Consider the following 115,343-nt stretch of genomic DNA (forward strand, 5'->3'; position numbering starts at 1 on the left):
CGCGCGCTCATCTCGTGTTCCGTGCCATCGGGGTGGCTGGGCAAGCCCACCACGATGCGGCTGGCGCCCCACTCCTTGATCAGGTTATCGATGGCGGCAAACTTCGGCTCGTTCGCCGTGGCCGTGATCACGCTGAGCGGCTTGGCCTGGCAAATCATGGTATTGCCGATGGCCACGCCGATGCGTTTCAAGCCGAAATCGAAGGCAAGGATGGTGTCGATGGCGTCACCGCTCATGCGTGGCCAGCCTCGCTCGCCAGCATGAGGGGATCGATACCGAGTAACTTGATGGCCGCCACGTAGCGCTGTTCGATGGGGAAATCGAACAGGATATCGGCCGAGGCGCCTACCGTCAGCCAGCCGTTGCGGCCGATCTCGTCTTCCAGCTGGCCCGGGCTCCAGCCCGAGTAGCCGATCGAGACGAGCATGCGCTCGGGACCATCGCCCTTGGCGACGGCTTCGAGCACGTCGATCGAGGTGGTAAACGCCACTTCATCGGTCACCGTCAGCGACGAGGAATAGCGCGCGCCCGGCGTGTGCAGCACGAAGCCGCGGTCATCCTGCACGGGGCCGCCGAACATGATCGGCTCGTTGATGATGGGCGTGTCGCTGCCAGCCTCGAGTTTCAGGTCGATGCGGTCGAACAGCACTTCCATGGTCATGTCGGTGGGTTTGTTGATGACGACGCCCAGCACGCCGTTTTCATTGTGTTCACACACGTACACGACCGTGCCGCCGAAGATCGGATCTTGCATGGCCGGCATCGCAATGAGGAAATGGTTCGCCAGATTCAGGGTGGAGGAACCGGTCGCGGCCGGCTCTCCCACACCCTGCATCAGACGATGTCCTGGTAGAGTCTGGTCGATTTTACTCTTTTTCATACGCGATGCTCTCTCTGTGGGCTTGCTGGCAAGTCTCGCTTACCCCGCTATCGTACGCCCGGCGCAAGCGGCCGCATATCTTGGGCGGCGCGCACCGTGGTGCCAGGCGTTATTCTTGTTATGTTATAAATTAATGATCAATTCGCTATGCCTGCAGGCGCATTTCAATGCCAATTGTAAAATTGATTGCAAAATCGCTGTCGCACATAAAGTACCGCGAACATACCCGCTAGTTTACACTGAATTGCCGCCGCAGCGACGCCAAAGGCGCGACGCGAGCGGCCATAAAGCCCTGTTGACGGCAAAAAATCGCCTATCTTTGACCTTGAACACGCGAAATAATGACAATTAAGACTTCCCTGGTGTGGTTCCGCCGCGATCTGCGCGCGTTTGACCATGCTGCACTGCATCACGCCCTGCGTCAAAGCCAGGCCGTGCATTGCGTCTTCGTATACGACACCGCCATCCTGGCAGCCCTGCCGCGCCGCGACCGGCGGATCGACTTCATCCATGCCAGCGTGGCCGAGCTGGCCGCCGAGCTGCGCCAGCTGGGCGGCGACCTGATCGTGCTGCACGCGGACGCGGCCGAGGCGATTCCGCGCCTGGCCGCCGAATTGAACGCCGACGCCGTCTTTGCCAACCACGACTACGAACCGCAGGCGATCGCCCGCGACGCCACGGTGGCCGCCGCGCTCACGCACGACGCGCGCCTGTGGTTCAGCTTCAAGGACCAGGTCATCTTTGAAAAGGACGAGGTATTGACGCTCTCGGCCAAACCCTACACCGTCTATACGCCGTATAAAAATGCCTGGCTGAAGAAAATGCGCGCCGAACCCGCCTGCCTGGCGCCGTTCGCTATCGAACCGCATGCGGCCAGCCTGGCGCCGCCCCGCGCCGGCACGCCGTCGCCCCTGCCCAGCTTGGGCGAACTGGGGTTCGAGGCCAGCAACCTGGCCGAACTGGCCATCCCCACCGGCATGTCGGGCGCCAGCGCGCTGTTCGAGGATTTTTTGCCGCGCGTGGCCCGCTATGACGTGGCGCGCGATTTTCCCGCCCTGAAGGGACCGTCCTACCTGTCCATGCATTTGCGTTTCGGCACCGTGTCGCTGCGCTATCTGGTGCGCACCGTGGTCGATCTGATGGACCGGGGCGGCGGCGGCGATGGGGCGCCCGTGTGGCTGGCCGAACTGATCTGGCGCGATTTCTACGCCATGATTTTGTACCAGAACCCGCACGTGGAAGGCGGCGCCTTCAAACCGGCCTACGACGCCATCGCCTGGGAAACGGGAGCCGAGGCCGATGCCGCCTTTGCCGCCTGGTGCGAGGGGCGCACCGGCTATCCTCTGGTCGACGCGGCCATGGCACAGCTGAACCAGACGGGCTATATGCACAACCGCCTGCGCATGGTCACGGCCTGCTTTCTGATCAAGGATCTGGGCATCGACTGGCGGCGCGGCGAAGCGTATTTCGCGCGGCATCTGAACGACTTCGACCTGGCCTCGAACAACGGCGGCTGGCAATGGGCATCGTCGTCCGGCTGCGATGCGCAGCCTTACTTCCGCATCTTCAATCCCATCACGCAGTCGGAAAAATTCGACGCCGGCGGACGCTTCATCCGCCGCTACCTGCCGCAGCTGAAGGCGCTGGGCGACAAGGAAATCCACGCGCCCTGGCTGGTGCCGCGCATACTGCTCGAGCAAAAAAACATCGTGCTGGGACGCGACTATCCCGAACCCATCGTGCAGCACGACGAGGCGCGCAAGGAGACCCTGGAGCGCTATGCCGTGGTGAAGGTGGTGGGGTAAGCAGGTAATTGATTGGCATTACGGTGATGTCGGGTTACGCGCTGCGCGCTAACCCGACCTACCCGACATGCGCCATCGTGCAAGAGCGTAGGTCGGATTGGCGGGGCAAGGCCCCGCGTAATCCGACAACATCGTTGGCGCTTGTGACGGCGTCGTGTTACACCACGCCGTCGGCCAGCAAGCGTCCCACCTCGGCCAGCAATTCCTCTTCCTGGAACGGCTTGCCGAAATACGCATTCACGCCCAGTTCGAATGCATGCGCGCGGTGCTTGTCGGCGCTGCGCGAGGTGATCATGATGACGGGAATGGCGCGCGTCTTGTCGTCGCTGCGCACATTGCGCGTCAAATCAAAACCGTCCATGCGCGGCATTTCCACGTCGACCAGCAGCAGCGCCGGCATGGCGGCCGGTTCCAGCGCATGCAGCTGCTCCAGCGCATCGAGGCCATCCTTGGCCAGCAGCACCTGGTAGCCTTCGCGCTCGAACAGGCGCTGCATCACGCGGCGCACCGTCAGCGAATCGTCAACCACCATCACGCGCACGGCTGGCACGGCCAGCACGCTGGAAGCTGCGTGCTGCTCGCGGCTGGCCAGCGCATATTGCGACAGCAGTTCCGGATGGTGCTCGAGGTGCTGCGCCAGCGCCACCGGGTTGAGGATCAGCACAATGTCGCCCGTGCCCAGCACCGTGGCGCCGGCGATACCCGGCATGCGCGCCAGTTGCGGACCCACGTGCTTGACCACGACCTCGCGGTTGCCCACCACGTCATCGACCTGCAAGGCCAGCCTGTCATTGCCATTCCGGAGCAACAGCACCGGCGCATGGCGCTGCGTGGCCTGCTCCGCCGGTGTCTCGCCCAGCATGGCCGACAGGTGATGCAGCGCCAGCGACTGCCCGTGCGACTCGATGCGCCCGGCCGCACGCACCTGCTCCAGCTGTTCGCCTTTCAGGTGCAGCACCTGCTCGACCAGCACCGACGGCAAGGCATACGTCTTGCCGTTCGCCGCCAGCAGCACCACCTGGGTGACGGCCAGGGTCAGCGGCAGGTGGATGGTGAAGCGCATGCCCAGGCCCGCCTGCGTCTGCGTTTCCACGCGCCCGCCCAGGGCCAGCGCTTCGGAGCGCACGATGTCCATGCCAAAACCGCGTCCTGCCAGTTCCGTCAGGCTGTCGGCGGTGGAAAATCCGGGCGTGAAAATCAGCTCGGCCGCCTGCGCGTCGCTCAAAGGTGCGTCCGTCGGCACCAGGCCGGCGCCGTGCGCCTTGGCGCGGATGCGTTCCAGATCCAGCCCCGCGCCATCGTCGGAAAAAGCGATCGCCACTTCATTGCCCTGCTGGCTGACCTGCACCAGCAGCTCGCCCGTCTCGCTCTTGCCAGCAAGCAGGCGCGCATCGCGCGGCTCGACGCCGTGCACGATGGCGTTGCGCAGCAGGTGTTCGAAGGGCGCGGCCATGCGTTCGAGCACGCTGCGGTCGATTTCCACGCCGCCGCCGCGGATGTCGAGGTTGACGCGCTTGTCGACTTCCTTGGCGCTTTGCCGCGCCACGCGGAACAGGCGTTCGGCGATGCTGGCAAACGGCACCATGCGGATCTGCATCAGGTCGCGCTGCAGCTCGCGCGTCAGCCGCGCCTGCAGCACCAGGTCGTCCGTCACCGCATCGACGCTGTGGCTGAGGTTTTCGTGGAACGAAGCCACGTCGTTGACGCTTTCGGCCATCATGCGCGTGAGTTCCTGCAGGCGCGTAAAACGGTCGAATTCGAGCGGGTCGAATTCGCGCTCGCTGCCGACGGCCATGCGCGAAGCGATCTGCGATTCGGCCTGCATTTCCACTTCGCGCAGCTGGCGCCGCAGGCGCGCCAGGTTATCGGAAAACTCGGACAGCGAGGCACCCAGCACGCCCACTTCATTTTCCATTTTAGAACGCGTGATCGACACTTCGCCGGCCTGGTTCACCAGGCGGTCGAGGATATCGGCGCGCACGCGCACCAGCGCCGCCTTCGGTTCGGCCACCGGGGTGTCTTCCATGCCCGGCAAGGGCAGCAACGGTTGCTGCAGCTGCTCGAACAGGTGCAGCGCATGGTCGTAATGGGCCAGCAATTCCTCGAAAGCTTGCGGCGTGGCGGTGCCCGCGTGCAGCATGTTTTCGATATGCGTCTCGATTTCATGCGCATGCTGGCCCAGACGCATGGCGCCGGCCATGCGCGCGCTGCCCTTGACGGTGTGCAGGGTGCGCAGCAGCATCTGCGCCTGGCCGCTGTCGTGCGGCTGCTGCTGCCAGCTGCGCAGCGCCTCGCCGATCTGCGGCAGCAGGTCGGCGCCCTCTTCCAGGAAGACGGACAATAAATCGAGGTCGAGTTCATCGCTGATGCCGGCGCTCGCCGCCAGCAGCGCGGCCGCATCGGCCGGCATGATGGCCGGTGCCGGCGCTTCCGGCGCCGCATGCTCCAATGGCGGTGCGTGTTCGAAACCGGCATCGAACAGGTCGTCGCTGGCGCCGCTCTCCTGCGTCGGCGCCTGCGCTGGCGCCGGCGCCGGCACTTCGGCCAGCGGCTCGGCAGGCTGCACCGGCGTACCGACGATGCTGGCGTAAGCGTCCGCAAACAGGGCGTCGAGGCGGTCTTCCTTGCTTTCGCCAGGCGGCGCCGTCAAGGCGCGCCACAGAGTGTTGAGCGCTTCGATCATGTCCGGCTGCGTTGGCGCCAGGTCGCCCAGCGCGAACGCCTGCAGCATTTGTCCGATGCGCTGCGTGGCCTGCTCCAGCACGTCGTGCTGTTCGGCGCGCAGGCCGGCCAGTGGCGGCACCACCGTTTCGATCACCGTTTCCAGCGCGTGCGCCAGGTCGCGCAGGGACTGGAAGCCCACCGTGCCGGACGTCCCCGCCAGCGTATGCACGGCTTGCAGCGCCTCGGCGCTGACGGCGCGCGGTTCATGGCGCCACTCGCCGAAATCGCGCGTGAGCACGCGCAGCAATTCATCCGTCTCGGCCAGGTAGATGTTGTACAAAGGCAGGCTGATGCGCAGTTCGCCCACGTGCTTGAGGTGATCGTCCGGCGCTTCGTGGAGCGCGGGCGCCGTGGCCAAAGGAAGTCCGATCACATTGCCATTGCCGGCCAACGGCGCGGCCGGGCGCGGCTTGCGCAGTTCGAACGGTCCCCCTTCGCGCACGCGCTCGGCCGCCGCCAGCAGCATGCCGGCCTCGCGCTCGCGCCCCGCGCCGCCTTCCAGTTCGGCCACCCATTCGCTGAGCTGGTACCAGCCGTAATTGAGCAAGGTAAACAAGTCGTCGCTGGCGGGACGCGCTTCGGCCAGCCAGGTATTCATGACGCGCTCGATGGCGCCGGCCGCTTCGGCAAACTGCGCCAGGCCGATCATGCGGCTGCTGCCTTTCAGGGTATGGAACGAGCGGCGCAGCATGGCCAGGTGGTCGCCGCTGGCGGCCTGCTCGCGCGGCAAGGCCAGGGTGGTGTCGATGAAGGCCAGCACTTCGCGCGCTTCGGCGATGAAAATGTCGAGCATCTCCGCGTCGACATCGGTCACGGCCGGCGCGGCATCCATGCCGGCGGGTGCTGCGGGCGCCAGGGCCTGGTCGAGCAAAGGTACCGGTACAGCGCCGGCGGCGGCGACTTTTTCAAATGGCAGCGCGCGGAAAGTGCCGGCGGCCGCATCGAAATGGAAACGCCCGCTGGCCGCCTGCGCGTTGCGGCCCAGCATATCGACAAAAAAGCCCAGCGCGCTGACATTTTGCGCGATCTCGTCGAGCGCTTCGGCGTGCGCATTGGCGTCGCCACCGGCCAGCTGCCGCACGGCCGCATCGACCTGCAGCACGGCGGCGCGCGCGTCTTCCTGTCCCAGCCCGGCCAGCTGCCGCTGCAACTGCTCCAGCACGGGCGCGACGCCATCGAGTGCCCCCGCCGTCCCCGCACCCGCGGCATCCGCGTAGTAGGCGTTGAGCACCTTTTCCACCTGGCGCAGCCCCGTCTTCATGTCTTCGGCCAGCGCGGCCACGGTCTGGCCCTGCTCGATCTGGCGCGACAGCTCGCCCGCCGTGACGGGCGGCGGCGCTTCGCCAGCCAGCAGCGCCTGCAGGCGCGCGGCGATGGTTTCCGCATTGCCGGCGAAATCGTCGGGCAGGCGGCGCAGCTGCTCCAGTCCCGTGTCGGCAAACAGCAGCGCCATGCCGATTTCATTCTCCAGGGCCGCGCTGCGCCCGCTGGCCACGGCTTGCCGCGCCACGGCCGCGCATTCGCGCAGCAGGCTGGCCAGGGCCGGCTGCTTCAAGGTCTCCACATGTGCCGCCACCTGTTGCAGCGACGCTTCAAAATCCGGGCCCAGGGCAGGATCGAGGTCGGCTTGCGCCAGGCGGCTCCAGCTGGCGCGCGCCTGCGCCAGGGCCGCGCGGGCGCCTTGCAGGGCATCCTGGTCGACCTGGCCGTAGCGCCGCGTTTCCACGTCGGCGGGCAGCATGCCGTCCAGGGCGAAAGCGGCGCGCAGCTGGCGTGCCTCCGGCGTCGGCTCGGGCGCCGCGGCGATGAAGAACAGGGCGTCGCGCAGCATCGCTTCGGGCAGGCTGGCCGTGCCCTGCGCCAGACGGCGCAACTGCAGGTTGATCAGGCCGAACAGCTGCTTGACGTTGAGCGTGCCCATGCCCTCGCCGCTGGCCGCCAGCCCCGCGAACGCCTGCATGGCGAACCAGAAGGTGCGCGCCGGCGCTTCCTGCTGCGCGTCGGCCACCAGGGTCAAGGTGGCGTGCAGCTCGCCCGCGTGCTGGCGCCGCACCCCATCATCCTGCGCCTTCAGGAAGGGCAGCAGGGATTTTTCAAAGCGCCCGCGCCAGGCAGGATAGTCCGCCACGGGCGGCGTGTCGGCCAGCGCGATGGCCTGCCCTTCCAGCATGGCGGAGGGCGGAAAAAACAGGTCGGCCGGGTGGATGCGCTCGGCGCCCAGCAGGGTTTGCAGGTCGCGGTAGTAGGGGAACAAACGCGCCGGCTGCGGCGGCGTGCCGGCCACCAGGTCTTCCAGGTATTCGGTCAGGGCCTGATACAGTGCGGCGACGATCTGCGCATGGTCCAGCGTGTACTCGAGGCTGCCGTCGCGAAAGCGCGCCAGCGCCTGTTCCGCGCCGTCCGTCAGCAGGCTGGCGCCGGCCACGTCCACCATCACCAGCGCGCCATGCGCCTGGTGCAGGTGCGAGCGCGCATGCTGCAGGGCCGTGGCGCGTTCCTCGCGTTCGCGGCCGCCCGCTTCGAACAGGGCCGTTTTCGAGCGGCCCAGCGCTTCGCGGATTTCCACCATCACCCAGGACAAAGGTTCGCTGTCGAACGGCTTGGACTGCTGTGGACTATCTGGTGTGCTCATGCATGCCTCGGTAAAGAAATCGCCCTGGCTTGGCGCGACGTTCAGGCGGCGACGCGGAAGCGCGACACCGAGTTTTTCAGTTCCTGCGCCAGCATCGACAGTTTATGGATCGACTGCGCCGTTTGCTGCGTGCCGTCCTGCGTCTGCTCCGTCACGCTCAGGATATGCTGGATATTCAAGGCCACGCCGCTGGCCGAACCGGCCTGCGTACCAGTGGCGAACGAGATGCCCTGTATCAGTTCGGCCAGGTGTTTCGACACCTGGCTGATGTCGTTCAAGGCCGCGCCGGCCGCGTCGGACAGGCGCGCGCCCTCGACCACGCCCTGCGTGGACGTTTCCATCGCCCGCGTCGCATCCTGGGTATCGGCCTGGATGGTGCGCACCAGCGCGCCGATCTGCTTGGCGGCCGCGGCCGAGCGTTCGGCCAGGCGCTGCACTTCCTCGGCGACGACGGAAAAGCCGCGCCCCGCCTCGCCGGCCGATGCGGCCTGGATGGCGGCGTTCAGCGCCAGCACATTGGTCTGCTCGGTGATGTCGGAAATGAGCTCGGTGATTTCGCCGATTTCCTGCGACGATTCGCCCAGGCGCTTGATGCGCTTGGACGTATCCTGGATCTGCTCGCGGATTTCATGCATGCCCTTGATGGCGTTTTCCACCGCCGTCGAACCCTGCTGCGCCGCCGCCACCGACTGGCGCGCCACGTCGGCCGAGACGCTGGCCGACTTCGACACGTCGGTAATCGCATTGGCCATCTTGACCACGGTGGCGCTGACGCCCTGGATTTCGCGCGACTGCTGCTGCGACGCGATCAGCAGCTTGCTGGAGATGCTTTGCGCCTGCGTCGAGGCGCGGTTGACCTGTTCGGCCGTCGCCGTCACCCGTCCCACCAGGCCGCGCAATTCCTCGACCGTGTAGTTGACGGAATCGGCGATGGCGCCCGTGATGTCTTCCGACACGGTGGCCTGCACCGTCAGATCACCATCGGCGACCTTCTGCAATTCGTTCATCAGGCGCAGGATGGCCGCCTGGTTCTGGTCATTCCTGGCCTTCGCCGCTTCCTCTTTTCCCTGCGACTGGAGGCGCAGGATTTCCGCCTCCTGGCGCCGCCGCTCGGCGTCGCGCGTGCGGTTGACGGAGTCCTGCAGCAGCACCCTGCCGATGCCGGCCGCCGCGATCAGGGTCAGCAACACGCCGCCGACCATCATCCAGAAGGCCATGCCCAGGGTTTCCTGGTTCACGTGGTACATCTGCTGCAGCAGGGTCAAACGCTGGCGCAGATCTTCGTTCTCGTTGAAGATCAGCTGTTCGGCGCTTTTCGCCGAACTGAATTTATCGAGCCGGTCGAGTATCGACGACACCAGCTTCTGGTAAGTGTCGAAACTGGCTTTCAGCGCCACCAGCCGGTCGCGCAGTTCGGCGTCGCGCGTGGGCGCCAGTTGCAGCGGCACGCTGCCATTCAACAGCCCTTCGACGGCGGTGCGGAAATACGTCGTGTCGCGCCCCAGCGAAAACGCCGTTTCCGAGCTGATGCTGCCCGACGACAGGAACTCGCTGGCGCTGCGGCTCATGCGCTGGCTCAGCATCATCAGGCGGCCGATGACGGCAAGGTCGCGCGCATTGCCGCCGCGCTGCACCTTCAGGGCCGCGACTTCCTCGGTCTGCGCCAGCAACGCCGGCGACAGCGCGTTCAATTGCTGCAAGGTCTTGTCGAATTCGCCCAATTCAGGTTTCAGGCGCAGGATGGTGCTGGCCGCGCGGTCGCTGCTGGCCCACTTCTTGCGCGCGTCGGCCACGGCCGCCAGCAGGGCGGAACGCGACTCGCCGATATCGCGGCCGTGATACGTCCCGCCGCGCAGCATCAGGCGGAAATCCTGGTTCAGTTCATTGCGGCTTTCCTCGAGCTGACGGAACGCTTCCGGATTGCCTTGCACGGCGTTCGGCGCGGCCTTGCCGATGCGCTGCGAATGCATCAGCGCATCACTGGCCAGCTGCGTCTGCGCCGAGGCGATATTGCCGCTGCGCGTATTGAGGCCCACGAACAGCAGGCTGGCGGCCAGGCTCAGGGCCATCACCGTCGACAGGATGCTCAGCTGCTTTTGCAGCGGCAAATGGCCGATCAGCGGCAGCTTCAAGTCGCGCACCGGCGTGCTGGCCAGCGACTTGCGCCGTCCCAGCGCGTCGCGCAGGCGCAGCGGCAGGTCGGCCGCCGATGCCGGCTCGCCGGGCGCGTGCTCCGCTTCGGGCATGGCGGCCGCCAGGATGGGGGAATGGGCGCCCATCAGCAAATATCCTTGTAGTCGGCGAGGCCGCCAAAGCCGGCATCGAGGAAGCGTTCCGCTTGCGCCAGCTGCGCCAGGTCCAGGCGCAGCCACTGCTGCCCTTCGCTGTCGCGCAGCGCCTGCGCTGCCCACGACGGCGGTGCATCCGGCACGGAGACGGGCTGCATCGTGCGCAGCTGGCGCAAGCCCAGTACGCGCTCGACCAGCAGTGCGCAATTGAGGCCCAGGCGCGGAGAAAAAGTGATGATGCGGCAGTGATTGCCGGGCGCGCAAGCCGGTTCGCCCATGTAGCGGGCCAGGTCGACGACGCCCGTCAGGCGTCCGCGCATGGCCGCCAGGCCCAGGTACCAGTCCTGCGCCAGCGGCACGCCCTGGATCTGCACGCCGGCGGCAATGACGATTTCACCAAGCTGCGTCAGGTCGAGCAGGCAGGGCCGGCCACCGAGCATCACGCCCAGTTCCTTGCGCGCAGCCAGCGCGCCGCTGCGCGCCGCCTGTATCCGCTCGATCAATTGCAGCTGATACTGGCGCAAGCGCCCCTGCCGCGTGCCCGTCTCGAAAGATGGCATGGCGGCAGCGGCGGGCGGAAAGGCCGCTGTAGGCACGCCGAGACCTGGCATCGTTTGCATGCTCAGGAAAGCGCGGCGATCTTGGCCAGCAGCTCGGCTTCGACCACCGGTTTGACCAGGTAATCGCGCGCGCCCTGGCGCAAGCCCCAGATGCGGTCCGTTTCCTGGCTCTTGCTGGAACAGATAATCACCGGCACGTCCTGCAGTTCGGGATCGCGCGCAATCGCGCGCGTGATCTGAAAGCCATTCGCACCGGGCATCACCACGTCCATCAGGATCAGGTCGGGCCTGGCCTCTTTGAGTTGCGCCAGCGCGTCGGCGCCGTCCTGCGCCGTGAGGACGGCATAACCGGCACGCACCAGCATCTCGCTCAGGTAGTAGCGTTCTGTCGGCGAGTCATCGACGATCAGAATTGTGTGTATGGCCATCTGCTTCCTTGCTGCGTTGTCAATCAATAAAAACACTTACTCAAAATGCCCGGCCAGGTGCAGCCGCACGGCCTCCAGCAGCGCCTCGCGCGCCAGCGGCTTGACCAGGCAGGCGCTGGCGCCCGCCATGGCGCCGCGCGCGCGGTCGAACAAGCCTTCCTTCGACGACAGCATCAGCACCGGCGTGGCGTGATACGCGGCGCTGGCCTTGATCAGCGCGCAGGTGCGGTAGCCGTCCAGGCGCGGCATCATAATGTCGCACACGATCAGCGCCGGCTGGCAGTCGGCGATCTTGGCCAGGGCCGCAAAGCCGTTTTCCGCCACCACCACGCGATAACCGGCCTCGCCGAGGATCTTCGCGGCCGCGCTGCGTATCGTCGCGCTGTCGTCGATGACGAGTACCGTGACGCCGGCACACACGGCATCGGACGGCGCCTCTGGCAAGGAAGATCGCGTCATGTGATTATTCGACAATTTTTCATACCATAGCACAGGCAGCCGCGACACCTGCGTGCGGCAGCGGCATCCCGTGGACCTGATTGATTACAGCGCTACCATCTCGAAATCATCCTTGCGCGCACCGCATTCAGGACAGGTCCAGTTCATCGGAACATCGGCCCAACGCGTGCCCGGAGCGATGTCTTCGTCGGGCAAGCCGGCCGCTTCATCATAAACCCAGCCGCAAATAAGACACATCCACGTTTGGAATTGCTGCGTTGTTTCGTTGCTACTCACGTTCTGCCACCCTTCAATCAAGTAAAATGCTGAATTAGGTATCTTAATCTACCCGCCGTGCAAAACCAAACTTCTCCCCTCATATTAAGCTTCGGCGTGTCCGATCCGGTCGGCGCGATCGGTATCCAGGCCGATCTGGCCACGTTTTCAGCCTTCGGCTGCCATGGCCTGTCGGTCACCACGGGCCTGCTGATCAGCGATACGGCACGCGTGGAAGACGTGCAGGCGGTCGACCCGGACTGGGTTTCCGACCAGGCGCGCGTGCTGCTGGAAGACATGTCCGTGGCCGCCATCAAGATCGGCGCGCTGGGCAGCGTGGAAAACGTCACGGCCATCGCCGAAATCGTCTCCGACTATCCGAACGTGCCGCTGATCCTCGATCCCTTCATTTCGGCGCTGCCGGAACAGGGCATGGACGACGAGGACATCCTCACGGCCGTGCGCCAGCTGCTGATCCCGCAAACGACCCTGCTGGTGCTCTCGCCGGTGGAACTGGAGCGCCTGGCCGAGACCTGGCGCGACGCCGATCCGGACGACACCCTGCAAAACGACGTCGATTACCTGGTGGCGCTGGGCTGCGAGTACGTGCTTGTCACCGGCATGCCGGCCGATGCCAGCAAGTCCGGCATGGGCGAAGGCAAGCTGCGCGCCAATACCCTGTTCGGCGAGGACGGCGTGGTGCGCCACGACGAATGGCAGCACTTGCCCGGCATCTTCAACGGTGCCGGCAGCACCCTGTCGGCGGCGGCCACCGCCCTGCTGGCCCTGGCAGAAAACGAAGACGACGTGCCGCAAGTGGTCGTGGCGGCGCAGGAATTCACGGCCGGCGCGCTGGCGCACGCGCAGCGCCACGGCATGGGCAAGCTGGTGCCGAACCGGCTGTTCCGGCAGCAGCGCCAGCACGGCGCCCAATAATCCCGTCCAGACAAACACAGACGACACAGACAACGATCCACTCTCAAGGCACGATTATCATGACGACGACTTCACAGAACGACATCCTGTTTGCCCGCGCACAAAAAACCACGCCAGGCGGCGTCAACTCGCCCGTGCGCGCCTTCCGCTCCGTGGGCGGCACGCCGCGCTTCATCACGCGCGCCGAAGGCCCGTACTTCTGGGACGCGGACGGCAAGCGCTATATCGACTACATCGGCTCGTGGGGCCCGGCCATCGTCGGCCACGCCCATCCGGAAGTGGTAAAGGCGGTGCAGGATGCGGCTGCGCTGGGCCTGTCGTTCGGCGCGCCGACCGAAGGCGAAGTGCTGATGGCCGAGGAAATCACGCGTCTGGTGCCGTCGATCGAGCAGGTGCGCCTGGTGTCGTCGGGCACGGAAGCGACCATGAGCGCCCTGCGCCTGGCGCGCGGCGCCACGGGACGCGACAAGATCGTCAAGTTCGAAGGCTGCTACCACGGCCACGCCGATTCGCTGCTGGTCAAGGCGGGCAGCGGGCTGCTCACCTTCGGCAACCCGACGTCGGCCGGCGTACCGGAAGATTTTGTCAAGCACACCCTGGTGCTCGACTATAACAACGTGGAACAGCTGAAGGACGCCTTCGACAGCTTCGGCGCGGAGATCGCCTGCGTCATCGTCGAACCGGTGGCCGGCAACATGAACCTGGTGAAAGCCACGCCGGCATTCCTGCAGGCGATGCGCGAGCTGTGCACACAGCACGGCGCCCTGCTCATTTTCGATGAAGTCATGTGCGGCTTGCGCGTGGCCCTGGGCGGCGCGCAGGCGCTGTACGGCATCCAGCCCGACCTCACCGCGCTGGGCAAGGTGATCGGCGGCGGCATGCCGGTGGCGGCCTTCGGCGGCAGCGCGGCGCTGATGCACAACATGGCGCCGCTGGGCGCCGTCTACCAGGCCGGCACCTTGTCCGGCAACCCGGTCGCCGTGGCGGCCGGCATGGCCACCCTGAAACTGATCCAGCAGCCGGGCTTCTACGAGCAGCTGGGCGCCACGGCCAAGCGCCTGGCCGAAGGCTTGACCGCCGCCGCCAAGGAGGCAGGCGTGGTGTTCTGCGCCGACTACATCGGCGGCATGTTCGGCATTTATTTCAGCGAAACACCGCCGACCAGCTACGCGGAAATGATGGCGGGCGACCGCAGCAAGTTCAACGCCTTCTTCCACGCGATGCTGGACGAAGGCGTGTACTTCGCGCCCGCCGCCTTCGAGGCGGGCTTCGTCTCGGCGCAGCACGATGACGCCGTCATCGACGCCACCATCGCTGCCGCGCGCAAGGTCTTTGCTAAATTAGCATAAGCACAATCAGACGGTCGCGGTGTCCATCACCGCGGCCACCAGCGCCGGCAGCCTGGCCATGTCGTTGAACACGACATGCGCGCCGGCCGCTTTCAACCTATCTTCCTGGCCGGCGGCGATATGCCCGCCGCCGATGAATCCCAATACCGTCATGCCCGCCGCCACGGCGGCCGTCACGCCCGTGACGCTGTCTTCCAGCACCAGGCATTGGCTTGGCGGCACGCCAAACGCGGCAGCCGCTGCCAGGTAGACGCCCGGATGCGGCTTGGCATGGCCCACCAGGTCCGGCGTAAACACGCGCTTGTCGAACAGCGGCGCCATGCTGGTCCGCTCGAGCGCCGACAACACGCGCGCGCTGACGCTGTTCGAGGCCACGGCCTTGGGCAGCGCAATGGCGGCCAGCGCCTGCGCCACGCCGGGCACGGCGCGCAATTGCGCGTCGCAAGCGGCATCGACGGCGTTGCCGATGGCCATGATCTCGTCGGCCGGCAATTGCGGCAAGCCCAGCTCCTTGTAGATATCCTGCATCAGCGGCACTAGGCGCTGGCCCAGGCGCGGCTCGATCAAGCCTTGCAGGGTGACGCCCTCGGGCAGGTTCGGCAGGCGCGGCCCCAGCAACTCCAGCAGCGCTTGCAGGGCCACGGCTTCGCTGTCGATCAGCACGCCATCGCAGTCGCTGATCAGATGGGTAAAGCGCGGTGGGGTGATGGCGGTATCAGGCATGGACTCTCCAGAAGACAACGGTGACGGGAAATGCGGCGGCCAGCCGGCCAAGGCTGGCATCGCAACGATCATAGGTGGAACAGGCGGACGCTGCCACGCAGAAAACGACTCAATGACGATACTTTTCTGCAAAAGACAGACTACGGGGAAAAGACTGGCTCAACACAGGCAACGTAGATACCAATTCAATACCACGCAATACCAGTGATTATCGCTGATTTTTGAATTTGCTGCGCTCGCCTTGAAACCGGGACGCGGGAGCGTCCCGGCGATGCTGCTTATTTCAGCCAGCCGCGGTGGCGGAAGTACAGGAAGGGCGCGATGGCGCTGGTGATCATCAAGCCCCAGGCCCATGGATAGCCGAACGACCATTCCAGCTCCGGCATCAGCTTGAAGTTCATGCCGTACACGCTGGCGATCAGGGTAGGCGGCAGGAAGGCCACGCTGGCCACCGAGAAGATCTTGATGATCTTGTTCTGGTTGATGTTGATGAAGCCGACGGTGGCGTCCATCAGGAAGTTGATCTTGTCGAACAGGAACGAGGTGTGGCCATCGAGCGATTCGATGTCGCGCAAAATCTGGCGCGCTTCCTCGAACTGCTCAGAATTGAGCAAGCGGCCGCGCATCAGGAAGCTCACGGCGCGGCGCGTATCCATCATGTTGCGGCGGATACGGCCATTCAAATCTTCCTCGTGGGCAATAGCATTCAGCGCTTCGGCCGCGTGCGCATCGGTAAATTCCTTTTGCAGCACGCGCGTGCTGACTTCTTCCAGGTTCTGGTAGATGCCTTCGAGCACGTCGGCCGAATATTCGGCATCGGTGGCGTACAGGTCGAGCAGCACGTCCATGTAGTCGGCAATCGAGCCGGGCCGCGAACGGGCGCGCATGCGCACCAGGCGGAACACGGGCAAGTCGTCCGTATGCATGGAAAACAGGATCTTGCGGGCCAGGATGAAGGCCACGGTGATGACGCGCGACGGGCCGTCGTCCTCTTCGCGCAAGAAATCCGTGCGCAGGTGCAAGTCGCCGTTTTCCGCTTCGTAATAGCGGGCCGACGCTTCAATATCCTTGACTTCGTCTTCGCCCGGCAGGGTGACGTTGTAGATGGCCTTGACCCAGGCCCGTTCATCATCGGTAGGGTCGGTCAGGTCGACCCACACCGGTTCGGCATTTTCGAGGTCTGAGCGGCTGTCGATCGGCACCTGGTTGAGCCGGCCATTCTGTAATACAAAGACATTGATCATGCGCGCTCTCAGCCGGATGTGGGGTTATCGTGATGTGCTGGCGCTGGCGCCAAAAATGAAAACAGCGCAAGTGTACCCGCAAAGGCCTTTTCACGACCACCCCCGGCACGGCTTTTTCACGGAAAAAGTGCGGCGTTGCACCAAGGGAGGCGATTAAGATGCTGCGCCGCAATAGTGCCAATCAGGCAGCTTTAACTTTATGCAAAGGAATCGCCTCGCCATCAAGGCAATTCCGCCGCCCCCATGCGGCGCAGAATCACGCCCGTGCGCCGGTTCAGATAACCGGTATCGCGGTGACGGTCGTAAAAGCGGGGGTTCGGCAGCATCACGGCCAGTTTCGCCGCCTGCGCCGCGCTCAAGCCCGCCGCGCTGACACGGTAATAGTGGCGCGCGGCCGCTTCGGCGCCGAAGGTGCCCGTGCCAAATTCCACCACGTTCAGATAAATCTCGAAAATGCGCTGCTTTTCCATCAGGTTTTCCAGCATATACGTGATGATCAGTTCCTGGCCTTTGCGCACATAGCTGCGCGAACCGGACAGGAACAGATTCTTCGCCAGCTGCTGCGTGATGGTGGAGCCGCCCGCCACGACTTTCTGCTTCTTGCTGTTCTTTTCATATGCCTTTTGCAAGGCTTCCCAGTCCACGCCTTCGTGCTCGGAAAAATTCGCGTCTTCCGAGGCGATGATGGCCCGTTTCAGATTGTTCGAAATGCGGTTGTACGGCACCCACGTCTGCTGGATCGTGGCATTCGGATTCTTTTCCTGCAAGACAGACAACTGTTCGCGCATGAAAGCCGTGCTGGACGGGTTATGGTCGACCCACCACCAGATTTGCAGGAAGAAATACAGTTGCACGACGATAAAGGCCAGCACGGGCACGATGAACAGCCACTTGATCCAGCCATAGCCACGGCCGCTCTTGCGCGCGCCCTTCTTGCCGGCGCTCACAGGCTGCCCCGCAATTGCGCCAGCAAATCCTGCGTCTGCGGCCGCACGCCACGCCACACGTAAAACGCTTCGGCCGCCTGCTCTACCAGCATGCCCAGGCCGTCGCGCACCTGCGCGCCATGCTGGGCGGCAAAATCCATGAAGACGGTGGGCTGGGCACCGTACATCATGTCCAGCGCCAGGGTGCGGCTGCCGAAGATACCGGGCGGCACGGGCGGCAAGTCGCCCGCCAGGCTGGCCGAGGTGGCATTGATGACGATATCGAAGACGCCTTCGGGCTGCGTGAAGCCGCCGGCACGCAGCTGGCCGGAGTGCGCCAGCGCATCGGCAAACTGCGCCACCAGCGCCTCGGCCGTGGCCACGGTGCGGTTGGCAATGAACATTTCCTGCGGTCCCTGTTCCAGCAAGGGCAGCACGACGCCGCGCGCCGCGCCGCCCGCCCCCAGGAGCAGGACGCGCTTGCCGGCAATGCTCACGCCCGCGTTGCGCACGATGTCGGCCACCAGGCCCGCGCCATCGGTGTTGTCGCCAAGAATGATGTCGCCATCAAAACGCAGGGTATTGACGGCGCCGGCGGCCCTGGCCCGCGGCGTCAGCGCGGTGGCCAGCGCGCAAGCGTCGAGCTTGAAGGGCACCGTCACGTTCGCGCCCTTGCCGCCTTCGGCCGCAAAGCCGCGGGCGGCCAGCGCAAAACCGTCGAGCGGCGCCAGCCGGCGCTCATACACGATGGGCTCGCCCGTCTGCAGGGCAAACGCGGCGTGGATCAGGGGGGACTTGCTGTGGGCGATGGGATTGCCGAAGACGCAATATTGATCGGGGTTCATCTCTTGCTTGTTCAATTGCTGCCGCCAGTCAGGTTAGCTTCCATTTTTTCTTCGCGGGTAAATTTGAAACGGGTGATGACGACCCACAGGTCATCTTTATCACTCGACAACATATTCGGTGGGAAACGGCCGAACGGCGCCGCGCGGCGCACGATGGCCAGGGCTGCCGCGTCCAGCGCGGGATTACCCGAGCTTTTTTCCACGCGGACGCCGCCCTCTTTCTGGTAAATCGTGCCGTCCTGGAAGATGGGGATGTAGACGACCAGTTCGCCATACATCTTGCGGCCATTGTTTTGCGGGAAATTCAGGGTGCCGATTTCCTCGATACGCTTTTGCAGGGTCTTGTAATACATGGCATAGCCGACCTCCTGCGTACTGGGCGTAATAAAGGTCTTGCGCGGGCGCTTGTTCTGGTCTTCCACGGTCTGGCTGATCTCGGCCGCCATGCGGGCGATGGCCTTGCTGCTTTCCATCAAGTCCGAACCGGAGGCCAGGGGATTGGGCTTGTCTTTTTCCGTGACGGGCGCGGCGCTGTAGGGCGTCGGTTTGGCCGCCTGCGTCAGCAGTTCCTGCTGCTTCTGCTCCAGCTCGGCGATGCGCCGGGCGCTGGCCTTGACGCTGTCGCCCTCTTCCACCTTGCGCATGTCGGGCAAGGGCGACTTGGCGCGGCCCTTGTCGGCCTGACCACCGCCATCGAGGTTGGCTTGCGCCAGGGCATCTGCCTTCAGCGGCTTGTCCGCATGCTTGGCATTGACCAGTATCACTTCCAGGCCGGGATCGGTGGCGACGGCCCGCTGCGGGGCCGGGGCGACAAAATGCATCGCCAGCAAGGCGCCGTGCGCCAGCAGCGATACCGCCACGGCGATCATCAGGAAACGATTCTCTCGGAAAGACTTCACGCGCAACCCAGTTAGCAACAAGCACACCATACAAGATGGCTGAATTCTACGTCAAAGGGCGACGCGGGAAACAGTTTTAGTCCCGTTTTTCACGCCGCCCCGCGGCCTTACTTGACCTCGGGCTCGCTGACCACGTCTTCGCTGGCCAGTTCCGCCACTTCCGCGTCCGCGTCGCTGACCTGGTTCGCCGCTTCCGGCGAAGCTTCTGCCGCCGCGTCGCCCTCTTCCACACCTTCGTCGCCCGATTCCTCTTCGTAGTCGAGCTCGGCATCGGCCGCCGCATCGGGCACGGCGGCGATTTCCAGCAAGCGCGCTTCGATGCTCAGGTCGACTTCATCCCAGCGCAAGAGATCCAGCTTGACCTGCACACCGCGCGCCACCGATGGCATGCCCGGCAGCTTGATGACCAGCGGAATGTCGACCAGGCGCAGGATTTCATCTTTCAGCACGACGGCATCGACCTGGCGCGCGTTTTCCTGGTGCAGCCAGCGCAAGCACCAGTAGCGCTCCATATTCGACTGGAAATCACCATACGCGGCATACGCGGCGTCGAAGGCCGAGACGATGGCGAACAGATTCGCATCGCGCGGCTTGAACGGGGCCACCAGCGGCGCCGTCACGCCATGCTCGGCGCAGGCGATGATTTGCCACTGGTTCACCAGGTCCGTGTAGCGGCGCAAGGGCGAGGTGCTCCACGCGTATTGATCCACGCCCAGGCCCTGATGCGGCGCCGCATGGGTGACCATGCGCACCTGCATCTTTGCCGCCCAGCTATTGCCGCTGCCGCCGCCCTGACTGCGGTAGATGCCAGGCACGCCATGGTCGTGCAGCATCTTGCCCCAGGTACTGTTGGCAAAGATCATCAATTCGGCGACGATCTTGTCCAGCGGTGCGCCACGCTTGCGGCGCGCCACGGTGACGATGTCGTTTTCCACATAAAAGTTGAAATCGACGCGGTTATTCTGTTCCGGCTTCAGGCCAAACGCTTCGCGCTTCTTCATGCGGCCCTGTTCCAGCTGCTGCGCCCATTGCCACAGGATGGCGAAGTCGGCCTTGTGCGGATAGTCGCCTTCGCCGCTGGCCAGGGTTTCCTCGTTGACAAGGTCGTCGAGCTGGTTGTGGCGCAAGTTGCTGGCAATCGGCACCAGCTCGGCGCGCGTCTGCGTGCTGACGACGGCCCAGTCGGCTTTCGGGTCCAGGGTCGCGTACAGCGACAGTGCCGGGCACGTCGTGCCTTCCGCCAGGGTAAACGCATTGACGATTTCGTCCGGCAGCATGGTGATCTTATCGCCCGGCATGTAGACGGTCGACATGCGCTGGCGCGCCATCTTGTCGATCATGTCTTCCGGACGGATGCCCAGGCCCGGCGCGGCGATGTGAATACCCACTTTCACGGTACCATCCGGCAAGGGCTGCACGGAAAACGCATCGTCGATCTCGGTGGTGGTTACGTCGTCGATCGAGAAGGCGGCCACGTCGGCCAGCGGCAGCTTGGCTGTCACGGACGGCACAGGGACGCTCGGGAAACCGGCGCCCTTGGGGAAATTTTCGAAGAGGAACTTCGACAGGTGCAAGTCTTTCGGCGAAGCGATACCACCGACGGCCAGCATCAGGCGCGGCGGCGTCGTGTGCAATTCCGTGCACGCCGCTTCCAGCGCCTTGTATTCAATCGTGTTCTTGTCCGGCTTGAACAGCAATTGCAGCACCATGGGCTGCATCGAGGCGGGCAAGCGGTTCTGTTTCAGTTCTTCCACATAGCCTGCCTGCACCAGGGCCTGCTGCTTTTTCTTTTCGATGCCGGCCAATGCCGCCTTCAAGGACGCTTCCGGCGCCGCCTTGTAGCGGCCACGGCCCTTCTTGTAGAAATACACGGGCGCCGAATGCAGGGCGAGGATCAGGCCGGCCGCTTCCGGCGGCAGGGGGGCATGGCCGAAATACTCGGCGCCCAGCTCGGCAAAGCCGAACTCGTCTTCGCCCGCCACTTCCCACAGGAAATCGAGGTCGATCTCGGCGGCAACAGCCTTGGCTTGCTCGAGCAACTCGGCCGGGGCCGGCTTTTCATACTGCAGCAACACATCCTTGACCTTGACCTTGGTGCGCTTGCCGCTGGCCATTTCGACCTGGTAGGCTTCACCCGCTTGCGACAGGACCGTGCCGACCTTGAAATCGCCGGATTCTTCAAAAAATAGATTCATTGTTATGCTTTGTTTATTAGTGTGTCGGTTGCAGCGGTGCGAGCGACGGACGTCAACTCGAGCACCGCCGGCAAAAATACTTCTGTTACCAGCAGCAAGCCCTGGTGACGCTGGTACAGGCAGCGGCGGGCAAAAAACAGCGACTTGGCATCAAAGCGCCGCCCTTCCAATGCCAGTGCCGCCTGCGCCCGCTGCACCAGCGGGTGCCCGGCGCGCAAGCGGGCAAATTCCAGTGCACCGCGGCGTACCATGCGGTCGCCAAACAGGGTCGTGCCCAGCGAACGCTCGCCCAGCGCGGAAAACAGGGGCCAGTCCGTGGCCGTCGCCTGCATGGGCACGACGGTATGGCCAAACACGGCCGGTCTGTTATCACAACGCAACAGCACTTCGCGCTCCCATACCCGGCCCGCGCGGTGCAAACCAATGATGGCGGCCTCGTCGCTCAAGCAGCGTGCCGTTTCCTGATGCAAACATTGCACGCGGAACGCCTGGCTGTGCGCTTTCAGCTTGGCCGTCAGCGAACCGCCGCCCGTGAGCCAGTGGCGCAGGGCCGGCGGCGCATTGACGGCGTTCACGTGCGCATGCCATTGCGCCTGCCGCAGCGAACCCGGCCTCACTGGGCAGAGTCCGCGTCGATGCCGCAAAAGGCCAGCACGGGCGCCACGTATGCGGCAAATTCGCTGATGCCATGGTCGCTGCCGTCGATGACGCACTGCCGCGCACCCTGATAATGCGCCACCATATCGCGGTAGTCGAGCACTTCATCGCCGGTGGCGGCAATCAGGAAATAGCGTTGCGGCTCAGTAATTTTCTCTACAGCAAAGGTTCCAAGTTCGGCGATGTATTCGCGCTTGAACTCGAATGGCTTGTCCGAATGGAACTCCGTCGTCACGCCCACATGCTGCTCCAGGTCGATCAGGGGCACGATGGCAGGATTGAGCAGCACGGCGCGGCAACCGAGCCGCTCGGCCAGCCAGGTGGCGTAATAGCCGCCCAGCGAGGAGCCGATAATCGTCAGGTCGGCCGGCGCCACGTCTTTCACTAATGACAAGGCCAATTCAATGGCCAGCTTGGGCGAAGCCGGCAATTGCGGGCACAGCCACTGTGCTTCACGGCCCAGCGCCTGCATCTGCGCGGCCAGCAGGCGCGACTTCATCGACAGGGGCGACGAGCGGAATCCATGCAGGTACAGAATCATCGGCCCAGCGCCTCCAGCAATTTCTGGTGCACGCCGCCAAAGCCGCCGTTGCTCATGACCACGATCTGGTCGCCGGGACGGGCGCTGGCGGCCACGGCTGCCACGAGGGTATCGATGTCTTCATAGGCGCTGGCAATCTTGCCCAGCGGCGCCAGTGCGTCGCCCAGGCTCCAGCCCAGCGCGGCATGGCTGCCAAAACCGAAGACCAGATCGGCATCCTTGAGGCTGCCCGGCAACGCCTCTTTCATGGCGCCCAGTTTCATGGTGTTCGAGCGCGGTTCCAGCACGGCCAGGATGCGGCCGCTGCTGCCAATTTTTTGGCGCAAGCCGCCCACGGTGGTGGCAATGGCCGTCGGATGGTGCGCGAAATCGTCGTACACGGTGATGTCGTTGACCACGCCGCGCACCTCCATGCGGCGCTTGACGCTCTCGAACGTGGCCAGCGAGGCGCACGCCTGGGCAATGGGCACACCCACGTGGCGCGCGGCGGCGATGGCCGCCAGCGCATTGCTGCGGTTGTGCTTGCCCGTGAGCGCCCAGGCCACATGGCCTTCCTGCTGGCCATTGAAATACACGTCGAAGCTGCCGTCGGCCTGCTCTTGCAGTTGCCAGTGAGCATCTTGACCAAAACTTTCCTGTTCGCTCCAGCAACCGCGTGCGAGCACGCGCTGCAGCGACGCTTCGTCGCCGTTGTACACGAGGCGGCCGATGCCGGGCACGGTGCGCACCAGGTGGTGGAATTGCGTCTCGATCGCGTGCAGATCGGGGAAGATGTCGGCGTGATCGTATTCCAGGTTATTCATGACGGCCGTCTTCGCGTGGTAATGCACGAACTTGCTGCGCTTGTCGAAGAAGGCCGTATCGTATTCGTCGGCTTCGATGACGAAGAAGTCCGACTCGGCGCTCTTGCCGTCGATCTTGCCGGACAGGCGGGCGGAAATGCCAAAGTTCATCGGCACGCCGCCGATCAAAAAGCCCGGCGCGTAGCCAGCGTCTTCGAGTATCCAGGCCAGCATGGCTGATGTTGTCGTCTTGCCATGCGTACCGGCCACGGCCAGCACCCACCGATTGCGCAGGATGTGTTCGCCGATCCATTGCGGGCCCGATACATAGGGCAGGCTGCGGTTGAGGATTTCTTCCACCAGCGGGTTGCCGCGCGAGACGACATTGCCAATCACATACAAATCCGGGTTCAGCTTGGTCTGTTCCGGATCAAACCCTTGGATCAGTTCGATTCCCTGCGCTTCCAGCTGGGTGCTCATCGGCGGATAGACGTTGGCATCGCAACCGGTGACTTTATGGCCGGCTTCCTTGGCCAGGACGGCCAGGCCGCCCATGAAGGTACCGCAAATACCGAGAATATGAATATGCATGTGATCAGTGCGAAAGGTGCACGCTTAAGTAAGTAAGACGGTGAGATAAAAAACAGCAAGTGCAGGATTTTACCTGACGCCATGACTTTTTCCGCTTCGGAGTATCATCTCGCTCATGACGAACGATGCATTTGACGATAGCGCGCAGTTGCGCCTGGAAATCGCCGCCGCTGCCGCGCGCCTTGTGGCGCAGGATGGCGCCGACTATGGCAGCGCCAAGCGCAAGGCGGCGCGGCAAGTCCTCGGTGACGCGCCGAACCTGACCAATGTACTGCCTGACAACGACCTGATCGAGGAGCAGGTGCGGCAATACAATGCCCTGTTCCTGGCCGACAGCCAGCCGGCACGGCTGTTCCAGCTGCGCACGATTGCGCTGCAGGTCATGGAAGCGTTGCAACAATTTCATCCCCTGCTCAGCGGCCCCGTGCTCAATGGCACGGCCGGCCCCCACGACGAGATCTATTTGCAGCTGTTTGCCGAGAGCGCCAAGGAAATCCACATCTTCCTGCTGAATAAAAATGTCGTGCTCGACATGTCGGAAAGCCCGCATTTCAAGGGAGCGCGTTATGATGCGGTCGAGACAGCCAGTTTCTTGTGGAAAAACGAAGGCGTGCACGCCGCCATGTATGAGCTCGACGATATGCGCGGCGCGCTGAAAGCCAAGGCGGACGGCAAGGTGCTGCGCACCGATATCGCCGGGCTGCGCAGCCTGCTGGCCGCCAGCCTTGCCGATGGCGTGCCGGCTGCCGACTAACATTGATATAGATAAAGTTATGACAAAAAAGAATTGGATCGCCTGCGCCATCGTCGCGCTGATGTTTGGCGGCATGGGCGCCTACGTCGGTTTAAGCAAGGAAAAAGCGAAAGCAGCGGGACCGCTGACGACCACGATCGCGCCAGGCGCGACGGGCCCCGTCAACGAGCTGTATGCGCTGTCTTTGCCGGACGCGGCGGGCGCCACGCAAGCCTTGTCGCAATGGAAAGGCAAGAATTTGCTGGTCAATTTCTGGGCGCCGTGGTGCCCTCCTTGCGTGGAAGAAATGCCGGAGTTATCCGAAGTGCAAGGCCACTATGCGGCAAAAAACCTGCAGGTGATCGGCATCGGCATCGATTCGGCCAGCAATATTGCCACTTTTGCCAGCAAATTCAAGATTGCCTATCCCGTGTATGTCTCCGGCATGAGCGGCACCGACCTGTCGCGCCATTTTGGCAATGCCACGGGCGGTTTGCCCTTTACGGTGCTGATCGGCGCCGATGGCGAAGTCAAAAAGACCTATCTGGGCCGCTTGAAATTTGATCAGTTACGCGCCGATCTGGATAAATTGTAAATTCGGAGCGTGCTTTTTTCTCTTGCCAATGCGTATCTTTGGCGGCAAAATGCGGAACTTTCGCTAAAACGGTCTTCCATACATGGCAAAAAACCTCCTTCTGCTCAACGGTCCCAACCTGAATTTGCTGGGAACGCGCGAGCCTGAGGTCTACGGCGCCAGCACCTTGGCCGATATCGAGCAGGCAGCAATGGCGCAAGCCATGGCGGCCGGTGCCGACCTGGTCTGCTTTCAAAGCAACCACGAAGGCGCGCTGATCGACCGCATCCATGCCGCGCGAGCGGAAGGGATCGATGCCATCGTCATCAATCCGGGCGGCCTGACCCATACCAGTGTTGCCTTGCGCGATGCGCTGGCCGGGGTCGCCATCCCGTTCGTGGAAGTCCATATCTCGAATATTTATCAACGCGAAACGTTTCGACATCACTCATTTCTCAGCGCGATCGCGCAGGGGACGATCTGCGGGCTAGGTATCGATGGATATCGGTTTGCCATCGACTTTGCGCTTAAAAAACGTTAATCTACGCGATCTGCACGCATTTAGCGCGGCGATAGGCTCTTGGACATCACCGCATCACTCATAAAACAAACTACATTCCTAGGGGTTTTACATGGATCTACGAAAACTCAAGACCTTGATCGACCTGGTCGCCGAATCGGATATCGCAGAGCTGGAAGTTACCGAAGGCGAAAGCAAGGTTCGCATCGTCAAATCGTCGGCCATGCCGCAAAACCAGATGGTCATGATGCAGCCGCAAGGCATGCAAGCGCAATACCAGCCAGCCGCGCCAGCCGCCGCTCCCGCTGCGGCACCTGCCGTCGTGGTCGCCGCCGAGCCAACGGGCTATGTGGTCAAGTCGCCGATGGTCGGTACCTTCTACCGTTCCTCCGCTCCTGGCAGCGCCGCCTATGTTGAAGTGGGCTCGACCGTCAAGGAAGGTGATACCCTGTGCATCATCGAAGCGATGAAGCTGCTGAATGAAATCGACTCCGATAAAGCCGGCGTCGTGACCCAGATCCTGGTCGAAAACGGCCAACCGGTCGAATTCGGTCAACCCTTGTTTGTGATCGGCTAAAACCCAGTCCACACGGCCGGCAACGGCCGTTTGCAGTTTTAGCCCCTCACACTTGTTGTTTCGCCGGCTCGCCGGCTCTCACAGACATACGCGAACCTACCATGTTTGAAAAAATCCTGATTGCCAACCGTGGTGAAATTGCCCTCCGTATTCAGCGCGCCTGCCGCGAAATGGGCATTAAAACGGTTGTAGTCCACTCCGAAGCCGACAAGGACGCGAAATACGTCAAGCTGGCCGACGAATCCGTTTGTATCGGTCCGGCACAGTCGACCCTGAGCTACCTGAACATGCCCGCCATTATCAGCGCCGCTGAAGTGACGGATGCGCAAGCGATTCACCCAGGCTATGGCTTCCTGTCGGAAAATGCCGACTTTGCCGAACGCGTCGAGAAATCGGGCTTCGTCTTCATCGGCCCCCGCTCCGAATCGATCCGCCTGATGGGCGACAAAGTATCGGCCAAGCAAACCATGATCAAGGCTGGCGTACCGTGCGTACCCGGCTCCGAAGGCGCGTTGCCGGACGATCCGAAAGCGATCGTGCAAATTGCCCGCAAGATCGGCTACCCGGTCATCATCAAGGCCGCCGGCGGCGGTGGCGGACGCGGCATGCGCGTGGTGCACACGGAAGCTGCCCTGATCAACGCCGTGGCGATGACCAAGACGGAAGCGGGCACCGCTTTCGGCAACCCTGAAGTGTATATGGAGAAGTACCTGGAAAATCCGCGCCACGTGGAAATCCAAATCCTCGCCGACGAACACAAGAACGCCGTCTGGCTGGGCGAGCGCGACTGCTCCATGCAGCGCCGCCACCAGAAAGTGATCGAAGAAGCACCGGCGCCGGGCATCCCGCGCAAACTGATCGAGAAAATTGGCGACCGTTGCGCCGAAGCCTGCCGCAAGATCGGCTACCGCGGCGCCGGCACGTTTGAATTCCTGTACGAAAACGGCGAGTTCTATTTCATTGAAATGAATACCCGCGTGCAGGTGGAGCATCCCGTCACCGAGATGATCACCGGCATCGACATCGTGCAGGAACAGATCCGCATCGCCGCCGGCGAAAAACTGCGTTTCCGCCAGCGCGACGTCTTGCTGTCGGGTCACGCCATCGAGTGCCGCATCAATGCGGAAGACCCGTTCAAGTTCACGCCATCGCCAGGCAAGATCGTGTCTTGGCATGCGCCGGGCGGCCCTGGCATCCGCGTCGACTCGCACGCCTACGCCGGCTACTATGTGCCGCCGCATTACGACTCGATGATCGGCAAAGTGATCGCTTACGGCGCCACGCGCGAACAAGCGATCCGCCGCATGCAGATCGCCCTGTCCGAAATGGTGGTCGAAGGCATCAACACGAATATCGCCCTGCACCGCGAACTGATGATCGACGCGCGCTTCATCGAAGGCGGCACCAACATTCACTATCTGGAACAGAAACTGGCCGACATGCCGGACCTGGGCAAGAACCTGAATGGCGGCAGCCCCAGCATCGCCAAGAAGTCCGAAATCAAGGCGGGCGCATGAGCTGGACGGAAATCGTCATCGAAATCGCCCGTGACAACGCCGAGGCCATGTCCGACGCGTTGATGGAAGCGGGTGCCCTGTCGGTATCGGTGGAAGACGCCGATGAAGGCACGGATGCCGAGCAGCCGCTGTTTGGCGAGCCCGGCATGGAACCGAAGGAAGCGGCGTGGGAACGCAGCCGCGTGGTGGCGCTGACGGACGTCGACGCAGACCAGGCCGCCATCGTGGCCGCCGCTGCGCAAGCGGTCGGCATGACGGAAGTGCCCGCCTTTAGCATGCGCCCCGTGGAAGAGCAGGACTGGGTGCGTTTGACCCAGTCGCAATTCGCCCCGATTCACATCGGCAAGAATATCTGGGTCGTGCCCAGCTGGCACGAGGCACCGGACCCAAGCGGCCTGATCCTGGAACTGGATCCGGGCCTGGCCTTCGGCACGGGCAGCCACCCGACCACGCGTTTGTGCATGGAATGGCTGGAAGCCCATCCTGCCCCAGGCAAGACCGTGCTCGACTACGGTTGCGGTTCCGGCATCCTGGCCATGGTGGCCAAGAAACTCGGTGCGCAAACGGTGGCCGGCGTCGATATTGACCCGCAAGCGATCGAATCGGCGCGCGACAATGCCGAGCGCAACCAGTGCGAGATCGAATATTTCTTGCCAGACACGTTTGCCACGTCGGCACACGCCACGGCCAAGTTTGACATCGTCGTCGCCAATATCCTGTCGAGTCCATTGAAGCTGATGGCGCCGATGCTCTCGGGCCGTGTCGCCGACGGCGGCGCGCTGATCCTGTCCGGCGTGCTGGCACGCCAGGCGGAAGAAGTGGCCGCTGCCTACGCGCCATTCATCGAGCTGGGCGTATGGGCCGAGCAAGACGGCTGGGTGGCCCTGCATGGCCGCCTGGGTGCAACGCAAGCGCCTGCGCCCCGCGCGGAAGGTGCATAAGCACAGCAATGGCCCTCGCCACCAAATGCCCCCATTGCAACACGATATTTCGGGTCGCTGCTGACCAGTTGAAGTTACGTGGGGGCATCGTGCGCTGTGGCACGTGCAGGGAAGTGTTTGACGGCAATGCCGCGCTGGTCGATCCAGCCGCGGCATCGCCGTTTTTAACATCCGCTCCCGGTACTGCCGCCCCGCCGTCAAGCAGTTATCTGGCCGACAACAGCCTGCCGTCCGCCACGGACGACGAACCCATCTACTCCCTCGACTTCGACACCTCGTTTGACCCGTTTGGCATCCTGCCGGAAACGGCGAAGCTCAAGGATGACGCGGACGATGGCGAGCACATCGAGCTGGACCTCGACGTCAGCCTGCCTGAAGAGGCAGCAGCCGACGCACCGCCCGAACTGCCCGAAGAAACACCGGCAGAAACACCGGCCGAGCTGCCCGAAGCACCGTTGCCCCAGCCAATGGCGCCCTTCAAGCGCCGCCAGGTCGATGACGCGCCCGCCTTTGCCACGTATTTGCGCGACAGCCGCCGCGAACCGAATCTGGAAACTGGCGCCGCAGCGGCGCCGCCCGCGACCGAAAAAGTCAGCCTGGACAAGCCCGTGCCGCCTGCGCCTGCCGCAGCCAGCCCCGCGCGCCGCGAACCCACGCTGGCCGACCATGCCTTCACGCCGCTGCCCGCCGCCGTTGCGCCGGCGCCAGCCGATGAGCAGGAAGAACCCATCCTGCCGCCGGCCGACGACGAACCGGCTTTCGTCACCCAGGGCCGGCGCCGCGAACAGAGCAGCAAGGCCCTGCGCGTGGCCATGGCCGCCGGCTCGGTGGTACTGCTGCTTTTATTATTCCTGCAGGTAATGACCACCTTCCGCAATCCGCTGGCGGCGCAATTTCCGCAGTGGAAGCCGACCCTGGTCACGCTGTGCAAGCTCAGCGGCTGCCAGGTCGACTTGCCGGCGCAGATCGAGGCGTTGGCCATCGAGCAGGGCGAGCTGCAGACCCTGAAGGAACAGACGTTTTCCTACGTCTCGCTGCTGCGCAACCAGAGCCGCAGCGTGCAAGCCTGGCCCAGCATCGAACTGATTCTCAACGACGCGAACGACAAGCCCCTCTTGCGCCGCGTGATCGCGCCGCGCGACTATCTGCCGGCCGCTATCGACGTGAACACGGGGTTTGCGCCGCGCTCGGAACAAACCATCAAACTGTATTTTGCATTAGACCAGCTCACGGCGTCTGGCTACCATATCGCCATCTTTTACCCTTAACAGGCACTATCATGACCAAAACATCGCTGATCTGCGGCTCGCTTGCCACCGACACCATCATGCAATTCCCCGGCCGCTTCGGCGAATCCCTGCTGGCCGACCAGTTGCACAAGGTGAACGTCTCCTTCCTCGTGCCCACCATGCGCACAGAGTTCGGCGGCTGCTCGGGCAACATCGCCTACAGCCTGAAAATGCTGGGCGGCGACCCGCGCATCGTCGGCGTCATGGGGCAAGATAGCGCCGCCTACCTGGAGCGCCTGCACAAGCTGGGCATTTCCACCGCCAACATCCTGATCAAGGCCGACAGCTACAACGCGCAGTGCTTCGTCACGGCCGATGCGGACAATAATCAGATCAACGCCTTCCACCCGGGCGCCATGTCGTTCGCGCATGAAAACCCGATCGCCAATGCAGGCCCGGCCAAGGTCGCCATCATTTCGCCGGACGGCGACCAGGGCATGCTCAAGCACGCCGCCGACTTGGCCGAGCTGGGCATTCCCTTCATGTTCGATCCGGGCCAGCAGTTGCCACGCTTCAATGGCGAACAGTTGATCGACTTCATCAACAAGGCCACGTATGTGTCGGCCAACGATTATGAGATGGAAATGTTGATGGAACGCACGGGATTGACCCTGCCGGACATCGCCAGCCGCCTGGAAGCGCTGATCGTCACGCGTGGCGAAAAAGGTTCGGAGATCTATACGGACGGCAAGCGCATCGACATTCCTGTCGTGACCGCCAAGGAAGTGCTGGACCCGACCGGTTGCGGCGACGCCTACCGTGCCGGCTTGCTGTTCGGCATCACCAACGACCTGGGCTGGGAAACCAGCGGCCGTCTGGCCAGCTTGCTGGGCGCCATCAAGATCGCCACCCAGGGCGCGCAAAACCATGTGTTTACGCCGGAGAGCATCGCCGAGCAGTTCGAAGCGGCATTCGGTTACCGCTATTAATATGTAGGTCGGGTTCGTGGGGGATGTCGGGTTACGCTACGCTAACCCGACCTACGCCCTCACATCACCATCATCGCAGCACAATAATCATCCCCACCAGCACTTGCGCAATCTGCAACAGGATCAGCGCCACCAGCAGCGACAAATCCAGACTGCCCACCAGCGGCACCACCTTGCGAATCGGACGCAGCAGCGGCTCGTTCAGGGCCCGTACGAACGGCGCCAGCGGCGCATGCGGGTTGACCCAGCTGAAGATGGCTTCGATGATCAGCAAGGCCATGAAACCGTAGAGTATCCATTGCAGGAAGCGTTGCAGCGACTTGAGCAGCACCACTTCGACGGGAGCGCCGGAAATAAACAGCACCGAGCTGGCCAGCAGCACGATCAGGAAGGCGCCGATCAGGCTGGCCCAGTCATACCCGCCCACGCCCGGCACCACGCGGCGCAGGGGGCGCACCAGCCAGTCGGACAATTGAAACGTGAATTGCGCCACCGACGAGGGCGGCCGCACGCGCACCGCCTGCATCCAGAAGCGCAGCAGCAACACGCCGCCCAGCAAGGTGGCGATGGTATCAACGATCAATGTAAGGATAACGATCAGCACGACTAATTCTCCAAAAAAAAAACCGCTGTGTGATTGAGTCACACAGCGGCGTGTTGCCTCATCCAGGCACCCGTATCGTTGGAATTACGATGGGCGGGTGCTGGTTGGGAATGGCCAGGCTGCAGCCGGTGCCAACACGGTTTTTGCTACAGGTGCGATAGGTGCCGATGGCTTGGCGACAGGAGCTGCCTTCTTCGGTGCGGCCTTTTTAGGCGCGGCCTTCTTGGCGGCTGGCTTGGCGGCCACGGCGGCTGGTGCCGCTGGAGCTGCTGCCGGCGCTGCTGCTGGTGCGGCTGCCACGACTGGCGCTGCGGCTGGTTTGGCGGCTGGCTTGGCGGCAGGTTTCGCTGCTGCTTTCGCTGCCGGCTTGGCCGCTGGCTTGGCTGCAACTTTTGCTGCCGGCTTCGCTGCTACCTTGGCCGCTGGCTTGGCTGCAGGTTTTGCTGCTACCTTGGCGGCAGGTTTCGCTGCTGCTTTGGCGGCTGGCTTCGCTGCGACCTTGGCCGCTGGCTTGGCTGCCGCTTTTGCTGCCGGCTTCGCTGCCACCTTGGCTGCTGGCTTGGCTGCTGGCTTGGCTGCTGGCTTCGCCGCTGCCTTGGCCGCTGGCTTGGCTGCTGCCTTAGTTGCTGGCTTGGCTGCCGGCTTCGCTGCGACCTTGGCCGCCGGCTTCGCTGCTACCTTGGCCGCTGGCTTCGCTGCTGCTTTTGCTGCTGGCTTGGTTGCTGCCTTGGCTGCTGGCTTGGCTGCTGCCTTGGCGACGACTTTTTTCGCTGCTGGCTTGGCGGCCGCTTTGGCGGCCGGCTTCGCTGCTGCCTTGGCTGCAGGTTTCGCTGCGGCTTTTTTCACTGCTGGCTTGGCGACAGCTTTTGCTGCTGGCTTCGCTGCGACTTTGGCGGCCGGCTTGGCTGCAGGTTTTGCTGCGGCTTTTTTCGCTGCTGGCTTGACTGCTGCCTTGGCGGCCGGCTTGGATGCTGCCTTGGCTACAGGTTTCGCTGCGGCTTTTTTCACTGCTGGCTTGGCTGCTGCTTTGGCGGCTGGTTTTGCCGCGGCTTTTGCTGCTGGCTTGGCCGCTGGTTTGGCTGCGGCTTTTTTCGCTACAGGCTTGGCTGCTGCCTTGGCTGCAGGTTTTGCTGCGGCTTTCGCTGCCGGCTTGGCCGCTGGTTTGGCTGCGGCTTTCGCTACTGGCTTGGCAGCCACTTTTGCTGCAGGCTTGGCTGCGGCTTTGGCGGCCGGTTTTGCGGCTGGTTTCGCTGCGGCTTTGGCAGCTGGTTTAGCGGCAACCGTCTTCGCTGCGGCTGCCGGCTTCTTCGCGGCAGGAGCAGCCTTGGCGGCTGGTTTCTTTACTTCTGATTTCTTAGCGGCTGTTGCCATTTGTCTCTCCTTCATCTGAGATGAGAAATTTAAGCTACAAGATTTAAACCCGTCCGACCCACCACAGGGATAGGCCAGGCGAATTATTCATCGGCACAAACGGTCGTTTGCGCTAATGAATTCGGCACCAGCTGAACTGCTGCAACTCCTCACGTTTGCAGCACTTCAGCCATCGTCGGTGCCACCCTGCTTTATCTCGCAGCTGGTGGCAAAGTCTGAATTCGGTCATTCGTTTTCGATGCCGTGCGTTTTTTCGCTCCTCGCATCGCGCTCGCCACAACACCGATGCGTCAAATAAAAAACCGCCATGCCTGAAAAAATTCGGGCACGGCGGCAGACGAAAACGGTGTGGTTTTGTGCATATCCGTGTAAATCTGTATCCCTGTTTTGCGAGGTTTTTTCGCTACCGCGCTGGTTAAAAAACCCCGCATTCTAACGCTCGCATTTGCAATCTCATAAAGTACACGAAAACCTTGTCAATGCGCAACCGGCACGACACGTTTTCGCCCGCTTTTTTGCACGATACGCGTGCTATCGCACAATCGCGCGGCAAATGCCGCCACCAGCGTCTCCGGAAAAGCTTTTTCGGGTGTGCGATGCGGCCATGCGCGGCATCCGGAAATCCTGGCGCAGGCCTCGTCGCATGCACCGATGGTGCACGCATTTTTCCGCCGCCACGCACGCAAAAAAAAAGCGCCGTCACGATGACGGCGCTTGTTGGCGTAGCCTGAAAAAGGATTACTCCCAGTTCAGCGCACCACCCGTTTGATACTCGGTCACGCGGGTCTCGAAGAAGTTGCGTTCCTTCTTCATGTCGATCATCTCGCTCATCCACGGGAATGGATTTTCTTCCTGGGCGAACAGCGGCTCGATGCCGATCTGCTGCGCGCGGCGGTTGGCGATGAAGCGCAAATAGCCCTTGAACATCGGCGCGTTCAGACCCAGCACGCCGCGCGGCATGGTGTCTTCCGCGTACGCGTATTCCAGTTCCACGGCCTTCATGAACAGGTCCTTGATCTCTTCGCGGAAGGCGGCCGTCCACAGCTGCGGGTTTTCCATCTTGATCGTGTTGATCAAGTCGATGCCGAAGTTGCAGTGCATCGATTCGTCGCGCAGGATGTACTGGTACTGCTCGGCCGCGCCCATCATCTTGTTCTGGCGGCCCAGCGCCAGGATCTGCGTGAAGCCGACGTAGAAGAACAGGCCTTCCATCAGGCAGGCAAACACGATCAGGGATTTGAGCAGCTTCTGGTCGTTTTCCACCGTGCCGGTAACGAAGGCCGGGTCGGTCAGGGTGTTGATGAACGGGATCAGGAATTCATCCTTGTCGCGGATCGACTTGACTTCGTTGTAGGCGTTGAAGATCTCGCCTTCGTCCAGACCCAGCGATTCGACGATGTACTGGTAGGCGTGCGTGTGGATCGCTTCCTCGAACGCCTGACGCAGCAGGTACTGGCGGCACTCGGGCGCCGTGATGTGGCGGTAGGTACCCAGCACGATGTTGTTGGCGGCCAGCGAGTCGGCCGTCACGAAGAAGCCCAGGTTGCGCTTGACCAGGCGGCGCTCGTCGTCCGTCAGGCCGTTCGGGTTTTTCCACAGCTCGATATCGCGCTGCATGTTCACTTCCTGCGGCATCCAGTGGTTGGCGCAGCCGGCCAGGTATTTGTCCCACGCCCACTTGTACTTGAACGGCACCAGCTGGTTGACGTCCGTCTTGCCGTTGATGATGCGCTTGTCGTCGGCATTCACGCGGCGCGCCACTTGCTCGGCGTTCGCTTCGGACGGCTCGGCGCCGGCCGGCAGGTTCAAATCGGTATTTCCCAACGGCGCTTGCTGCGCCGGACGCGGCACAGCTGCCGACGTGGTTTCATCATCCCAAGACAACGACATATTCTTCTTCCTTTCCATGCCGGCGAGCCGGCGATCCGCAACAGGCCCGTTGAATCGGACAATACGGACATTGACAACATTGAATCAGCCCAGAAGTTCTGGGCTGACAACTAAAATCTTACTGGCAGGCTTCGCACTCTTCGAAACCGTCATCACCGGGACGCAGATAGCAGGCTTCGCCATCGGCGTCATCCGCCGCCGCTGCCACTACCGGCGCCACGGTCACTGCTGCTGCCGCCACAACGGCTGCCTGGGCGCTCTGTGCGCTGGCCGACATGCCGCCGTCGACTGCCACGGCGTTCAGCGCGCCCGTCTTGGAAGTCGATTTCTCCATGTGGGTGGCGGCGATGGTACGCAGGTAGTAGGTGGTTTTCAGGCCACGCAGCCATGCCAGCTTGTAGGTCTCGTCGAGCTTCTTGCCCGAAGCGCCAGCCATGTAGATGTTCAGCGACTGGGCCTGGTCGATCCACTTCTGGCGACGCGAAGCCGCTTCCACCAGCCAGCTTGGCGACACTTCAAAGGCGGTGGCGTAGATGTCGCGCAGGTCTTGCGGGATGCGGTCGATCTTCACCAGACTGCCGTCGAAGTACTTCAGGTCGGAGATCATGACTTCATCCCACAGGTCGCGCGCCTTCAGGTCGCGCACCAGGTAGCCGTTGATCTCGGTGAATTCGCCCGACAGGTTCGATTTCACGTACAGGTTCTGGAACGTCGGCTCGATACAGGCCGAGACGCCGATGATGTTCGAAATCGTCGCCGTCGGGGCGATCGCCACGCAGTTCGAGTTGCGCATGCCGAACTTGGCGATGCGCTCGCGCACCGGCGTCCAGTCCATGACCGACGAGGAATCGACTTCCAGGTAACCGCCGCGCTCTTCGGCCAGCAGTTTCACCGAGTCTTGCGGCAGGATGCCGCGGTCCCACAGCGAACCTGCGTACGATTCATAGCGGCCGCGCTCTTCGGCCAGTTCCGTCGACGCCAGGTAGGCGTAGTAGCAGACGGCTTCCATCGAGGTGTCGGCGAAGCTGACAGCCGCGTCCGAGGCGAACGGCACGCGCATCATGTGCAGGCAGTCCTGGAAGCCCATGATGCCCATGCCGACCGGACGATGGCGCATGTTCGAGTTGCGCGCCTTGTCGACGGCGTAGTAATTGATGTCGATGACGTTGTCGAGCATGCGCATGGCGGTGCGGATGGTCTTGGCCAGCTTGACGTGATCGAGCTTGCCTTCCTTCATGTGCGCCGGCATGTTGACGGAACCGAGGTTGCAGACGGCGATTTCGTCAGGGCCCGTGTTCAGCGTGATTTCCGTGCACAGGTTCGAGCTGTGGACGACGCCGACGTGCGACTGCGGGCTGCGGATGTTGCAAGGATCCTTGAACGTGATCCATGGGTGGCCCGTTTCAAACAGCATCGACAGCATCTTGCGCCACAGGTCCAGCGCCGCGATCTTCTTGAAGACGCGGATTTCGCCGGCGGCGGCCTTGGCTTCGTAGCCCAGGTAAGCCTGTTCAAAAGCCTTGCCGACCTTGTCGTGCAGGTCAGGCGTGTCCGACGGCGAGAACAGGGTCCAATCGCCTTTTTCCATGACGCGCTTCATGAACATGTCGGGAATCCAGTTCGCCGTGTTCATGTCGTGCGTGCGGCGGCGGTCGTCGCCCGTGTTCTTGCGCAGGTCGAGGAATTCCTCGATGTCCATGTGCCAGGTTTCCAGGTAGGCGCAGACGGCGCCCTTGCGCTTGCCGCCCTGGTTGACTGCCACGGCCGTGTCGTTGACCACTTTCAGGAACGGCACCACGCCTTGCGACTTGCCGTTGGTGCCCTTGATGTGGGCGCCCAGGGCGCGCACCGGCGTCCAGTCGTTACCCAGGCCGCCGGCGAACTTGGCCAGCAGCGCGTTGTCCTTGATGGCGTCGTAGATGCCTTCGAGGTCATCGGAGACGGTGCTCAGGTAGCACGACGACAGCTGCGAGCGCAGGGTGCCCGAATTGAACAGGGTCGGGGTCGAGCTCATGAAGTCGAACGAGGACAGCAGGCTGTAGAACTCGATGGCGCGCGCTTCGCGGTCCGCCTCGTTCAGCGCCAGGCCCATGGCCACGCGCATGTAGAACGCTTGCGGCATTTCAATGCGCACGTCCTGGATGTGCAGGAAGTAGCGGTCGTACAGGGTTTGCAGGCCGATGTAGCCGAATTGCAAGTCGCGGTCGGCGACGATGGCTTTGGCCAGGCGCTCCAGGTCGAAACTGGCGAGTACCGGGTTCAGCAGCTCGGCGGCGATGCCCTTGGCGATATATTGCGGGAAATACGTCAGGTATTCGGCGGCGGCCGCCGCTTGCGGCACTTCCTTGCCGAACACTTCCTTGCGCACCGTGTGCAGCAGGATGCGGGCCGTGACCTGGCTGTAGGCCGGGTCTTTTTCCATCAGCGCGCGCGCCGCCAGGATGGCCGACTTGTGCAGCTCTTCGACGGGCACGCCGTCGTACAGGTTCTTCACCGTTTCAGCCAGGATGGCGTCGGCATCGACGTGCTTTTCCAGGCCGGCGCAGGCGGCGTTGATCAGGTCGCGCACTTCCTGCATGTCCAGCAGGCGGCGCACGCCGTTGTCGGTGACATTTAATTGTGGTGCGGAAACTTGTGCGGACGCGCCTTGCGCTTCCTTCTGCAGGCGGCGCTCTTCCATATGCTTGGCGCGGTACAGCACGTAGGCACGCGCCACGTCGTGCTCGCCCGAACGCATCAGCGACAGTTCCACCTGGTCTTGCACGTCTTCGATATGGAAGGTGCCGCCGCCCGGATGGCGACGCACCAGCGCGGCGACGACGCCGTCCGTCAGTTGCTCCACCAGTTCGCGGATGCGTGCCGAGGCGGCGCCCTGGCCGCCGTTAACGGCCAAAAACGCCTTGGTCATGGCGATGGCGATCTTCGAAGGCTCAAATGCCACCACCGCGCCGTTGCGGCGGATGATGCGATAGTCGCCCAATGCCGCGCCCGTGCTCGCCACGCTGTTGGCCGCGCCTGGCGCTGGCGATACTGGCGTTGGATGGATGGAAATATCTTGTGGTGATTGCATTGAAGCTCCCGTTGTCAGCTAAAGTCAGCCTGCAGTTTTGCTGCCGCGTGTGTTGTTGAATAGAACGCCCGATGGTCAGGGTTTCTTCAGGTATTTGTTGCTAAATAGTAAATTTATAATGCATAAAACAGGTCAGTATCCATAGCGCCACACCGTACTGCCCGGCTGGCGCAAAACATGATCAAGGGTGATAAACCGCCAGTTCCAGTGCTTTATCAGCAATCTGGGTAGCTTTGATAATAATTCTGAAAACGTCTGTGATGGCACTAGATATAGTCTTTATATCCAACTTCTGCACTAATTGTAGTGCCCATCGAAGGGCGATGCAATAGTTTTCCAGCATCCGTCGGCGTAATTTTTTGTATTTTCATATACGATTTCGGTTGACTTTTCAGGGCATGGATGGAAAGCCCAATCCCCGCGAAGTAAGCGCTAACGCAGGCTGCCCGCGCAGGGTTTCCAGCCAGCACTCTTGATAAAAATGCCAGTCAAAAAACGGCCCCGGATCCGTCTTCCTTCCCGGTGCGATATGCTCGTGGCCGCGCACATGGGACAGCCCGTGGCGCGCCACCAGCGCCGCCGTCAGCGCCGCCAGCACATGGTATTGCCGCCGCTGGAAAGGCACATCGTCCGCGCCCTCCATTTCGATACCGATGGAATAGCCATTGCACTGCGGGCGTCCTTCGAACACGGACGCGCCCGCATGCCAGGCACGTTGATCAGTAGAAACATATTGCAACAACGCACCATCGCGCCGCACAAAAAAGTGCGCCGACACCTGCAAGCCACGCAGGTCGGCGAAGGAAGGATCGGCATTATAATCTACCCGGCCCGTAAACAAGTCCGACACATGCGGCCCGCCAAAGCGGCCACCCGGCAAGCTGATGTTATGAATCACCAGCAAGTCGACTTGCGCACCGTCCGGACGCGCATCACAGTACGGCGAGTCATAGCGCAGCGCGCCGTCGCACCAGCCGTCTTCATCTATCGTCCATCCGCTCATCAAGTAATTCTTCCTGTATCGTCAATTTCTGCATGCGGTAACGCAACTGGCGCACGCTCAGGCCCAGCTGACGCGCCGCCCGCGCGCGGTGATAACGCGCCTGGACCAGCGCCTGCATGATCATGTCGCGCTCGGCCTGACGCAAATACACGTCCAGCGGCAGGACTGGGCCCACGCCATATGCCGCCATGCCGGGCAGGCACAGTTGCCGTTCCGGCAAGTCCGGCAATGCCGGCGCCGCCCGCAACGGCATGCTGCCCGGCGCGGATGGCAAGGCCAGCCCGTCGAGCGCGATCACGCCGCCGTCGGCAAAGGCCAGCGCCCGCTCCAGCACGTTTTCCAGTTCGCGCACATTACCGGGAAACGCATACGCGGCCAGGGCCGCCAGCACGGGCGGCGCCAGGCTCACGGCCCGGCGTGGCGACAGGCGCGCCAGGATCACCTCACATAATACCTGCAGATCGCCGCGCCGTTCGCGCAGCGGCGGCAGCGCCAGTTCGATCACATTGAGGCGGTAAAACAGATCCTGGCGAAAGGTGCCGGCGGCCACGCCGCGCGCCAGGCCATGCTGGCTGGCGCACAGGATGCGCACGTCGACGGCTTCGTCGGCACTGCCGCCCAGCTTGCGCACGCGGCGCTCCTGCAGCACGCGCAACAGTTTCACCTGCATGGCCAGCGGCAGGTCGTCAACTTCGTCGAGCAGCAGGCTGCCGCCATGGGCCGCCTGGAACAAGCCCTGGCGCTCGTGCAGCGCGCCCGTGTAGGCGCCCGGGCGGCAGCCAAAGAATTCCGCTTCCATCAGCGCTTCGGGTATGGCGCCGCAGTTGACGGCGATAAACGGGAAGCCGGCGCGCGCGCCCTGCGCATGGATGGCGCGCGCCGCCAGTTCCTTGCCCGTGCCCGATTCGCCGCGGATGGCCACCGGCGCGCCGCAGCGGGCGATGCGGCTTATCTGCGCGCGCAGCGCCTGCATGGGCAAGGAATTACCGCTCAGTTGCGGCGCCGGCGGCATGCCGGTGGTGGTCACGGTCTGCTGGCTGGTGCGGGGACTGGACATGGGAGCGCGCCTTTCTGCAATGGCGGTGGCGAACCGCCTGCTGCAGATGCTACGCCGGACGAATGCCGGAGGTCGTTACGATACGGATGAGCAACGCGCGCGAAGCTGCGCGCTTGCCCTTACACGGTGGCGTGCGCGTGGCTGCAGTAATCGTGACCCTTGGCCTGCACGTTTTCCGAGGCCGGATAGTAGACGCCGCAATGGGCGCAGCACAGCATCAGCTCGGCATCGGGCAATTCCTGCGGCCGGCCCGGCGGCGCAAACGGATTCGGCGGCTGCTGCGCGCGGGCGCGCTGCTGCATGCCCCGGATCTTGCTGCGGATAGCAAACAGCACCAGGAACACCAGCGCCAGCCAGAATAAAACACGTGTCATGCGAATCCTCGGTGTAAAACCACTTCCAGTACAAAACGGCTGCCGACATAGGCCAGCAACAAGGTGGCGAAACCGGCCAGGGTAAAACTCAGGGCCGTCTTGCCGCGCCAGCCGCGAAAGCGGCGCCCCGCCAGCAGGGCGGCAAACAATAGCCACGACAGCATGGTAAACACGGATTTGTGATCCCAGTTGAGCGCCTTGCCAAATAATTGCTCGGAGAACACGATGCCCGACAGCACGGTCAGGCTGAGCAAAATAAAACCGAGGCCAATCATGCGGAACAGCAGCTTTTCCATCGTCAGCAGGGCGGGCAGCTGGTCCAGCGCCGTGCCGATGAAGCCGCGGCTTTCGCTGCGCGTATGCAGCCGCGATTCCTGCAGCGCCATCAGCACGGCGTGAAAGGCGGCGATCGTCAAGGTGCTGTAGGCGAGCACGGCCACGGCAATATGCCAGCCGAAGACGGCCGACTTGCCTTCCATGCTGACCTGGCTGCCGGGAAAGGCCCAGGCCAGGCCGATGGCGATGACGGCGCTGGGCATGACCATGCGGCGCAGTCCATCCAGGCTGAAATTGCGGTTCTCTATCCAGTAAGCGCCCACCGAGACCCACAGCGCGGCCGACAGCATGGCGGAAAAACCGAAGCGCAAGGTGCCCGGCGCCATCAGGTCGAACCACAGGGTGGCGGCGTGCGCCAGCCAGGCGACGCCGGTCAGGCCGGCAATGAGCCGGGCACGGGACGAGGGAAGCACGGCGCACGCCGCGTACAACAGGGCGGCGATGAAAAAGAAATAGATCTGCATAGTTTAAGTTTACACCATAGCCGGCAAGCGCGATTCAAGCGACAGTATGGGCTGCAGGCAATTCGCCGCCAGCCGATACCGCAAGCCTGCCATGATATCGTGCCTCGGGCGCGGCGGGGTGGCGCACCCTCAAGATTTCGGCAATCTTTCCTGCGGCGCACTGCCACCGCGTCACGGCCACGTTGCCATCTGGATGAGCCAGCCCTATAATTATGTCCATAGAGCAACAATCTTTCACTTTTCGCCACCTGCCCCCATCGCCATGTTTTCTTTCAAAAAAATTTCCTGGACCTGTCTGCTGCTGGCCGCCTGCACTATATTAAGCGGCTGCATGAAAGATGCGCCGTCACAATCCACGTACGAAGAGTATTTCCGTACCTCGATCCAGGGCTATGACCTGTACAAGGAGTACTTCGACATCGCGAAGCTGGAAAAGCTCAATGGCTGGAAAGAGAACGAGCAATATGAAATCAAGGGCTCGGCCGTGCTGCGCGCCAAGGTGAGCTACCTGGAATTGCTGGCCGACGTGGCCGACAAGCTCGAAGCGCAGGCCAAGACGGACGGCTCCGTGGGCATGACCATGGGTTTGGGCCTGATGGCGCGCGGCATGGGCGGCGAAAACAAGGTGTTCCGCGAATTCTGGATGCAGCAGCAGGAAAAGAAGGCGATTCCCGCGCCGCTGCTGGCGCGCCAGGCGGCGATGACGGCCGAGCGTTTCGAGAACCTGCTGCAATGGTCGGACCAGCTCGTGCAAGACAATTACGGCGCCATCATCAGCCGCCAGCTCAAGAAGGGCGATGAACTGACGCGCATCTACACCTTGAGCTTCCGGCAGACGGAAAAAGGCTGGATGGGTTTTAACGCCCGCTAAGGCCACGCCTCCACAAAAAAACCTCCGCGCCATCGCTGGCACGGAGGTTTTTTTAATGGTTGCCTGATTTACTTTACGTTCAGGCTCTTTTTCGCCTGCTCCAGCAAGTCCGTCTTGACCCAGTCCTTGGCCACGGGCGGTTTCGTCATGCGGCCCACGCCCGTTTTCACCATCACGTCCGTGGTGACCTGGATATGCTCGGGCGAGATGTCGTACGAATACGGCGAATTGCTGATCGCGTCGTCGAAGTCATCCTTCGTGATCTGACCGCGGAACACGACTTCACGCACATACTTTTCCGCCGTCGCCTTGTTGTCGATAAAGGTTTTCGTCGCTTCGACGAAGCAGCGCATGAATTTTTCCGCCACGGGACGGCGTTCCTTGTAGAACTTTTCCGTCATCACCATGGTCCGCACGGGCTCGCCGATAGGCGTGTCGTACGGTTTGATGACTTCGGTGCCAAAGCCCTTGTTGATCGCCTGCGACGATTGCGGCTCCGACTGCATCATGGCGTCGATATTCTTGCCCATCAGCGCCTGGTTCAAGTCGGCGTAGGCGAGGAACACCAGCTGCACGTCCTTGCCCTTGGTTTCCGAATACGTCAGGCCCGCCTGCGACAGCTCGGCCAGCAGCAGCACTTCCTGGATGCCGCCGCGCGTCACGCCCACGCGCTTGCCCTTGAGTTCCTTGACGCTGGCGATCTTTTGCCCGGCGCCCGCCACCAGGCGCGCGCCACCCTTGGCAAAACCGGCCACCACATAGATCGGCGCGCCGCCGGCGCGGCCGGAAATGGCCGCTTCGGATGCCGTCGCGCCCACGTCCAGCTCGCCCGCGATAATCGCCTGCATCACATCGAGGCCCTTGGCGAAGACATGCTCTTCGACCTTGATGCCGCACTTGGGCGCGATTTCCTTGATGTACGACACGGCGCCGTAATGGGCGAATTTCAAATTCCCCAGGCGCACGACTTCCTGCGCCTGGGCCTGCACCGCGCCCATGCCGAACGCCAGCATGAGGGCGGCGGCAATACCGGTCTTCAAGGTTGATTTTTTCTGCATCGGGTTCTCCTGTGGTGGTTGACGTGTGCCCGTCAGGGCACAGCTATGCGAAACACGGCTTCTTATTATGGGGAGATAGTACCGTGTGTTGAGTCAGGAGCAATCTTTTTTATGGAAAGCCTGCCTTGGCGCTGTTGCAGCAGCGCAAAGACAGGCGAATCCGGGAGCAGCAAGCCCGGCTGCATGAAGCGTTACTGTCCCGCCAGCGCCACCACCGGATCGAGTCCCGACGCCTTGCGCGCCGGCATGAAGCCAAACACCAGCCCCGTCACCACGGCGCAGGCAAATGCGCCGGCGATGGCGCTGAGCGAAAAGATCACCGGCACGTCCCAGACCAGCAGCAGGCCCGCCACCGTCACGCCGACCACGATGCCGGCCACGCCGCCCACCACCGACACCAGCACGGCTTCGGTGAGGAACTGGCGCAGGATGTCGCGCCGGCGCGCGCCCGTCGCCATGCGGATGCCGATTTCGCGCGTGCGCTCGCGCACCGTCATCAGCATCACGTTCATGACGCCGATGCCGCCCACCACCAGCGAGACGGCGGCGATCAGGCTGAGCATCATGGTCATGTTGTCCTGCGTCTTGGCTTCGGCGGCGATCGACGCGGCCGCATTGCTGATGCCGTAGTCGCGGATGCGGTGGCGCTCGAACATGGTGGCGTCGACCGCCGCCTCCACCTCCGTCACGCGCTTGACGTCGTCCACGGCCATCACCGTGTACGTCGGCTCGCGCTGGCCGAAGACGCGGATGCCGGCCGTGGAAAACGGCAGCAGCAGCACGTCGTCTTCATCCTTCTCGCCCGTCAGCGCACCTTTCGCGCTCATCACGCCGATCACCTGGAACGGCACGTTGCCGATCAGGATGCTCTGCCCCACGGGGTTGGCCACGTCGGGCATCAGCTTTTCGGCCAGGTGCGCGCCCAGCACGGCCACGGTGGCCATCTCGCGCTCGTCTTCCTCGGTAAAGAAACCGCCCTTGGCCACGGGCCAGGTCTGGATCTGCGGCAGGGCCGGCCCCGTGCCGCGCACATAGGTCTGCACGTCGAGGTTACCGTGGCGTATCACCTTGTTGCCCGTGACATTCGGCAGCACGTGGGAAATGCCCGGCACGTCCTTGAGCGCATCGAGGTCGGCCAGGGTGATGCTGCGCCCGGGGATGCGCGAGCTTTCGCCGCGCGACGCCATGTACAGCAGGTTCGAGCCGAAGGCGCCCAGTTGCGCCATCACCTGCTGGCGCGTGCCCAGGCCGATGGCCAGCATGACGATCACGGAAGCGACGCCGATGACGATGCCCAGCAAGGTCAAGCCCGTGCGGAAACGGTTGATCCACAGCACGCGCCAGGCGGCGCGCGCCGCGTCGAGCAATTCCGTGCCCAGCGACGCGCCCGTATCGTGGGCGGCGCGCGACATGTCCAGCGGCGGCAGGGCCGTCGATGTGGCGGGAATGGCGATGGCGCCCGAGTCTGCGATGATTTCGCCGTCGCTGATCTCGATCACGCGGCGCGCCTGGGCCGCCACCTTGCGGTCATGCGTGATGAGGATGATGGTATGGCCCGCGTCGGCCAGTTCGCCCAAGAGGGCCATGACTTCGGCACCGCTGCTGCTATCTAACGCCCCCGTAGGTTCATCGGCGAGGATGATGCGCCCGCCATTCATCAGGGCACGTGCGATCGACACGCGCTGCTGCTGCCCGCCCGACAATTGGTTCGGCCGGTGATCCAAACGTTCACCGAGACCCAGGCGCTTGAGCAGCGCTTCCGAGCGGGCGTGGCGGGCGGCGGCCGGCATGCCCGCGTACAGGGCAGGCACTTCCACGTTTTCGCGCGCCGATTCGGTGGCGATCAGGTGATACCCCTGGAAGACGAAGCCGAACGCTTCGCGCCGCAGCCACGCCAGTTCATCGGGATTCAGGCTGGCCACGTCCTGGCCGGCGAAACGGTAAGTGCCGTCGCTGGGCCTGTCCAGGCACCCAAGCAAGTGCATCAGGGTCGATTTGCCGGAACCGGACGCACCGACGATGGCGACAAATTCGCCGGCGCCGATAGCCAGGGTCAAACCGCGCAACACTTCCACGGCCGGCGCGCCATCGTGGCCGCCGTAGCGCTTGCGGATGCCGGCAAGCTCGATCAGGGGCGCCGCCTGGCCGCCTTCTCCGCTTTGTCCCAGAGACGCGGCCTCGTTCATCGCGCTCACAGCTGGAACCTGCTGCTGCCGCTGCCGGCCGGCTGCTCGCCCGTGACCAGCAATTCGCCTTCGCGCAAGCCTTGCAGCACTTCCGCGCTGAGGCGGTTGCGCACGCCCACGGTGACGGCGCGCGTATCGACCTTGCCGTCCGCATCCATCACGCGGGCCGTGAACTGCCCCGGCTTGGCGCCTTCTTCCGTCGATGGTTTCAGGGCCGGCAAGGGCACGGCCAGCACATTGTTCGCCGCTGCCGTGACAAACACCACTTGCGCCGTCATCTGCGGCATCAATTCGCCATCGGCGTTATCGACGTCGAACAGCACGGTATACAAGATCACCTTGCTGGTTGACGGCGCCAGGGCCGTGCCGGCGGCGGAACCACCGGGCACCGGCGGCGCCGGCAGCACTTGCCGCACCTTGCCGCTCCAGCGCCGCTGGTCGCCGCCCAGGGTGGTGAAGTACACGGGCATGTCCGGGCGCACGCGGCGCACGTCCGCTTCCGACACTTCCGTCCATACCGTCATGGCAGACAAATCGGCGATGCGCAGGATGTTCGGCGTCTGGTAGGTGGCGTTCAGGGTTTGCCCCTCTTTCGCGTCCAGGCCCACCACCTTGCCGGCCATGGGCGCGTAGATGCGCGTATAGCCGAGGCGCGCCTCGTCCGCCTTCAGGCTGGCCTGCGTCTGGTCGATCTGCGCCTTCAGGTGGTCGATCTTGGCGCCGGCCGAGGCCAGGGTGGCTTCGGCCGTCTCCAGGTCGGCCAGCGGCGTCGAATCGAACTTGGCCATCTGCTTCTGGCGCACGTGCTGCTGGCCCGCCAGGCGATGCTGCGCCTGCTGGTCGGCCAGCTGCGCGCGCAAGCCCGCCAGCGCGGCACGGCCCGCGTCGACCGTGGCTTGCTGCACGCTGGGGTCGATCTCGGCCAGCAACTGGCCTTTTTCCACGGCGCTGCCCGGCTGCACGTGCAGGCGCGTGATCTGGCCCGACACCTGCGCACCCACGTCGACATAGGTTTGCGGCTGCAGGGTGCCGATGGCCGTGACGCTGGCCTCGATATTGCCGCGCTTGACGGGCGCCGTGTCGAACACGGTGGCCGGGCCGCGCGTGGCCCACAGTGCGCCGGCGCCAAACAGCGCCAGCAAGACCACGCCGCCGAGGATGCGGGCGCGGCGCGAAGGCAGGCGGGCCGCCATCAGGAAGCCGCCTTGCGGTTACAGGTACAGTAAAACGGTGTCGCCAAACGTGAAAAATACATCGGTCTATCCTTGAAAATAGCGGTGGACATCACCGCAGGAACGTCACAAGACCTGCCAGCGCGGCGACGGCTGCCAGCAGGGAACTACGCAACAGCAAGCGGGGCGCATACGGCAGCAGCAGGGCCACCAGCAGCGCGCCGGCCGAAATGAAACCCAGCCAGGCGACGACGCCGACGGTGGCGCTCCAGCCGGCCACGCAAGGCCAGATGGCCAGCGCCAGCAGGACCGCGCCGGCCAGCTGCAGCGCGCGCCGCACATTCGGCGCCGCGTCCCTGCCCCAGACCTGGCCATGGTGGCGGTCCATCGCCAGGGAGAGGCTGGCCATGCCCGCATACGACAGGCCCAGCGCGCACAGGATGGTGTTAATCATGACTGTCCTTCCGTAGTGACGTGCAGGCTGACCGATGGTGTTTCCTTGCTTGCCGTCTTTTTGAGCGGTTTTTCCTTGCGCTGGTGGACTTTCCACGCGCCCCAGGCGGCCAGCAGGCCGAAGGCCATGCTGCCCAGCTCCACGCCGGCGCTTTCCCAGTCGCCGCGCGCGATCTGCGCCGCCAGGTTGTCGCCCGTGCTCAGGACATTGAGCACCGGCAGCAGCAGGCACAGGGCGGCCAGCAAGCCCAGTTGCTCGATCCACGCGCGCTTTTCCGCGCGCAGGCAGGCGTGCACGAGCATCAAAAACCACACGCCGAAGAAGGCCCGCACTTCCCAGCCGGCGCGGTGCTCGAGGCCGACGGGGATCAAACGGTTCGCCCACAGGAAGCCCACGCAGGCGATGGACAGGCCGGCAATCGCCGCCACGTTCAGGCATTCGATGACGCGGTAGACGCGCTGCGTGTAAGCGCCGAACTCACCGCCCGACTTCTGGCGGCGCTTGACCATGAACATGATCGCGCCCGTGCCCATCATGGCCGTGCCGGCCAGGCCGCAGAAAAAGTACAGCCAGCGCATGGGCGTGCCGCCAAAACCCACCATGTGCAGATTCGACATGACGGAGCGCGTCAGGCCCGCGCCGCCCGTGTCGGACGCGCCGGGCAGACGCAAGGCGGTCTGCTCGCCCGTGGCCAGCGCATAGCAAGCCCTGCCCGTGTTGGCGCTGATGCGTTCCATCGTGTCCGTCTCTTCATTCCAGCCGTACATGCACACGCGCATGGAGGCGTCGTTCGGATTGTCCAGCACCACGGCGCGGATTTCCTGGCCGATGGACTGTTCGGCGCGCAGCGCGAACGCTTCCAGCGCGGGAATGGCCAGCGGCTGGCCCGTCTTCACAGGTTTGCCCGCATCGTTCCAGTCGCTCAAAAAGGCTTTCTTGGGATTGTCCATGCCGTATTGCGCGGCCACGGGGGCCGGCACATAGTCATCGCTGAAGAATGCCAGGCCCGTGTAGGCGATCATGAACTGGAACGGCAAGGTCAGCACGGCCACGGCGTTGTGCGCGTCGAGCCACGAGCGCTGGCCCTTGGCCGGGCGGAAGGTGAAGAAATCCTTGAAGATGCGCTTGTGCGTGATGACGCCGCTCACGAGCGCCACCAGCATGATCATGGTGGTGATGCCGACGATCCAGACGCCGATGCGCCCCGCGTGCAGCTCGTAGTGGAAATCGACGAAATGGTGGCCGCCGATGGTTTCCCGTTCCGTTGCCTCGCGCGCATGTTCGATGACGGCGCCCGTCAGCGGATCGAGCTCCGCCGAGCCATAGCCGCCGCTGGGCTGGAACCAGTAGGCGGACAGGCCGTGGCCGGGACGCTGCACGGGCCAGATTTCCCACATGTCCGCCTTCGGGTGTTCCTTGGCCATGAAGTCGAGCGCCAGCTCCAGGCGGTGGCCACGGTCCGTGACCTTCGGCAACGGCGGATCGTTCGCATGCGCCGCTTCTTCCAACGCGTGTTCGGGCGTCATCCAGTGGCCGATCGGGTCGTCGAAGACGGCCAGGGTGCCGGTCAGGAAGATGGCGAACAGCAGCCAGGAAATCCACAGGCCGCTCCACGTATGCAGCCAGGCCATGGCCTGGCGCAGGCCGCCCTGCTGCGGCGTTTTCACCACTTTGTCTATCTTGACGGCGTTCATGCGGCACCCCGCGACAGCAGCAGGCCGATGCCGCCGCACAGGATCGCTGGCAACAGCATGCCCAGCCAGGCGCGGCGCAGGTCTTGCACGGCAAAGACCCAGATCACGGCGCAAGTGTAGACGACAAAGGCGCTCAGGGTCGCCGTCAGCACGGCTTCGGCGCGCGACAGCGGCAGCACGGCCGCCAGCAGCACGGCCACGCCGGACGTGAGCGCATAGCCGCCAAAGACGGCGGCAAGCACGCGCGAAAACAACATCATGTTGGCCAACTTCATCATCGCGGCACTCCCCGTGGCATACGCCGGCTCACGCCATTCCTGGCGTGGGCCAGATTCAACTGCACATCCATAAGCCATGCATCCTTCATCAAGATAGGTCATTCAAAAGTGATTGTTTACAGTTTGTAGTTCAATGTCAGCATCAAGTTGCGCGGCGCCCCGACCAGGTTGCCGAAGACATCGGAATAGATGCTCTGGTAATAGTGCTTGTCCAGCGCATTGTTGACGTTCAGGCGCAGCTCGGCGCGGCTGTCGATCTGCCAGGCCGCGTTCAGGCCCACGATCGCGTAGCGGCCCTGGCGCAGATGGTAGGTGCCGTCGCTCGACTCGGTCGCGCCCTGCCCGTACACCGACGCGCCGACGCGCCAGCCCTGTGCCGCGCCGGACAGGCGGTAGCTGGTGGCCAGCTTGAGCTGCTGGCGCGGATAGCGGCTGTTGAAATCCTTACCGATATTGGCCGGATCGCTGTCGCGCGTGAATTGCGCCTTCACATACGTAAAACCGGCCGACAGCTGCCAGTCCGGCGTCAGCGCGCCCGCCACGTCCAGCTCCACGCCTTCGCTGCGCACTTCGCCCGACGCGCGCTGGCAATAGCCCCAGGTGCTGCCGGGGCAGGGATTCGGGCCGGCCAGGTCGTCCACGCCGCGGTTCTGCTGGCGGATCTGGAACACGGCCGCGCTGGCATTGAGGGCGCCGCCGAAGTATTCGCCTTTCACGCCCGCTTCATAGTTGGTGCCGCTGATCGGTTTCAGGGGCTGCGCATTGGCATCGGTGGACGCCTGCGGCTGGAAGATCTCGGTCCAGCTGGCGTACACGGAATGCTGCTTGTCGAGGTCATACACGACACCGGCGTACGGCGTGAATTCGCGCGCCACCGAGTAGCCGGCATCGTCCTTGTACCAGCTCACGCGCCCGCCCAGCACCAGCGACAGCGGCTCGGTCAGGCGCAGGCGCGTGCCCGCATACACGCCGCTTTGCTCGGTAATGCTGGCCGTGCGCCACTGCGCGTAATTGATGACGGGGCGCGCCACGCTGCCCGCGTCCCAGTGGAACGGGTCGAGCACGGGCGCAGCCGCGCCCCAGCTGTACGGCGCCCAGCCGCCATAGCTGTTTTTCGACGAACGGCGGTGGCTGGCGCCGACCGTCAGCTCGTGCTCGCGGCCGAACAGGCTGTAGCTGCCGCTGGCATAGGCGTCATAGCTGGTGTTGGCCAGTTCGGCGCGGTAGCTTTGCGAATTGAAGCGCAGGGTGTCGCCGCGGCGGTTGATGCCGGAAAACGTCGTGTCGATCTCGGGCGTCTTGCGCGTGGCCGCCAGCTTGGCCTTCCAGCCGTTGGCGAAGCGGTGTTCCAGTTCGGCGAAGATGGTTTTATCGGTCTGGCGCCAGCCGTCGAAGTCGCTGCCCAGGTAAGTAGAACGGGGCAAATGCAAAAAACGGCCGTCGGCGGCCGTCACCACGCCCGTCGAGACGCCGTCGTTGTCCGTCTTGCGGTAATGCGCGCCCACCGTCAACGTGGTATCGGGACGCAGATCGGCCTCGATGATGCCGTACAGCTGGTGATTGCGTCCATGCAGCACGTCGACAAAATCCTTCTTGTCCTGCACCGTGACGACCATGCGCCCGCGCAGGGTCTTCGCTGCGTTGAGCGCGTTGGCCGCATCGGCTTCCAGGCGGTAGTTGCTCCAGCTGCCGATGCTGGCCGAGAACGACGCTTGCGGCGTGGCCGTCGGGCGCTTGCGCACCATGTTGATGGCCGCGCTGGGCGTGCCGCTGCCCGTCATCAAGCCCGTGGCGCCGCGCACCACCTCGATGCGGTCATAGATGGCCAGGTCGTCATTGTCGCCATTGAACGTGCCGTTCGCGCCCAGGCTGGTAGGCAAGCCGTCGAACAGGATGTTGTCGATTGGAAAGCCCCGCGCGCTGAAACTGCCCGAATCGCCCGTAAAGTTGCCTTTTTGCATGACCAGCCCCGTGATCGACTGCACGGCGTCGTCCAGGGTCGTGATGCCCAGGTCGTCGATCTGCTGGCGCGTCAGCACGCTGACCGACTGCGGCGTTTCGCGCAGCGACAGGTTCAGCTTGGTTGCCGTGTTGCTCACGCCCGTCGTGTAGGAGCCGCTGCCTTCCGTCGTCGCATCGCGCCCCGCCGTGACGGACACGCCGAGCATGGTTTGCTCGGTCGCGGGAATGGCTGGCGCCTGCTGCGCCAGCGCCGGCAGGCTGGCGGCCAGGCACAGGGCCGCAGCGGCTTGCGCCAGCGGACGCAGTGAGGAGTGAGAGGATGGCAAACTGACAAAAGGCAAAGCGTGCGACATGAAAGTTCCTGATAGTAATGGCGTCATGAGACGGTAAAAAACAGGCGCCTACCTTGTAGGTGCCGCGAAAACGAAAAACGGGCAGCCGGATGGCTAAATATTTCTGCGCAGCGTGCTATGACGCCGGCTCGACGCTGACCCAATAGCGCGTGCGGCTGCGGACCTGCACCGGCAGCGAGTTGGGCAGCATGTTCAAAATGCGCTGCGTGTCGGCCAGCGGGAACACGCCCGACAGGCGCAGCTGGGCCACTGCCGGCGCGCAGTCGATCACGCCGGGGCGGTAGCGGGCCAGGTCGGCCAGGAAATCGCCCAGGGTCACGTCGTCGACGATCAGCTGCCCGCGCGACCAGGCATGCGCATATGCAGCGATGGCGTGCGGCGCGTCCAGCGTCTGGCGGGAAAATGCCACGCCGCGCCCGGCCGCCAGCAGCATTGGCGCGCCGGCACTGTCGCGGGGACGGATTTCAACGGCGCTTTCCAACACGTCCACCGTGCTGTAGTCATCCTGCTGGCGTACGGCAAAGCGCGTGCCCAGCGCGCGCACCAGGCCTTCGCGCGTGGCTACCACCAAAGGCGCGGCGCTGCCGGCACCGTGGCCGCTAACGACGAGGATCTCGCCGGCCAGCAGCTCGATCAGGCGGCGGCTGGCGTCGAAACGCACGTTGACGGCCGATCCCGTATTCAGGCTGAGCACGCTGCCATCGTCCAATATCACCTCGCGCCGCTCGCCCGTGGCCGTGCGGTAGTCGGCACGCAGGGTGCGCACGCCGTCCCAGGCGCCCGTCTGCGCGGCCAGCATGCCGCCGCCGGCCGCCACGCCCAGCCACGCCAGCACCTGGCGCCGCTTGCCGTTGACGGCTTTGCGCTGCGTGCCGGCCAGCGCCTGCGCGGCCGCGCCGCGGTGCAAGCCGTTGAAGCGCCGCGATACCGCTTCGATATGCCGCCAGGCCCGTTCATGTTCCGGGTCGGCGGCGCGCCAGCGCTGCCAGGCGGCCTGCTGCGCTTCGCTGGCCTCGCTCGACATCAGCACGGTCAGCCACTCGGCCGCCTGCTGCTGCACGTCCTCGCGAATGGCTGGCGGTGCCGCCGGTTCTGCCGCCGTGCTCATGCCGGCAGCGAGAAAAACACCTGGCGGTTGGCGCGCGTCAGGTATTGCTTGACCGAGCTGGCCGACACGTTCAGGCGCGCGGCGATCTCGACATAGCTGAGGCCTTCGAGCTGCGCCAGCAAGAACGCCGTGCGCACGGGACCCGGCAAGCCGTCGAGGGCCAGGTCGATCTCCTGCAAGGCTTCCAGCGCCAGCAGCCGCGCTTCCGGCGCGGGCACCACCTCGGGCGGCAGGCAGGCGAGCGCCTCCAGGTAAGCGTCTTCCAGCACTTGCCGGCGGTAGCGGTGCGCCACCAGGCGGCGCGCGACGGTGGCGAGAAAAGGCCGCGCTTCGCGGATCTGCGGCGCGGAAGCAGCCGTCAGCACGCTGATGAAGGTGTCTTGCGCCAGATCCGCCGCGTCGCCCGCATTGCCCAGCTTATGCCGCAGCCAGCCCTGCAGCCAGCCGTGATGGCTGCTGTAGAGCGCGTGCAGGTCTTGTTGCTGTGCAAAATCGGCGGCCGACATGGCATCCCTTTCCGGTCTGGCGCGACGCGCCCACGAATGTAAATAAGAATTATTCTCATTTTAACCGTGTTTTTGGCTTTCATGCAATCGCGGCATTGGCAGAAATACCAACTCATTCAAAAGCCGGCCAACCGCCAGGCGCTGCAGCGCGGGACCGCCAGCCACCCGCGATAAGGTAAAATGACGGCCATCGTCCGGCTTGCGCCGCCCACTCCCAAGCTTTTCATTGCAGGTTCATCATGCTAGATAATCTCACCCAACGGCTTGCCAAAGTCGTCAAGACCATGCGCGGCGAGGCGCGCCTGACCGAAGCGAACACCGCTGACATGCTGCGCGAAGTGCGCCTGGCGCTGCTCGAAGCCGACGTCGCCCTGCCCGCCGTGCGCGAATTCATCGCCAAAGTCAAAGAAAAAGCCATGGGCGAGGATGTCATTTCCTCGCTGACGCCAGGCCAGGCCCTCGTTGGCGTGGTGCAGCGCGAGCTGGCCGCCCTGATGGGCGCCGACCTGGGACCGGAAGCGTCGCAGATCAGCTTTGCGCAGCAGCCGCCCGCCATCATCCTGATGGCCGGTCTGCAGGGTGTGGGTAAAACCACCACCGTCGGCAAGCTGGCGAAGTACCTGAAGGAAGAAAAGAAGAAGAAAGTGCTGACCGTCTCGGCCGACGTGTACCGTCCCGCCGCGATCGCCCAGCTGCAATCGGTCACCGCCCAGGTCGGCGCCGACTTCTTCCCGTCCACCAGCACGGACAAGCCGGTCGATATCGCCCTGGCCGCGCTGGACTGGGCGAAAAAGCACTACCACGACGTGCTGATCATCGATACGGCGGGCCGTCTCGGTATCGACGAAGAGATGATGCGCGAAATCGCCGCCGTCCATGGCGCCGTGAAACCGATCGAAACCCTGTTCGTTGTCGACGCCATGCTGGGCCAGGACGCCATCAACACGGCCAAGGCCTTCAACGATGCGCTGCCGCTGACCGGTATCGTGCTGACCAAGCTCGATGGCGATGCGCGCGGCGGTGCCGCCCTGTCCGTGCGCCACATCACGGGCAAGCCGATCAAGTTTGCCGGTGTGTCGGAAAAACTCGACGGCCTGGAAGCGTTCGATCCGACCCGCATGGCCAACCGCATCCTCGGCATGGGCGACATCCTCGCCCTGGTGGAAGAAGCGCGCAAGGGCGTCGACAGCAAGGCGGCGGCCGACCTGGCGCAAAAGATCAAGGTCGGCGGCAAGTTCGACATGAACGACTTCAAGGCGCAATTGGGGCAGATGAAGAAAATGGGCGGCATGGCCAACCTGATGGACAAGCTGCCGGCCCAGTTCCAGCAGGCGGCGGGCGGCAAGAACATGGATCAGGCCGATAAGCAGGTGCGCCGCATGTGCGGCATCATCGATTCGATGACGCCGCAGGAACGCGCCAAGCCTGAACTGATCAAGGCCACGCGCAAGCGCCGCATCGCCGCCGGCGCCGGCGTGCAGGTGCAGGAAGTGAACCGCATGCTGACGCAATTCGAGCAGATGCAGACGATGATGAAGAAATTGTCGGGCGGCGGCATGATGAAGATGATGCGTTCCATGAAGGGCATGATGCCTGGCATGAGGTAGTAGAAGGCTTCAAAATCGGCTGCGCGGGGCGCTTTGCGGCCGGCGATGCTCACCGTACTAAAGTACGGTTGCGCTTCTCCGCCACAAATCACCTCCGCTCGCTGTGATTTTGAAGGCCTTTTTTACGCCGCGTATCGAAAGTCGATAGATCAAAAAACACCGTTTCAAATAATGCCGGATTGCATTTTCATGTGTCCGGCATCACGCTTCCCTCCCTCCGTAGCGCCCCTCCCCGCATAGCCAGCAACCATGCCATTTACGGGTAAAAACCCCGTTCTGCGCTCCCAAGCGGTGCGCCCGGGCGACAGCATTGCCATTTCCCTGCTTTTTCCTCGTGAAAACGTGAAAAACACTTGCATACAAGGTAAATCCACACCAATATTAGCCGTGCGATTAATTGCGCAATTTCCCATGTGTTTGTTAAGGAGGCTCGAAGATGGCAACAGCCAAAAAAACCCCAGTAGCAGCGCCAGCCAAAGCAGCAGCAGCCAAGCCTGCAGCCGCCAAGAAAGCAGCACCCGCAGCCAAGGCAGCAGCTAAACCAGCAGCGGCGAAGAAAGCGGCAGCACCGGCAACACCACGCAAGCCAAACGCAGCATTCATGAAAGCAATGACGCCATCGAAAGATCTGGCCGCCGTTGTTGGCGCAGCACCACTGCCGCGCACGGAAGTGACCAAAAAGGTATGGGATTACATCAAAAAACTCGATCTGCAAGATCCGGCCAACCGCCGCATGATCAATGCGGACGACAAGCTGAAAGCTGTTTTCGGCGGCAAAGCCCAAGTCTCCATGTTTGAAATGACGAAACTGATCTCCGATCATTTGAAATAATCAGATACGCACAGGGCGTCTACGCCGTGTGAGTGCCCCGCCGCTTTACTGCGAGCGGGGCATTTTTTTGCTGCGGGGGGGGCAACCATGTTGTCGGATGACGGTCTTTCAGACCTAATCCGACCTACGTCCGCCCCATTCACCCGGGGTCACCCCCCCAACACCGTTAATACAGAGCTCTGCGCCAACGCTGCCGGGGGTCTGACCCCAGCCTTTATTTGACTTCCCACTGCTTCCAAGCCGCCCTTACCGCATTCGGATACTCGGCCCGGCCCCGACTGCCGTTATACCGGCCCAGCGCCAGGTATAAATCGCCCTTTTCCATATCCAGGTACATGCGCAGGATCGCGCAGCCGTAGCGCAGATTCGTCTGCATGTGGAACAGCTTGCTGCGGTCATGGTCGCCGATGACGCCCGTCCAGAATGGCATCACCTGCATGTAGCCGCGCGCGCCGGCCAGCGAAACGGCATATTTGCGGTAAGCCGATTCCACCTGGATCAGACCCAGCACCAGGGCCGGTTCCAGGCCCGCGCGGCGCGCTTCATACCATACCGCTTCCAGGAATTCCGTGCGCAACTGCGCGTCCGGCAGCTTGCGCTGTAGACGTGACGACATCTGCGCCAGCCATTGCTGGTAGCGCTGCAGGTCGGCGGGCGTGACAAATTTGGGCTGCGGCGGGCGTTCGTCGCGGATCGCATGCGACAGGGCCAGGCGGACGGAGTCGGCCAGCGCCTCCTCCTTCTGGTTGCCGGCCTGCGCAAAGGAAACGCAGGCCAGGCCGGCGGCCAGCGCGAGCGCGCCGGCCGCCTTGCTTACCGATAAGCGCTTCACTGCGCCATTTGGCCCTGGATGAAGGCAACGATCTCGTCCGGCGCAACGCCGGTCGCTTCCGCATCGCGGCGGCCCTGGTATTCCAGCTTGCCTTCCTTCAGACCCCGTTCGCCGATGACGATGCGGTGCGGCACGCCAATCAGTTCCCAGTCAGCGAACATGGCGCCAGGGCGCAAGCCGCGGTCGTCGACGATGACGTCCACGCCGGCGCCTTGCAGGGCCGCGTACAGCTGCTCCGTCTCTTCCTTGACCAGTTCGCTGCGGTCCATGCCCATCGGACACAGCACGACCTCGAACGGCGCGATCGACGCAGGCCAGATGATGCCCTTGTCGTCGAAGTTCTGTTCGATGGCGGCGCCCAGGATGCGCGTCACGCCGATGCCGTAGCAACCCATCTGCAGCGGCGCAGGCTTGCCGTTTTCATCGAGGAAGGTGGCTTTCATGCTTTCCGAATACGCCGTACCCAGCTGGAACACGTGGCCCACTTCGATGCCGCGCTCGATGGCCAGTGCGCCCTGGCCGTCCGGCGACGCGTCGCCGGCGACGACGTTGCGCAAGTCGGCCACGATGGCAGGCTCGGCCACGTCACGGCCCCAGTTGGCGCCCGTGTAGTGAAAACCGGCCTCATTCGCGCCGCAGACGAAGTCGCTCATGTGGGCGACCGTGCGGTCCGCCACCACGGTGACCGGTGCCTTCGTGCCGATCGGGCCCAGGTAGCCGGGGATGGTGCCGTAGACTTCCAGGATTTCCGCTTCCGTCGAGAAACGGTGACCGGCCAGGCCGGCAACCTTGCCCACCTTGATCTCGTTCAATTCATGATCGCCGCGCAGCAGCAGCATGAAATGCTGTTTCGTGATTTTTTCATCCTTGCCCGCCGTTTCCACCGTCAGGGCGATGGTTTTCACGGTGCGCGACAGCTCGATGCCCAGCAAGGCGGCCACGGTTTCGCACTTGACGGTGTCCGGCGTGGCCGTTTTGGTCAGCGCCTGGGCGGCGGCCGGGCGCTCGCCCGCTGGCGGCAGCGCTTCGGCCGCTTCCATGTTGGCGGCGTAGTCGGAGGTCGGGCAGTACACAAGCGCGTCTTCACCCGTGTGGGCGATGACGTGGAATTCGTGCGAACCGGAACCGCCGATGGCGCCGTTGTCGGCCGCCACGGCGCGGAATTTCAGGCCGAAACGCGTGAAGATGCGCGTGTAGGCATCGAACATGACCTTGTACGACGCTTGCATGCCGGCCAGGTCGCGGTCGAACGAATACGCGTCCTTCATGGTGAATTCGCGGCCGCGCATCAGGCCGAAACGTGGGCGGCGCTCGTCGCGGAACTTGGTCTGGATGTGATAAAAGTTCAGCGGCAACTGGCGGTAGGACTTGATTTCCGTGCGCACGACGTCCGTGATGACTTCTTCCGACGTCGGCTGGATCGCGTATTCGCGGCCGTGGCGGTCTTTCACGCGCATCAGTTCGTCGCCCATCTTGGTCCAGCGGCCCGTCTCCTGCCACAGTTCGGCCGGCTGCACGAGCGGCATCAGCAGTTCGATACCGGCGGCTTTGTTCATCTCGTCACGGATGATGGCTTCCACCTTGCGGATCACGCGCAAGCCCATCGGCATGTAGGTATAGATGCCGGAACCGAGGCGTTTGATCATGCCTGCACGCATCATCAATTGGTGGCTGACGATTTCCGCGTCAGAAGGTGCATCTTTAAGTGTGGAAATAAAAAAACGGGAGGCGCGCATAACGGTGAATTCTTTTTAAAAAGAGAGGGTTATAATCAACCTAATTTTAAAGGATTAGCTGGCTGATGCGTCCATACTTTACACAAATGCGCTCAATTGGTGCGATTCCGGCGCTTTTCGCACCCCGAAAAGGTCACCGGCTTGCGAAGTTGTGGGTAATTATGTAAAAAAGGACGCTCGGTCGCAGAAAGTTTGAGGTGCATTATGCTCGACCGTGAAGGGTTTCGGCCCAACGTCGGCATCATCCTGCTAAACGCCCAGAACGAGGTGTGGTGGGGCAAGCGGGTGCGCGAGCACTCATGGCAGTTTCCGCAAGGCGGTATCAAATATGGCGAAACACCGGAACAAGCCATGTTTCGCGAACTTGAAGAGGAAATCGGACTCAGACAGGAACACGTCAAAATTGTCGGCCGCACCCGCGACTGGCTGCGCTATGAAGTGCCAGACCACTTCATCAAGCGCGAGATTCGCGGCCATTACCGTGGCCAGAAGCAGATTTGGTTTCTGCTGAGAATGTGCGCGCGCGATAACGACGTCAATCTGCGCCTGACCGACCATCCGGAGTTCGACGCCTGGCGCTGGCATGAATACTGGGTCCCGCTCGATGTCGTCATTGAATTTAAACGCGATGTGTACCAGCGCGCCTTGCAGGAGCTGTCCCGCTTCCTGACCTGGCCCGTGCATGGCAACGCACAGCAAGCGCACCGCCACACGTCGCGCTACCTGCGCCAGCCCCATGCGCCAAGGGCACAGGACGGCGCGGCACTGGCCAAGCCTTGCGACGGCATCGCCGCCGAAGGGTGTACGCCGGAGCTGATCTTGCCGGGCAAGGAGTAGTCCGCCGCAATGAACGCACGCTCCCACGCAAAAGGGGCAGCCTGAACAGGCTGCCCCTTTTTTCATGCCGGCAGGAAACTCCCCTGCCGGTCAGGCTGGCTTAGTTTGCCGCCGGCGCTGGCGCAGCAGCGGGAACGTCGAGCGTGATGGCTTTCAAGCCCAGGATATTGCTGCTGTAATGGCGGATCTTGTTGGCCAGGGCCGGGTCGTTGTTCAGCTTTTGACCGTACGACGGCACCATTTCCACCATCTTCGCTTGCCATTCCGGCGTGGCCAGGCGGCTCTTGAAGGCCGTTTGCAGCACCTTGATCATGATGGGCGGCGCGGTCGAGGCGCCTGGCGAAGCACCCAGCAAGGCGACGATGCTGCCATCGGCGGCGCCGACGACTTCCGTGCCAAACTGCAGCAAGCCGCCTTTGACAGGGTCATCCTTGACGATCTGCACGCGCTGGCCGGCGTTTTGCAGGGTCCAGTCTTCCATCTTGGCGTTCGGCAAGTATTCGCGCAGGGTCTTCAGGCGGTCTTCCGGCGTGTTCATGACTTGTTCCACCAGGTATTTCGTCAGTGGAATATTGTCGTAACCGGCTTGCAGCATCGGTTTCACATTGCCCGTGCCGATCGAGGCAGGCAAGTCGATCCACGAGCCGTTTTTCAGGAACTTCGTCGAGAAGGTGGCGAACGGTCCAAACAGCAGGGCTTTCTTGCCATCGATGATGCGCGTGTCCAGATGCGGCACGGACATCGGCGGCGAACCGACGGACGCCTTGCCATACACCTTGGCCGCATGCGCCGCCACCAGTTCCGGATTGGTGGTCACCAGCCATTGGCCGCCGACCGGCACGCCGCCGTAGCCCTTGGCTTCAGGAATACCCGATTTTTCCAGCAGCGGCAGCGAACCGCCGCCGGCGCCGATGAAGACGAACTTGGCGCGCATGGTTTTTTCCTTGCCGGTGTTCAAGTCTTTCACCGTCACGTTCCACACGCCGTCGGCGCCGCGCTGAATATCTTCCACCTGGTGGCGCAGGTGCAGCACCATGCCGTGGCTGTCCGTCAGGTATTTCACGAGACCGCGCGTGAGGTTGCCGAAATTGACGTCGGTACCGATGTCCATGCGCGTCGCGGCTACTTTCTGGCCCTTGTCGCGCCCTTGCATGACGAGCGGCGCCCATTGCTCGATCTGCGTCTGGTCTTCCGAGTACAGCATGCCCTTGAACAGGTTTTCCTTTTGCAGCGCAGCGTAGCGCTTCTTCAAAAAGGCAATATTGTCGTCACCCCACACAAAAGCCATGTGCGGCACGTTGTTGATGAAGGTTTGCGGCGCACCCAGGTGCTTGTTGGCCACCTGATAAGCCCAGAATTGCTTGGAAATTTCGAATTGCTCGTTGATGGCAACGGCTTTCTTGGTCTCGATGCTGCCGTCGGCCGCTTCCGGCGTGTAGTTCAGTTCGGCAAATGCCGAGTGGCCCGTGCCTGCGTTGTTCATCGCGTCCGAGCTTTCGGCGGCCACGGAATCGAGGCGCTCGACCATTTCCATCGTCAGCGAGGGATCGAGTTCCTTGAGCATGCTGCCCAGGGTGGCGCTCATGGTGCCGGCGCCGATCAGCAGCACGTCGACCGGTTTTTCGGACGAGGCCGGAGGGGTCTTGTTACATGCCGCCAGGATCAGGCACGACATCAAAAGTAATAGCGATTTACGCATACGTAACTCCGTTTATGAATACTGAAGGATGATTCTTGCGCGCCACCGTGGCGGCACCATCGCTGTATGAAATGAAAACAGTTGGCCAGCCGGAACGCCAGGGCGGCCGGACGGGTCAAGGTTGATGGTGATAGGCATGCTGCCGCGCTCCGGAATAAGCCAGGAGCAAGATCTGGTGGCAAAGGTGCGGGCAATGGAAGCACGCAATGACAACAAAATCGCCATCGTGTCCAGAGCAAATATCAAGAGCGGCGATTTTATCACCGTTATTTGGCGCCGCCGGGCCGTGGCGGTAGTGGATAATACTTACTGGAGGGTATTAAATTGCGGTGACTATCGGGTCATCCAAGCGGACGCTGGACGGCAAAAAAGGCATCCCCGATGCCTTGAATTGATGTACGCGGTACAATGCCGGCTGCCCTTTAGCCACAGTCCTTCCGCCATGTTCAACCCCTCTTCCGACGACGTGCGCCGCTTCTTTTGCGACACCTTGCGCAAGCACCGCGCCCACGAAATCCTCACGCCGATGGAAGCCATCGCGCTCGACTGGATCCTCGAACATCCCGAGTATGAAAACGAGCTCTCCGACGTCGAAGCGGCGCTGGCGCGCGACTACTCCGTCGAAGGGGGCCAGGCCAATCCTTTCCTGCACCTGTCCATGCATCTGTCGATCACGGAGCAGGTACAGGTGGACCAGCCGCGCGGCATCCGCCCGGCCGTCCAGCAGCTGACCCAGCGCCTCGATTCGGCCCATGCCGCCCAGCACGAAGTGATGGAATGTCTGGGCCAGATGATCTGGGCTTCGCAGCGCTCGGGCTTGCCGCCGGATACGGACGCGTATATCGACTGCGTCCGCAGGCGTTAACCGGGCTACGCCGCTGAAGGCTGCGGTACAGCTGCCTTCGGCGCCTTGCCCATCAACCCCAGCACCACCTGCAGCGCCATGGCGATGGCGCCGACGATGAAGACCACGTCGCCGAAGGTGCGTATCCAGCGCAGGTTCTGCAACAAAGGCTGCTGCATGAAGCCTTCGCTGCGCGCATACCACAGGCCTTCCGTCACGCTGGCGTGGAACTGGATGATGCCAATCGGCAGCAAGCTGGTAAAGATCATCAGCGCCAGGCCCCCGTTCAAGCCCCAGAATGCCGTCTTCATCAACGCAGGGCTGAAGCGGTAGTCGGGCCGCAGATAACGCAGCACCAGCAAGGTAAAGCCCAGCGCCAGGAAGCCGTACACGCCGAACAGCGCCGCATGCGCATGCACGGGAGTCGTGTTGAGACCCTGGATATAGTACAAGGCCACAGGCGGGTTGATCATGAAGCCCAGCACACCGGCGCCCAGCATGTTCCAGAAGGCGACGGCGACAAAGCACATCAGGGGCCAGCGCAACTGCTCCATCCACGGCGCGCGTTCCTTCAGGCGCCAGTTTTCCCACGCTTCGTGGCCCAGCACGATCAGCGGCACCACTTCCAGCGCACTGAAGCTCGCGCCGATGGCCATCACGGGCGTGGTGGTGCCGGCAAAGTACAGGTGGTGGAAGGTGCCGGGTATGCCGCCCAGCATGAACAGCGAGGCCGACGCCAGGCTGGCCGTCGTGGCCATGCGCACCGACACCAGGCCCAGGGTCGAGAAGATGAAGGCCAGCGCCGTGGTGGCGAAGACTTCAAAGAAACCTTCCACCCACAGGTGCACCACCCACCAGCGCCAGTACTCCATCACCGATAAATGCGTGCGCTCGCCGTAGAACAGGCCGGCGCCGTAGAACAGGCCGATGGCGCCCACGGACGCGGTCAAGAGCGCCAGCAGGTTCCTGTCGCCGCCCGGCTGGCGCAGGGCGGGCACGACGCCGCGCAGCATCAGCACGAGCCACAGCAGAATGCCGACAAATTTGCCGATTTGCCACAGGCGTCCCAGGTCCACATATTCATAACCCTGATGGCCGAGCCAGAAATTCCACTCGGGCGGCATCACTTGCGCGATGGCCAGGTAATTGCCGATGAACGAGCCGACGACGACCGCGACGAGGGCCCAGAACAGCACGTCGACACCGAGGCGCTGCCACTTGGGGTCCTTGCCGCCATTGATCAGCGGGGCGAGGAACAGGCCGGCGGCCAGGAAGCCCGTGGCGATCCAGAACAGCGCGGCCTGGATATGCCAGGTGCGCGTGAGCGCATACGGGAACCAGCGCGACACGTCGATGCCGTAGAACTGCTGTCCTTCCACCGTGTAGTGCGCCGTAAAGCCGCCGATGAAGACCTGGAAGATGAACAGCGCCACCACCAGGAACAGGTACTTGCCCAGTCCCCGCTGCGAAGGCGTCAGCGCGAAAGTGGTGAGCGGGTCGCGCGGACCGGCGGCCGGCAGCGCTTCGTCGTGGTCGCGCAAGAAGGCCCAGCCCCAGACGAGGAAGCCCACGCCGGCCAGCAGCACCACCACGCTGGCGACCGACCAGACGAGGTTTTCGCCACTGGGCTGGTTGCCGATCAGCGGTTCGTGCGGCCAGTTGTTCGTATAGGTCACTTTCTGGCCCGGACGTTCGGTGGCGGCAGCCCACGCCGTCCAGAAGAAGAACTGCGTCATCTGCGCGCGCCGCGCGGCGCTGGGCAAGGTGTTTTCCTTCATGGCGAAATGCTCGCGGCTGGCGTGCAGCGCAGGCGCGTCCGAGAACAGCTGGTCGTAATAGTGCGCCGTGCTGGCGATCGCTTGCACGCGGCGCGCCGACAGATGCAGTACTTGTTCTTCATCGACCCGGTTGCCGCGGTATTCCAGCTTGAGCGCTTCGCGCAGCGCCGCCTGCGCGGGGCCGTCGAGCGCCGCGTACGCCTTGCCATGCTGCTCTTGCGCGGCCAGTTCCAGCCAGGCCGTCAGTTCGCGGTGCAGCCAGTCGGCCGTCCAGTCGGGCGCCTGGTAGGCGCCGTGGCCCCAGATGGAGCCCAGCTGCATGCCGCCGACGGATTGCCAGGCCGTCTGGCCGTCGAGGATGCCCTCGCGGTCGAACAGTTGCCGGCCATCCTGCGCCAGCACTTGCGCGGGAATCGGCGGCGCCTGGCGATACACTTCCGTGCCGTAGTAGCCGAGCAGCGAAAACGTCACGATCAGCACACCGATCAGGGTGAACCAGAGTTTTTTGTAGGGACCCATGGGTCTTTCCTTTGTCAGTGCACCACGGCCGGCGCAAAGCGCTCGAACAGGATATTGTTTTCAGTATGGATGTGCGCCATCAGGTCTTCGCGGAAGGTGCGCAGGCCCGTGTACAGCGCGCGCCAGGTGGTGCAGGCGCCACCTGGTGCGGTGATATCGTTCGTCATCGCCTCCATGGCGCGCAAGGCCACGCCATGGTCGTCATGCTCCATGCGCATCACGTTGATGGGCGCGCCGGCCCGGGGGCCCTGGCCGCGCACGATCATGGGGAACAGCACGTCTTCCTCCTTGCGCATATGGCTTTCCAGTTCCTGCGCCATGGCCGACAGGTGTTCCGCCAGCCCGTGCGGACAGTCGGCGCGGTCGCCATGCACCTGCTCGACCTTGCGCGCCAGGCGTATCAGCTCGGGCAGCTGCTCGCGATGCACGGCGTGGTAGCGCGCCAGGATGTGTTCCACCAGCTCGGCGGCCGGGGCGTCCTGCCAGTCACGCTCGCCGCTGGCGTCAATCCGTCCGGCCAGCACTTGCAGTTCCTTGACGATGGGCGCCGCGTCCACGCCGGCCGCTTCGGCCGCCGCGCGCAGGGTCTTGTTGCCGCCGCAGCAGAAATCGAGGCGGTGCGCATCGAACAGGCGCGTGGCGCCGGGGATGCGGCGGGCCAGCTGGCCCAGGGATAGGTCGATCATTTCCATAGCAGTTCCTTGATGATGAATGGGGGGTTGTTTTATTGGACGGCGCCCGCGTGGTAGACGCCGGGCACGGCTTCGCCCGTCACTTCCAGCACGCCCACGGCGCCCTTGCCGGCGCGCGACAGCGCATGGTCGACCAGCAGATAGCTGCCAGGATGCTGTACCTTCAGTTCGACGATGGTCGCGCCGCCCGGCGCCACCAGCGTGGTTTGCACGTCGTTTTTCGGGCTGCTGATCGAGCCTTCGCTGTACACCTTGTCGAAGATCTCGCCGATGATGTGGAACGACGAAATCTTGTTCGGGCCGCCGACACCGAAATAGATGCGCACGGTCTCGCCGACTTTCGCCTGCAGTTTGTGCGTCTTGCTCAGGGCGCCCACTTCGCCGTTGAAGACGTAGTAGTCGGGCAGCTCATTGGCCATTTTTTCCAGGTTCGGTTCCTGGTGCACGGGTGCGCCGTGCGGACGGCCCGTGTACATCTCGCCCTGCATCACGTAGTACTCGCGGTCGACCTTCGACAGGCCGCCTTCCGGTTCGACGAGGATCATGCCGTACATGCCGGCCGCGATATGCTGCGGCACGAGCGGCGTGGCGCAGTGGTAGACGAACAGGCCCGGATTGAGCGCCTTGAAAGTCACCGTCTTTTCCTGCCCCGGCGCCACCTGCGTGTGCTGTCCGCCGCCATGGCCGCCCGTCACCGCGTGCAGGTCGATCGAGTGGATCATCTTGCTGTCCTTGGCGTTGAACAGGGTCAGTTCCACCGTATCGCCCACCTTCGCGCGCAGCATCGGGCCCGGTACTTGCCGGTTGAAGGTCCAGTAGGTAAAGCTGGTGCCGTCATCGAGCTTGCCCGGCAGTTCCACCGTCTCCATGCGGTATTTCAGGGTTTGTGGCGCGCGCGCGCCGATGGCGGAAGGCACCTGCGCCGGATTGGCGGCCACGCTGACGGCCGATGGATCGGGGCCGCGCATCGGCGACGGCGCGGGCGTGTACAGGGCCAGCGCGGCGGCCTGGCTCGATTCGCCCGCTGCGCTGCCGGCGCCAGCGGCCTTCGGCGCGCCGGCTTCGGCCAGCGAGGTGCCGGCGACTTCCAGCTTGCCTTCCATGCCGATCTGGCGGTGGCCGGGAATCGAGCAGTAATAGGTGAACGTGCCGGCGCGCGTGACCTTGAAGCGCACGGTGGTGCTGCCGCTATTGGCGCTGAACTTGTTTGATGCCACGTTCAGTTCCGGGATCAGCAGGTCGTGCTCGGCGCCTTCGCCGCTTTTCAGCACCAGTTCGACCGTGTCGCCCACCTTGGCCGTCAGCACGGGGTTGACCTGGCCCTTGGCATCGATGAACACCATCTTGCCGTCGACGATATTGGTTTGCAGTTCATAGCGCTTGAGCGCGGCGGCAGCAGAGGGTTGGCTGACAGCGGCCGCAGTGGCGGCGGCGCTGGCCGGCAGGCTCGCCTGGGCTTGCACGGACAGGGGCATGGCCAGCACGCAGACGGCGGCGGCAATGGCGCGGAGGGAGGGAGTCGTTTTCATCAGGCTTTCCTTGGTCTTGTATGCCGGTTCGGCACCCTTACCTAGGCAAACGGTGTGCCAGGAAAAACTTGTTTTAAATCAACGATTTGAAAAATGCAGGGTCGATATGACCCTTTTCAAGCGTGGTCCGTTGTACCCTGCATGGTACTTATGACCACCACCGCCATCCACCTGCTGCTGCTCACCGACCTGGTCGCCGACCTGCCCGTGGCCGTGCGCCTGCAGCGCCTCGTGGGCAGCCTGCGCGCGCACTTCGGCTGCGAGGCCGTGGCCTTGCTCAAGCTCGACGGCGAGCACCTGCGCCCCGTGGCGATGGCCGGCCTGGCCAGCGACGCGCTGGGACGCCGCTTCGCCGTCGCCGACCATCCGCGCCTGGCCGCCATCCTGCAGCGGCGCGGCGTGCTGTGCTTCCATCACGACAGCTCCCTGCCCGATCCCTACGATGGCCTGATCGCCGAGCGGGCCGGCGAACCGCTGCCCGTGCACGACTGCATGGGCATGGCGCTGGACCTGGAAGGCGAACGCTGGGGCGTGATCACGCTCGACGCGCTGCGGGTGGGCACCTTCGATACGCAGGCGCAGCGCGACCTGGGCGAGCTGGCCTGCGCCATCGAGGCGGCCGTGCGCGTGACGCGCCTGGAGACGGAAATCCGCGCCCTGCGCCTGTCGGGCGGCGCCATGCTGGCCGATGCCCAGGCGCCGCGCGAGGAACACGATTTCGTCGGCCAGAGCAGCGCCATCACGCACTTGCTGCACGAATTGCAGGTGGTCGCCGATTCCGAACTGCCCGTGCTGCTGCTGGGCGAGACGGGCGTGGGCAAGGAATTGTGCGCGCACCGCCTGCACCGCCTGTCGCGCCGCGCGGGCAAACCGCTGATCCACGTCAATTGCGCAGCCTTGCCGGAATCGCTGGCCGAGAGCGAGTTGTTCGGCCATGTGCGCGGTGCGTTTTCGGGCGCCGTCAGCGACCGGCCCGGCCGTTTCGAGGCGGCCGAAGGGGGCACCCTGTTTCTCGATGAAGTGGGGGAATTGCCGCTGTCGATACAGGCCAAGCTGCTGCGCACCTTGCAAAATGGCGAAATCCAGCGCCTGGGCGCGGACCGGCCGCGCCGGGTCAACGTGCGCGTGATCGCCGCCACCAACCGCAGCCTGCGCGAACATGTGCGCGACGGCTCGTTCCGCGCCGATCTGTACCACCGTTTATCCGTGTATCCCGTGCCGATTCCGCCGCTGCGCGAGCGGGGCAACGACGTGCTGCTGCTGGCGGGCGGCTTCCTGGAACTGAACCGCGCGCGCCTGGGCTTGCGCAGCCTGCGCCTGTCGGCCGCGGCGGAAAACGCTCTGTGCCACTACCGCTGGCCCGGCAACGTGCGCGAACTGGAACATGTGATCAGCCGGGCCGCGCTGAAAGCCGTGATCCGCGGCGCGGACCGCAAAGAGATAGTAACGCTGGAAACGGATATGCTCGACCTCGATGCGCTGGAAGCGCCGGCCGGCACGGACGCGCTGCCGCTGGCGCCAGCCGCGTGCGGCACGCCGGCGGCGCCGCTGCTATCGATGCATCAGATCGTCGAAGCGAGCCAGCGCCAGGCCATCCGGCAAGCGCTGGTGCTGCATCAGGATAACTGGGCCGCTGCGGCGCGGCAGTTGGGACTCGACGCCAGCAATCTGCATAAACTTGCTCGCCGGGTGGGGCTGAAAGCCTGAGCCGGCGTTACCGCTCAGCGATGAGTGACCAGGCTGCTCGGCAAGCTGTGCAGGTAGGCGGCCAGGTCCTTGATGTCCTGGTTGCTCAACGGTTTCACCTGGCCCGTCATGATGGCGTTGTTGCGGCCGTTGGCCTTGTCGCCCCGTTTATACGCCGTCAACGCGTGTTCCAGGTAATCCCTGTGCTGACCAGCCAGCTTCGGGTAGGACGGGTCGATGGGCGAACCGTAATCCTTGCCGTGGCAGGTGGCGCAGCTGTATTTTTCGGCCAGGGCCTTGCCCGTGTTGACATTGCCGGCGGCGCTGACGGAAAACGAAACGGTGGCGCAAACGAGGGCGGCGAGTAGTGTTTTCATCATCTGGCTGATCCTCAGTTCGGCTTGGCTTGTTGCGCATAGTACGCGGCGACATCGGCGATATCCTGGTCCGACAGGCTGCTGGCGATGCCCTTCATGCTGGGGTGCTTGCGGTCGCCCTTCTTGTAGGCTTGCAGCGCATTCTCGATATATTTTGCCGGCTGGCCGCCGATCATCGGCACCTGGAACACTTCGGGGAAGGTTGCCTTGTAACCGGGGATGCCGTGGCAGCCGATACACATTTCCACCTTGGCAGGGGCTGCCTTGGCGTTTCCTACAATGTCAGCCGCTGTGACGGCATTTGCTATGCCGGCAAGCACGAGAAGTGCAAATATTTTTTTCATAGTGGCAATGTGAACAAAGGTAATCGGAGAAACGCCAGTGCTGGTTTTTATTGATTTTATGTGTTGACAATTAAGGTTGACAATTAATCTGCTGCTTGCCGATTCTAGCCAAGATATTCTTGCAAGTCCACCTATAAAACCCGCATTGTCGGCAGGCAGGCACAGGCCGTCCGCGTGGCAGCGCGCCACAGTTCTGTTTATACTCACCATTTCCCTACTTTGGCAGACCGCTCATGCAAGCACAGCACACCCAGCAAGGCCAACGCTTCGAAGGTTCCGACAGCTATGTCGCCACCGCCGACCTGAAACTGGCCGTGAATGCGGCGCTGACCCTGCAACGCCCGCTGCTGATCAAGGGCGAACCGGGCACGGGCAAGACCATGCTGGCCGAGGAAGTAGCCGCCGCGCTGAACATGCCGCTGATGCAATGGCATATCAAATCGACCACCAAGGCGCAGCAGGGCCTGTACGAATACGACGCCGTGTCGCGCCTGCGCGATTCGCAGCTGGGCGACGAGCGCGTGCGCGACATCCAGAACTATATCGTCAAGGGCGTGCTGTGGCAGGCATTCACGGCGCCCGAACCGGTGGTACTGCTGATCGATGAAATCGACAAGGCCGACATCGAATTCCCGAACGACTTGCTGCGCGAGCTGGACCGCATGGAATTCTATGTGTATGAGACGCGCGAAATGGTCACGGCGCGCCACCGTCCGCTCGTCATCATCACCTCGAACAACGAGAAGGAATTGCCGGACGCCTTTTTGCGCCGCTGCTTCTTCCACTACATCAAATTCCCGGACAAGGACACGATGGAGCAGATCGTCGCCGTCCACTACCCGCACCTGAAACAGGAATTGCTGGCGCAGGCGCTGCAAACCTTCTATGAAGTGCGCGACGTGCCGGGCCTGAAGAAAAAGCCGTCGACGTCGGAATTCCTCGACTGGCTCAAGCTCCTGCTGGCCGAGGACATCCCAGCCGAAGCGCTGCGCAGCAAGGACAACAAGGCCGTCGTGCCGCCGCTGCACGGCGCGCTGCTGAAAAACGAGCAGGACGTGCACCTGTTCGAGCGCCTGATGTTCATGTCGCGCACCAACCGCTAAGGAGCGCCGGTGAACGATATCAGCCCCGACATGGTCTTCGTCCCCCTGGAACTGCACGGCATCCGCCTCGAAGCCTTGGCGCCGCACCACGCGCCCGGCCTGCGCGCGGCAGCCATGGATGGGGAACTGTGGAATCTGCGCGTCACCTCCGTGCCCGAGCCGGACCAGGTGGACCAGTACATTTTCAAGGGCATCGAGATGCGCCCCACGCGCTTCGCCTTTGCCGTCATCGACGCGGCCAGCGGCGAGGTGCTCGGCACCACCAGCTACCACGACGTGGTGCCGGCCATCGGCCGCCTGGAAATCGGCTACACCTGGTACGCGAAGCGCTGCCAGCGCAGCCACGTCAACACCACCTGCAAATTGCTGCTGCTGGCGCACGCCTTCGATAACCTCGGCTGCGCGCTGGTGGGCCTGCGCACCGACAATTTCAACCACGCCTCGCAGGCGGCCATCGAGCGCCTGGGCGCGAAAAAGGATGGCGTGCTGCGCCACCATGCGCTGCGCCGCGACGGCACCGTGCGCGACACCGTCATGTACAGCATCACGCGCGGCGAGTGGCCGGAAATTGCCGCCCACCTGCGCTACAAGCTGGCGCAGCGCCCCATTGCCGCACTGCCCCGCGCGGGAGAGCAGGCGCCATGCTGATCGATTTCTTCTTCACGCTCAAGGATGCGAAGATTCCCGTCTCGATCAAGGAATTTCTGACCCTTCTTGAAGCGCTGCAAAAGAACGTCATCGACGCCTCGATGGACGATTTCTACTATCTGGCGCGCCTGACCCTGGTCAAGGATGAAGCCCATTTCGACAAGTTCGACCGCGCCTTTGGCCAGTACTTCAAGGGCGTCAACGCGGCTTTCGACACGAACGCGGCGATTCCCCTCGACTGGCTGCTCAAACGCATGCAGCGCGAGCTGTCCGAGGAGCAGAAGGCGCAGCTGGAAAAATTCGGCTACGACAAGCTGATGGACCGCCTGAACGAGCTGCTGAAGGAACAGAAGGAGCGCCACGAGGGCGGCAGCAAGTGGATCGGCACGGGCGGCACCTCGCCGTTCGGCAATGGCGGCACGAATCCGGAAGGCATCCGCATCGGCGGCAAGGGCGGCAACCGCACGGCCGTGAAGGTGTGGGAAGCGCGCAGCTACAAGGATTATGACGGCGAGCGCGAACTGGGCACGCGCAACATCAAGGTAGCCTTGCGCCGCCTGCGCAAGTTCGCGCGCGAAGGCGCGGAAGATGAACTGGCGCTCGACGCCACCATCGCCGCCACGGCCAACAACGCGGGCTACCTCGACATCAGGATGCGGCCCGAGCGCAAGAACCGCATCAAGGTGCTGATGCTGCTCGATGTGGGCGGCAGCATGGACGACCATATCGAGCGCACCGAGGAACTGTTTTCGGCGGCGAAGACGGAATTCAAGAACATGGAGTTCTTTTACTTCCATAACTGCGTCTACGACTACCTGTGGAAGAACAACCGGCGCCGCAATGCCGAGCGTTTTCCCACCTGGGACGTGCTGCGCAAATATCCGCCCGACACCAAGCTGATTTTCGTCGGCGACGCCACCATGAGCCCCTATGAAATCCTGCAGCCGGGCGGCAGCGTGGAATACAACAACGAGGAAGCGGGATCGGCGTGGCTGGCGCGCTTTACCCAGGCGTTCCCGAAATTCATCTGGCTCAATCCGGAGTCGGAGGGATTGTGGCAGTACCGCCAGTCGATCGGCGTGATGCGGCAGTTGATGAACAACCGCATGTTCCCCCTGTCGATCGACGGGCTGGAACGGGGCATGCGTCTGCTCAGTAAATAAAAGCACGCAACAAAAAGTCCATGGCGGCATGAGGCCGCCATGCCGTACACTGCGACACGGCACTACCGTGCGGAGCATCTCCGCCGCGGGCGGGTACCATACGCCGATACCAGCCCTGCCCCACCCTGCTGCATCCCGTGCGCGGCCGCCATGGTCGCGACACTGTTCGATTGCGCACATCGTGCGCGCCTTCTGCTCCGGTAGAATCGGCGCATCGCTCTGCGCAAACTATGCACCACCGCTGCACCAAGACCTTGCCGCGCCAGCCCCCGTGCTGCCGGCCGGTGCCAGCGCCAATTTCAAAGGAATGAGCATGCAAAGTCTGATCTCGATCGCCGCCGACCTGTCCTGGCCGTTCGCCATTACCCTGGCCTGGGTGGTGGGCGAATTCGGCCACCGCTGGACTGGCCTGCCGCGCATCAGTTTTTACGGCGTGATCGGTTTCGTCCTCGCGCAGACGCAGGTAGGCATCCTGCCGCAGACGGACGCCGGCCCCATGCTGGTGCTGGCCGACGTGGCTTTCGGCCTGATCCTGTTCGAGGTGGGCTACCGCATCAACCTGCGCTGGCTGAAGAACAATCCGTGGATCGCCGTCACGGGCCTGGTCGAATCCCTGCTGACCTTTGCCGTCGTCTACTTCATCGGCATCGAATTCGGCAGCACCTCGATGACGGCGCTGCTGCTCGCATCACTGGCCATGTCCACCTCGCCGGCCACCATCATGCGCGTCATCAACGAGGAACGCAGCTCGGGCCAGGTCACGGAACGCATCGTCCACCTCACCGCCCTGAACTGCGTGCTGGCCGTCTTCACGTTCAACATCATCGTCGGCTTCTGGATGTTCCAGAGTTCCACCGACCTGATCGAGGCGAGCAGCAGCAGCGCCGCCGTGCTGGCCGCCTCCGTGGCCGCCGGCACCGTCTTCGGCATCGTCGTGCCGGCCATGCTGCGCCGCCTGGGCAACATGGCGCAGGACGCCACCGTGGCGTTCGCGCTGTCGGTGATGCTGCTCGTCGCCCTGACCTACACCACCAGCCTGTCGCCGCTGCTGGCCACCCTCACCTTCGGCCTGGTGGCGCGCCACCGCAGGGTCGCCTTCAGCCAGGCGCAGCGCAATTTCGGCGCCATGGGCGAGCTGCTGACGGTGCTGCTGTTCGTATATGCCGCTTCGACCCTGGAATGGGCCAGCGTGACGGCCGGCGCGGGACTGGCCCTGGCCGTCGTCGCCGGACGTCTGCTGACGAAGGTCGCCGGCGTAGCCGCGTTCTCGCATGTGAGCGGCATTTCCTGGCGCAAGGGCGTGCTGACGGGCGTGGCCCTGACGCCCGTCTCCGTCTTCATCATCCTGCTGCTCGAACACGCGCGCCAGCACGGCGTGAACTTCGGCGACGAATTGAACGCCCTGGCCGCCATCACCCTGGGCCTGGAACTGATCGGCCCCGTGCTGGTGCAGCGCGTGCTGATGCTGGCCAAAGAAACCCACGAAATCAAGGAGCGCTAAATGCCGCTGGAACCCTTTGGCCAATCGGCCGCGCTGACCTTCGGCGTCGAACTCGAACTGCAACTGGTGAACCTGTCGGACTACGACTTGACGGCCGCCAGCCCCGACCTGCTGCATCTGCTGAACAAGAAACCGTTTCCCGGCAACGTCACGCCGGAAATCACCGAGAGCATGATCGAGATCAACTCGAGCGTGCACACGCATCACGGCCCCCTGCTGGAGCAGCTGCAGGAAATCCGCGACACCTTGATCACGGCCGGCGACAAGCTCAATATCGGCATCGCGGGCGGCGGCACGCACCCGTTCCAGCAATGGTCGTCGCAAAAGATCTTTTCCAAGCCCCGCTTCCAGGAGATTTCGGAACTGTACGGCTACCTGGCCAAGCAGTTCACCATCTTCGGCCAACACGTGCACATCGGCTGCGCCTCGGGCGACGACGCCATGTTCCTGCTGCATTCGCTGAACCGCTACATCCCCCACTTCATCGCCCTGTCGGCTTCCTCGCCCTATGTGCAGGGCCGCGACACCCTGTTCGATTCGGCCCGTTTGAACTCCGTGTTCGCATTCCCCATGAGCGGACGCGCGCCGTTTACGCTGAGCTGGGATCAGTTCTCCAACGAGTATTTCGCCAAGATGGAGAACACGGGCATCATCAAGAGCATGAAGGATTTTTACTGGGATATCCGTCCCAAGCCGGAATTCGGCACCATCGAACTGCGCGTGTGCGACACGCCGCTGACGGTGGAGCGGGCCGCCGCGCTGGCCGCCTACCTGCAGGCGCTGTGCCGCTACCTGCTCGAACGCCGCGAAACCCCGCCCGTGGAAGACGATTACCTCGTATATAACTACAACCGCTTCCAGGCCTGCCGCTTCGGCCTCGATGGCGCCATCACGCATCCGAAAACCTACGAAACGATGTCGCTGCGCGAAGACATCATGACCACCCTGCGCAAGATGGAACCGCACGCCGAGGCGCTGGGCAGCACGCCGGCCCTGAAACACCTGTCGGACGTGGCCAAGCAGTGGAGCGACGCGCAATACCTGCGCAAGCAGCACAGCCTGCAGGGCAGCGCCGAGGGCATGGTCGATTCGGCGATCCGCTGCTTCCGTGGCGAGCCCATGAACTACTGACGTTGCTGCCTGGTAACGTAGGTCGGATTAGCGGCGTAGCCGCGTAATCCGACAACATCGTTAGCGCCGGTGGTGGCGTCGGATTACGCGCTTGCGCGCCTCGGCGGCCCCTCTAATCCGACCTACCGTTCGTCAACCAAAAAACCACAGCGCGCCTGCCCGTCATTTACAGCCGCCGTCCTCGCTTGCTACAATGAGAATGATTCTTATTATTGTTTAAAAACGCAAGGGGAATGCGATGCCGCTGGCAAAGCCGCTACAACGCCAGGACATCGCGACACTGTATGCCGACCACCACGGCTGGCTGCAGGGCTGGCTGCGCAAAAAACTGGGCAGCACGGCGTGCGCGGCCGATGTGGCGCACGATACTTTCATGCGCCTGCTCGACCGCGAAGACGCCGTCGCCGCGCGCGAGCCGCGCGCCTTTCTCGCCACCGTCGCCCAGCGCGTGCTGTTCAACCATTACCGCCGCCAGAAACTGGAACAGGCGTACCTCGACGTGCTGGCCCAGCTGCCGCCCCTGCATGCACCCTCGCCCGAGGAACGCGCGCTGCTGCTGGCCACCGTGTTTGAGCTGGACCGCATGCTCGACGGCCTGCCGCCTCCCGTCAAACGGGCTTTTTTACTGCGCCAGCTCGACGAACTGCCGCAGGAAGACATCGCGCGCCAGCTCGGCATCTCGCTGGCGACAGTAAAACGCCATCTGCAGCGGGCCGGCAGCGCCACGCAGGCGTGGCAGCAGCTGCAAATACAGCACGAGCACCTGCCGCCCGCGGCGCACGCGAGCCTGCTGCGCGCCTGCGTGCAGGCGAACGCGCCGCGCCGCCACGCCGTCAAGACGCTGGCCCTGCTGCTGGCTTGCGGCGCCTCGCTGTATGGATTCGAACGCCGTGGCCCGTGGCGCAGCTGGACGGCCGATTACCGCACGGCCGTCAACCTGCGCCGCGTCGTGACCCTGGCCGACGGCACGCGGCTCACCCTCAATACCAATAGCGCCGTGAATATCGCTTACGACGGCGCGCAGCGCCGCATCGACCTGCTGGCCGGCGAAATCTTCATCGCCACCGGCAAGGATGCGGCGCAGCGGCCGTTCTTCGTCGGCACGCCGCACGGCAGGCTGCAGGCGCTGGGCACGCGTTTCACCGTGCGCCTGCACGATGGCTATGCCAGCGCCGGCGTGCTCGAAGGGGCCGTCGCCGTGCTGGCCGGTGACGGCAGCCAGCGCCTGCTGCTGCGCCCCGGCGAAGGCGCCCATTTCGACAGTGACGGTTATCACCGCCAGGCGCTGGCGCCATACGGCGGCGCCTGGCTCGATGGCATGCTGGTGGCGCGCGACATGCGCCTGGCCGATTTCCTCGCCGAGCTGTCGCGCTACAGCGAGCAGCCGCTGGACTGCACGCCCGCCGTCGCCGGTTTGCGCGTGTCCGGCTCCTACCCGCTGGCCGACGTCGATGCCATCGTCGACGCCGTCAGCGCCAGCCTGCAATTGCGGCGCAATACCGTCACGCGCTTCTGGGGCCATCAGGTGGTGCGCATCGAACTGGCGGCCCGCTGAAAAATATTTTCTGCAAAGTGAGCTGTTTTACCGTGCTCGCGTGACCTGGAAGATAGGCAGTCTCCATCTTGCGCATCCACGAAAGGCTTTATTCCATGCACCACGCTTCGCGTTCCCTCCTTACCCGTACCGTTCTGGCCTGCGCCCTGGCGCAGATCGGCATGGCCCTGGCCCTGCCGACGCCAGCCCAGGCGCAAAGCCGGCAAGTACGCGCCTACAGCATTCCGGCCGGCGCGCTGGGCGACGTGCTGACGCGCTTCGGCAGCGACAGCGCCATTTTGTTGTCGTTCTCCAGCGACGCCACGCAAGGCTTGCGCAGCGCCGGCCTGCAAGGCAGCTATGGCGTACAAGACGGTTTCCGCGTGCTGCTGGCCGGCAGCGGCCTGCAAGCCGTGCCGCAGGCAAATGGCGGCTACCTGCTGCAAAAGATCCCCGCCGGCGCGACTACTCCCACGGCGGACAGCCGCGGCATGGCCGTCATGAGCGGCGTCACCGTGGTGGCGTCGGCCGAGCGCAGCGCCGCCACCAGCGGCACGGGCAGCTACACGGGCGGCCCCGCCAGCGGCGCCACGGGCCTGGCCCTGACGCAGCGCGAAACGCCGCAGTCGCTGACCATCGTCACGCGCCAGCAGATGGATGACCAAAACAGCAACGCCGTCTCCGACGTCATGAAGAACGTCAATGGCGTGAGCGTGCAAAACTATGACAGCGACCGCTGGAGCTTCCAGGCGCGCGGCTTTGCCGTCACCAATTTCCAGTACGACGGCGTCTCGGCCATCTATGACGGCGTCTACGACTGGGGCACGACCAACAGCGACATGGCCATCTACGACCGCATCGAAGTGCTGAAGGGCGCGACTGGCCTGATGAGCGGCTCGGGCGACCCGTCGGCCACCGTCAACATGGTGCGCAAGCGTCCCACTGCCAGCTTCGAGGGCGCGGCGACCCTGGGCGCGGGATCGTGGGACAATTACCGGGGCGAGGCCGATGTCTCCGGTCCCCTGAACGACAGCCGCACGGTGCGCGGCCGCCTGGTCGGCGCCTATCAGGACAAGCACTCCTACCTGGACCGCTACACGCAGCAAAAATCCGTCGCCTACGGCATCGTCGAGGCGGACCTGACACCCGTGACGCTGCTGACGGCCGGCTTTACGCACCAGGATTACAAGCCGCGCGGCTCGACCTGGACGGGCTTCCCCGTGCTGCTGGCCGACGGCTCGCGCACGGATTTCCCCACCGCGTGGAACCCGGCCACCGGCTGGAGCCGCCGCGACATGCAGAACACCACGCTGTTCTCGTCGCTCGAACACACGTTCGCCAACGCGTGGAAACTGACACTGAGCGCCAACCAGCTGCGCAGCAAGCATGACAGCGTGCTCGGTTCGGCCAGCGGCGGCAATCCCGACCCCGTCACGGGCGAAGGCGCCTATTTCTTCATGGGCAAATACAAGGGTGACCGCCGCCAGACCACCGTCAACGTCGACGCCAGCGGGCCGTTTACCGCCTTCGGCCGCCGCCATGAAGCGATGCTCGGCTATTCCACCTCGACGGCAAAGCAGGATGGCCCCGTCTACGAATCGGTCTACCCACCCGTCGCAGGCAGCTATTTCGACTGGCGCGGCCAGTATGCGGAACCCGCATTTAGCCGTCTGGGCAACGACAACGACAGCACGCGCCAGAGCGGCCTGTATGGTGCCGTGCGCCTGCATCCGGCCGACGCGCTGTCCGTCATCGTCGGCGCGCGCGTGAGCAACTACAGGCAGGAGCAGGACCGCAGCTTCTTCGACCCCAAGACCGCACGCATCACCTCGCGCATCGACGAAAGCAACGTCATCACCCCGTATGCGGGCGTCGTGTATGACCTCGACAAGACGTATTCCCTCTTCGGCAGCTATACCAGCATCTTCGCTCCGCAAAGCAACCGCGATGTGAACCGCAACTTCCTCGCCCCCGTGCGCGGCAAAGGTATCGAGGCGGGCGTGAAAGCCGAATACCTCGATGGCAAGGTCAATGCCAGCGCGTCCCTGTTCCATATCCGCCAGAGCAATGTGGCCAGCTCCGTGGGTGAAGTCAACGGCGAGGAAGCGTATCGAGCCATCGACGGCGTCACCAGCCGCGGCGTGGAAATGGAAGTGACGGGCGAAGTGATGCAGGATGTGAAGCTGAGCGCCGGCTATACCTACACCCACGTGCGCGACGCGGATGGCAAGGATGTCTTTTCCACCATGCTGCAAACCACGCAGCCTGCCCATTTGGTGCGCGTGCAAGGATCGTGGCGCCTGCCGGCCAGCCTGGACAAGCTGACCGTCGGTGGCGGCATCAACTGGCAAAGCAGCTACTACGGCAATATCTGGAATCCCGCCATCGAGGACTATTCACGCATCAAGCAGGGCGGCTACGCGCTGGTCAACCTGATGGCGCGCTACGAGATCAGCAAGAACGTCACGGCCAGCCTGAACGTGAACAACCTGCTGGACAAGAAGTACTTTACGGGCTTGGGCCTGTTCCAGACGGGCTTTTACGGCGAACCGCGCAACGTGATGTTCACCGTGCGCACGAAGTTTTAACCAACAAGTTTTAACTCACTGCCGTACAGCGCCAGCGCCCAGGCTGGCGGGCGCAATTCCAGCGCCAGGGACAGGTAAGCGGGATCGAAGCGCGCCGCCAGCAGATACACATTGGCGGCGCCCTTGGTCTCCCAATTCCCCGTAAAGCCCTTTTCGCCGGCGGCCACGCGCTTGCGGTCGAAGGGCACGGCGCTTTTCGCGAACTCCTCGTGCGTCTTTTTGCCCTGCGCGTACGGCGCCAGCCAGGCCAGCGCCTCGGCCAGGCGCCGCGCTTCCGGCGCGCCATACCAGTCGTCGCCATGCGCCTGCGCCATCAGGGCCGTCGTCAGCAGCGGCTCCAGGCTGTAGGTGGTGTAATGCAGGGCGTCGCGCTGCTCGAAGTCGAAGGGCACGCCGCCGGCGCCGATATTGCGCGGCACATGCGCCAGGAAGCGTTCCTTCGCCCGCGCGACCAGCAAGGCGTCGCCCGTGACATACGCGGCGGCCGTGCCGATCTTGATGCGGTGGCTGTGCCAGTTGTTGCGCGCCGTGGACGGGCCTCCCACCTTGATCGGATCGCTCAGATACCCGTGCGCCAGGGTGCGGCAAAACGCCTGCACCTGCTCGCGCTCGACGCCGTTCAAGCGCTCCTGCACCAGGTCAAATCCCATCAGCAGGCTGGCCAGTTCCGTCTCGTCGACAGGGCTGAACGAGGGCTGATAGCTGCCGCTCCAGGCCAGCAGCAGCTGGCGCGCCGCCTCGAAATGCGGCATCTCGCCCGACAGCCGCCAGGCCAGCGCCTGCAAGCGCGCCTGGCGCCAGTCTTCCTGCGCCTGCTGGCTGGTCTCGCGCCCGCCCTCTCCCTTCAGCAAGCCGCCCGTGCGCACCTGCGCCATCAGGTGCACGGGCCGCGCAGCGTCCTTGCGCGCCGCCTTGACCACCTGTTCGGCGATGGCCGGCGCCACCCGCGCCTTGAGCGTGCGTGCGCGCGCGGCGGACGTCAGCGCAAACGGCGGCGCGCCTTCATGCGGGCGCGGCGCCGCGCGCAAGCCCGCCAGGGGCAGCGCCAGCAGGCCGGCCAGCACGGCGCGCCGGCGGATCAGATGCGTACTCAAAACCGCGTCTCCCGCGCCGCGCGCAAAAAGTTATCGAGGATGGGCGTGCAATCGAGCAGCTCGACGCCGCCCGCCGAATGGAATTCCGGGTGCCACTGCAAGCCCATGACGAAGCGGGCACGCTGGTAGCGGATGGCCTCGACGATGTTGTCCCCTTGCGAATAGGCTTCCACGGTGACGTCGCGCCCCAGATCCTTGACCGACTGGTGGTGGATGGAATTGACGAGTGCCTCGCCCGCCTTCGGAAACATGCCCGCCAGGGACGAGCCTTTCGGGAAGACGATGGTGTGGCGGTGGCGGTCATACAGGTCGTTGACGTGGGAGGCCGCACCTTCCACGTCCGAGGCGATGTCCTGGTACAGGGTGCCGCCAAAGCCCACGTTGATCAGTTGGCAGCCGCGGCAAATGCCCAGCACGGGTTTGCCCGCATCGACGAATTCGTGCAGCAGTTCCAGCTCGTACAGGTCGCGCGCGCGGTCGCCGTTCCATTCGGGCCGCGTGGCCGCCTCGGAATACGTCTGCGGCGAGACGTCGGCGCCGCCTTGCAGCACCAGGCCGTCCAGGTGGCGCGCATAGTGGCGCAGGGTGATATTGCTCGGGTGTAGCTGGCCGCTGGTATTGACCGTCGGGATCATGAACACCAGCACGTCGCGCGACATGACCCACTGGGCAATCGACTCTTCCAGGTATTGCAGGTTCTTGCTGCGCAATCCAGTGGCGCCCGGCTCGGGGTGGAAAATGCGCGCCGAGATGCCGATGCGCAGGGTGCGCCGCATGAAATCGCGGCTGGCCTTGTCGCGCATGGAACGGTAGCGCGACGAGATCACCCGCCAGGCCAGCGCCAGCGGCGTGTCGTTATCCTTCAAATAGCGGGGGGCGGCGTCGCGCGCACGGTGCTCATCATCGGGCGCCCGGCGGCCTACCCGGTCGGGCCGGGACGGCGCTGGCGCTGCGGGATCGGTGGATGGGGGCTGCTGGGGATCTTTTTCGTCTGACATGGCAAGGCTGACTGAAAGCGGAGACGTTTTCAATATAAACCTCCTCCCCCGAAAGCACGATTCAATTTTGTAACAAAAGCCCACGCGCGGGGCCTCTGCGCAACACACTCACGCCGCCTGCATACAGCCCGTTTACGCCGGGGGCCCCGCTTTTTAGAGAATCTTTACGCCCCCGCTGCTAATCTTGAACGTACCTCAACCACCGCTGCAAAGCCACCATGGAACCCCATTCACGCATGCCATCGCATCAAGCGCTGCCCCACCGCACCCCCCGCCTGCCCACCTTCCTCATGCATATCACGGTCGACAAAGCCTGCCTGGCCGAGCTGCGCCGGCTGGTCGTCAGGACCTGCGGCGGCATGCTGTCGTTCATGCGCGTCGAGGCGGTCGATCATGCCGAGCGCATGAAAGTCTGGCTGTGCGTCACGGAACCGGCCCTGCGCCTGACCATGGATGCCGTCATGCGCCTGCTGCCGGCGGCGGAATTTGGCCGCATCAGCCAGGGGAAATCGCTATGAACCAGTACTCCTGCGAGCAGGCGATGTCGTCATCGCGCATCACCGCGCACTTCCAGGGCATCTGGGTGCCGATGGTCACGCCATTTTGCGACGGCGATGGCGACATCGACTTCGACGCGGCACAGCAGCTCGCGTGCGAACTGGCCGCCAGCGGCATCGATGGCCTGGTGGTGTGCGGCACCACGGGCGAAGCGGCCATGCTGAGCGCCGCGGAACAGGGCATGCTGCTCGACAGCGTGCTCGAAGCCGTCGGCCCCCGCTTCCCCGTCGTGATGGGGATAGGCGGCAGCGATACGCGCAGCGTCGTCTCCGCCGTGCAGCGCTACAACGACCATCCGCTGGCCGGCTTGCTGGTCTCGGCGCCAGCGTATGTGCGCCCTTCGCAGGACGGCATCGTGCGCCACTTCCAGGCCATCGCCGCCGCCACCGACCAGTCCATCGTGCTGTACAACGTGCCGGCCCGCACGGGCGTCAATATCGAACCGCAAACGGCGGCACTGCTGGCGCGCGACTCGCACTTCGTCGCCATCAAGGAAGCGGGCGGCAAGCTGCAGCAGCTGGGCGAACTGCTGCTCGACACGCGTCTGGATGTGCTGTGCGGCGACGATGCGCTGCTGCTGGCCAGCCTGTCCATGGGCGGCCACGGCGCCATGTCGGCCGCCGCCCAGGTGCGTCCCGACCTGTATGCGCAGCTGTACCACCTCGTCAGGCAGGGCCACCACGGCGCCGCGGGCGCCCTGTTCAAGACCATGCTGCCCGTCATCCGCCTGCTGTTTGCCGAACCGAATCCCGCTCCCGTCAAGGCAGCTCTGGCCATGCAGGGCAAGGTAGGCGACGCATTGCGCCTGCCGATGACGCCCATGTCGGCCGCCGGCCAGGCCGCCCTGGCAGAAGCACTCGAACCCCTGCTGGAACTGCCCGTATGGACCTGCAGCGACAGGGAGGCGCCGCGCGAAGGCTGTCTGCTGCAGCTGGTTTCCCCTGCCAACATCATGCCAGCCGTGCGCCAAGATGATCATCGCTATCACGGATGACCGCGGAGGGATGGAGAAATCCATCCTGGCCGGACGGCTGGCCGCCTCGCGCGCGCTGGCCGGCCGCAAGGTGCTGCTGCTCGATGCCGATCCGCGCCAGGGCGCCATGGCGCAGGCCAGGAACCTGCACGACGGTGCCATGCACGGCAGCCTGACGCGGCCGCGCCTGATGGCGCGCGCCATCAGCGCCAAGGGCTTGCAGCCGGAGCTCGAGCACCTGGTGCACTGCTACCACGACATCGTCATCGACAGCGAAGGCCGCGACTCCATGGGCAGCCGCTCGGCCCTGATCGCCGCGCGCGTGCTGGTGGTGCCGCTAGCCGGCGTCGTCGACGCCGGCGCGCAGGCGGGCCTGGCGCGCCGCATCGCGCACGCGCGCAGCGTCAATCCTGACCTGCGCGTGCTGCTGGCAACGGACACGCAGGCGGCGCCCGCCCATGCCCTGGCCGCGCAGATTCCAGCCGCCCGCGTGGTCGGTCTGGGGCAGCTGTACTGCGCCGTTTTCGACAACCATCACCGCGCAGCATAGCTCTCGACAGCTGGGGTCAGACCCGACGGGTCTGACCCCGTGGCGCAAAAAAAGGCGGCGCATGCGCCGCCTCTCCTTTCAGTCAACTCAGTCCATTAAAACGTCTTGCTGAGCGTCAGCTGCAGCGCCGTCTTGCCCATGAATTTGCCATTCACGGGCGAGGCATAGGCCGACTTGTCCGCGTTCGTGCCGATCACGGCCAGCGCGCCCGAAACAAAGCCGAAGTCGCGCGTGACGCCCACTTTCCAGTCCGTGTAGCTCGATGCATCATTGTTTTTCACTTTCTGGTGGCCCGCATGCAGGTTGCCGGTCCAGCCGTTCGTCAGGTCGATCGTCGCGCCGATATCGAGGTAGCCGCTGTTCTTGCTGTTGACGATGCCGAACAGGTTCGAGACGGCGTGCGAATATTTGATATAGGCGGGGCCGTAAGACAGCTGGCCATAGACTTCCTGCGTATCCGCGTCGGCCAGGCCGGCGATGTGCTTCAAGCCGTTGTCCGCATACACATAAGCGAGCACGCCCACGTCATAGCCAACATCGCCGCCCAACTGGCCGCGCTTGCCCGCATACAGATCGACTTCCACGTCGCCGCTGCCGCCCGCATCCTTGGTCCACTTGATGGTGGAAGCCCAGGCGCCTGCATACAGGCCCGTCGGGTTATTGACGTAATCGACGCCGCCCTGCAGCGCGGGCTTCAGGCGCGTCTGCGAGATGCCCCGGTAACGGTAGTCCGACACGCCGGCCACGTTGAAACTGACTTCATTGTCGGGCTTGGCCTCTTCCGCGTGGGCCAGGCTGCCCGTCAAGGAGGTGGCGACGGCAAGTGCAAGTAGCATTTTATTCATGGTTTTTTCTTCTTCATGGGTGGTATGGGCCTTTGCCAACATGGCGCAGCTGGCCCGCCGCTGCAAAAATTCGCTGCAAAAATTTAAAGTAAAGCGTCCCCCCGGCGCGCGCGGCGCCTGTTTTCCAACAGGGGAATATCAGGTGTTAGAGCGGCAGGAGCAAGCGGTAACCGACGGCCGTTTCCGTCAGCAGGTACTGCGGCTGGGCCGGATCGGCTTCCAGCTTCTGGCGCAGATGGCCCATGTAGATGCGCAGGTAATGGCCATTCTCGCTGTTCGACGGCCCCCACACTTCGCGCAGCAGCTGCGGATTGGTGACCACCCTGCCCGCGTTCTTCACGAGCACCGACAGCAGGCGGAACTCCGTCGGCGTCATGTGCACCAGCTGCTTGTTGCGGGTGACCAGCCGGTCCTTCAGGTCGACGCGCACGTCGCCGAACTGCACCACGCCATCATCGCTGGCGGCGGGCTGGCGCTGGCGGCGCAGGGTGGCGCGCACGCGGGCCAGCAGCTCGCCCACGCCGAACGGCTTGGTCAGATAGTCGTCGGCGCCGGCATCGAGCGCGCGGATCTTGTCCTGCTCGTCGACACGCGCCGACAGCACGATGATGGGCACGGCCGACCATTTGCGGATGTCGGCGATGAAATCGATGCCGTCGCCGTCGGGCAGCCCCAGGTCCAGCACGATCAGGTCGGGCCGGCGCGTGCCGGCATCAATCAAGCCCCGCTGCATGGTGGCGGACTCGAAAATCTGCCAGCCCTCGTCTTCCAGCGCGGCGCGCACGAAGCGGCGGATTTGCGGTTCATCCTCGACCAGCAAGGCGGTGGCGGAAGGTTCGTTCATGTTGGTTTTCCTGTTTCATGGTCGTTGGCGTCATCGAGCTCGATCTCCGGCGGCGCCGGCGGCGTGCCCAGCGGCAGGCTGAAGACGATGGCGGCGCCCTGCCCCGGCGTGTGGGGCTGCGCGTGGATGGTGCCGCCGTGGGCTTCGACGATGGCGCGGCAAATGGCCAGCCCCAGCCCGACGCCCGGCTTGTTCGATTCGCGCTCGCCGCGCGTGAATTTTTCAAAGATGGCTTCTTCGCGGCCGGGCGGCAGGCCCGGGCCATCGTCAAGCACCGTCACCTGCAGGAACTGGCCGTGCACGCCGGCGGCGACCGTGATGGTGCTGCCCGGCGGCGTGTACTTGGCCGCGTTTTCCAGCAGGTTGCACAGCACGCGCTCGATCAGCACGGCGTCGTAGCGCACCAGCGGCAGGTCCGGCGCCAGCTGCGTCTGCACGGCGTGCTGCTGCAATTGCGGACCGCTGGCGCGCAGCGCGCTGCCCACCACCTCTTCCAGCGCCTGCCATTGCAAATTCAGGCGCACCTGGCCGCTCTCGATGCGCGCCATGTCCAGCAAGTTCGCCACCAGGGCGCTCATGCGCACGGTTTCGGACTGCAGCGAGCGCGCCATGTCCAGCTGCGCAGGCGACAGCGCAGGCCGGGACAGCGCCAGCGATTCGGCCAGGCCCACCAGCGACGTCAAGGGCGTGCGCAAGTCGTGCGACAGGGCCGCCAGCAGCGAATTGCGCAGCCGCTCCGATTCCATCTGCAGCAGCGCGCCCTGCGCCACGTCGATGTAGTGCACGCGTTCGAGGGCGATGGCCGCCAGCGCGGCAAAAGTATCGAGGTGCTGGCGCTGTTCCGGCACCAGCAGCCAGCGACCGCGCTGCGCGCCATCGAGCGGCAGCAGCGCCAGCACGCCCCGCGTGCGCATCGGCGCGATCAGCGGCAGGTAGAAAATGGGCGAAGCCGGCAAGGTATCGGTGCCCGTCCCCGCCGCCTGCGCATGGTCGAAGGCCCACTGCGCGATGCCGATATCGAGCGGTTCGCCGCCGTTCGCGGCCTGCAAGTTGCCCTCGTCATCGGGCAGCAGCAAGGTGGCGCGCGCGCGGAACGCCCGTTCGATGGCGCTTTTCGTGATGTCGAAAATCTGCTCCGTCTGCAGCACGCCGGACAATTCGCGCGAGAATTCGTATAAGGCTCGGGCGCGCGCTTCGCGGTGCGAGGCCACGCGCGCCTGGAAGCGCAGACCGGCCGTCAGGTGGCCCGTGATCAGGCCCACGGCCAGCATCACGCCAAACGTGATCACATACTGGAAATCGCCCACGGCAAACGAGAAACGGGGCGGCACGAAGATGAAATCGAAGCAGGCCACGCCCACCAGGCTGGCCAATGCCGCCGGCCCGCGCCCCAGGCGCACGGCCAGCAGCACCACCGTCAGCAGGGACAGCATGGCGATGTTGGCCAGGTCCAGGTAGGGCTGCAGCGGCACCGAGGCGAGGGCCGTGCCCAGGCTGGCGCCGGCGGCCAGGATGTAACGCCAGTGACGCGCGGGCCGGCGCGGCGCGTCCGCGTCGTCGCCCGCCGCGCGCCGGGGCGCCGCATCGGCCGGCGGCAAGCCCACCTCGATCAAATCGATATCGGGCGCCAGGCTGGCCATGCGGGCGGCCGGCGGCGCCTGCCACAGGCGCGCCAGCGCACGGCCGCGGCCACGGCCCACGATGACTTTCGAGATATTCGCGCCGCGCGCATACTCGACCACGGCGCCGGCGATGTCGGCGGACGGCACAATGGCCGTGCGCGCGCCCAGGTCCTGCGCCAGTTTCAGGGTTTTCAGGATGCGTTCGCGCTGGCCCGCCGGCAAGCGCTGCAAGCGCGGCGTTTCCACGTACAGCGCGTGCCATTCCGCGTTCAGCTGGCTGGCCAGGCGCGCCGTGCTGCGGATCACGTGTTCGCCCCCCGCGTGCGGTCCCACGCAGGCCAGCAGCGCGGCGCCCGTCTTCCATACGGGGTTGATCGATTTTTCGACGCGGTAGGCCTGCACGTCATCCTGGATCCGGTCCGCCGTGCGGCGCAAGGCCAGTTCGCGCAGGGCGATCAGGTTACCTTTGCGGAAAAAATGCTGCGATGCGCGTTCGGCCTGCTGCGGCTGATACACCTTGCCCTGCTTCAGGCGGCGCAGCAGTTCATCGGCGGGGATATCGACCAGCACCACTTCATCGGCGCGGTCGAACACCGTGTCGGGCAGGGTCTCGGCCACGCGCACGCCCGTGATCCCGCCCACCACGTCGTTCAGGCTTTCCAGGTGCTGCACGTTCACGGTCGACAGCACGTCGATGCCGGCCGCCAGCAATTCCTCGACATCCTGCCAGCGCTTCGGATGACGCGATCCGGCCACGTTCGAGTGGGCCAGTTCATCCATCAGTATCAGCGGCGGCGCGCGGCGCAGGGCCTCGTCCAGGTCGAACTCGTACAGGATCTTGCCCCGATACTCGATGGCTTTGAGCGGAAGCACGGGCAAGCCGTCCAGCTGGGCCGCCGTATCCTGGCGCCCATGCGTCTCCACCACGCCCACCAGCAAGTCCTGGCCGTCGGCCAGCAATTTGCGGGCGGCCGCCAGCATCGCGTAAGTCTTGCCGACGCCGGCCGAGGCGCCGAAATAGATGCGCAGCCGGCCGCGCGCGGCTTTCTGTTCCTGCGCCTGCACTTGCGCCAGCAGGGCATCAGGGTCGGGGCGTTGGCTGTCGTTGGGGAGCATGTTGTATTTTAATCTTCTTGGGCATTGTAGGTCGGATTAGCGCGTCCGAAGGGCGCGCGTAATCCGACAACATCGTTGGCCTGGCTGGTGGTGGTGTCGGCTTACGCTGCGCTAAGCCGACCTACGCCGACCTACGCCGATCCAGGCCAACGTTTGCCGACCTACGCACCGTTGCCAGCTTACTTTGCCATGGCATCCAACGCCAGATTCAGTTCCAGCACATTTACGCGCGGTTCGCCGAAAAAGCCGATATATGCGGTTTTCTGCACCTTGGCGATGGCGTTTTCCACCTGCGCCAGCGGCACGGCGCGCACGCGGGCCACGCGGGGCGCCTGGTACAGGGCGCCCGCCAGGCTGATTTCCGGGTCCAGGCCGCTGCTCGACGCCGTCACCAGGTCAACGGGGATCGGCTTGCGGTTGCCGGGATCGGCTTCCTTCAGGGCGGCGATGCGCGCCTTGACGGCGTCCACCAGGGCCGGATTGGTCGGCCCCTGGTTCGAGCCGCCCGAACCGGCGCCGTTATTGGCCATCGGCGCGGTGGCCGACGGCCGGCCCCAGAAATACTTGGGCGAGGTGAAGGACTGGCCGATCAGCATCGAGCCGACGGGCTTGCCCCCACGCTCGACGATGCTGCCGTTGACTTCATCGTTGAAGGCCAGCTGGCCGATACCGGCCGTGGCAAACGGATAGACGACGCCGCAGATCACGGTCAGCGCGGCAAACAGGACCAGGGCGGGACGTACGATAGTGCTCATGATGGTTCCTTTAGACTAAATTGAGGGCGGACAGCAGCATGTCGATCAGCTTGATCCCGATGAAGGGCAAAATAATCCCGCCCAGGCCGTAGATCAGCAGGTTGCGGCGCAACAGGCTGGCCGCGCCGATAGCCCGGTACTGCACGCCTTTCAGCGCCAGCGGAATCAGCACGACGATGATCAGGGCATTGAAGATCACGGCCGACATGATGGCCGAGGCGGGACTGGCCAAATGCATGATGTCGAGCGCCTTCAATTGCGGATAGGTGCCCACGAAGGCGGCCGGGATGATGGCGAAGTACTTGGCGATGTCGTTCGAGATCGAGAACGTCGTCAGCGAACCGCGCGTCATCAGCATCTGCTTGCCGATTTCAACGATTTCCAGCAGCTTGGTCGGGTTCGAATCGAGGTCGACCATGTTGCCCGCCTCCTTCGCCGCCTGCGTGCCCGAGTTCATGGCCACGGCCACGTCGGCCTGGGCCAGCGCGGGCGCGTCGTTGGTGCCGTCGCCCGTCATCGCCACCAGGCGGCCTTCGGCCTGGTAGCTGCGGATGAGTTTAAGCTTGTCTTCCGGCGTCGCTTCGGCGAGGAAATCGTCCACGCCCGCTTCGGCGGCAATCGCGGCCGCCGTCAGCTTGTTGTCGCCCGTGATCATGACGGTCTTGATGCCCATGCGGCGCAGTTCCGCGAAACGCTCCTTGATGCCGCCCTTGACGATATCCTTCAGTTCCACGGCGCCCATGACGCGGCCGTCGTCCACCACCACCAGCGGCGTGCTGCCGCGGCGCGCGATGTCGTCGACGGCGCGTCCCACCTCGGCCGGATACGGCTGGCCCAGCGCTTCCACATACTTTTTCATGGAATCGGCCGCGCCCTTGCGCAACTGGCGCACCTGCTGCTCGCCCGGGATATCCACGCCGCTCATGCGCGTCTGCGCCGTGAACGGCACGAAGGTGGCGTGCAGGCTGGCCATCTCGCGTTCGCGGATATTGAATTTCTGCTTGGCCAGCACGACGATGCTGCGCCCTTCCGGCGTTTCATCGGCCAGCGAAGCCAGCTGCGCCGCATCGGCCAGCTGCTGTTCCGTCACGCCGGGCGCCGGCACGAAGCTCGACGCCTGGCGGTTGCCCAGGGTGATGGTGCCCGTCTTATCGAGCAGCAGCACGTCCACGTCGCCGGCCGCTTCCACGGCGCGGCCCGAGGTGGCGATCACATTGGCCTGCATCATGCGGCTCATGCCGGCCACGCCGATGGCCGACAGCAGGCCGCCGATGGTGGTCGGAATCAGGCACACGAGCAGCGCGATCAGCACGGTGATCGTCACCGGCGTGCCGCTGCCGGCCGCCGCCACGGAAAACAGCGAGTACGGCAGCAAGGTCACGGTGACGATCAGGAATACGATCGACAGGGCGACGAGCAGGATCGTCAGGGCGATCTCGTTCGGCGTCTTCTGGCGCTTGGCGCCTTCGACCATGGCGATCATGCGGTCGATGAAGGCTTCGCCCGGATTGACGGAAACGCGCACCAGCAGCCAGTCGGACAGCACGCGGGTGCCGCCCGTGACGGCGGAAAAGTCGCCGCCCGATTCGCGGATGACGGGCGCCGATTCGCCCGTGATGGCGCTTTCGTCGACGGAGGCCACGCCGGCCGTCACTTCGCCGTCGGCGGGAATCACGTCGCCCGCCTCGACCAGCACCGTCATGCCCTTGCGCAGGTCGGTCGCCGGCGTGGGCAGCCAGGAGGTGCCGTACTTCGGCGTCTGCATTTTCTTCGCCATCACCGTCTGCTTGAGGGCGCGCAGCGAGGCCGCCTGGGCCTTGCTGCGGCCTTCGGCCAGCGCTTCGGCGAAGTTCGCGAACAGCACGGTAAACCACAGCCACACGGCGACGGCGACGATGAAGCCGAACGGCGCTTCACCCTGGCCACCGCTGATCCCGGCCTGGGTCGCCAGCAAGGTCGTGATGATGCTGCCGACATAGACGACGAACATCACGGGGCTGCGCCACTGCGTGCGGGGGTCGAGTTTTTTGAACGCATCGACGATGGCGGGGCCAATCAGTGCGGAATCGAACAAAGTCAGGCTTGTGCGTGACATGGTAGCCTCTTATTTGATGAAAAGTTGCAGGTGTTCGACGATCGGGCCCAGGGCCAGCGCGGGAACGTAATTCAATACACCAACCAGCACGACGACGCCGATCAGCAGGCCGATGAACATGGGGCCGTGCGTGGGCATGGTGCCGGCGTTGGCCGACAGGCGCTGCTTGGCCGCCAGCGAACCGGCCACCGCCAGCACGGGCACGATCACGCCGAAGCGGCCGAACCACATGGCGATCGCCAGCATCACGTTGTAGAACGGCGTGTTGGCGGACAGGCCGGCAAACGCGCTGCCGTTGTTGTTGGCCGCCGACGTGAAGGCGTACAGAATCTCGGAGAAACCGTGCGCGCCCGGATTGGCCACGCCGATCTTGCCCGGTTCGACCATCACGGCGATCGCCGTGCCCGTCAATACGAGGGCTGGCGTAATCAGGATGGCCAGCGACACCATCTTCATTTCATACGCCTGGATTTTCTTGCCCAGGTATTCAGGCGTGCGGCCTATCATCAGGCCGGCGATGAAGACGGCCAGGATGGCGAACATCAGCATGCCGTACAGGCCCGTGCCCACGCCGCCGAAAATCACTTCGCCGAACTGCATCAGCAGCAGCGGCACCATGCCGCCCAGGGGCATGTAGGAATCGTGCATGGAATTGACGGCACCGCACGATGCGGCCGTCGTCACCGCCGCGAACAGGGTCGAGGAGCTGATGCCGAAGCGCGTTTCCTTGCCTTCCATATTGCCGCCCGATTGCAGGCTGCTGGCCTGCTGGTCCACGCCCAGTGCCTGCAACGCCGGATTGGCTTGCTGCTCGGCGCTCATCACGCCGGCCGTCATGACGACAAAGATCAGGGTCATTGCGGCCAGCACGGCCCAACCCTGGCGCATGTCGCCCACCATGCGGCCGAACGTGAAGCACAGGCCGGCGGGAATGATGAAGATGGCCAGCATCTGCAGGAAGTTCGACAGCACGGTCGGGTTTTCGTACGGATGCGAGGAATTGGCATTGAAGAAGCCGCCGCCATTCGTGCCCAGCAGCTTGATCGACTCCTGCGACGCGACGGGGCCCATGGCGATCGTCTGCGTCGTCGCCACTTGCGCTTCCATCACGGGTTTGCCGGCGGCGTCCAGCACGGGCTGGCCGTCGGCCGTCACCTTCGGCGTTTCATACGCCACGTGATCGAGCAGGGTCACTTCCTTATAGGCGGAAAAATTCTGGATCATGCCTTCGCCCATGAAAACGACGGACAGGGCCAGGGACAGCGGCAGCAGGATGTACAGGGTCGAGCGCACCAGGTCGACCCAGAAATTGCCGATCGATTTTCCCGAGCGCGAGGCGAAGCCGCGCACCAGCGCGAAGATCACGGCAATGCCGGTGGCCGCCGAAAAGAAATTCTGGCACGCCATGCCCAGCATCTGCGTCAGATAGCTCATGGTCTGTTCGCCGCCGTAGCCCTGCCAGTTGGTATTGGCGACGAAGCTGACGGTGGTATTGAACGAGGAATCGGGGCTGACGGCGCCCAGACCCTGGGGATTCAGGGGCAGGAAACCCTGCAGGCGCTGCAGGCCGTAGACGAAGACGGCGCCCACGGTATTGAAGACGATCAGGGCGATGGCATAGCTTTTCCAGCCCATGGCCTTGTCGGCGGGAAGGCCGGACCAGCGGTACAGCAGGTTTTCCAGCTTTTGCAGCCAGCCCAGGCCGCGCACGGGGCCATCGCCGGCCACCTTGGCCATGTACAGGCCCAGCGGATAGCCGGCGGCCAGCAGCACGGCCAGGAAGGCCACCAACAACAGTATCGATTGCGTCGTCATCACAGTTCCTCCGCCTTCAGCAGCGCCACCAGCAAATACACGAGCAGGCCGGCCGAGACGACGGCGCCCAGCACATAAAACGCGTTCATTTGACGCTCCCTAATTTGTCGCAGGCGACGGCAAAGCCGGCCGCCACGACGAAAAACACGGCAATCAAGCCGAGATATACGAGATCCATTCCCACCCTCATTCAGGTTTGTTTTGATAGTGAGCAGATTAGCCAAAAGGGTCTAAAAAATTCGTAAAGACTGGGAAGGCAGCTGTAAACAAGATGTAAAAAAGGCCGCTTTACCGCATAAAATCCATCACAATTGGCGCAAAACCCCGCGCGCGGCGCACTGTTGTTGCCTTGGAGTAGCGCTATTGCTCGCCGGACAAGATAGAATGCGCGAGCGTCCGCACAAGGACGCCAAGCCTGCCGCACTGCCCTCCCCCAGTGACGCTGGACGGGATATACTGTATATTCATACAGTTATCGCCGCCGCTGTCATTGCGCCCGCAGTGCCCTGGCCTGGCGTTCCAACCACTGTCTTTACTTAGCTTGAACACGTATGGCCACTAAAAAACCAGCATCCGACTACAGCGAATCATCCATCCGTGTCCTGAAAGGACTGGAACCCGTCAAGCAGCGCCCGGGGATGTACACCCGCACTGAAAATCCGCTGCACATCATTCAGGAAGTGATCGACAATGCCTCCGACGAGGCGCTGGGCGGTCATTGCACGCATATCGCCGTCACGCAGAACACGGATGGCAGCATCACCGTCGAAGACAATGGCCGCGGCATTCCCGTCGGCCTGCACCCGGAAGAAGGCGTGCCGACGGTGGAAATCGTGTTTACACGGCTGCACGCGGGCGGCAAGTTCGACAAGGGTTCGGGCGGCGCCTACGCGTTCTCGGGCGGCTTGCACGGCGTCGGCGTGTCCGTCACCAATGCGCTGTCGACGCGCCTGGAAATCACCGTCTGGCGCAAGGAAAGCGACGGCAACGGCTTGCACCACATGGTGTTTGCCAACGGCGACGTGATCGAGCCCCTGAGTTCCCGCCCCGCCCCGCGCGACGGCAAAAAATCCGGCACGCGCGTCACCGCCTGGCCCGATGCGAAATACTTTGATTCGCCGAACATCTCGCAAACGGAACTGCAACGCCTGCTGCGCTCGAAAGCCGTGCTGCTGCCGGGCGTGACCGTCACGCTGACCAACGCGAAGACGGGCGATACGCAGACCTGGCAGTACGCGGAAGGCTTGCGCGGCTACCTGACCGAAACGCTGGCGCAGGTATCGAACGGCGAAACCCTGATTCCCCTGTTCGAAGGCGCGCAATACGCTGGCCCGGACTCGGAAGGCTTTGCCGAAGGCGAAGGCGCGGCCTGGGTCGTGGCGTGGACGGAAGAAGGCGCCATCGTGCGCGAATCGTACGTCAACCTGATTCCCACCTCGAATGGCGGCACGCACGAATCGGGCTTGCGCGACGGCCTGTTCGGCGCCGTGAAAAACTTCGTCGAGATGCACTCGCTGCTGCCTAAAGGCGTGAAACTGCTGCCGGAAGACGTGTTTGCGCGCGCATCGTTCGTGCTGTCGGCCAAGGTGCTGGACCCGCAATTCCAGGGCCAGATCAAGGAACGCCTCAATTCGCGCGACGCCGTGCGCCTCGTCTCGACCTTCACCAAGCCGCCGCTGGAACTGTGGCTGAACCAGCACGTCGACTACGGCAAGAAGCTGGCCGAGCTCGTGATCAAGCAGGCGCAGTCGCGCCAGCGTTCGCTGCAAAAAGTGGAAAAGAAAAAATCCTCGGGCGTGGCCGTCCTTCCCGGCAAGCTGACCGACTGCGAATCGTCGGACATCGCGCGCAATGAACTGTTCCTCGTCGAGGGCGACTCGGCGGGCGGTTCGGCCAAGATGGGCCGCGACAAGGAATTCCAGGCGATCCTGCCCCTGCGCGGCAAGGTGCTCAATTCGTGGGAAACGGACCGCGACCGCCTGTTCGCCAATAACGAGATCCATGACATTGCGGTGGCCATCGGCGTCGATCCGCACAGCGTGGGCGACTCGCCCGACCTGTCGGGCCTGCGCTACGGCAAGATCTGCATCCTGTCGGATGCGGACGTGGACGGCTCGCACATCCAGGTACTGCTGCTGACCCTGTTCTTCAAGCACTTCCCCGTCCTGATCAACAAGGGCCACATCTGCATCGCCCGTCCGCCGTTGTACCGCGTGGACGCGCCGGCGCGCGGCAAGAAGCCGATGCAGAAAATCTATGCGCTCGACGACGGCGAGCTGGTCGCCATCGAGGACAAGCTGCGCAAGGAAGGCGTGAAACAGGGCGCCTGGTCGATCTCGCGCTTCAAGGGCCTGGGCGAGATGAACGCCGAGCAGCTGTGGGAAACGACGATGAATCCGGACACGCGCCGTTTGCTGCCCGTCACGCTCGGTGAAATCGACCACATGGCCTCGGCGTCCCGCTTCAATATGTTGATGGGCAAGGGCGAGGCGGCAGGACGCCGCGCCTGGATCGAGGAACACGGCAATGAGGCGGAGGCGGATATCTGATGATCATCGGCATCGACCTGGGCACCACCAACAGCCTGGTCGCCATCTGGCGCGACGGCAAGGCTTCCATCATCCCGAATGCGCTCGGTGAACACCTGACGCCGTCGTGCGTGAGCATCGACGACGACGGCACCGTGCTGGTGGGCCGCGCCGCGCGCGAACGGCTGCAGACGCACCCGCAGCTGACGGCGGCCGTCTTCAAGCGCTACATGGGCAGCGAAAAGAAGATCACCCTCGGCACGCAGCAATTCCGCCCGGAAGAACTGTCGTCGATGGTGCTGCGCGCGCTGAAGGAAGATGCCGAAGCCTTCCTGGGCCACAAGGTCGAGGAAGCCATCATCACCGTACCCGCGTATTTCAGCGATGCGCAGCGCAAGGCCACGCGCATCGCCGGCCAGCTGGCGGGCCTGCGCGTGGAGCGCCTGCTCAACGAGCCGACGGCAGCCGCGCTGGCCTACGGCATCCGCGACAAGGAACAGGAAAGCAAATTCCTCGTCTTCGACCTGGGCGGCGGCACGTTCGACGTGTCGATCCTGGAACTGTTCGAAGGCGTGATGGAAGTGCGCGCCTCGGCCGGCGACAATTTTTTGGGCGGCGAAGACTTCGTCACCGTGCTGGTCGACGCTTTCATGGAAGGCAGCGGCCTGCGCGACGCCGTCGGCAGCCGCCTGCTCGACCCGCGCCAGCAGCAGCTGCTGCGCGACGAAGCCGAGCGCGTCAAGCGATTGCTGTCGGACCAGCCGTCCGTGCGCATGGCCACGCGCTACCAGGACAAGGAATACAGCTGGGAGATCGGCGAAGACAAGCTGGCGCAGTTGTGCGAACCGCTGCTGGCCCGTTTGCGCCTGCCCGTGGAACGGGCGCTGCGCGACGCCACCATCCGCGCGGCGGAATTGAATGAAGTGGTGCTGGCCGGCGGCGCCACGCGCATGCCGCTGGTGCGTAAACTGGTCTCGCGCATGTTCGGCCGCTTCCCCGCCATCCACCTGGACCCGGACGAAGCCGTGGCGCTGGGCGCCGCCGTGCAGGCGGGCCTGAAGATGCGCGACGCGGCCCTCGACGAAGTGGTCATGACGGACGTGGCGCCGTATTCGCTGGGCATTTCGATTTCGCGCCAGGTCGGCGCGAACCAGTATGAGGGCGGGCATTACCTGCCCATCATCGAGCGCAACTCCGTGGTACCCGTCTCGCGCACGGAAAACATCACCACCATCCACGACAACCAGAAGGAAATCAACGTGGCGATCTTCCAGGGCGAGTCGCGCCTGGTGGCCGACAACGTCTTCCTCGGCAAGATCAGCTTCCCGATCCCCGCGAAAAAGGCGGGCGAGATCGGCATCGACGTGCGCTTCACCTACGACGTCAGCGGCGTGCTGGAAGCGGAAGTGACGGTGCTGGCCACGCAGGAACGCCACAAGATGATCATCAGCGACAACGCGGGCGTGATGACGCCGGAACAGATCGAGCAGCGCTTTGCGGAACTGGCCGACCTGAAGATCCACCCGCGCGAGCAGATGGAAAACCGCACCCTCGTCACGCGCGCCGACCGGCTGTATGAACAGTCGCTGGGCGACGTGCGCCAGTACCTGGCGGCGCACACGGCCAACTTCCAGGCCGCGCTGGAAACGCAGGACCCGGCCACCATCCGCAAGGCGCGCCAGGCGCTCGACGAGGTGCTGCGCCAGGTCGAGAGCGAGAGCTTCCTGTAAATGGACGGCGGCATGCACAACGGCCAGCGCGGCCTTTGGGATATCCTGGGCACGGAGCCGACCGGCGACGAGCGCGCCCTCAAGCGCGCGTACGCGAAGCGCCTGAAGGTGACGCGGCCCGAGGACGATCCTGCCGCCTTCCAGGAGCTGCGCGAAGCGTATGAATACGCGCTGCGCCATGCGCACCTGTTTGCTGATGAACTGCCGGAAGCGCAAGCGGCCGAAGCCGAAACGGCAGCGGCGCAAGCGCCAGAAGCGCCGCCCATGGAACCGGCCGACCTGTGGGGCGTCATCGACGAGCCCGCACAAGAAGCACCTGCGGAACTGTGGGGCGTCATCGCCCAGGACCAGGCACCGCCGCCGGAACTATGGGGCGTGGTCGCCATCGATCCGGTGCAGGAAGCCATCAGCCTGTGGCATGCATTCCTGGAGCAGTCGCGGCGCCGCAACGCGGCCGCCCTGCTGCCCGGTTTCCTCGAGCGCGAAGAATTGCTCAACCTCGACGTGCGCGAGGAATTCGAGCTGTGCGCGCTGCGCTATTGCGCCAGCGCCGGCTATGACCCGGCGCTGCGCCAGGCCCTGTTCGAGCAGCTGGGCTGGGACCACGACTTTTCCTATCTGGCGCGCAGCCATGCGGACCTGGTGCGCAGTGCCGTGCAGCGCTACCGGGCCGACCGCTCGTTCGCCCATTTCAGCGACAACCGCGACAGCTACCCGGGCCTGGACTGCATCATGTCGCAGCAGGCACCAAGCGCCTATGCGCGCCAGCTGTTCGACCGAAAATTCACGCTGCAGCTGCGCGAACTGCTGCACGCGATACGCTGGCAGCATGGCGAGATGCTGGCCTACAAGCTCGATACGGACCTGTTCGAGCAGTGGGAACACGCCGTGCATGGCAAACGCTACTTCAAGCAGACGGCGCTCGCGTCGGGCGGCCTGGGCTTCGTGCTGCACTTCATGCTTGCGGGCGTGCTCGATGCGGCCGGCTTCAAGCTCGGCGACGCGGCCGCCTATGCCAGCCTGCTCGGTTTCCAGGCGCTGGCCTTTGCTCTGCTGGCCATGCATGCCTTGCGCTGGCCGGCGCCCCTGTTCGCGCGCCTGGATTCGCTGCAGGAAGCGCTGCAGGACCGCCTGCCCGTGCTGTGGCAGCGGCCCGGCTTGCGGCAACTGGGCTGGATCGCGCCCTATCTGCTGCTGACGCTGATGCTGTTCCTGCCCGAACGCAGCGACACCGTGCGCCTCGTCACTGCGGCCGGCTTGTGCGCGTCGGCCCTGCTCGCGTATGCGATGAACCGCCAGCTGCTGCATGGCATGCTGCTGCTCCTGGTTCTGGGCATGTCGCTGTTCGCCGCCATGTTCATGAGCGGCAAGGGCCAGTCGGCGCTGGCCATCGGCGACGCCATGCCGATGATGTTTTGCCTGGCTGCGCTGGCCCTGCGCAGCGCCACCGGCCTGTATGGCGATTGCGGCTGGCCGGAGGCGCTTTTGCCCCGCCTGCGCGCGGCATGGCTGATCGGCTGTGCGGGCTTGCTGTTGCAACTGTATTTGCAATTGCTGCCGGCCGCCCTCGTGGGCGCCGCGCTGTATGCCTGGTCGTGCGCCGGCCTGCTGTTTTCCCCCACCGATTTCAAATGGAAGACGATCTGGCCGGTGGTGCTGGTGCCGTCCCTCGCCAGCGTCGTGCTGGCCGGCCAGGCCCCGGCCATCCGCGCCATGCAGATGATGCACAACAGCGTGGAGCTGGCCCTGGCCGTGCTGTATTTCACCATGTGCTACATCTACAAGACCTACGGCAAATCCTTTTCCAAATCCGGGCTGTCATAATCGCCCCCATGAATTCAACCGCAACCACTTAACACCGAAACAAGCGCCATGTCCACACAAACCAATTTATTTGACGATGCCCAGCCTGAGCCGATCGAGCCGGATGAACCGGTATTCGACGGCGAAGCGCTGACCCTGTCCACCTTTGCCGAGCGCGCCTATCTCGATTACGCCATCTCCGTCGTCAAGGGCCGCGCCCTGCCCGACGTGTGCGACGGCCAGAAGCCCGTGCAGCGCCGCATCCTGTATGCGATGAATGAGCTGGGCTTGAATTCCACGGCGAAGCCGCGCAAATCGGCGGCCGTGGTCGGCGACGTGCTGGGTAAATTGCATCCGCACGGCGACCAGTCCGTGTACGACGCGCTGGTGCGCATGGCGCAGGATTTTTCCTTGCGCTACCCGCTGATCGACGGCCAGGGCAACTTCGGCTCGCGCGACGGCGACGGCGCCGCGGCCATGCGTTACACGGAAGCGCGTCTGACGCCGATCGCCAAGCTGCTGATGGATGAAATCGGCATGGGCACGGTGGACTTCCAGCCCAACTACGACGGTTCGACGGAAGAACCGAAGCTGCTGCCGGCGCGCCTGCCGATGGTGCTGCTCAATGGCGCCTCCGGCATCGCCGTGGGCCTGGCGACGGAAATCCCGTCGCACAACCTGGCCGAAGTGGCGAAAGCGGCCGTCGCCATGATCCGCGATCCGAAGATGACGCACGCCGAGCTGATGGCCATCATGCCCGGCCCCGACTTCCCCGGCGGCGGCCAGATCATCACGCCGCCCTCGCAGATCGCCGACATGTACGCGAGCGGCCGTGGCAGCATGAAAGTGCGCGCGCGCTGGAAGATCGAGGAACTGGCGCGCGGCCAGTGGCAAGCAGTCGTGACGGAACTGCCGCCGGGCACCTCCTCGCAAAAGGTGCTGGAAGAAATCGAGGAACTGACCAATCCGAAGATCAAGCTGGGCAAGAAGGCGCTGTCGCCGGACCAAGTGGCCCTGAAGGCGCTGATCCTCAATTCGCTCGACACCATCCGCGACGAATCGGGCCGCGCCGCGCCCGTGCGCCTCGTGTTCGAGCCGAAGTCGAAAAACCAGGACCAGACGGAATTCATGCTGATGCTGCTGGCGCATACGTCGCTGGAATCGTCGACCTCAATCAACCTGGTGATGATAGGCGGCGACGGCCGTCCGCGCCAGAAAGGCCTGGGCGACATCCTGCGCGAGTGGATCGATTTCCGCTTCGAAACCGTCACGCGCCGCACCGGCTACAAACTGGGCAAGATCAAGGACCGCATCCATATCCTGGAAGGACGCGAAGCGATCCTGCTCAATATCGACAAGGTGATCCAGATCATCCGCAATTCGGATGAGCCGAAAGCGGCCCTGATCGAGGCGTTCAAGCTGTCCGAGCGCCAGGCCGACGATATCCTGGAAATCCGTTTGCGCCAGCTGGCGCGCCTGGAAACGATCAAGATCCAGCAGGAACTGGCCGAGCTGCGCAAGGAAGAAAAGTCGCTGCAAGACCTGCTCGACAACCCGGGCTCGATGAAGCGCGCCATCATCCGCGAGATCGAAGCGGACGCCAAGCAGTTCGGCGACGCGCGCCGCACCCTGATCGAGGAAGCGCAGAAAGCCGTGGCCGAACAGAAGGTGGTCGATGAGCCGGTCACCGTCATCATCTCGGAAAAAGGCTGGGTGCGCGCGCGTACCGGCATCGGCCACGATGCGGCGCAGTTCACCTTCAAGGCGGGCGACAGCCTGCATGGCGCCTTCGAGTGCCGCACGGTCGACACCCTGCTGGGATTTGGCAACAACGGCAAGATCTACTCGGTGCCCGTCTCGGCGCTGCCCAACGCGCGCGGCGACGGCGTGCCGATCACGACCTTGTGCGACCTGAGCGGCGGCACGCCGGGCAACGCCGTGCGCATCCTCCATTACTTTGCGGGCAATGGCGCCACCAATTTGCTGCTGGCGTCGAGCGCCGGCTACGGCTTCATCGCCAAGGCGGGCGACATGACGAGCCGCCTGAAAGGCGGCAAGGCCTTCATCACCCTGGACGATGGCGACGTGCCTTTGGTGCCGAAAGTCATCCCCGAGGCGGCCAGCGCCCTGGCCTGTTTGACGGAAGGCGGGCGCCTGCTGGTGTTCGGCCTCGATGAAATGAAAACCCTGTCCAAGGGCGGCACCGGCGTCAAGCTGATCGACCTCGATGCCAAGGACAAGCTGCTGGCCGTGCAGCCGATCACGCAGCGTGGCGTGGTGGTCTCGGGCATCGGCCGGGCCTCGAAACCGCAGGATGCGTCGCTGGGCGCCACGGCCCTGGCCGAGCACTTCGGCAAGCGCGCCAAGAAGGGCAAGGCGCTGGCGGCCAAGCTGAAGCCTGTCTCCATGGCAGCCATCGGCTGAGCGCCACCCAGCCACACGAAAAGACAGGTACGCCTGTCTTTTTTTTCGTTCATCGCATCTGGCAGCAGAGAAAATAATTTTACAGATAGGCGCCGTGCTCCCGTTATCCCTGCAGGCATGCCACCGGCATGCTGTTACGGACAGGAGAGCAAGGATGACACACAACGTTTCAGGCAGGCTGCCATGCAGCGCCTGACGCCGGCAGAACGGCTGGTGGCGGCCAAGGCGGCCGAAGGCTTGCCGTATAAAAGCATCGCCAGGGAACTGGGCAAGTCGCCGGCCACCGTGCGCAACCAGCTGCATGCGATTTACCAGAAACTGGGCGTGGGCAACCGCACGGCGCTCGCGCACAAGTTGCGCGGCCAGCCTTAACGCCGCGCCAGGCGCAGCACGTCGGGCGTCGCTTCGACGATATCGATCACGTCCTGCGCCCCGCCAGCATCACTCAGGGCATAGCGGCCCATGCCCAAGGGCACCAGCTTGGCAACGGGGCCGGCGCGGGGACGGTCGTCGGGGCCGGGCGCCATCGACGTCAATGTCGCCGCCCCTTGCGCCATGGCGCCGGCGGACGGGCCAAACTCCAGCACCTTGCGCCCCTTGCGGCTGGGAGGAAAGACGAAGGTGGCCGTGGGCCGGTACACCTCGATACCATCGGCATCCTCCTCGAAGGAATGCGTCCAGCTGCCGCTGGGCAAAGCCGTTGTCATGCCGTGCATGCCGCCTCCCGTTTCACGCATTGACGCATTGACGTCAGAAACACGATACCACGCCGCCCAGGCTTTCATAGCCACTCACGGAAGGCGACCAGGCCGTGCCGTTCCAGGCCTTGTGGAACAGGGCGCCATTCGTGCCCGTGACAAACACGTCGAGGCGGTTCGCCGCCCAGGCCGTGGCGCGCGGGCGCGAGGTGCACACGCCGCCCAGGCTTTCAAAGCCCGTCAGCGACGGCGTCCAGGCGCTGCCGTTCCACGCCTTGTGGTACAGGGCGCTATCGGTGCCGATGACGAACAGGTCGAGCCGGTTGGGCGCCCACGACACGGCTTCCACCTCGCCCACGCAAATGCCGCCCAGCCGTTCGAAGCCGTCGTTGGAAGGCCCCCATTTCGCGCCGTCCCACCACTTGTGGTACAGCGCGCCATCGGTGCCCGTAACAAAGACGTCGAGCCGGTTCGGTCCCCACGCCACCGCCTTCGGCGACGAGGTGCAAATGCCGCCCAGGCGCTCGTAGCCCGTCAGCGACGGTCCCCAGGCCGTGCCGTCCCACCACTTGTGGTACAGGGCCCGGTCCGTGCCGATGACGAAGACGTCGAGGCGGTTCGGCCCCCACGCCACGGCTTCCGGCTGACCCAGGCAGATGCCGCCCATGGCTTCGTAGCCCGTCAGCGACGGCCCCCAGGCGGCCCCGTTCCACCACTTGTGATACAGGCCGCGGTCCGTGCCGACGACAAACACGTCGAGGCGGTTCGGCCCCCAGGCCACGGCGCGCGGGTCGCCCACGCACAGCCCGCCCATCGCTTCGTAACCGGTCAGGGACGGACCCCAGGCCGTGCCGTTCCACCACTTGTGGAACAAGCCGCTGTCGGTGCCCGTGACGAACACGTCGAGCCGGTTCGGCCCCCACGACACCACCTGCGGCGCACTGGTGCAAATGCCGCCCTGCCCTTCATAGCCGGTGACGGACGGCGCCCAGGCCGTGCCGTTCCAGGCCTTGTGGTACAGCGCGCGGTCGGTGCCCAGCACGAAGACGTCGAGGCGGTTCGCGCCCCAGGCCACGACGGGTGAGGAACTCTGGCGCGGCGTGGCGCCCGTGCCGCCCGTCCCCGTGCCGATGCTGGCGCGCGGACCGTCGAGACAGGCCTGCATGCGCGCCACCTGGCCCGCCGTGAACATGAACATGGCGGGATCGTCGACGTAATCCATGTAGTTCATGAACATGTCGCCATTCGGCCCGTTGCTGCAGGAAATGTGGGGGAACGAAGGCTGGCCCGTGTTCGGTCCGCCCTGGTTCGGCGTGTCGGCCACGTTGTCCGTGCCCGAGCAGCCGGTGCCGTCGTCGCCCCAGATATGGTTCAGGTTAAGCCAGTGGCCGATTTCATGCGTGGCCGTGCGCCCCAGGTGGAACGGCGGCGCCGCCGTTCCCGTCGTGCCGAAGGCCGATTGCAGGATCACCACGCCGTCGGTGGCGGCCGGGCCGCCGGGAAACTGCGCGTAGCCGAGCAAGCCGCCGCCCAGCTGGCACACCCAGATATTCAGGTAGCTGTCGGCCGGCCAGGCATCCATGCCGCCCGTCGCCTGCGATTTGACGGCATCGTCGGCGCCAAACGAGGCCACGGTCGTCTGGCGCCGCTCGATGCCGCTGGTGGCCGCGCCATGCGGATCGATGGTGGCCAGCGCGAACTCCACGCGCGCATCGGCCGTCAGCGGCAGGAACGGCGCCGGCGTGCTGTTCACATCGGGATTGACGCGCCGGAAATCACGGTTCAGTACATCGATCTGGCTGGCGATCTGCGCATCCGAAATATTCTGCGCGGCCGTATTCCACACCACGTGCACGACCACCGGTATCTGCGTCACGCCGGAACGCCCGGCGCTGCCGCCGGCGCCCTCGTACATGCCAGCCTGGTTTTCAATATCGGCGCGGATGCTCGCATACGATGGATCTTCCGTCAGCAGGCGGCGATGCACGTCCATCGTGGCGCAGGTGCGCACCTGCGGCGTGCCGCCGCCCTGGCCGCCGCCGTCGCCGCCCATGCCGCCTCCACCGCCCCCGCCATCGCGGTCGCCCCCCATGCCGCCGCCATCGCCCACGTGCATGCAACTGGCGCCGGCCATGCCCTGCGATGCCTGCTGCATGCCGCCGCCCGGCATGTCGCCGCCGTTCGCCGCGGCCGCGCCCTGCGCGAGCGCCGCCTGATCCGCGTACGACATGCCCAGGCGCGGCCCCGGCATGGCGTCGGCGCCCGCCGCATCAGTACCGGCATGCACGTCGCCCTCGACCGGCATGGACTGCATGGACTGCATGGCCGGCGCGCCTTCGGCCGAACCGGTGGCCGGTAATTTTTTCGTTTTAGCGGTGCTCATGGTGCCTCCTTCGTCTGTTTGCCAATTCACTATGGCACGGCGAAAAGAGGAGCATTTGTGCCAGATCAAGACTGGCAAGCGGTGCCCGAAAAAAGTGGCAGACGAAAAAAAGACAGCCGAAGCTGTCTTTTTGGCTTGCGGGCCGTGGCCCGCAAACGGGGAATTACTTGGCGGCGGCGGCCTTGACTTCAGCGTCGGCTTTGGCCTTGGCTTCTTCCGTCTTGGTGGCGGCGAGGGCTTTGTCGGCATTCGCTTCCACTTTTTCCTTGGCGACCTTGGCGTTCGCTTTTACGGCAGCCTTGGTGGCTTTCGCATCGGCCTTGGCATCGGTTTTGTCTGCCTTGGCTTCCGCTTTCAGCTTGTCTTCCGCATCGGCGTTGACGACTTTGTCATGGGCCTTGGCTTTGGTTTTGTTCGCCTTGTGATGGGCGTCAGCTTTCTTTTCGTCAGCCTTCATCTCGGCCTTGGCGACATTGGCGTCAGCCTTGGCATCGACTTTGGCTTCCGAAGCGGCAGCCTTGTTGACGTCTTTTTGCGCGGAAGCCTGGGCTTTCACGACAGCTTCCGTGGCCGGCGCGGTTTGAGCGAAGGCGGCGGTAGCAAACAGGGTAGCGATCAGTGCGGCGAGTAATTTGTTCATGATGAGACCTTTCAATATGGTTTAATTTTATTCTTACTAAAGGCGGGCAAAATGTTCAAAATTTGCCAGGCATCGCGCTGTTTCTTGATGTAGCGCAATGGCATGACTTCATAGTAAAGATAACTGGCAAACCACACAGTGCGGTAGCGCACTCAACGAGAAATATATGCAAATCGGCAAATTTCCCATCGAGCGCGGCCTGACGCTTCAGATCCTCATGCGCCCACGGCCAGCGCTGCATGGCGCGCCGCCACCCACTCCTCGTTGGCCGGCTCCACGCCCACCACGATGCGGCTGGCATCGGTGGAAATACGGCTGGCGTTGCGCGCATTGGCCTGCGCATCGAGCACGGGGCCGATAAAACCGAGCTCGGCGCAGATGCGCTGGCGCAATTCGGCGCTGTGCTCGCCGATACCGGCCGTAAACACCAGCATGTCCAGTCCCCCCAGCACGGCCGTCAGGGCGCCGATCTCGCGCACGATGCGGCGGATATATAAAGCCAGCGCGGCGCGGATGCGTTCGCCCGTCGCATCCTGCCGGTCCTGCTGCGCCAGCAAGACCGGCGGGTCGGCCGACACGCCGGACACGCCCAGCAAGCCCGACTCGTGGTACAGCACATGCGCCACTTTTTCCAGCGACAGCTTTTCGATTTCCATCAGGTAGATCACGGCGCCAGGATCGAGCGAACCGCAGCGCGTGCCCATCATCAGGCCGTCGAGCGCGGAAAATCCCATGGTGGTGGCCACGCTGTGCAAATTGTCCATGGCGCACAGGCTGGCGCCGCTGCCCAGGTGGGCCACGATGACCTTGCCGCGCGCGACAGGGCCAAAACGCTGTTCCAGCACCAGCGACTGGTATTCGTACGACAGGCCGTGGAAACCATAGCGGCGCAAGCCCCGCTCCCACGCATCGTAAGGCAGGGCCAGCATCTGCTCGACCTGCGGCACCGTGTGGTGGAAGGCCGTGTCGAAGCACGCCACCTGGGCGATGTCGGGCCGCGATGTGAGCAGCACCTCGATCGCCTCGAGCGCGAACGGCTGGTGCAGGGGCGCCAGGGGCACATAGCTTTTCAGGTCGGCCAGCACGGTGAAATCGATGCGCACGGGAGCGAAGTACTTGCTGCCGCCATGCACCACGCGGTGCGCCACGGCGCGCAGCGCACGCCCGTCCAGCTGCGCCACCACTTGCGCGCGGATGTATTCGAGCGCCGCGTGATGCGGCTGCTCCGCATCGAGCTGCAAGGCCACCGCCGGCAGGCCGCCGGCGCGGTAGGTGGCGTTTTCGCGGCCGATGCCTTCGACCTTGCCGCTCCATTGCGCCTGCTGCGGCAGCACGCCGCCCGCCTGCTCGAACAGGGCGAACTTGATGCTCGACGAGCCGCAATTGAGCACCAGGATCAAGGCACCGTCGGCGTGGGTGGTTGGCGCGTTCATGGCGGCGTGCTCCGGTAATGGTTAGCCAGCATCACGGCGATGGCGCACGAGGCGATGCGGCTGGCGCGCGAATCGGCGCGGCTGGTGAGGATGACAGGGATCTTCGCGCCCAGCACGATGCCGGCACTGTCCGCGTCGCCCATGTACTCGAGCTGCTTGGCCAGCATGTTGCCGCTTTCCAGGTCGGGCACCAGCAAGATGTCGGCGCGGCCCGCCACTTCCGAGACGATGCCCTTGACGGTGGCGGCGGCGATCGACACGGCGTTATCAAAAGCCAGCGGGCCGTCGAGGATGGCCCCCGTGATCTGTCCGCGGTCGGCCATCTTGCACAGGGCGGCCGCGTCCAAAGTCGCCGGCATGTCCGCGTTCACCGTTTCCACGGCGGCCAGGATGGCCACGCGCGGGCAGGCCACGCCGATCACGTGCGCCAGGTCGATGGCGTTGCGCACGATGTCGGCCTTCATGGCCAGGTTGGGCGCGATATTGATGGCGGCATCCGTGATGATGAAAGGGCGCGGATAGGCGGGCGTCTGCATCAGGAAGCAGTGGCTGATGCGGCGCTTGGTGCGCAGGCCGGCGCTGGCCGACAGCACGGCCGACATCAGTTCGTCCGTATGCAGGCTGCCCTTCATCAGCGCCTCCACTTCGCCCTTGCCCGCCAGTTCGGCGCCGCGCGCGGCGGCAGCATGGCTATGCTCGACGTCCTCGATGGCGATGCCGGCCAGGCTCAGGCCCGCTTCGGCCGCCACCGCTTCCAGGCGCGCGCGCGGCGCCACCAGCACGGGCGTGATCAGGCCGGCCGCATGCGCGTCCAGCGCGCCCGACAGGCTCAGTTCATCGCAGGGGTGGATCACGGCGACCCGGATCGGCCCCAGCGTACGTGCGTGCTCGAGCAGGCGCCGCGTGCCGTCGCCGTTATGCAGGCGCACTTCGGGCAAGGTGGCGCGCGCCCGCTCGATCTGCTCGGCCGGCGCGATCACCTGCGCCTCGCCGTCGAGCACCACGGCGCCATGCTGGTTGACGCAGCGGCAAGCCAGGGTCACGTGGCGGCTGCGCGGCTCGCGCGCCGTGACGGTGACGCTGATGGCCAAGGTATCGCCCACGCGCACGGGTTGCAAAAAACGCAGGGTCTGGCCCGTGTAGACGGTGCCGGCGCCGGGCAGGCGCGTGCCCAGCACGGCGGATATGAGGGAAGCGCCCCACATGCCGTGCGCGATCACGCCCTGGTAGCGGGTGGCGGCGGCAAATTCCGTATCGAGGTGCTGCGGGTTGTCATCGCCCGACATCACCGCGAACAGGGCGATATCGTCCATGCTCAGGGTGCGCGTGATGCTGGCGGTATCGCCGATGGCGATCTGGTCGAAGGTGCGGTTACGCACGATATGCAGATCATCGTCTTGGGTAGTAGTCATCGTGGTCTTCTAGGCAGAGGTAATATGTTTGGCCGGTTTGGCTTTGGGTCCGGCATGGGATGCGCGCGCGTCCGGCGGCAGCGCCTGCGCCTGCGCCTGCTGCTTGACTGCGCGGTCGAAGACGTCCAGCATCTGCTGCAGGCTCGCTTCCTCGTCCGGCGTCGGCGCCTCGGGCACCTGCAGCACTTGCTGCAGCCATTCGGCCAGCGCGCCGATGTCGTCCGGATCGGCGCGCGACAGCAAGGCCGGCAAGGCGGCGATGGCGGCATCGAAATCATGCAGCATCAGGCGCGCCTGCTGGCGCACGATGCCGCGGAATTCCTCCATGCTGACCTCCTGCCGGTATTGCGGCTTGATCAATTTGAGGGCCAGGTTGACCCTGCGCTCGTCGGCGATCATGCGGAAGCGGTAGATGTAGAACAGCGCGCGCACGGCCGCTTCCACCAGGCCGCCCCGCTGCATGTCCTCGTCCATCTTGCGCGTTTCGCAGCGCACGTATTCGCAATGCTCGGGCGAGATGCCGGGATGGGGGCGCGGCGGCGTGGCATCGCCGATGGTCTGTCCCGTCAGCGCCTGCACCAGGGGCGAGCCGTACACCAGGTCGAAGGTGGTTTCCTGCACAGTATCGCGCCAGTCGCGCCAGCCGTTCAAACCGGCCGTGATGGCGCCGGAGACGGCTTCCTGCATGGCCAGCAGCGGGTTGTCGGGCGATACCGGCTGGCGGTGGGCGCGCACTTTTTCCGCCTCCTTGGCCACCAGCCTGGCCAGCGGATTGTGGTCGGTCCAGCGCTCGTACGACACGCGCAGCGGATGCGCAAGCTGCAGGAAGCGCGCGGTCTGCGGCGTGACCATGGCGCGCACCCACGGCTGCGCGAACGTGCGGTACAGGGCCAGGTTCACCTCGGACACGCGCGCGGCGGCGGCGAACTTGCGGTCGTTTTCCACGCTAGGCTGCACGATGGCGCGCACGTCCTCGATGCCGCGGTGCTCGACCTGCAGCACATAATCGCCGCTGGCCAGGTCGGCATTCGGCGTGTCGGGCGTCTTGTCGACGATCCGTGCTTCGTAGATACCGGCCGGCAGGAGGTTGATCAGGTCGATATTGCTGGCGAATTTCTGGTGTTCCTTGTGCCCCACCTTGGCCGAGACGAAGATGCCCAGGTGGCCGATGCTGTCATGCACGGCGTAGACGATGGTCTGATCGTGCATCAGCACGTCCTTGTCGTCGCGGTAAAGGTCCGTGATCCAGCCCAGCGCCTGCGGCGGCGGCGTGATGTTGTCGCCATTCGAGCAGAACACGACGATGGGCGAACGGATATTGCGCAAGTCCAGGCGCACGCCGTCGGAGGTGATCAATTCGGCCGTGGCCAGGCGGTTGCCGATGAACAGATTGTCGACGATGTACTGCATCTCGACGTCGTTGAGGAAGACGTGGCCGCCCCAGTATTTTTCAAATTCCAGGTAACGGGGCGCTTCCGTGTCGATGTTCGCGTACAGGTTGTACTGCTTGCTCCACAGGGTATTGGCCGGGTTCAGCTTCTCGAAATTTTGCACCAGGCTGGCGCCGTCGAAACGGCCGTTGCCCAGGTCGCCCGCCAGCGCCGTGGCCCAGCTGCCGCCCATCAGGCCGCCCGCGTAGCGCATCGGGTTGCGGCCATGCCAGCCGGCCCAGTAGGACACGGGCGCGCCGGCCACGATGATGGGACCGAACAATTCCGGCCGCATGGCCGCCGTCATGAGGATTTGCCAGCCCGCCTGGCAATTGCCGATGACGACGGGCTTGCCTTCGCTGAGCGGATGCAGGGCGATGACTTTTTCCAGGAAGGCCGCCTCCGCGTGCATCACGTCTTCCACCGTCTGTCCCGGCACGGGATCGGGCAGGAAGCCGATGAAGTAGCACGGGTGGCCGGCGCGCAGGGCCACGCCGATCTCGCTCTCGGCCTTGAAGCCGCCGATGCCGGGACCGTGGCCGGCGCGCGGGTCGACGACGACAAACGGCCGTTTCGATGGCTCAGGTTCGGGCGCATCGGGCGTCAAAATGCGCGCCAGGCCGTAGTTGACGGGGCGCGCCAGCTCCAGGCCCGACATCACCAGTTCGGCGGGGAAGTCGAGCACGTTCGGCACTTCCTCGGCCAGGTGCTCCTGGTACTGGTTGCCGCGCCGGCGCATCACGTCCGCGTACAGCACGATGCGCTGCCACGAGTCGCGCGCATAATCGCCCAGCATGCCCAGCGACGGCAAGCCGCCGGTGGAGAAAAATGGTGCAGCTTCGGTTGTCATGGCTATCCTTTTCATGCAAAAAACGCCGGACCATTCCGGCGTGGGGGCTACGCCATCTGGCTGATGGTCTTGCGAAAACGCGCCAGCGCGAAGGTAAACAGGGCCGTGCCGATGGCCAGCAGGGCCAGGAACGGTTTCCACACCACGTCGATGCCGGCGCCCCGGTACAGGATCGCCTGGCTCAATTCGACGAAATGCGTGGTCGGGGCGATCAGCATGATGTTCTGCACCAGCTCGGGCATGCTTTCGCGCGGCGTGCTGCCGCCCGACAGCATCTGCAGCGGCAGCAGCACGAGGATCAGGAGCATGCCGAACTGCGGCATGCTGCGCGCCACAGTGGCCAGAAAAATCCCCATCGAGGTGGTGGCAAACAGGTGCAGGGCCGCGCCGCACAGGAACAGCGCGATCGAGCCTTCGATCGGCACGTGCAGCATGCCGCGCACCACCAGGTTCAGCGACAGGGCGGCGGCCAGCAGCACCACCAGGCCCATCGACCAGACCTTGCCCAGCATGATCTCGGCCGGCGTCACGGGCATCACCAGCAAATGCTCGATGGTGCCATGTTCGCGCTCGCGTATCAGGGCCGCGCCCGTGAGGATGATCGACAGCATCGTCACCTGGTTGATCAGCTCCATCAGCGAGCCGAACCACGCCTGGCTCAGCGAGGGATTGAAGCGCGCGCGCATCACCAGCTCCACGGGCGAGACCGTCGCGCCCCGGTAGCGCTTGGCGAATTCCGATATCTCGCCAGCGACAATCTGCTGGATGTAGCCGCTGCCGCTGAAGGCCTGGCTCATGCGCGTGGCGTCGACGTTCAGCTGCAATTCCGCCTGGCGCCCGCCCAGCACGTCGGCCTGCAGCTTGGGCGGGATCGTCAGCACGAAGGTGTACCGGCCCGCATCGAGGCCCGCATCGACCTGGCTCTGGTTGATCATGGCCGGCGGCGTGAACTGGGGCGGGAAGAAGGCCGAGGCGATGCGCGCGGACAGCGGCGAGCCATCCTCGTCGACGATGGCGATCGAGGCCATGTGCAGGGTTTCCGGCTTGGCCGTGGCGGCCACGTAGATGGCCAGGGTGAACGTGTAGAGGATCAGGATCAGCATCATCGGGTCGCGGATCAGGCTCCAGATTTCCTTCACGCCCAGGCGGTAGATGTTTTCAAGGTGGCGCATGTCAGCTCTCCTGTTTCTTCAGCAGCGCCACCGTCACGCCGAGGATCACGGGAATGGCGACGAGCAGGGGCCAGAACGAGGCGTGCAGGTCGCCGAAGCCCAGCGCCTTGTTGAATACGCCGCGGCTGATATTGAGCATGTGCGTGGCCGGGTACATCAGGCCGATGGCCTTGCCCACGCCTTCCATCGACGAGACGGGATTGAGCAGGCCGGAAAACTGGATGGCCGGGATCATGGTACCGATCATGGTCACGAACAGGGCCGCGATCTGGCTGCGCGTAAAGGTCGAGGCGAACAGGCCGATGCCCGTGGCGCAGATATTGAAGATGAAGGTGGCGCCGATCAGGGTCGGCAGGCTGCCCTTGATCGGCACGCCGAAGGCGGTGACCGCCAGCAGGGCCATGAGGACGAAGTTGAACATGGCCAGCACGACGTAGGGCACCTGCTTGCCGAGCAAGAATTCCAGGCGCGTGACGGGCGTCACGTACAGGTTGATGATGGAGCCGAGTTCCTTTTCGCGCACCACGGACAGCGCCGCCAGCATGGCCGGCAGCATCAGCAGCAGCAGGGGAATCACGGCCGGCACCATGGCGGGCAGGCTTTTCACGTCCGGGTTGTAGCGGTAGCGCGTCTGGATGGCGACGGGATTGCTCATCGTGATGCCGTAGCGGTGCAAGGCCTGGTCGGCCAGCCACAGCTGATGCATGCCCTGCACGTAGCCCTGCACGGTTTCGGCGCGCATCGGCATGGCGCCGTCGATCCACGCGCCCACCTGCGCCGGCGCGCCGCGCTGCACGTCGCGCGCGAAGCCGGGCGGGATCTCGATGGCCAGCGACAGTTCGCCGCTGCGCATGCGCTTGTCGATATCGGCATAGTCGCGCAACGGCGGGCGCTCGACGAAGTAGCGCGAGCCGGCCAGGTTGTTCGTGTAATTCTGGCTCAGGGTCGTCTGGTCGTGGTCGAGCACCGCATAGCTCAAGTCTTCGACGTCCAGACTGATGCCGAAGCCGATGACGAACAGCAGCAGCACGGAGCCGCCCAGCGCCAGGGTCAGGCGCACGGGGTCGCGGCGCAATTCCAGCGCCTCGCGCCACATGTAGCTGAGCATGCGGCTCACGCTGAAACGGCTGCGGCGGTGCTGCGGTGCGGCCGCTTCAGCCTTCTGCACGGGCGCTTCGGCTTCGCTTTCCTGCGCCGCCGCTGCCGTACCGCCGCCCGCCTCTTCCAGGTAGGCGATGAAGGCCGCCTCCAGCGACGGCGCGCCCTTCTTGCGCACCAGTTCGGCCGGCGCATCGCTGACCAGCACTTTACCCGCGTGCATCAGCGAGATGCGGTCGCAGCGCTCGGCCTCGTTCATGAAGTGGGTGGAAATGAAGATGGTGACGCGGTCGCGCCGCGCCAGCTCGATCATCAGGCGCCAGAAATTGTCGCGTGCGATGGGGTCGACGCCGGACGTCGGTTCGTCGAGGATCAGCATTTCCGGCTTGTGCACCATGGCTACGGCCAGCGACAGCCGCTGGCGTATGCCCAGCGGCAGGCTGTCGGGCAAGTCGTCCATCACGGCGCGCAAGTCGAAGCGCTGCGCCATTTCGTCGATCCTCGCCGGGATCTCGCCCTCCGGCACGTGGAACAGGCGCGCGTGCAGCACCAGGTTCTGGCGCACCGTCAGTTCGCTGTACAGGGAAAACGCCTGCGACATGTAGCCGACCCTGCGGCGCGTGTCGATGTCGTTGGAATCGACTTCCTTGCCGAACAGCCAGGCCTTGCCTTCCGTGGCCGGCAGCAGACCCGTGAGCATCTTCATGGTGGTCGATTTGCCGCAGCCGTTCGAACCGAGAAAACCGAAGATCTCGCCGCGGCCGATGCGGAAATTCACATGGTCGACGGCGGTAAAATCGCCGAAGCGCATGGTCAGGTCTTTGGCCTCGATGGCGACGTCCTGCGCGCTGGCGGCGTCCAGCGGCGTGATCACGACGGGCTGGTGGCCGGCGCGCTTGGCCTCGGGCAGCAGCTTGATAAAGGCCGCTTCCAGATTGCCGCTTTCTGTGCGCGCCAGCAGTTCGGCCGGCGTGCCCGTATCGAGCACCTTGCCGTCATCCATGGCGACTAACCAGTCGAAACGCTGCGCCTCGTCCATGTAGGCGGTGGCCACCATCACGCTCATTTGCGGGCGCTGCACGCGGATGCCGGCGATCAGGTCCCAGAACTGGGCGCGCGCCAGCGGATCGACGCCGGTGGTCGGCTCATCGAGAATGAGCAGGTCGGGATCGTGGATCAGGGCGCAGCACAGGCCCAGCTTCTGCTTCATGCCGCCCGACAGCTTGCCCGCCGGGCGCGCGAGGAAGGGTTGCAAGCCCGTGCTGCGGGTCAGCTGGTCGATGCGGCGGCGGCGCTCGGCCGCGTCATGGCCGAACAGGCGCGCGAAAAACTGCAGGTTTTCCTCGACCGACAGGGTCGGATACAGATTCTTGCCCAGGCCTTGCGGCATGTAGGCGATGCGCGGGCAGACATCGTCGCGGTGGCGCGCATCGCGCATGTCGCCGCCCAGCGCCATCACGCTGCCCTGCTGCACGGCGCGCGCGCCGGCCACCAGCGACAGCAGGCTCGATTTGCCCACGCCATCGGGGCCGATCAGTCCCACCATGCGGCCGGCCGGCACGTCGAGGTCGATGCCGTCGAGCGCCACCGTCTTGCCGTAATGCTGGCTGACGCCCTGGATGCTGACGACAAAGGAAGTCACGTCCATGCTCACTGCGGAACCTTCGCCGTCAGTTCAGCGGGCCATGGCTGCTTCGCATTGAGGCGCACCCAGGCCACGCCCGGCAAACCCACTTTGACCAGGGCCAGGTGCTTTTGCAGCAGCTCGCGGCTGATCTGCGCCTTCACGCGGAACATCAGTTTTTGGCGCTCGCTGGCCGTTTCCACCGTCTTCGGCGTGAACTGCGCGCTGGCGGCGACAAACGAAATCGTCGCGGGAATCACGTAATTGGGCGCCGCGTCGAGGATGAGGCGCACCTCGCCGCCCATCGCCACCTTGCCGGCCGCCGTCTCGGGCAGGAAGAAGGTCATGTAGACGTCCGACAGGTCGACCAAGTTGAGCACCTTGCCGCCACCGGCCAATACTTCGCCCTGCTGCGCCACCAGGTATTGCACGCGGCCGTCGCGCGGCGCCGTCAGCTGGCCATCGGCCAGGTCGGAATCGATGCGCGCCGTGGTCGCCTCGGCGGCTACGACGGCGGAACGCGAACCGACCACCTGCGCTTTTGCCGCATCGATGGCCGCCTGCGCCGCCGTCACCTGCGCCTTGGCCGCATTCAGGGCGGCGGCCACGCTGCGCACGCGGGCGCGGTCGTCGTCGAGTTCCTGCACCGAGGAAGCGCCTTCCTTCGACAGGGTTTCGGAACGGGCCAGGCGGCGCCTGGCCGCATCGAGTTCGCTTTCGCGCTGCGCCACCATGGCCAGCGCGGCCGCCTTGTCGCTTTCGCGCACGGCCACCTGCGCCTGCGCGCCGACCACGGCATCGGACGCCTGCTGCTGGCGCGCGCGCGCCTCGTCGCGCTGGGCCGTCAGCGAGTCGACCTGCATGGTGGCCAGCGGCTGGCCCGCCTTGACGAAGTCGCCCTCGCGCACGAGGATCTCCTTGACCCGGCCGGCCAGCTTGGTGGCGACGTCGACTTCCGTCGCTTCGATGCGGCCATTGCCGCTGACAAAACCTTCGCCAGGGCCCGTGGGGCGCATTTTTTGCCAGGCCACGTAGCCCAGCACGAGCACGGCCACGACGAGCGCCGCGGGGATGAGTTTTTTCTTCAGTTGAGCATTCATGGTATCGGGGCGATCAAATTAGTGAGTGGAAGCGGCGGCGGGTGCGGGTGCGCCGCCGCCCAGGGCCGCGTACAGGCTGACCTGGCTGGACAGCAGCGCGCGGCGCGTCTGCACCAGCTGCTGCTCGACCGTCAGCAGGTCGCGCTGTGCATCGAGCACTTCCAGGTAGGGCGCGGCGCCATTGTCGTAGCGCAGCTTGGCCAGGCGCGCGCGTTCGCTCTGCGCGGCCAAGGTGGTCTTGCCGATATCGACCTGCAGCGCCAGCCAGCGCCGGTTCGACAGCGCGTCGGCCACTTCGCGGAAGGCGCCCTGCACGCTCTTTTCATAATTGGCCACGGCCACGTCGCGGCGCACCTCGGCCAGGTCCATATTGGCGCGGATGCGGCCCGCGTCAAAGATCGGCAGCACCAGGCGCGGCGCGAAATTCCAGGCGCCGCTGCCCGAGTCGAACAGGCCGCTCAATTCCGCGCTGGCCGTGCCATAAGCCGCCGTCAGCGAAATGGCGGGGAAGAAGGCGGCGCGCGCGGCGCCGATATTGGCTTGCGCGGCCCGCAGCTGGTGCTCGGCCGCGATCAGGTCGGGACGCTGCGTGAGCAAGGCCGAAGGCAGGCCCGCATGCAGCGGCTGCAGCACGCTGGCGTCGTCGAAGCGGCGCATCTCGCCAGCCACTGGCGTCAGGTCGACGGGACCGCCCACCAGCTGGGCCAGCGCATGCGCCTGCACGGCGCGCGCCTGCTCCAGCTGGGCCGACAGCGACAGGGCCTGGCTGAGCAGGGTTTCCACCTGCGTCAGGTCCAGCTTGGAAATCGACCCCACCTCGAAGCGGCGCGTGAAGATGCGCAGCGATTCGGCGCGGCTGTCGACCGTGGCGCGCGCCAGTTCCACGCGCTCGTCGAGTTCGCGCAAGCCCAGGTAGCCATTGGCCACCTGCGCCACCAGGGCCACGCCGACGGCGCGGCGCGCCTCGTCGCTGGCCAGCAGGGTTTGCAGCGCGCTGTCCTTCAGGCTGCGCACCCTGCCCCAGAAATCGAGTTCCCAGGCGCTCACGTTCAAGCCCGCCTGGTACTGCGCGCTCGTCATGGCGCGGCCCGTCGGACTCAGGTCGTCTGGCACGCGCGCGCGGCTGCCGGAGGCGCCCAGCGCGATGGTGGGGAATTGCTCCGCGCGCTGGATGCCATACGCGGCGCGCGCTTCTTCCACGCGCAGGGCGGCGATGCGGATGTCGCGGTTGCCGGCCAGCGCCTGCGCAATGAGCGCCTGCAGACACGGGTCGGCAAAGTAGGCTTGCCAGGCGACGTCGGGCGCCTGCGCGCCGGCCGGATCGGCTTCCGGATACTGCGCCGCCACGGGCAACGGCGGCGGCGCGTACGGCGGCGCCAGCGAGGCGCAGCCGGCCAGGGCCAGCGCGGTGGCCAGCGCGGCCATCCTGGCGCGGTTGGACAAAGTAGAAACAGCCATGGTCATCGTCTTCCAGTCAATTCAGAATGTTGTAGCCGCCATCGACATACAGGGTGCCGCCCGTGATGGCGCGCGCGCCGTCGCCGGCGAGGAAGGCGCACAGCGCGCCCACGTCCTCGATGGTGGCCAGGCGGCGCATGGGCGAGCGTTCGATGGCGTCGGCCATCAGGCGGTCGAAATGGGCGATGCCGGAAGCGGCCCGCGTCTCCAGTGGGCCCGGCGAAATGGCGTTGACGCGGATGCCTTGCGGCCCCAGTTCGGCGGCCAGGTAGCGCACCGACGCTTCCAGCGCCGCCTTCACGGGCCCCATCAGGCCGTAGTCGGCGATGACTTCCTCGGCGCCCAGGTAGCTCATGGTCATCAGGCTGCCGCCGTCCCGCATCAGGGGTTCGGCCAGCTTCGCCATGCGCATGAAGGAGTGACAAGAGATATCCATCGCCTGGGCAAAACCGTCGGCGGAACTGTCCGTGACCCTGCCATGCAAATCGTGTTTCGGCGCATACGCTATCGAGTGGACGACGAAATCGAGCGTGCCCCACTGCCGTCCGATCTGCGCGAACAGCGCCTCCAATTGACCCGGCACGGCCACGTCGAGCGGCGCCATGATGGCCGCCTGCACTTGCTGCGCCAGCGGCTCCACGTGCGCTCTGGCCTTGTCATTGAGCCAAGTCACGGCCAGTTCGGCACCGGCCGCGCGCAGCGCGC

Annotated in this window: 95 protein-coding genes and 1 pseudogene (2 of these 96 running past the window's edge); 35 read left to right on the forward strand and 61 right to left on the reverse strand. The window is 64.3% G+C overall.

The window, feature by feature from the left end; all coding sequences use genetic code 11:
- Together ruvX and AC1Q6X_RS20695 are read right to left on the reverse strand one after the other, a co-directional pair.
- A protein-coding gene (gene ruvX, locus AC1Q6X_RS20690) for a Holliday junction resolvase RuvX (protein ID WP_227742041.1) crosses the window boundary here: on the reverse strand, positions 1-236 show its 5' portion. Its footprint begins 163 nt before the window's first position; only the first 236 of its 399 coding nucleotides appear in the window; its start codon is at positions 234-236; its stop codon lies beyond the left edge, outside the window.
- A complete protein-coding gene (locus tag AC1Q6X_RS20695) occupies positions 233-835 on the reverse strand; it encodes a YqgE/AlgH family protein (RefSeq protein ID WP_070222127.1) in 603 nt (200 codons plus the stop codon). Before AC1Q6X_RS20695 ends, ruvX begins: the two co-directional genes overlap by 4 nt.
- A 386-nt stretch (positions 836-1,221) precedes the next feature.
- On the opposite strand from AC1Q6X_RS20695, the gene AC1Q6X_RS20700 reads away from it, so the two are divergent.
- Positions 1,222-2,685 carry a cryptochrome/photolyase family protein gene (locus AC1Q6X_RS20700; RefSeq protein ID WP_492498279.1) on the forward strand — a complete coding sequence of 488 codons (1,464 nt, stop codon included), beginning with the start codon at positions 1,222-1,224 and terminating at the stop codon, positions 2,683-2,685.
- A 157-nt stretch (positions 2,686-2,842) separates the two neighbouring features.
- Here the strand turns inward: AC1Q6X_RS20700 and AC1Q6X_RS20705 are convergent, their stop codons facing one another.
- The 6 genes from AC1Q6X_RS20705 to AC1Q6X_RS20730 all read right to left on the reverse strand — a co-directional run bounded on the left by AC1Q6X_RS20705 (position 2,843) and on the right by AC1Q6X_RS20730 (position 12,013).
- A complete protein-coding gene (locus AC1Q6X_RS20705; protein WP_492498280.1) occupies positions 2,843-8,041 on the reverse strand; it encodes an Hpt domain-containing protein in 5,199 nt (1,732 codons plus the stop codon).
- A 41-nt stretch (positions 8,042-8,082) separates the two neighbouring features.
- On the reverse strand, positions 8,083-10,320 hold the full coding sequence (locus tag AC1Q6X_RS20710) for a methyl-accepting chemotaxis protein (protein WP_070308405.1): 2,238 nt from the start codon (positions 10,318-10,320) through the stop codon (positions 8,083-8,085).
- Positions 10,320-10,925: a chemotaxis protein CheW gene (locus AC1Q6X_RS20715; RefSeq protein ID WP_492419802.1), complete on the reverse strand. Its 606-nt coding sequence runs from the start codon at positions 10,923-10,925 to the stop codon at positions 10,320-10,322. Before AC1Q6X_RS20715 ends, AC1Q6X_RS20710 begins: the two co-directional genes overlap by 1 nt.
- Before the next feature lie 26 nt (positions 10,926-10,951).
- Entirely contained in the window at positions 10,952-11,317 is a 366-nt protein-coding gene (locus AC1Q6X_RS20720; RefSeq protein ID WP_070222135.1) for a response regulator transcription factor, read from the reverse strand.
- A gap of 36 nt (positions 11,318-11,353) precedes the next feature.
- Positions 11,354-11,776: a response regulator gene (locus AC1Q6X_RS20725; RefSeq protein WP_070222136.1), complete on the reverse strand. Its 423-nt coding sequence runs from the start codon at positions 11,774-11,776 to the stop codon at positions 11,354-11,356.
- A gap of 84 nt (positions 11,777-11,860) precedes the next feature.
- A complete protein-coding gene (locus AC1Q6X_RS20730) occupies positions 11,861-12,013 on the reverse strand; it encodes a rubredoxin (protein ID WP_010401308.1) in 153 nt (50 codons plus the stop codon).
- Between the two features lie 96 nt (positions 12,014-12,109).
- Between AC1Q6X_RS20730 and thiD the strand changes: the two genes are divergently transcribed.
- Together thiD and hemL are read left to right on the forward strand one after the other, a co-directional pair.
- Positions 12,110-12,967, forward strand: a complete 858-nt coding sequence (thiD, locus tag AC1Q6X_RS20735; RefSeq protein WP_070222137.1) for a bifunctional hydroxymethylpyrimidine kinase/phosphomethylpyrimidine kinase — start codon at positions 12,110-12,112, stop codon at positions 12,965-12,967.
- A 59-nt stretch (positions 12,968-13,026) separates the two neighbouring features.
- Positions 13,027-14,316, forward strand: a complete 1,290-nt coding sequence (hemL, locus tag AC1Q6X_RS20740; protein ID WP_070222138.1) for a glutamate-1-semialdehyde 2,1-aminomutase — start codon at positions 13,027-13,029, stop codon at positions 14,314-14,316.
- 6 nt (positions 14,317-14,322) lie between these two features.
- Here hemL and AC1Q6X_RS20745 read toward each other — a convergent pair whose 3' ends face one another.
- The 9 genes from AC1Q6X_RS20745 to mpl all read right to left on the reverse strand — a co-directional run bounded on the left by AC1Q6X_RS20745 (position 14,323) and on the right by mpl (position 23,719).
- Positions 14,323-15,039 (reverse strand): HAD family hydrolase, encoded by a 717-nt coding sequence (locus tag AC1Q6X_RS20745; RefSeq protein WP_070222139.1) that lies wholly within the window; start codon positions 15,037-15,039, stop codon positions 14,323-14,325.
- A gap of 278 nt (positions 15,040-15,317) precedes the next feature.
- A complete protein-coding gene (gene corA / locus AC1Q6X_RS20750; RefSeq protein WP_492498281.1) occupies positions 15,318-16,283 on the reverse strand; it encodes a magnesium/cobalt transporter CorA in 966 nt (321 codons plus the stop codon).
- Positions 16,284-16,504: 221 nt separating this feature from the next.
- Positions 16,505-17,245 carry a monofunctional biosynthetic peptidoglycan transglycosylase gene (mtgA, locus tag AC1Q6X_RS20755; RefSeq protein ID WP_492498320.1) on the reverse strand — a complete coding sequence of 247 codons (741 nt, stop codon included), beginning with the start codon at positions 17,243-17,245 and terminating at the stop codon, positions 16,505-16,507.
- Positions 17,227-18,054 carry a shikimate dehydrogenase gene (gene aroE / locus AC1Q6X_RS20760; protein ID WP_492498282.1) on the reverse strand — a complete coding sequence of 276 codons (828 nt, stop codon included), beginning with the start codon at positions 18,052-18,054 and terminating at the stop codon, positions 17,227-17,229. Before aroE ends, mtgA begins: the two co-directional genes overlap by 19 nt.
- An 11-nt stretch (positions 18,055-18,065) precedes the next feature.
- On the reverse strand, positions 18,066-18,923 hold the full coding sequence (locus AC1Q6X_RS20765; protein WP_492402366.1) for an energy transducer TonB family protein: 858 nt from the start codon (positions 18,921-18,923) through the stop codon (positions 18,066-18,068).
- Between the two features lie 137 nt (positions 18,924-19,060).
- Complete coding sequence (locus AC1Q6X_RS20770) at positions 19,061-21,148, reverse strand: ribonuclease catalytic domain-containing protein (RefSeq protein WP_492498283.1); 2,088 nt, start codon at positions 21,146-21,148, stop codon at positions 19,061-19,063.
- A gap of 2 nt (positions 21,149-21,150) precedes the next feature.
- Positions 21,151-21,765, reverse strand: a complete 615-nt coding sequence (locus AC1Q6X_RS20775; RefSeq protein WP_070222145.1) for a chorismate--pyruvate lyase family protein — start codon at positions 21,763-21,765, stop codon at positions 21,151-21,153.
- A complete protein-coding gene (locus tag AC1Q6X_RS20780) occupies positions 21,762-22,346 on the reverse strand; it encodes a YqiA/YcfP family alpha/beta fold hydrolase (RefSeq protein ID WP_099410772.1) in 585 nt (194 codons plus the stop codon). Before AC1Q6X_RS20780 ends, AC1Q6X_RS20775 begins: the two co-directional genes overlap by 4 nt.
- Entirely contained in the window at positions 22,343-23,719 is a 1,377-nt protein-coding gene (gene mpl, locus AC1Q6X_RS20785; RefSeq protein ID WP_492498284.1) for a UDP-N-acetylmuramate:L-alanyl-gamma-D-glutamyl-meso-diaminopimelate ligase, read from the reverse strand. The genes AC1Q6X_RS20780 and mpl overlap by 4 nt, the downstream gene beginning before the upstream one ends.
- A gap of 115 nt (positions 23,720-23,834) precedes the next feature.
- Between mpl and AC1Q6X_RS20790 the strand changes: the two genes are divergently transcribed.
- The 8 genes from AC1Q6X_RS20790 to AC1Q6X_RS20825 all read left to right on the forward strand — a co-directional run bounded on the left by AC1Q6X_RS20790 (position 23,835) and on the right by AC1Q6X_RS20825 (position 30,799).
- Entirely contained in the window at positions 23,835-24,473 is a 639-nt protein-coding gene (locus AC1Q6X_RS20790) for a hypothetical protein (protein WP_492498285.1), read from the forward strand.
- A gap of 19 nt (positions 24,474-24,492) precedes the next feature.
- A complete protein-coding gene (locus AC1Q6X_RS20795) occupies positions 24,493-25,047 on the forward strand; it encodes a TlpA family protein disulfide reductase (RefSeq protein WP_070222153.1) in 555 nt (184 codons plus the stop codon).
- Positions 25,048-25,129: 82 nt separating this feature from the next.
- The gene (gene aroQ, locus AC1Q6X_RS20800; RefSeq protein WP_034746628.1) at positions 25,130-25,567 is read left to right on the forward strand and encodes a type II 3-dehydroquinate dehydratase; all 438 of its coding nucleotides are present in this window, start codon (positions 25,130-25,132) and stop codon (positions 25,565-25,567) included.
- 91 nt (positions 25,568-25,658) lie between these two features.
- Positions 25,659-26,123, forward strand: coding sequence for an acetyl-CoA carboxylase biotin carboxyl carrier protein (gene accB / locus AC1Q6X_RS20805; RefSeq protein ID WP_070222155.1), 465 nt, complete (start codon positions 25,659-25,661; stop codon positions 26,121-26,123).
- Between the two features lie 101 nt (positions 26,124-26,224).
- The gene (gene accC / locus AC1Q6X_RS20810; RefSeq protein WP_070222157.1) at positions 26,225-27,640 is read left to right on the forward strand and encodes an acetyl-CoA carboxylase biotin carboxylase subunit; all 1,416 of its coding nucleotides are present in this window, start codon (positions 26,225-26,227) and stop codon (positions 27,638-27,640) included.
- Positions 27,637-28,581, forward strand: coding sequence for a 50S ribosomal protein L11 methyltransferase (gene prmA / locus AC1Q6X_RS20815; protein ID WP_070222159.1), 945 nt, complete (start codon positions 27,637-27,639; stop codon positions 28,579-28,581). The genes accC and prmA overlap by 4 nt, the downstream gene beginning before the upstream one ends.
- Before the next feature lie 8 nt (positions 28,582-28,589).
- Positions 28,590-29,849: a DUF3426 domain-containing protein gene (locus AC1Q6X_RS20820; RefSeq protein WP_492498286.1), complete on the forward strand. Its 1,260-nt coding sequence runs from the start codon at positions 28,590-28,592 to the stop codon at positions 29,847-29,849.
- Positions 29,850-29,860: 11 nt separating this feature from the next.
- Entirely contained in the window at positions 29,861-30,799 is a 939-nt protein-coding gene (locus AC1Q6X_RS20825; protein WP_492498287.1) for a carbohydrate kinase family protein, read from the forward strand.
- A 70-nt stretch (positions 30,800-30,869) separates the two neighbouring features.
- Here the strand turns inward: AC1Q6X_RS20825 and AC1Q6X_RS20830 are convergent, their stop codons facing one another.
- On the reverse strand, positions 30,870-31,403 hold the full coding sequence (locus AC1Q6X_RS20830; protein WP_227742044.1) for a YggT family protein: 534 nt from the start codon (positions 31,401-31,403) through the stop codon (positions 30,870-30,872).
- A gap of 254 nt (positions 31,404-31,657) precedes the next feature.
- Here AC1Q6X_RS20830 and AC1Q6X_RS20835 point away from each other — a divergent pair, with 254 nt between their 5' ends.
- A complete protein-coding gene (locus AC1Q6X_RS20835) occupies positions 31,658-32,026 on the forward strand; it encodes a hypothetical protein (protein WP_492498288.1) in 369 nt (122 codons plus the stop codon).
- Between the two features lie 32 nt (positions 32,027-32,058).
- Positions 32,059-32,793 (forward strand): hypothetical protein, encoded by a 735-nt coding sequence (locus AC1Q6X_RS20840; RefSeq protein ID WP_492498289.1) that lies wholly within the window; start codon positions 32,059-32,061, stop codon positions 32,791-32,793.
- A gap of 719 nt (positions 32,794-33,512) precedes the next feature.
- Here AC1Q6X_RS20840 and AC1Q6X_RS20845 read toward each other — a convergent pair.
- The 6 genes from AC1Q6X_RS20845 to AC1Q6X_RS20870 form a co-directional block, all read right to left on the reverse strand.
- The gene (locus tag AC1Q6X_RS20845) at positions 33,513-34,664 is read right to left on the reverse strand and encodes a ribonucleotide-diphosphate reductase subunit beta (protein ID WP_070218582.1); all 1,152 of its coding nucleotides are present in this window, start codon (positions 34,662-34,664) and stop codon (positions 33,513-33,515) included.
- A gap of 118 nt (positions 34,665-34,782) precedes the next feature.
- Positions 34,783-37,734: a ribonucleoside-diphosphate reductase subunit alpha gene (locus tag AC1Q6X_RS20850; RefSeq protein WP_492498290.1), complete on the reverse strand. Its 2,952-nt coding sequence runs from the start codon at positions 37,732-37,734 to the stop codon at positions 34,783-34,785.
- Between the two features lie 391 nt (positions 37,735-38,125).
- The gene (gene ampD, locus AC1Q6X_RS20855) at positions 38,126-38,737 is read right to left on the reverse strand and encodes a 1,6-anhydro-N-acetylmuramyl-L-alanine amidase AmpD (RefSeq protein WP_070310136.1); all 612 of its coding nucleotides are present in this window, start codon (positions 38,735-38,737) and stop codon (positions 38,126-38,128) included.
- A complete protein-coding gene (locus AC1Q6X_RS20860; protein ID WP_492498291.1) occupies positions 38,715-39,794 on the reverse strand; it encodes a sigma 54-interacting transcriptional regulator in 1,080 nt (359 codons plus the stop codon). Before AC1Q6X_RS20860 ends, ampD begins: the two co-directional genes overlap by 23 nt.
- A 119-nt stretch (positions 39,795-39,913) precedes the next feature.
- Complete coding sequence (locus tag AC1Q6X_RS20865; protein ID WP_070218586.1) at positions 39,914-40,168, reverse strand: PP0621 family protein; 255 nt, start codon at positions 40,166-40,168, stop codon at positions 39,914-39,916.
- Positions 40,165-40,968 (reverse strand): cytochrome C assembly family protein, encoded by an 804-nt coding sequence (locus AC1Q6X_RS20870; RefSeq protein ID WP_070288603.1) that lies wholly within the window; start codon positions 40,966-40,968, stop codon positions 40,165-40,167. Before AC1Q6X_RS20870 ends, AC1Q6X_RS20865 begins: the two co-directional genes overlap by 4 nt.
- Before the next feature lie 331 nt (positions 40,969-41,299).
- Between AC1Q6X_RS20870 and AC1Q6X_RS20875 the strand changes: the two genes are divergently transcribed.
- Entirely contained in the window at positions 41,300-41,839 is a 540-nt protein-coding gene (locus tag AC1Q6X_RS20875; protein WP_492498292.1) for a hypothetical protein, read from the forward strand.
- Between the two features lie 68 nt (positions 41,840-41,907).
- Here the strand turns inward: AC1Q6X_RS20875 and AC1Q6X_RS20880 are convergent, their stop codons facing one another.
- From AC1Q6X_RS20880 to AC1Q6X_RS20920, 9 genes are all read right to left on the reverse strand, one after another.
- Positions 41,908-42,897 (reverse strand): ABC transporter substrate-binding protein, encoded by a 990-nt coding sequence (locus AC1Q6X_RS20880; RefSeq protein ID WP_373632506.1) that lies wholly within the window; start codon positions 42,895-42,897, stop codon positions 41,908-41,910.
- Between the two features lie 191 nt (positions 42,898-43,088).
- Entirely contained in the window at positions 43,089-45,083 is a 1,995-nt protein-coding gene (locus AC1Q6X_RS20885; protein ID WP_492498321.1) for a MacB family efflux pump subunit, read from the reverse strand.
- A gap of 5 nt (positions 45,084-45,088) precedes the next feature.
- Entirely contained in the window at positions 45,089-46,276 is a 1,188-nt protein-coding gene (locus AC1Q6X_RS20890; protein ID WP_099410762.1) for an efflux RND transporter periplasmic adaptor subunit, read from the reverse strand.
- 91 nt (positions 46,277-46,367) lie between these two features.
- The gene (locus AC1Q6X_RS20895; RefSeq protein WP_070218591.1) at positions 46,368-46,709 is read right to left on the reverse strand and encodes a DUF3325 domain-containing protein; all 342 of its coding nucleotides are present in this window, start codon (positions 46,707-46,709) and stop codon (positions 46,368-46,370) included.
- On the reverse strand, positions 46,706-48,403 hold the full coding sequence (locus tag AC1Q6X_RS20900; protein ID WP_492498293.1) for a PepSY-associated TM helix domain-containing protein: 1,698 nt from the start codon (positions 48,401-48,403) through the stop codon (positions 46,706-46,708). The genes AC1Q6X_RS20895 and AC1Q6X_RS20900 overlap by 4 nt, the downstream gene beginning before the upstream one ends.
- Complete coding sequence (locus tag AC1Q6X_RS20905) at positions 48,400-48,681, reverse strand: hypothetical protein (protein ID WP_492498294.1); 282 nt, start codon at positions 48,679-48,681, stop codon at positions 48,400-48,402. Before AC1Q6X_RS20905 ends, AC1Q6X_RS20900 begins: the two co-directional genes overlap by 4 nt.
- 116 nt (positions 48,682-48,797) lie before the next feature.
- Positions 48,798-50,996: a TonB-dependent siderophore receptor gene (locus AC1Q6X_RS20910; protein WP_492498295.1), complete on the reverse strand. Its 2,199-nt coding sequence runs from the start codon at positions 50,994-50,996 to the stop codon at positions 48,798-48,800.
- Positions 50,997-51,111: 115 nt separating this feature from the next.
- Complete coding sequence (locus AC1Q6X_RS20915; RefSeq protein ID WP_492498296.1) at positions 51,112-52,104, reverse strand: FecR domain-containing protein; 993 nt, start codon at positions 52,102-52,104, stop codon at positions 51,112-51,114.
- Entirely contained in the window at positions 52,101-52,610 is a 510-nt protein-coding gene (locus AC1Q6X_RS20920) for a sigma-70 family RNA polymerase sigma factor (protein WP_492498297.1), read from the reverse strand. Before AC1Q6X_RS20920 ends, AC1Q6X_RS20915 begins: the two co-directional genes overlap by 4 nt.
- Before the next feature lie 239 nt (positions 52,611-52,849).
- Here AC1Q6X_RS20920 and ffh point away from each other — a divergent pair, with 239 nt between their 5' ends.
- Positions 52,850-54,217, forward strand: coding sequence for a signal recognition particle protein (gene ffh, locus AC1Q6X_RS20925; protein ID WP_034746567.1), 1,368 nt, complete (start codon positions 52,850-52,852; stop codon positions 54,215-54,217).
- A 436-nt stretch (positions 54,218-54,653) separates the two neighbouring features.
- Entirely contained in the window at positions 54,654-55,049 is a 396-nt protein-coding gene (locus AC1Q6X_RS20930) for an SWIB/MDM2 domain-containing protein (RefSeq protein WP_071650146.1), read from the forward strand.
- A 214-nt stretch (positions 55,050-55,263) separates the two neighbouring features.
- Here the strand turns inward: AC1Q6X_RS20930 and AC1Q6X_RS20935 are convergent, their stop codons facing one another.
- Both AC1Q6X_RS20935 and AC1Q6X_RS20940 read right to left on the reverse strand, forming a co-directional pair.
- Positions 55,264-55,881 carry a lytic transglycosylase domain-containing protein gene (locus AC1Q6X_RS20935; RefSeq protein ID WP_492498298.1) on the reverse strand — a complete coding sequence of 206 codons (618 nt, stop codon included), beginning with the start codon at positions 55,879-55,881 and terminating at the stop codon, positions 55,264-55,266.
- A complete protein-coding gene (locus AC1Q6X_RS20940; protein WP_492498299.1) occupies positions 55,878-57,617 on the reverse strand; it encodes a proline--tRNA ligase in 1,740 nt (579 codons plus the stop codon). Before AC1Q6X_RS20940 ends, AC1Q6X_RS20935 begins: the two co-directional genes overlap by 4 nt.
- A 204-nt stretch (positions 57,618-57,821) precedes the next feature.
- Here AC1Q6X_RS20940 and AC1Q6X_RS20945 point away from each other — a divergent pair, with 204 nt between their 5' ends.
- Positions 57,822-58,454 (forward strand): RNA pyrophosphohydrolase, encoded by a 633-nt coding sequence (locus AC1Q6X_RS20945; RefSeq protein ID WP_070218597.1) that lies wholly within the window; start codon positions 57,822-57,824, stop codon positions 58,452-58,454.
- 100 nt (positions 58,455-58,554) lie between these two features.
- Here AC1Q6X_RS20945 and mqo read toward each other — a convergent pair whose 3' ends face one another.
- Positions 58,555-60,153, reverse strand: a complete 1,599-nt coding sequence (gene mqo / locus AC1Q6X_RS20950; RefSeq protein ID WP_492498300.1) for a malate dehydrogenase (quinone) — start codon at positions 60,151-60,153, stop codon at positions 58,555-58,557.
- A gap of 442 nt (positions 60,154-60,595) precedes the next feature.
- Here mqo and AC1Q6X_RS20955 point away from each other — a divergent pair, with 442 nt between their 5' ends.
- A complete protein-coding gene (locus tag AC1Q6X_RS20955) occupies positions 60,596-61,018 on the forward strand; it encodes a DUF1841 family protein (RefSeq protein ID WP_070218599.1) in 423 nt (140 codons plus the stop codon).
- Positions 61,019-61,023: 5 nt separating this feature from the next.
- On the opposite strand, the gene AC1Q6X_RS20960 is transcribed toward AC1Q6X_RS20955, so the two are convergent.
- The 3 genes from AC1Q6X_RS20960 to nirK are packed head-to-tail and all read right to left on the reverse strand — an operon-like array spanning position 61,024 to position 65,515.
- Entirely contained in the window at positions 61,024-63,294 is a 2,271-nt protein-coding gene (locus tag AC1Q6X_RS20960) for a nitric-oxide reductase large subunit (protein WP_492498301.1), read from the reverse strand.
- 14 nt (positions 63,295-63,308) lie between these two features.
- Entirely contained in the window at positions 63,309-63,986 is a 678-nt protein-coding gene (ytfE, locus tag AC1Q6X_RS20965; protein WP_070288611.1) for an iron-sulfur cluster repair protein YtfE, read from the reverse strand.
- A 32-nt stretch (positions 63,987-64,018) separates the two neighbouring features.
- The gene (gene nirK / locus AC1Q6X_RS20970; RefSeq protein ID WP_230502073.1) at positions 64,019-65,515 is read right to left on the reverse strand and encodes a copper-containing nitrite reductase; all 1,497 of its coding nucleotides are present in this window, start codon (positions 65,513-65,515) and stop codon (positions 64,019-64,021) included.
- Positions 65,516-65,665: 150 nt separating this feature from the next.
- Here nirK and norR point away from each other — a divergent pair, with 150 nt between their 5' ends.
- A complete protein-coding gene (gene norR, locus AC1Q6X_RS20975; RefSeq protein ID WP_121670464.1) occupies positions 65,666-67,222 on the forward strand; it encodes a nitric oxide reductase transcriptional regulator NorR in 1,557 nt (518 codons plus the stop codon).
- A 14-nt stretch (positions 67,223-67,236) separates the two neighbouring features.
- Here the strand turns inward: norR and AC1Q6X_RS20980 are convergent, their stop codons facing one another.
- Both AC1Q6X_RS20980 and AC1Q6X_RS20985 read right to left on the reverse strand, forming a co-directional pair.
- On the reverse strand, positions 67,237-67,578 hold the full coding sequence (locus AC1Q6X_RS20980; protein ID WP_230502677.1) for a c-type cytochrome: 342 nt from the start codon (positions 67,576-67,578) through the stop codon (positions 67,237-67,239).
- Positions 67,579-67,592: 14 nt separating this feature from the next.
- Positions 67,593-67,922: a c-type cytochrome gene (locus AC1Q6X_RS20985; protein ID WP_046684254.1), complete on the reverse strand. Its 330-nt coding sequence runs from the start codon at positions 67,920-67,922 to the stop codon at positions 67,593-67,595.
- 233 nt (positions 67,923-68,155) lie between these two features.
- Here AC1Q6X_RS20985 and AC1Q6X_RS20990 point away from each other — a divergent pair, with 233 nt between their 5' ends.
- The 8 genes and pseudogenes from AC1Q6X_RS20990 to AC1Q6X_RS21025 all read left to right on the forward strand — a co-directional run bounded on the left by AC1Q6X_RS20990 (position 68,156) and on the right by AC1Q6X_RS21025 (position 77,590).
- Positions 68,156-69,025, forward strand: coding sequence for an AAA family ATPase (locus AC1Q6X_RS20990; RefSeq protein ID WP_034746522.1), 870 nt, complete (start codon positions 68,156-68,158; stop codon positions 69,023-69,025).
- Between the two features lie 30 nt (positions 69,026-69,055).
- The gene (locus AC1Q6X_RS20995) at positions 69,056-69,673 is read left to right on the forward strand and encodes a GNAT family N-acetyltransferase (RefSeq protein WP_492498322.1); all 618 of its coding nucleotides are present in this window, start codon (positions 69,056-69,058) and stop codon (positions 69,671-69,673) included.
- On the forward strand, positions 69,667-70,836 hold the full coding sequence (locus AC1Q6X_RS21000; RefSeq protein ID WP_492498302.1) for a vWA domain-containing protein: 1,170 nt from the start codon (positions 69,667-69,669) through the stop codon (positions 70,834-70,836). The genes AC1Q6X_RS20995 and AC1Q6X_RS21000 overlap by 7 nt, the downstream gene beginning before the upstream one ends.
- Before the next feature lie 313 nt (positions 70,837-71,149).
- The gene (locus tag AC1Q6X_RS21005; protein WP_492498303.1) at positions 71,150-72,337 is read left to right on the forward strand and encodes a cation:proton antiporter; all 1,188 of its coding nucleotides are present in this window, start codon (positions 71,150-71,152) and stop codon (positions 72,335-72,337) included.
- A complete protein-coding gene (locus AC1Q6X_RS21010) occupies positions 72,338-73,468 on the forward strand; it encodes a YbdK family carboxylate-amine ligase (RefSeq protein ID WP_034780287.1) in 1,131 nt (376 codons plus the stop codon).
- A gap of 238 nt (positions 73,469-73,706) precedes the next feature.
- Positions 73,707-74,189, forward strand: a pseudogene (locus AC1Q6X_RS21015) (sigma-70 family RNA polymerase sigma factor); the annotation flags it as partial.
- 81 nt (positions 74,190-74,270) lie between these two features.
- The gene (locus AC1Q6X_RS21020) at positions 74,271-75,023 is read left to right on the forward strand and encodes a FecR family protein (RefSeq protein ID WP_230502673.1); all 753 of its coding nucleotides are present in this window, start codon (positions 74,271-74,273) and stop codon (positions 75,021-75,023) included.
- Positions 75,024-75,118: 95 nt separating this feature from the next.
- Positions 75,119-77,590 (forward strand): TonB-dependent siderophore receptor, encoded by a 2,472-nt coding sequence (locus tag AC1Q6X_RS21025; RefSeq protein ID WP_230502071.1) that lies wholly within the window; start codon positions 75,119-75,121, stop codon positions 77,588-77,590.
- On the opposite strand, the gene AC1Q6X_RS21030 is transcribed toward AC1Q6X_RS21025, so the two are convergent.
- Both AC1Q6X_RS21030 and AC1Q6X_RS21035 read right to left on the reverse strand, forming a co-directional pair.
- On the reverse strand, positions 77,587-78,684 hold the full coding sequence (locus AC1Q6X_RS21030) for an alginate lyase family protein (RefSeq protein WP_230502069.1): 1,098 nt from the start codon (positions 78,682-78,684) through the stop codon (positions 77,587-77,589). The two genes, AC1Q6X_RS21025 and AC1Q6X_RS21030, sit on opposite strands and share 4 nt — an antisense overlap.
- Entirely contained in the window at positions 78,681-79,682 is a 1,002-nt protein-coding gene (locus AC1Q6X_RS21035; protein ID WP_230502067.1) for a gamma-glutamyl-gamma-aminobutyrate hydrolase family protein, read from the reverse strand. Before AC1Q6X_RS21035 ends, AC1Q6X_RS21030 begins: the two co-directional genes overlap by 4 nt.
- Positions 79,683-79,918: 236 nt before the next feature.
- Here AC1Q6X_RS21035 and AC1Q6X_RS21040 point away from each other — a divergent pair, with 236 nt between their 5' ends.
- Genes AC1Q6X_RS21040 through AC1Q6X_RS21050 form a run of 3 tightly spaced genes read left to right on the forward strand, consistent with a single transcriptional unit; the run spans position 79,919 to position 81,763 of the window.
- On the forward strand, positions 79,919-80,200 hold the full coding sequence (locus tag AC1Q6X_RS21040) for a hypothetical protein (protein ID WP_230502065.1): 282 nt from the start codon (positions 79,919-79,921) through the stop codon (positions 80,198-80,200).
- Positions 80,197-81,234: a 4-hydroxy-tetrahydrodipicolinate synthase gene (dapA, locus tag AC1Q6X_RS21045; protein ID WP_230502062.1), complete on the forward strand. Its 1,038-nt coding sequence runs from the start codon at positions 80,197-80,199 to the stop codon at positions 81,232-81,234. Before AC1Q6X_RS21040 ends, dapA begins: the two co-directional genes overlap by 4 nt.
- Positions 81,235-81,244: 10 nt before the next feature.
- Positions 81,245-81,763: a P-loop NTPase family protein gene (locus AC1Q6X_RS21050; RefSeq protein ID WP_492498304.1), complete on the forward strand. Its 519-nt coding sequence runs from the start codon at positions 81,245-81,247 to the stop codon at positions 81,761-81,763.
- Between the two features lie 95 nt (positions 81,764-81,858).
- On the opposite strand, the gene AC1Q6X_RS21055 is transcribed toward AC1Q6X_RS21050, so the two are convergent.
- The 7 genes from AC1Q6X_RS21055 to kdpF all read right to left on the reverse strand — a co-directional run bounded on the left by AC1Q6X_RS21055 (position 81,859) and on the right by kdpF (position 90,944).
- A complete protein-coding gene (locus AC1Q6X_RS21055) occupies positions 81,859-82,608 on the reverse strand; it encodes a TorF family putative porin (RefSeq protein ID WP_230502059.1) in 750 nt (249 codons plus the stop codon).
- A gap of 145 nt (positions 82,609-82,753) precedes the next feature.
- On the reverse strand, positions 82,754-83,452 hold the full coding sequence (kdpE, locus tag AC1Q6X_RS21060) for a two-component system response regulator KdpE (RefSeq protein ID WP_034746496.1): 699 nt from the start codon (positions 83,450-83,452) through the stop codon (positions 82,754-82,756).
- Positions 83,449-86,190 carry a DUF4118 domain-containing protein gene (locus AC1Q6X_RS21065; protein ID WP_230502056.1) on the reverse strand — a complete coding sequence of 914 codons (2,742 nt, stop codon included), beginning with the start codon at positions 86,188-86,190 and terminating at the stop codon, positions 83,449-83,451. Before AC1Q6X_RS21065 ends, kdpE begins: the two co-directional genes overlap by 4 nt.
- 179 nt (positions 86,191-86,369) lie before the next feature.
- Positions 86,370-86,945, reverse strand: a complete 576-nt coding sequence (gene kdpC / locus AC1Q6X_RS21070; RefSeq protein ID WP_070224296.1) for a potassium-transporting ATPase subunit KdpC — start codon at positions 86,943-86,945, stop codon at positions 86,370-86,372.
- 10 nt (positions 86,946-86,955) lie between these two features.
- Complete coding sequence (kdpB, locus tag AC1Q6X_RS21075) at positions 86,956-89,040, reverse strand: potassium-transporting ATPase subunit KdpB (protein ID WP_492498305.1); 2,085 nt, start codon at positions 89,038-89,040, stop codon at positions 86,956-86,958.
- A 9-nt stretch (positions 89,041-89,049) separates the two neighbouring features.
- Positions 89,050-90,855: a potassium-transporting ATPase subunit KdpA gene (gene kdpA / locus AC1Q6X_RS21080; RefSeq protein WP_492498306.1), complete on the reverse strand. Its 1,806-nt coding sequence runs from the start codon at positions 90,853-90,855 to the stop codon at positions 89,050-89,052.
- The gene (kdpF, locus tag AC1Q6X_RS21085; RefSeq protein ID WP_034746483.1) at positions 90,855-90,944 is read right to left on the reverse strand and encodes a K(+)-transporting ATPase subunit F; all 90 of its coding nucleotides are present in this window, start codon (positions 90,942-90,944) and stop codon (positions 90,855-90,857) included. The genes kdpA and kdpF overlap by 1 nt, the downstream gene beginning before the upstream one ends.
- Before the next feature lie 462 nt (positions 90,945-91,406).
- Between kdpF and AC1Q6X_RS21090 the strand changes: the two genes are divergently transcribed.
- From AC1Q6X_RS21090 to AC1Q6X_RS21110, 5 genes are all read left to right on the forward strand, one after another.
- Positions 91,407-93,404, forward strand: a complete 1,998-nt coding sequence (locus AC1Q6X_RS21090) for a DNA topoisomerase IV subunit B (RefSeq protein WP_070224293.1) — start codon at positions 91,407-91,409, stop codon at positions 93,402-93,404.
- Complete coding sequence (locus tag AC1Q6X_RS21095) at positions 93,404-95,113, forward strand: molecular chaperone HscC (protein ID WP_070288625.1); 1,710 nt, start codon at positions 93,404-93,406, stop codon at positions 95,111-95,113. Before AC1Q6X_RS21090 ends, AC1Q6X_RS21095 begins: the two co-directional genes overlap by 1 nt.
- Positions 95,114-95,125: 12 nt before the next feature.
- Positions 95,126-96,937, forward strand: coding sequence for a hypothetical protein (locus tag AC1Q6X_RS21100; RefSeq protein WP_492498307.1), 1,812 nt, complete (start codon positions 95,126-95,128; stop codon positions 96,935-96,937).
- A gap of 48 nt (positions 96,938-96,985) precedes the next feature.
- Entirely contained in the window at positions 96,986-99,340 is a 2,355-nt protein-coding gene (gene parC / locus AC1Q6X_RS21105; RefSeq protein WP_492498308.1) for a DNA topoisomerase IV subunit A, read from the forward strand.
- Positions 99,341-99,523: 183 nt separating this feature from the next.
- Positions 99,524-99,712, forward strand: a complete 189-nt coding sequence (locus tag AC1Q6X_RS21110) for a helix-turn-helix domain-containing protein (RefSeq protein WP_121670477.1) — start codon at positions 99,524-99,526, stop codon at positions 99,710-99,712.
- Here AC1Q6X_RS21110 and AC1Q6X_RS21115 read toward each other — a convergent pair.
- The 11 genes from AC1Q6X_RS21115 to fabI form a co-directional block, all read right to left on the reverse strand.
- Positions 99,709-100,056: a hypothetical protein gene (locus tag AC1Q6X_RS21115; RefSeq protein ID WP_070224289.1), complete on the reverse strand. Its 348-nt coding sequence runs from the start codon at positions 100,054-100,056 to the stop codon at positions 99,709-99,711. The genes AC1Q6X_RS21110 and AC1Q6X_RS21115 overlap by 4 nt on opposite strands.
- A gap of 34 nt (positions 100,057-100,090) precedes the next feature.
- Positions 100,091-102,421, reverse strand: a complete 2,331-nt coding sequence (locus AC1Q6X_RS21120; protein ID WP_492498309.1) for a DUF8189 domain-containing protein — start codon at positions 102,419-102,421, stop codon at positions 100,091-100,093.
- Positions 102,422-102,584: 163 nt separating this feature from the next.
- Positions 102,585-103,061 (reverse strand): hypothetical protein, encoded by a 477-nt coding sequence (locus AC1Q6X_RS21125; protein ID WP_070224288.1) that lies wholly within the window; start codon positions 103,059-103,061, stop codon positions 102,585-102,587.
- Between the two features lie 215 nt (positions 103,062-103,276).
- Positions 103,277-104,494 carry an acetate/propionate family kinase gene (locus AC1Q6X_RS21130; RefSeq protein WP_492498310.1) on the reverse strand — a complete coding sequence of 406 codons (1,218 nt, stop codon included), beginning with the start codon at positions 104,492-104,494 and terminating at the stop codon, positions 103,277-103,279.
- On the reverse strand, positions 104,491-105,906 hold the full coding sequence (locus AC1Q6X_RS21135; RefSeq protein ID WP_070224286.1) for a bifunctional enoyl-CoA hydratase/phosphate acetyltransferase: 1,416 nt from the start codon (positions 105,904-105,906) through the stop codon (positions 104,491-104,493). The genes AC1Q6X_RS21130 and AC1Q6X_RS21135 overlap by 4 nt, the downstream gene beginning before the upstream one ends.
- Before the next feature lie 9 nt (positions 105,907-105,915).
- A complete protein-coding gene (locus AC1Q6X_RS21140; RefSeq protein WP_492498311.1) occupies positions 105,916-108,186 on the reverse strand; it encodes a DUF3141 domain-containing protein in 2,271 nt (756 codons plus the stop codon).
- 47 nt (positions 108,187-108,233) lie between these two features.
- Complete coding sequence (locus tag AC1Q6X_RS21145; RefSeq protein WP_070224284.1) at positions 108,234-109,358, reverse strand: ABC transporter permease; 1,125 nt, start codon at positions 109,356-109,358, stop codon at positions 108,234-108,236.
- A gap of 1 nt (position 109,359) precedes the next feature.
- Positions 109,360-112,104: a ribosome-associated ATPase/putative transporter RbbA gene (gene rbbA, locus AC1Q6X_RS21150; protein ID WP_070224283.1), complete on the reverse strand. Its 2,745-nt coding sequence runs from the start codon at positions 112,102-112,104 to the stop codon at positions 109,360-109,362.
- A gap of 2 nt (positions 112,105-112,106) precedes the next feature.
- Positions 112,107-113,180, reverse strand: a complete 1,074-nt coding sequence (locus AC1Q6X_RS21155) for an HlyD family secretion protein (RefSeq protein ID WP_492498312.1) — start codon at positions 113,178-113,180, stop codon at positions 112,107-112,109.
- Positions 113,181-113,198: 18 nt separating this feature from the next.
- Positions 113,199-114,644, reverse strand: a complete 1,446-nt coding sequence (locus AC1Q6X_RS21160; RefSeq protein ID WP_492498313.1) for an efflux transporter outer membrane subunit — start codon at positions 114,642-114,644, stop codon at positions 113,199-113,201.
- 10 nt (positions 114,645-114,654) lie between these two features.
- Positions 114,655-115,343, reverse strand: the 3' portion of a protein-coding gene (gene fabI / locus AC1Q6X_RS21165) for an enoyl-ACP reductase FabI (protein WP_492498323.1). 97 nt of this gene lie beyond the right edge of the window; 689 of the gene's 786 nt are visible here — the last part of the coding sequence; its start codon lies off the right edge, out of view — the gene reads right to left on this strand; it ends in the stop codon at positions 114,655-114,657.

Source organism: Janthinobacterium sp. GW823-FHT06H09 (genome assembly GCF_058794735.1).

What these genes read in the sequence shown, in the direction of transcription:
- AC1Q6X_RS20795 (WP_070222153.1), top strand. Translation starts at nt 24,493, where the DNA reads ATGACAAAAAAGAATTGGATCGCCTGCGCCATCGTCGCGCTGATGTTT.
- AC1Q6X_RS21155 (WP_492498312.1), bottom strand. Translation starts at nt 113,180, where the DNA reads ATGAATGCTCAACTGAAGAAAAAACTCATCCCCGCGGCGCTCGTCGTG.
- kdpE (WP_034746496.1), bottom strand. Translation starts at nt 83,452, where the DNA reads ATGAACGAACCTTCCGCCACCGCCTTGCTGGTCGAGGATGAACCGCAA.
- AC1Q6X_RS21090 (WP_070224293.1), top strand. Translation starts at nt 91,407, where the DNA reads ATGGCCACTAAAAAACCAGCATCCGACTACAGCGAATCATCCATCCGT.
- AC1Q6X_RS20980 (WP_230502677.1), bottom strand. Translation starts at nt 67,578, where the DNA reads ATGAAAACACTACTCGCCGCCCTCGTTTGCGCCACCGTTTCGTTTTCC.
- AC1Q6X_RS20875 (WP_492498292.1), top strand. Translation starts at nt 41,300, where the DNA reads ATGAAAGATGCGCCGTCACAATCCACGTACGAAGAGTATTTCCGTACC.
- AC1Q6X_RS20730 (WP_010401308.1), bottom strand. Translation starts at nt 12,013, where the DNA reads ATGTGTCTTATTTGCGGCTGGGTTTATGATGAAGCGGCCGGCTTGCCC.
- AC1Q6X_RS20825 (WP_492498287.1), top strand. Translation starts at nt 29,861, where the DNA reads ATGACCAAAACATCGCTGATCTGCGGCTCGCTTGCCACCGACACCATC.
- rbbA (WP_070224283.1), bottom strand. Translation starts at nt 112,104, where the DNA reads ATGGACGTGACTTCCTTTGTCGTCAGCATCCAGGGCGTCAGCCAGCAT.
- parC (WP_492498308.1), top strand. Translation starts at nt 96,986, where the DNA reads ATGTCCACACAAACCAATTTATTTGACGATGCCCAGCCTGAGCCGATC.
- mpl (WP_492498284.1), bottom strand. Translation starts at nt 23,719, where the DNA reads ATGCATATTCATATTCTCGGTATTTGCGGTACCTTCATGGGCGGCCTG.
- AC1Q6X_RS20895 (WP_070218591.1), bottom strand. Translation starts at nt 46,709, where the DNA reads ATGATTAACACCATCCTGTGCGCGCTGGGCCTGTCGTATGCGGGCATG.
- AC1Q6X_RS20885 (WP_492498321.1), bottom strand. Translation starts at nt 45,083, where the DNA reads ATGAACGAGGCCGCGTCTCTGGGACAAAGCGGAGAAGGCGGCCAGGCG.
- kdpC (WP_070224296.1), bottom strand. Translation starts at nt 86,945, where the DNA reads ATGAGCACTATCGTACGTCCCGCCCTGGTCCTGTTTGCCGCGCTGACC.
- AC1Q6X_RS20770 (WP_492498283.1), bottom strand. Translation starts at nt 21,148, where the DNA reads ATGAATCTATTTTTTGAAGAATCCGGCGATTTCAAGGTCGGCACGGTC.
- AC1Q6X_RS20910 (WP_492498295.1), bottom strand. Translation starts at nt 50,996, where the DNA reads ATGTCGCACGCTTTGCCTTTTGTCAGTTTGCCATCCTCTCACTCCTCA.
- nirK (WP_230502073.1), bottom strand. Translation starts at nt 65,515, where the DNA reads ATGAAAACGACTCCCTCCCTCCGCGCCATTGCCGCCGCCGTCTGCGTG.
- AC1Q6X_RS21010 (WP_034780287.1), top strand. Translation starts at nt 72,338, where the DNA reads ATGCCGCTGGAACCCTTTGGCCAATCGGCCGCGCTGACCTTCGGCGTC.
- AC1Q6X_RS20955 (WP_070218599.1), top strand. Translation starts at nt 60,596, where the DNA reads ATGTTCAACCCCTCTTCCGACGACGTGCGCCGCTTCTTTTGCGACACC.
- AC1Q6X_RS20905 (WP_492498294.1), bottom strand. Translation starts at nt 48,681, where the DNA reads ATGATGAAGTTGGCCAACATGATGTTGTTTTCGCGCGTGCTTGCCGCC.
- AC1Q6X_RS21140 (WP_492498311.1), bottom strand. Translation starts at nt 108,186, where the DNA reads ATGACAACCGAAGCTGCACCATTTTTCTCCACCGGCGGCTTGCCGTCG.
- AC1Q6X_RS21145 (WP_070224284.1), bottom strand. Translation starts at nt 109,358, where the DNA reads ATGCGCCACCTTGAAAACATCTACCGCCTGGGCGTGAAGGAAATCTGG.
- AC1Q6X_RS21110 (WP_121670477.1), top strand. Translation starts at nt 99,524, where the DNA reads ATGCAGCGCCTGACGCCGGCAGAACGGCTGGTGGCGGCCAAGGCGGCC.
- aroE (WP_492498282.1), bottom strand. Translation starts at nt 18,054, where the DNA reads ATGAACCCCGATCAATATTGCGTCTTCGGCAATCCCATCGCCCACAGC.
- AC1Q6X_RS21000 (WP_492498302.1), top strand. Translation starts at nt 69,667, where the DNA reads ATGCTGATCGATTTCTTCTTCACGCTCAAGGATGCGAAGATTCCCGTC.
- kdpB (WP_492498305.1), bottom strand. Translation starts at nt 89,040, where the DNA reads ATGTCACGCACAAGCCTGACTTTGTTCGATTCCGCACTGATTGGCCCC.
- prmA (WP_070222159.1), top strand. Translation starts at nt 27,637, where the DNA reads ATGAGCTGGACGGAAATCGTCATCGAAATCGCCCGTGACAACGCCGAG.
- AC1Q6X_RS20725 (WP_070222136.1), bottom strand. Translation starts at nt 11,776, where the DNA reads ATGACGCGATCTTCCTTGCCAGAGGCGCCGTCCGATGCCGTGTGTGCC.
- dapA (WP_230502062.1), top strand. Translation starts at nt 80,197, where the DNA reads ATGAACCAGTACTCCTGCGAGCAGGCGATGTCGTCATCGCGCATCACC.
- AC1Q6X_RS21120 (WP_492498309.1), bottom strand. Translation starts at nt 102,421, where the DNA reads ATGAGCACCGCTAAAACGAAAAAATTACCGGCCACCGGTTCGGCCGAA.
- AC1Q6X_RS20695 (WP_070222127.1), bottom strand. Translation starts at nt 835, where the DNA reads ATGCAGGGTGTGGGAGAGCCGGCCGCGACCGGTTCCTCCACCCTGAAT.
- AC1Q6X_RS21125 (WP_070224288.1), bottom strand. Translation starts at nt 103,061, where the DNA reads ATGAACAAATTACTCGCCGCACTGATCGCTACCCTGTTTGCTACCGCC.
- AC1Q6X_RS21040 (WP_230502065.1), top strand. Translation starts at nt 79,919, where the DNA reads ATGCCATCGCATCAAGCGCTGCCCCACCGCACCCCCCGCCTGCCCACC.
- AC1Q6X_RS20900 (WP_492498293.1), bottom strand. Translation starts at nt 48,403, where the DNA reads ATGAACGCCGTCAAGATAGACAAAGTGGTGAAAACGCCGCAGCAGGGC.
- accC (WP_070222157.1), top strand. Translation starts at nt 26,225, where the DNA reads ATGTTTGAAAAAATCCTGATTGCCAACCGTGGTGAAATTGCCCTCCGT.
- AC1Q6X_RS20915 (WP_492498296.1), bottom strand. Translation starts at nt 52,104, where the DNA reads ATGAGCACGGCGGCAGAACCGGCGGCACCGCCAGCCATTCGCGAGGAC.
- ampD (WP_070310136.1), bottom strand. Translation starts at nt 38,737, where the DNA reads ATGAGCGGATGGACGATAGATGAAGACGGCTGGTGCGACGGCGCGCTG.
- AC1Q6X_RS20780 (WP_099410772.1), bottom strand. Translation starts at nt 22,346, where the DNA reads ATGATTCTGTACCTGCATGGATTCCGCTCGTCGCCCCTGTCGATGAAG.
- AC1Q6X_RS20710 (WP_070308405.1), bottom strand. Translation starts at nt 10,320, where the DNA reads ATGGGCGCCCATTCCCCCATCCTGGCGGCCGCCATGCCCGAAGCGGAG.
- AC1Q6X_RS20720 (WP_070222135.1), bottom strand. Translation starts at nt 11,317, where the DNA reads ATGGCCATACACACAATTCTGATCGTCGATGACTCGCCGACAGAACGC.
- AC1Q6X_RS20870 (WP_070288603.1), bottom strand. Translation starts at nt 40,968, where the DNA reads ATGCAGATCTATTTCTTTTTCATCGCCGCCCTGTTGTACGCGGCGTGC.
- AC1Q6X_RS20765 (WP_492402366.1), bottom strand. Translation starts at nt 18,923, where the DNA reads ATGATCGCCGTGGCGGTATCGCTGCTGGCGCACGGCGCCTTGCTGGCG.
- AC1Q6X_RS20745 (WP_070222139.1), bottom strand. Translation starts at nt 15,039, where the DNA reads ATGCCTGATACCGCCATCACCCCACCGCGCTTTACCCATCTGATCAGC.
- AC1Q6X_RS21050 (WP_492498304.1), top strand. Translation starts at nt 81,245, where the DNA reads ATGGAGAAATCCATCCTGGCCGGACGGCTGGCCGCCTCGCGCGCGCTG.
- hemL (WP_070222138.1), top strand. Translation starts at nt 13,027, where the DNA reads ATGACGACGACTTCACAGAACGACATCCTGTTTGCCCGCGCACAAAAA.
- AC1Q6X_RS20880 (WP_373632506.1), bottom strand. Translation starts at nt 42,897, where the DNA reads ATGCAGAAAAAATCAACCTTGAAGACCGGTATTGCCGCCGCCCTCATG.
- AC1Q6X_RS20960 (WP_492498301.1), bottom strand. Translation starts at nt 63,294, where the DNA reads ATGGGTCCCTACAAAAAACTCTGGTTCACCCTGATCGGTGTGCTGATC.
- AC1Q6X_RS20995 (WP_492498322.1), top strand. Translation starts at nt 69,056, where the DNA reads ATGGTCTTCGTCCCCCTGGAACTGCACGGCATCCGCCTCGAAGCCTTG.
- AC1Q6X_RS20930 (WP_071650146.1), top strand. Translation starts at nt 54,654, where the DNA reads ATGGCAACAGCCAAAAAAACCCCAGTAGCAGCGCCAGCCAAAGCAGCA.
- AC1Q6X_RS21005 (WP_492498303.1), top strand. Translation starts at nt 71,150, where the DNA reads ATGCAAAGTCTGATCTCGATCGCCGCCGACCTGTCCTGGCCGTTCGCC.
- AC1Q6X_RS21025 (WP_230502071.1), top strand. Translation starts at nt 75,119, where the DNA reads ATGCACCACGCTTCGCGTTCCCTCCTTACCCGTACCGTTCTGGCCTGC.
- AC1Q6X_RS20700 (WP_492498279.1), top strand. Translation starts at nt 1,222, where the DNA reads ATGACAATTAAGACTTCCCTGGTGTGGTTCCGCCGCGATCTGCGCGCG.
- AC1Q6X_RS20945 (WP_070218597.1), top strand. Translation starts at nt 57,822, where the DNA reads ATGCTCGACCGTGAAGGGTTTCGGCCCAACGTCGGCATCATCCTGCTA.
- AC1Q6X_RS21160 (WP_492498313.1), bottom strand. Translation starts at nt 114,644, where the DNA reads ATGACCATGGCTGTTTCTACTTTGTCCAACCGCGCCAGGATGGCCGCG.
- AC1Q6X_RS20865 (WP_070218586.1), bottom strand. Translation starts at nt 40,168, where the DNA reads ATGACACGTGTTTTATTCTGGCTGGCGCTGGTGTTCCTGGTGCTGTTT.
- mqo (WP_492498300.1), bottom strand. Translation starts at nt 60,153, where the DNA reads ATGCGTAAATCGCTATTACTTTTGATGTCGTGCCTGATCCTGGCGGCA.
- AC1Q6X_RS21135 (WP_070224286.1), bottom strand. Translation starts at nt 105,906, where the DNA reads ATGACTACTACCCAAGACGATGATCTGCATATCGTGCGTAACCGCACC.
- AC1Q6X_RS20820 (WP_492498286.1), top strand. Translation starts at nt 28,590, where the DNA reads ATGGCCCTCGCCACCAAATGCCCCCATTGCAACACGATATTTCGGGTC.
- AC1Q6X_RS20890 (WP_099410762.1), bottom strand. Translation starts at nt 46,276, where the DNA reads ATGGCGGCCCGCCTGCCTTCGCGCCGCGCCCGCATCCTCGGCGGCGTG.
- ffh (WP_034746567.1), top strand. Translation starts at nt 52,850, where the DNA reads ATGCTAGATAATCTCACCCAACGGCTTGCCAAAGTCGTCAAGACCATG.
- AC1Q6X_RS20850 (WP_492498290.1), bottom strand. Translation starts at nt 37,734, where the DNA reads ATGCAATCACCACAAGATATTTCCATCCATCCAACGCCAGTATCGCCA.
- AC1Q6X_RS20920 (WP_492498297.1), bottom strand. Translation starts at nt 52,610, where the DNA reads ATGTCGGCCGCCGATTTTGCACAGCAACAAGACCTGCACGCGCTCTAC.
- AC1Q6X_RS21035 (WP_230502067.1), bottom strand. Translation starts at nt 79,682, where the DNA reads ATGTCAGACGAAAAAGATCCCCAGCAGCCCCCATCCACCGATCCCGCA.
- aroQ (WP_034746628.1), top strand. Translation starts at nt 25,130, where the DNA reads ATGGCAAAAAACCTCCTTCTGCTCAACGGTCCCAACCTGAATTTGCTG.
- AC1Q6X_RS20985 (WP_046684254.1), bottom strand. Translation starts at nt 67,922, where the DNA reads ATGAAAAAAATATTTGCACTTCTCGTGCTTGCCGGCATAGCAAATGCC.
- kdpA (WP_492498306.1), bottom strand. Translation starts at nt 90,855, where the DNA reads ATGACGACGCAATCGATACTGTTGTTGGTGGCCTTCCTGGCCGTGCTG.
- norR (WP_121670464.1), top strand. Translation starts at nt 65,666, where the DNA reads ATGACCACCACCGCCATCCACCTGCTGCTGCTCACCGACCTGGTCGCC.
- AC1Q6X_RS20845 (WP_070218582.1), bottom strand. Translation starts at nt 34,664, where the DNA reads ATGTCGTTGTCTTGGGATGATGAAACCACGTCGGCAGCTGTGCCGCGT.
- AC1Q6X_RS20705 (WP_492498280.1), bottom strand. Translation starts at nt 8,041, where the DNA reads ATGAGCACACCAGATAGTCCACAGCAGTCCAAGCCGTTCGACAGCGAA.
- corA (WP_492498281.1), bottom strand. Translation starts at nt 16,283, where the DNA reads ATGATCAATGTCTTTGTATTACAGAATGGCCGGCTCAACCAGGTGCCG.
- AC1Q6X_RS21115 (WP_070224289.1), bottom strand. Translation starts at nt 100,056, where the DNA reads ATGCACGGCATGACAACGGCTTTGCCCAGCGGCAGCTGGACGCATTCC.
- kdpF (WP_034746483.1), bottom strand. Translation starts at nt 90,944, where the DNA reads ATGAACGCGTTTTATGTGCTGGGCGCCGTCGTCTCGGCCGGCCTGCTC.
- AC1Q6X_RS20860 (WP_492498291.1), bottom strand. Translation starts at nt 39,794, where the DNA reads ATGTCCAGTCCCCGCACCAGCCAGCAGACCGTGACCACCACCGGCATG.
- AC1Q6X_RS20790 (WP_492498285.1), top strand. Translation starts at nt 23,835, where the DNA reads ATGACGAACGATGCATTTGACGATAGCGCGCAGTTGCGCCTGGAAATC.
- accB (WP_070222155.1), top strand. Translation starts at nt 25,659, where the DNA reads ATGGATCTACGAAAACTCAAGACCTTGATCGACCTGGTCGCCGAATCG.
- AC1Q6X_RS21130 (WP_492498310.1), bottom strand. Translation starts at nt 104,494, where the DNA reads ATGAACGCGCCAACCACCCACGCCGACGGTGCCTTGATCCTGGTGCTC.
- AC1Q6X_RS21065 (WP_230502056.1), bottom strand. Translation starts at nt 86,190, where the DNA reads ATGCTCCCCAACGACAGCCAACGCCCCGACCCTGATGCCCTGCTGGCG.
- AC1Q6X_RS20940 (WP_492498299.1), bottom strand. Translation starts at nt 57,617, where the DNA reads ATGCGCGCCTCCCGTTTTTTTATTTCCACACTTAAAGATGCACCTTCT.
- AC1Q6X_RS21095 (WP_070288625.1), top strand. Translation starts at nt 93,404, where the DNA reads ATGATCATCGGCATCGACCTGGGCACCACCAACAGCCTGGTCGCCATC.
- ytfE (WP_070288611.1), bottom strand. Translation starts at nt 63,986, where the DNA reads ATGGAAATGATCGACCTATCCCTGGGCCAGCTGGCCCGCCGCATCCCC.
- AC1Q6X_RS21100 (WP_492498307.1), top strand. Translation starts at nt 95,126, where the DNA reads ATGCACAACGGCCAGCGCGGCCTTTGGGATATCCTGGGCACGGAGCCG.
- AC1Q6X_RS20990 (WP_034746522.1), top strand. Translation starts at nt 68,156, where the DNA reads ATGCAAGCACAGCACACCCAGCAAGGCCAACGCTTCGAAGGTTCCGAC.
- AC1Q6X_RS21055 (WP_230502059.1), bottom strand. Translation starts at nt 82,608, where the DNA reads ATGAATAAAATGCTACTTGCACTTGCCGTCGCCACCTCCTTGACGGGC.